The sequence below is a fragment of the Pseudomonas sp. 2,4-D genome, assembly GCF_030418155.1.
In the GTDB taxonomy this organism is placed as follows: Bacteria; Pseudomonadota; Gammaproteobacteria; order Pseudomonadales; family Pseudomonadaceae; genus Aquipseudomonas; species Aquipseudomonas alloputida.
Genome location: NZ_JAUHUI010000003.1, coordinates 1 through 115343, shown reverse-complemented (window position 1 = coordinate 115343; position 115343 = coordinate 1). Strand labels below are relative to the sequence as shown.

Annotated in this window: 98 protein-coding genes, 1 pseudogene and 1 riboswitch (1 of these 100 running past the window's edge); of the genes and pseudogenes, 40 read left to right on the top strand and 59 right to left on the bottom strand. The window is 63.1% G+C overall.

Annotated features, from left to right (window positions below; genetic code table 11):
* The 3 genes from codB to QYE47_RS04315 all read right to left on the bottom strand — a co-directional run.
* Positions 1-4, bottom strand: the 5' end (the start) of a protein-coding gene (gene codB, locus QYE47_RS04325; RefSeq protein ID WP_014590990.1) for a cytosine permease. Its footprint begins 1262 nt before the window's first position; 4 of the gene's 1266 nt are visible here — the first part of the coding sequence; the start codon lies at positions 2-4; its stop codon lies off the left edge, out of view.
* Between the two features lie 229 nt (positions 5-233).
* Entirely contained in the window at positions 234-899 is a 666-nt protein-coding gene (tenA, locus tag QYE47_RS04320) for a thiaminase II (protein ID WP_014590991.1), read from the bottom strand.
* Positions 896-1543 carry a TenA family protein gene (locus QYE47_RS04315; protein ID WP_014590992.1) on the bottom strand — a complete coding sequence of 216 codons (648 nt, stop codon included), beginning with the start codon at positions 1541-1543 and terminating at the stop codon, positions 896-898. Before QYE47_RS04315 ends, tenA begins: the two co-directional genes overlap by 4 nt.
* Positions 1544-1621: 78 nt before the next feature.
* Positions 1622-1736, bottom strand: a riboswitch (TPP riboswitch).
* A gap of 244 nt (positions 1737-1980) precedes the next feature.
* Between QYE47_RS04315 and QYE47_RS04310 the strand changes: the two genes are divergently transcribed.
* Positions 1981-4296, top strand: coding sequence for a bifunctional diguanylate cyclase/phosphodiesterase (locus QYE47_RS04310; protein WP_014590993.1), 2316 nt, complete (start codon positions 1981-1983; stop codon positions 4294-4296).
* 60 nt (positions 4297-4356) lie between these two features.
* Entirely contained in the window at positions 4357-5337 is a 981-nt protein-coding gene (locus QYE47_RS04305; protein WP_014590994.1) for a site-specific integrase, read from the top strand.
* Here the strand turns inward: QYE47_RS04305 and QYE47_RS04300 are convergent.
* Together QYE47_RS04300 and QYE47_RS04295 are read right to left on the bottom strand one after the other, a co-directional pair.
* Entirely contained in the window at positions 5327-6436 is a 1110-nt protein-coding gene (locus tag QYE47_RS04300) for an SMP-30/gluconolactonase/LRE family protein (protein ID WP_230678110.1), read from the bottom strand. The genes QYE47_RS04305 and QYE47_RS04300 overlap by 11 nt on opposite strands.
* Before the next feature lie 57 nt (positions 6437-6493).
* A pseudogene (locus tag QYE47_RS04295) lies at positions 6494-6973 on the bottom strand (SDR family NAD(P)-dependent oxidoreductase); the annotation flags it as partial.
* A gap of 204 nt (positions 6974-7177) precedes the next feature.
* Here QYE47_RS04295 and QYE47_RS04290 point away from each other — a divergent pair.
* Positions 7178-8077, top strand: a complete 900-nt coding sequence (locus QYE47_RS04290) for a LysR family transcriptional regulator (RefSeq protein ID WP_014590996.1) — start codon at positions 7178-7180, stop codon at positions 8075-8077.
* 19 nt (positions 8078-8096) lie between these two features.
* On the opposite strand, the gene QYE47_RS04285 is transcribed toward QYE47_RS04290, so the two are convergent.
* Together QYE47_RS04285 and QYE47_RS04280 are read right to left on the bottom strand one after the other, a co-directional pair.
* Complete coding sequence (locus QYE47_RS04285) at positions 8097-9236, bottom strand: glycerate kinase (protein ID WP_014590997.1); 1140 nt, start codon at positions 9234-9236, stop codon at positions 8097-8099.
* A 141-nt stretch (positions 9237-9377) separates the two neighbouring features.
* Positions 9378-10475, bottom strand: a complete 1098-nt coding sequence (locus tag QYE47_RS04280) for a sugar diacid recognition domain-containing protein (RefSeq protein ID WP_014590998.1) — start codon at positions 10473-10475, stop codon at positions 9378-9380.
* Positions 10476-10638: 163 nt separating this feature from the next.
* On the opposite strand from QYE47_RS04280, the gene QYE47_RS04275 reads away from it, so the two are divergent.
* The 3 genes from QYE47_RS04275 to QYE47_RS04265 all read left to right on the top strand — a co-directional run bounded on the left by QYE47_RS04275 (position 10639) and on the right by QYE47_RS04265 (position 14736).
* Positions 10639-11967, top strand: a complete 1329-nt coding sequence (locus QYE47_RS04275) for an MFS transporter (RefSeq protein ID WP_014590999.1) — start codon at positions 10639-10641, stop codon at positions 11965-11967.
* Positions 11968-12132: 165 nt separating this feature from the next.
* Positions 12133-13653 carry an FAD-dependent oxidoreductase gene (locus QYE47_RS04270; RefSeq protein ID WP_014591000.1) on the top strand — a complete coding sequence of 507 codons (1521 nt, stop codon included), beginning with the start codon at positions 12133-12135 and terminating at the stop codon, positions 13651-13653.
* A 72-nt stretch (positions 13654-13725) separates the two neighbouring features.
* Positions 13726-14736 carry an aldo/keto reductase gene (locus tag QYE47_RS04265; protein WP_014591001.1) on the top strand — a complete coding sequence of 337 codons (1011 nt, stop codon included), beginning with the start codon at positions 13726-13728 and terminating at the stop codon, positions 14734-14736.
* Positions 14737-14824: 88 nt separating this feature from the next.
* On the opposite strand, the gene QYE47_RS04260 is transcribed toward QYE47_RS04265, so the two are convergent.
* From QYE47_RS04260 to hisN, 13 genes are all read right to left on the bottom strand, one after another.
* Positions 14825-15517 carry a TraX family protein gene (locus tag QYE47_RS04260; RefSeq protein ID WP_014591002.1) on the bottom strand — a complete coding sequence of 231 codons (693 nt, stop codon included), beginning with the start codon at positions 15515-15517 and terminating at the stop codon, positions 14825-14827.
* Between the two features lie 3 nt (positions 15518-15520).
* Entirely contained in the window at positions 15521-16591 is a 1071-nt protein-coding gene (locus QYE47_RS04255; protein ID WP_014591003.1) for a metal-dependent hydrolase, read from the bottom strand.
* Between the two features lie 74 nt (positions 16592-16665).
* Positions 16666-17916 carry an OprD family porin gene (locus QYE47_RS04250; RefSeq protein WP_070383919.1) on the bottom strand — a complete coding sequence of 417 codons (1251 nt, stop codon included), beginning with the start codon at positions 17914-17916 and terminating at the stop codon, positions 16666-16668.
* A 54-nt stretch (positions 17917-17970) separates the two neighbouring features.
* Entirely contained in the window at positions 17971-19170 is a 1200-nt protein-coding gene (locus tag QYE47_RS04245; RefSeq protein WP_070383918.1) for a benzoate/H(+) symporter BenE family transporter, read from the bottom strand.
* 146 nt (positions 19171-19316) lie between these two features.
* Positions 19317-20231, bottom strand: coding sequence for a catechol 1,2-dioxygenase (gene catA, locus QYE47_RS04240; RefSeq protein WP_014591006.1), 915 nt, complete (start codon positions 20229-20231; stop codon positions 19317-19319).
* A 29-nt stretch (positions 20232-20260) separates the two neighbouring features.
* Positions 20261-21589: an aromatic acid/H+ symport family MFS transporter gene (locus tag QYE47_RS04235; protein ID WP_014591007.1), complete on the bottom strand. Its 1329-nt coding sequence runs from the start codon at positions 21587-21589 to the stop codon at positions 20261-20263.
* Positions 21590-21645: 56 nt separating this feature from the next.
* Complete coding sequence (locus tag QYE47_RS04230) at positions 21646-22407, bottom strand: 1,6-dihydroxycyclohexa-2,4-diene-1-carboxylate dehydrogenase (RefSeq protein WP_014591008.1); 762 nt, start codon at positions 22405-22407, stop codon at positions 21646-21648.
* A gap of 193 nt (positions 22408-22600) precedes the next feature.
* Positions 22601-23611 carry a benzoate 1,2-dioxygenase electron transfer component BenC gene (benC, locus tag QYE47_RS04225; protein ID WP_014591009.1) on the bottom strand — a complete coding sequence of 337 codons (1011 nt, stop codon included), beginning with the start codon at positions 23609-23611 and terminating at the stop codon, positions 22601-22603.
* A gap of 72 nt (positions 23612-23683) precedes the next feature.
* On the bottom strand, positions 23684-24169 hold the full coding sequence (gene benB / locus QYE47_RS04220) for a benzoate 1,2-dioxygenase small subunit (RefSeq protein ID WP_014591010.1): 486 nt from the start codon (positions 24167-24169) through the stop codon (positions 23684-23686).
* A complete protein-coding gene (gene benA / locus QYE47_RS04215) occupies positions 24166-25524 on the bottom strand; it encodes a benzoate 1,2-dioxygenase large subunit (protein ID WP_014591011.1) in 1359 nt (452 codons plus the stop codon). The genes benB and benA overlap by 4 nt, the downstream gene beginning before the upstream one ends.
* A 159-nt stretch (positions 25525-25683) precedes the next feature.
* Entirely contained in the window at positions 25684-26640 is a 957-nt protein-coding gene (locus QYE47_RS04210; RefSeq protein WP_014591012.1) for an AraC family transcriptional regulator, read from the bottom strand.
* Between the two features lie 299 nt (positions 26641-26939).
* On the bottom strand, positions 26940-27671 hold the full coding sequence (locus QYE47_RS04205; protein WP_014591013.1) for a hypothetical protein: 732 nt from the start codon (positions 27669-27671) through the stop codon (positions 26940-26942).
* A gap of 186 nt (positions 27672-27857) precedes the next feature.
* Positions 27858-28649 (bottom strand): histidinol-phosphatase, encoded by a 792-nt coding sequence (gene hisN, locus QYE47_RS04200; RefSeq protein WP_070383917.1) that lies wholly within the window; start codon positions 28647-28649, stop codon positions 27858-27860.
* A 125-nt stretch (positions 28650-28774) separates the two neighbouring features.
* Between hisN and QYE47_RS04195 the strand changes: the two genes are divergently transcribed.
* Both QYE47_RS04195 and QYE47_RS04190 read left to right on the top strand, forming a co-directional pair.
* Positions 28775-29665: a universal stress protein gene (locus QYE47_RS04195; protein WP_014591015.1), complete on the top strand. Its 891-nt coding sequence runs from the start codon at positions 28775-28777 to the stop codon at positions 29663-29665.
* A gap of 254 nt (positions 29666-29919) precedes the next feature.
* Complete coding sequence (locus QYE47_RS04190) at positions 29920-32049, top strand: TonB-dependent siderophore receptor (protein WP_014591016.1); 2130 nt, start codon at positions 29920-29922, stop codon at positions 32047-32049.
* 31 nt (positions 32050-32080) lie between these two features.
* On the opposite strand, the gene QYE47_RS04185 is transcribed toward QYE47_RS04190, so the two are convergent.
* The 3 genes from QYE47_RS04185 to QYE47_RS04175 form a co-directional block, all read right to left on the bottom strand.
* Positions 32081-32602, bottom strand: coding sequence for an acyloxyacyl hydrolase (locus tag QYE47_RS04185; protein WP_014591017.1), 522 nt, complete (start codon positions 32600-32602; stop codon positions 32081-32083).
* A 253-nt stretch (positions 32603-32855) separates the two neighbouring features.
* Complete coding sequence (locus QYE47_RS04180) at positions 32856-33299, bottom strand: hypothetical protein (protein WP_014591018.1); 444 nt, start codon at positions 33297-33299, stop codon at positions 32856-32858.
* 126 nt (positions 33300-33425) lie between these two features.
* On the bottom strand, positions 33426-34292 hold the full coding sequence (locus QYE47_RS04175) for a LysR family transcriptional regulator (RefSeq protein WP_004374302.1): 867 nt from the start codon (positions 34290-34292) through the stop codon (positions 33426-33428).
* 107 nt (positions 34293-34399) lie between these two features.
* Between QYE47_RS04175 and QYE47_RS04170 the strand changes: the two genes are divergently transcribed.
* Entirely contained in the window at positions 34400-35785 is a 1386-nt protein-coding gene (locus QYE47_RS04170; protein ID WP_014591019.1) for an aldehyde dehydrogenase family protein, read from the top strand.
* Between the two features lie 37 nt (positions 35786-35822).
* Here the strand turns inward: QYE47_RS04170 and QYE47_RS04165 are convergent, their stop codons facing one another.
* On the bottom strand, positions 35823-37733 hold the full coding sequence (locus tag QYE47_RS04165; RefSeq protein ID WP_014591020.1) for an AAA family ATPase: 1911 nt from the start codon (positions 37731-37733) through the stop codon (positions 35823-35825).
* 186 nt (positions 37734-37919) lie between these two features.
* Positions 37920-38819 (bottom strand): helix-turn-helix domain-containing protein, encoded by a 900-nt coding sequence (locus QYE47_RS04160; RefSeq protein ID WP_070383916.1) that lies wholly within the window; start codon positions 38817-38819, stop codon positions 37920-37922.
* A gap of 183 nt (positions 38820-39002) precedes the next feature.
* On the opposite strand from QYE47_RS04160, the gene QYE47_RS04155 reads away from it, so the two are divergent.
* The 4 genes from QYE47_RS04155 to QYE47_RS04140 all read left to right on the top strand — a co-directional run bounded on the left by QYE47_RS04155 (position 39003) and on the right by QYE47_RS04140 (position 43668).
* On the top strand, positions 39003-40361 hold the full coding sequence (locus QYE47_RS04155) for a glutamine synthetase family protein (RefSeq protein WP_004374294.1): 1359 nt from the start codon (positions 39003-39005) through the stop codon (positions 40359-40361).
* A 79-nt stretch (positions 40362-40440) separates the two neighbouring features.
* Positions 40441-41529, top strand: coding sequence for a polyamine ABC transporter substrate-binding protein (locus QYE47_RS04150; RefSeq protein ID WP_014591022.1), 1089 nt, complete (start codon positions 40441-40443; stop codon positions 41527-41529).
* A 13-nt stretch (positions 41530-41542) separates the two neighbouring features.
* Positions 41543-42838, top strand: coding sequence for an FAD-binding oxidoreductase (locus QYE47_RS04145; protein WP_014591023.1), 1296 nt, complete (start codon positions 41543-41545; stop codon positions 42836-42838).
* Positions 42839-42990: 152 nt separating this feature from the next.
* Positions 42991-43668 carry a DUF3313 domain-containing protein gene (locus tag QYE47_RS04140; protein WP_014591024.1) on the top strand — a complete coding sequence of 226 codons (678 nt, stop codon included), beginning with the start codon at positions 42991-42993 and terminating at the stop codon, positions 43666-43668.
* An 87-nt stretch (positions 43669-43755) separates the two neighbouring features.
* On the opposite strand, the gene QYE47_RS04135 is transcribed toward QYE47_RS04140, so the two are convergent.
* A complete protein-coding gene (locus tag QYE47_RS04135) occupies positions 43756-45132 on the bottom strand; it encodes an L-serine ammonia-lyase (protein WP_014591025.1) in 1377 nt (458 codons plus the stop codon).
* Between the two features lie 146 nt (positions 45133-45278).
* Here QYE47_RS04135 and QYE47_RS04130 point away from each other — a divergent pair, with 146 nt between their 5' ends.
* Positions 45279-46220: a LysR substrate-binding domain-containing protein gene (locus tag QYE47_RS04130; RefSeq protein ID WP_012052371.1), complete on the top strand. Its 942-nt coding sequence runs from the start codon at positions 45279-45281 to the stop codon at positions 46218-46220.
* 33 nt (positions 46221-46253) lie between these two features.
* On the opposite strand, the gene QYE47_RS04125 is transcribed toward QYE47_RS04130, so the two are convergent.
* From QYE47_RS04125 to QYE47_RS04075, 11 genes are all read right to left on the bottom strand, one after another.
* Positions 46254-47675 (bottom strand): undecaprenyl-phosphate glucose phosphotransferase, encoded by a 1422-nt coding sequence (locus tag QYE47_RS04125; protein ID WP_014591027.1) that lies wholly within the window; start codon positions 47673-47675, stop codon positions 46254-46256.
* Positions 47676-47825: 150 nt separating this feature from the next.
* On the bottom strand, positions 47826-48605 hold the full coding sequence (locus tag QYE47_RS04120) for a WecB/TagA/CpsF family glycosyltransferase (RefSeq protein WP_014591028.1): 780 nt from the start codon (positions 48603-48605) through the stop codon (positions 47826-47828).
* On the bottom strand, positions 48605-49792 hold the full coding sequence (locus QYE47_RS04115; RefSeq protein ID WP_014591029.1) for a glycosyltransferase family 2 protein: 1188 nt from the start codon (positions 49790-49792) through the stop codon (positions 48605-48607). Before QYE47_RS04115 ends, QYE47_RS04120 begins: the two co-directional genes overlap by 1 nt.
* Positions 49789-50991, bottom strand: coding sequence for a glycosyltransferase family 4 protein (locus QYE47_RS04110; protein WP_014591030.1), 1203 nt, complete (start codon positions 50989-50991; stop codon positions 49789-49791). Before QYE47_RS04110 ends, QYE47_RS04115 begins: the two co-directional genes overlap by 4 nt.
* A gap of 49 nt (positions 50992-51040) precedes the next feature.
* Positions 51041-52045, bottom strand: a complete 1005-nt coding sequence (locus tag QYE47_RS04105; protein WP_070383915.1) for a VirK/YbjX family protein — start codon at positions 52043-52045, stop codon at positions 51041-51043.
* Between the two features lie 9 nt (positions 52046-52054).
* Positions 52055-53032 (bottom strand): glycosyltransferase family 2 protein, encoded by a 978-nt coding sequence (locus tag QYE47_RS04100; RefSeq protein WP_014591032.1) that lies wholly within the window; start codon positions 53030-53032, stop codon positions 52055-52057.
* A 5-nt stretch (positions 53033-53037) separates the two neighbouring features.
* Positions 53038-53562, bottom strand: a complete 525-nt coding sequence (locus QYE47_RS04095; protein ID WP_014591033.1) for a serine O-acetyltransferase — start codon at positions 53560-53562, stop codon at positions 53038-53040.
* Positions 53563-53570: 8 nt separating this feature from the next.
* Complete coding sequence (locus QYE47_RS04090) at positions 53571-54527, bottom strand: glycosyltransferase family 2 protein (protein WP_010954024.1); 957 nt, start codon at positions 54525-54527, stop codon at positions 53571-53573.
* Position 54528: 1 nt separating this feature from the next.
* A complete protein-coding gene (locus QYE47_RS04085; protein WP_014591034.1) occupies positions 54529-55137 on the bottom strand; it encodes an acyltransferase in 609 nt (202 codons plus the stop codon).
* 103 nt (positions 55138-55240) lie between these two features.
* Positions 55241-56707 (bottom strand): GMC oxidoreductase, encoded by a 1467-nt coding sequence (locus tag QYE47_RS04080; protein ID WP_014591035.1) that lies wholly within the window; start codon positions 56705-56707, stop codon positions 55241-55243.
* 236 nt (positions 56708-56943) lie between these two features.
* On the bottom strand, positions 56944-58320 hold the full coding sequence (locus QYE47_RS04075) for an oligosaccharide flippase family protein (RefSeq protein ID WP_019438665.1): 1377 nt from the start codon (positions 58318-58320) through the stop codon (positions 56944-56946).
* Positions 58321-58415: 95 nt separating this feature from the next.
* On the opposite strand from QYE47_RS04075, the gene QYE47_RS04070 reads away from it, so the two are divergent.
* The 3 genes from QYE47_RS04070 (at position 58416) to galE (ending at position 63619) form a co-directional block, all read left to right on the top strand.
* Entirely contained in the window at positions 58416-59942 is a 1527-nt protein-coding gene (locus tag QYE47_RS04070) for an O-antigen ligase (RefSeq protein WP_070383914.1), read from the top strand.
* 5 nt (positions 59943-59947) lie between these two features.
* Positions 59948-62548: a cellulase family glycosylhydrolase gene (locus QYE47_RS04065; RefSeq protein ID WP_014591039.1), complete on the top strand. Its 2601-nt coding sequence runs from the start codon at positions 59948-59950 to the stop codon at positions 62546-62548.
* Between the two features lie 105 nt (positions 62549-62653).
* A complete protein-coding gene (gene galE, locus QYE47_RS04060; protein ID WP_014591040.1) occupies positions 62654-63619 on the top strand; it encodes a UDP-glucose 4-epimerase GalE in 966 nt (321 codons plus the stop codon).
* A gap of 62 nt (positions 63620-63681) precedes the next feature.
* Here galE and QYE47_RS04055 read toward each other — a convergent pair whose 3' ends face one another.
* From QYE47_RS04055 to QYE47_RS04015, 9 genes are all read right to left on the bottom strand, one after another.
* Positions 63682-64488, bottom strand: coding sequence for a CpsD/CapB family tyrosine-protein kinase (locus QYE47_RS04055; RefSeq protein WP_014591041.1), 807 nt, complete (start codon positions 64486-64488; stop codon positions 63682-63684).
* 11 nt (positions 64489-64499) lie between these two features.
* Complete coding sequence (locus QYE47_RS04050) at positions 64500-66062, bottom strand: Wzz/FepE/Etk N-terminal domain-containing protein (RefSeq protein WP_014591042.1); 1563 nt, start codon at positions 66060-66062, stop codon at positions 64500-64502.
* 19 nt (positions 66063-66081) lie between these two features.
* Positions 66082-67197, bottom strand: a complete 1116-nt coding sequence (locus QYE47_RS04045) for a hypothetical protein (RefSeq protein WP_019438668.1) — start codon at positions 67195-67197, stop codon at positions 66082-66084.
* A gap of 24 nt (positions 67198-67221) precedes the next feature.
* Positions 67222-67779, bottom strand: a complete 558-nt coding sequence (locus QYE47_RS04040; RefSeq protein ID WP_014591044.1) for a polysaccharide biosynthesis/export family protein — start codon at positions 67777-67779, stop codon at positions 67222-67224.
* Positions 67780-68043: 264 nt separating this feature from the next.
* Positions 68044-68220: an EPS-associated small membrane protein EppA gene (eppA, locus tag QYE47_RS04035; RefSeq protein WP_014591045.1), complete on the bottom strand. Its 177-nt coding sequence runs from the start codon at positions 68218-68220 to the stop codon at positions 68044-68046.
* 248 nt (positions 68221-68468) lie between these two features.
* Positions 68469-69011, bottom strand: coding sequence for a helix-turn-helix domain-containing protein (locus QYE47_RS04030; RefSeq protein WP_014591046.1), 543 nt, complete (start codon positions 69009-69011; stop codon positions 68469-68471).
* A 76-nt stretch (positions 69012-69087) separates the two neighbouring features.
* The gene (locus tag QYE47_RS04025; RefSeq protein WP_070383913.1) at positions 69088-70506 is read right to left on the bottom strand and encodes a short-chain fatty acid transporter; all 1419 of its coding nucleotides are present in this window, start codon (positions 70504-70506) and stop codon (positions 69088-69090) included.
* A gap of 154 nt (positions 70507-70660) precedes the next feature.
* On the bottom strand, positions 70661-71317 hold the full coding sequence (locus QYE47_RS04020) for a CoA transferase subunit B (protein ID WP_004576290.1): 657 nt from the start codon (positions 71315-71317) through the stop codon (positions 70661-70663).
* A gap of 35 nt (positions 71318-71352) precedes the next feature.
* A complete protein-coding gene (locus tag QYE47_RS04015) occupies positions 71353-72051 on the bottom strand; it encodes a CoA transferase subunit A (RefSeq protein ID WP_014591047.1) in 699 nt (232 codons plus the stop codon).
* A 140-nt stretch (positions 72052-72191) separates the two neighbouring features.
* Between QYE47_RS04015 and QYE47_RS04010 the strand changes: the two genes are divergently transcribed.
* Positions 72192-73097: a LysR family transcriptional regulator gene (locus tag QYE47_RS04010; RefSeq protein ID WP_004374224.1), complete on the top strand. Its 906-nt coding sequence runs from the start codon at positions 72192-72194 to the stop codon at positions 73095-73097.
* Entirely contained in the window at positions 73085-73906 is an 822-nt protein-coding gene (locus QYE47_RS04005) for an aldo/keto reductase (protein WP_070383912.1), read from the top strand. Before QYE47_RS04010 ends, QYE47_RS04005 begins: the two co-directional genes overlap by 13 nt.
* 365 nt (positions 73907-74271) lie before the next feature.
* On the opposite strand, the gene QYE47_RS04000 is transcribed toward QYE47_RS04005, so the two are convergent.
* Genes QYE47_RS04000 through lexA form a run of 4 tightly spaced genes read right to left on the bottom strand, consistent with a single transcriptional unit; the run spans position 74272 to position 80011 of the window.
* Positions 74272-77352, bottom strand: a complete 3081-nt coding sequence (locus QYE47_RS04000) for an error-prone DNA polymerase (RefSeq protein ID WP_070383911.1) — start codon at positions 77350-77352, stop codon at positions 74272-74274.
* On the bottom strand, positions 77349-78767 hold the full coding sequence (locus tag QYE47_RS03995; RefSeq protein WP_019438453.1) for a DNA polymerase Y family protein: 1419 nt from the start codon (positions 78765-78767) through the stop codon (positions 77349-77351). The genes QYE47_RS04000 and QYE47_RS03995 overlap by 4 nt, the downstream gene beginning before the upstream one ends.
* 6 nt (positions 78768-78773) lie before the next feature.
* Positions 78774-79394, bottom strand: a complete 621-nt coding sequence (gene imuA / locus QYE47_RS03990) for a translesion DNA synthesis-associated protein ImuA (RefSeq protein ID WP_004374214.1) — start codon at positions 79392-79394, stop codon at positions 78774-78776.
* Positions 79394-80011: a transcriptional repressor LexA gene (gene lexA, locus QYE47_RS03985; RefSeq protein ID WP_012052394.1), complete on the bottom strand. Its 618-nt coding sequence runs from the start codon at positions 80009-80011 to the stop codon at positions 79394-79396. Before lexA ends, imuA begins: the two co-directional genes overlap by 1 nt.
* A 91-nt stretch (positions 80012-80102) precedes the next feature.
* Here lexA and QYE47_RS03980 point away from each other — a divergent pair, with 91 nt between their 5' ends.
* Positions 80103-80786: an HAD family phosphatase gene (locus tag QYE47_RS03980; protein ID WP_070383910.1), complete on the top strand. Its 684-nt coding sequence runs from the start codon at positions 80103-80105 to the stop codon at positions 80784-80786.
* Here QYE47_RS03980 and QYE47_RS03975 read toward each other — a convergent pair.
* Genes QYE47_RS03975 through QYE47_RS03960 form a run of 4 tightly spaced genes read right to left on the bottom strand, consistent with a single transcriptional unit; the run spans position 80783 to position 85063 of the window.
* The gene (locus QYE47_RS03975) at positions 80783-82153 is read right to left on the bottom strand and encodes an MFS transporter (protein WP_070383909.1); all 1371 of its coding nucleotides are present in this window, start codon (positions 82151-82153) and stop codon (positions 80783-80785) included. The genes QYE47_RS03980 and QYE47_RS03975 overlap by 4 nt on opposite strands.
* Positions 82154-82197: 44 nt before the next feature.
* Entirely contained in the window at positions 82198-82524 is a 327-nt protein-coding gene (locus QYE47_RS03970) for an NIPSNAP family protein (RefSeq protein ID WP_004374204.1), read from the bottom strand.
* Positions 82524-84239, bottom strand: coding sequence for an FAD-dependent oxidoreductase (locus tag QYE47_RS03965; protein WP_019438454.1), 1716 nt, complete (start codon positions 84237-84239; stop codon positions 82524-82526). The genes QYE47_RS03970 and QYE47_RS03965 overlap by 1 nt, the downstream gene beginning before the upstream one ends.
* Positions 84236-85063 (bottom strand): SDR family NAD(P)-dependent oxidoreductase, encoded by an 828-nt coding sequence (locus tag QYE47_RS03960; RefSeq protein ID WP_004374198.1) that lies wholly within the window; start codon positions 85061-85063, stop codon positions 84236-84238. The genes QYE47_RS03965 and QYE47_RS03960 overlap by 4 nt, the downstream gene beginning before the upstream one ends.
* A 176-nt stretch (positions 85064-85239) precedes the next feature.
* Between QYE47_RS03960 and QYE47_RS03955 the strand changes: the two genes are divergently transcribed.
* Entirely contained in the window at positions 85240-86112 is an 873-nt protein-coding gene (locus QYE47_RS03955; RefSeq protein ID WP_014591056.1) for a helix-turn-helix domain-containing protein, read from the top strand.
* A gap of 77 nt (positions 86113-86189) precedes the next feature.
* Here the strand turns inward: QYE47_RS03955 and QYE47_RS03950 are convergent, their stop codons facing one another.
* The 4 genes from QYE47_RS03950 to QYE47_RS03935 all read right to left on the bottom strand — a co-directional run bounded on the left by QYE47_RS03950 (position 86190) and on the right by QYE47_RS03935 (position 91051).
* A complete protein-coding gene (locus tag QYE47_RS03950; protein ID WP_004374195.1) occupies positions 86190-86963 on the bottom strand; it encodes an IclR family transcriptional regulator in 774 nt (257 codons plus the stop codon).
* A 64-nt stretch (positions 86964-87027) separates the two neighbouring features.
* Positions 87028-88485: an amidase gene (locus QYE47_RS03945; protein WP_014591057.1), complete on the bottom strand. Its 1458-nt coding sequence runs from the start codon at positions 88483-88485 to the stop codon at positions 87028-87030.
* The gene (locus tag QYE47_RS03940; RefSeq protein ID WP_014591058.1) at positions 88482-89792 is read right to left on the bottom strand and encodes a citrate-proton symporter; all 1311 of its coding nucleotides are present in this window, start codon (positions 89790-89792) and stop codon (positions 88482-88484) included. Before QYE47_RS03940 ends, QYE47_RS03945 begins: the two co-directional genes overlap by 4 nt.
* 83 nt (positions 89793-89875) lie before the next feature.
* Positions 89876-91051 (bottom strand): M20 aminoacylase family protein, encoded by a 1176-nt coding sequence (locus QYE47_RS03935; protein ID WP_014591059.1) that lies wholly within the window; start codon positions 91049-91051, stop codon positions 89876-89878.
* A gap of 269 nt (positions 91052-91320) precedes the next feature.
* Here QYE47_RS03935 and QYE47_RS03930 point away from each other — a divergent pair, with 269 nt between their 5' ends.
* The 4 genes from QYE47_RS03930 to QYE47_RS03915 all read left to right on the top strand — a co-directional run bounded on the left by QYE47_RS03930 (position 91321) and on the right by QYE47_RS03915 (position 97407).
* Entirely contained in the window at positions 91321-93837 is a 2517-nt protein-coding gene (locus tag QYE47_RS03930) for an excinuclease ABC subunit UvrA (RefSeq protein WP_014591060.1), read from the top strand.
* Between the two features lie 84 nt (positions 93838-93921).
* Complete coding sequence (locus QYE47_RS03925) at positions 93922-95571, top strand: MFS transporter (protein ID WP_014591061.1); 1650 nt, start codon at positions 93922-93924, stop codon at positions 95569-95571.
* Complete coding sequence (locus QYE47_RS03920) at positions 95568-96701, top strand: HlyD family secretion protein (protein ID WP_014591062.1); 1134 nt, start codon at positions 95568-95570, stop codon at positions 96699-96701. The genes QYE47_RS03925 and QYE47_RS03920 overlap by 4 nt, the downstream gene beginning before the upstream one ends.
* Before the next feature lie 103 nt (positions 96702-96804).
* The gene (locus tag QYE47_RS03915) at positions 96805-97407 is read left to right on the top strand and encodes a hypothetical protein (RefSeq protein ID WP_014591063.1); all 603 of its coding nucleotides are present in this window, start codon (positions 96805-96807) and stop codon (positions 97405-97407) included.
* A gap of 36 nt (positions 97408-97443) precedes the next feature.
* On the opposite strand, the gene QYE47_RS03910 is transcribed toward QYE47_RS03915, so the two are convergent.
* Complete coding sequence (locus QYE47_RS03910) at positions 97444-98319, bottom strand: AEC family transporter (protein ID WP_014591064.1); 876 nt, start codon at positions 98317-98319, stop codon at positions 97444-97446.
* 426 nt (positions 98320-98745) lie between these two features.
* Here QYE47_RS03910 and QYE47_RS03905 point away from each other — a divergent pair, with 426 nt between their 5' ends.
* From QYE47_RS03905 to QYE47_RS03835, 15 genes are all read left to right on the top strand, one after another.
* Positions 98746-100044, top strand: coding sequence for an MFS transporter (locus tag QYE47_RS03905; RefSeq protein ID WP_014591065.1), 1299 nt, complete (start codon positions 98746-98748; stop codon positions 100042-100044).
* Positions 100045-100125: 81 nt separating this feature from the next.
* On the top strand, positions 100126-100434 hold the full coding sequence (locus tag QYE47_RS03900; RefSeq protein WP_014591066.1) for a hypothetical protein: 309 nt from the start codon (positions 100126-100128) through the stop codon (positions 100432-100434).
* Positions 100435-100482: 48 nt separating this feature from the next.
* Positions 100483-101034 (top strand): YbhB/YbcL family Raf kinase inhibitor-like protein, encoded by a 552-nt coding sequence (locus QYE47_RS03895; protein WP_014591067.1) that lies wholly within the window; start codon positions 100483-100485, stop codon positions 101032-101034.
* A gap of 553 nt (positions 101035-101587) precedes the next feature.
* Positions 101588-102649 carry a 3-deoxy-7-phosphoheptulonate synthase gene (locus QYE47_RS03890; RefSeq protein WP_014591068.1) on the top strand — a complete coding sequence of 354 codons (1062 nt, stop codon included), beginning with the start codon at positions 101588-101590 and terminating at the stop codon, positions 102647-102649.
* Positions 102650-102729: 80 nt separating this feature from the next.
* Positions 102730-103011, top strand: a complete 282-nt coding sequence (locus tag QYE47_RS03885) for a peptidylprolyl isomerase (RefSeq protein WP_003248318.1) — start codon at positions 102730-102732, stop codon at positions 103009-103011.
* A gap of 142 nt (positions 103012-103153) precedes the next feature.
* Entirely contained in the window at positions 103154-104953 is a 1800-nt protein-coding gene (locus QYE47_RS03880; protein ID WP_014591069.1) for an extracellular solute-binding protein, read from the top strand.
* Entirely contained in the window at positions 104950-106008 is a 1059-nt protein-coding gene (locus QYE47_RS03875; protein ID WP_014591070.1) for a microcin C ABC transporter permease YejB, read from the top strand. Before QYE47_RS03880 ends, QYE47_RS03875 begins: the two co-directional genes overlap by 4 nt.
* Positions 106008-107024, top strand: coding sequence for an ABC transporter permease (locus QYE47_RS03870; RefSeq protein ID WP_010953975.1), 1017 nt, complete (start codon positions 106008-106010; stop codon positions 107022-107024). Before QYE47_RS03875 ends, QYE47_RS03870 begins: the two co-directional genes overlap by 1 nt.
* Positions 107025-107083: 59 nt before the next feature.
* Positions 107084-108466, top strand: a complete 1383-nt coding sequence (locus tag QYE47_RS03865) for a sigma-54-dependent Fis family transcriptional regulator (RefSeq protein ID WP_014591071.1) — start codon at positions 107084-107086, stop codon at positions 108464-108466.
* 225 nt (positions 108467-108691) lie between these two features.
* Positions 108692-110083, top strand: coding sequence for a GntP family permease (locus QYE47_RS03860; RefSeq protein WP_014591072.1), 1392 nt, complete (start codon positions 108692-108694; stop codon positions 110081-110083).
* A gap of 10 nt (positions 110084-110093) precedes the next feature.
* A complete protein-coding gene (gene hbdH, locus QYE47_RS03855) occupies positions 110094-110864 on the top strand; it encodes a 3-hydroxybutyrate dehydrogenase (RefSeq protein ID WP_014591073.1) in 771 nt (256 codons plus the stop codon).
* Between the two features lie 55 nt (positions 110865-110919).
* Positions 110920-111399 (top strand): serine protease inhibitor ecotin, encoded by a 480-nt coding sequence (eco, locus tag QYE47_RS03850; protein WP_014591074.1) that lies wholly within the window; start codon positions 110920-110922, stop codon positions 111397-111399.
* A 91-nt stretch (positions 111400-111490) separates the two neighbouring features.
* Positions 111491-113443 carry an acetoacetate--CoA ligase gene (locus tag QYE47_RS03845; protein ID WP_014591075.1) on the top strand — a complete coding sequence of 651 codons (1953 nt, stop codon included), beginning with the start codon at positions 111491-111493 and terminating at the stop codon, positions 113441-113443.
* A gap of 88 nt (positions 113444-113531) precedes the next feature.
* Positions 113532-113807, top strand: a complete 276-nt coding sequence (locus tag QYE47_RS03840) for a peptidylprolyl isomerase (RefSeq protein ID WP_004576651.1) — start codon at positions 113532-113534, stop codon at positions 113805-113807.
* Between the two features lie 112 nt (positions 113808-113919).
* Positions 113920-115343, top strand: a 1424-nt coding sequence (locus QYE47_RS03835) for a pertactin-like passenger domain-containing protein (RefSeq protein ID WP_367317243.1), incomplete at its 3' end; no start/stop codon positions are given.

Below are 115343 nucleotides of genomic sequence, written 5' to 3'. Positions count from 1 at the left end.
TCATTGCACGGGGGCTCCGGGTTTGTAGTTGGGAGCAGAAAGAGCAATATGCGGGCCGCTTTTTCCTGCGCCGCCACCCGGAAGAAATCGGGCTGTTCGCCCAAAAATCCATATGCACTGTGCACATTAAAGCTGCGATCTGACGATCTGGAGTGTGCGGGATGACTTATTTTGAGGCGCCCATGCACCAAAGCGGGCCTGGGCTGGGTAGTAATCACCCAGCCCACGGCGGTTTACGCGGTCCCGTCCAACCCCATTTGCCAGAAATCAGCCTCCAGGTTGGAGGCCTGGCCAAAAATGCCTGCCAGTTCGGCGAACCGCTGCTCGGTCATGCTGCGCGCTGCCAGTTCGTCCAGGTGCTTGCGCGCTGCTGCGGCCACCCCTTGGTAGCCCTCCCCGGCATACTCGCCAATCCACTCGCGGTAGGGGTGATTGCTCAAGTCGCCAATGCGCTCGGCAAGGGTCCGGCCGATTTCGGCATAGCCGATCACGCAAGGTGCCAGTGCCACATGCAGCTCCAGCAGGTCGCCGGCTGCGCCGCAGTCCAGCACATAACGGGTGTATGCCACCGTGGCCTGATGCTCTGGTGCGGCCTCGATGTCTGCCTGGGTCAAGCCCCAGCGCGCGCACAGGCGCAAGTGCAGCTCGGTTTCATCCAGGATCGCCGACAGCCCGGCCTGCGCCGCACGAATGTCTGCCGGGCGACGGCTTTTGTAGGCGGCCAACGCCCAGGCGCGGGCGAACTGGATCAGGAACAGGTAATCCTGCACAAGGTAGGTCCGGAACGCTTCCTCGCTCAGCGTGCCCTCGCCCATCTGCCCCACGAAGTCATGGTCTACGTAGTTGTTCCATTGTGGTGTGGCAGCGGCCTTGAGGCGCTCGAAGATATCCATGCTCATTTGCCCTCTGGGTACACTGCATCGAAGAAAGCCAGCTCCAGCGCCACCGTGCGCTGGTAGAAGTCACTTGCCAATGCGGCCTCGTGCGGGCCGACGCGGTCCAGTTCGGCCTGCAGGAAAGCGACGAATGCCTGGAATGCCGGGTTGTCATGCAGGGTAATCCACTCGGCATGGACGAAGTTGTCCGGCATCGGTTTCGGCGCGTTGAGCGCCCAATCCAGGTACAGGCCTTCGGCAACGTTCAGCACCGCCAGTGCCGCTGCATAGGAACGGGTGGCTGCCGCTTCGCGCATGATCGCCTTGAAACCAGCGGTAGGCGCGGTATCGGCCGGTTCAATGCGTTGCGCCGGGCTGACACCCAAGGCCTCGAAGGCACGCAGGAAGTAGGTGTTCTCGTCACTGCAGATCATCCCGGCAAAGCGGCCGAAGCGCAGGCGGGCTTCAAACGTGTCAGCGGTGGCGATGGCCGCGCCTAGCAGGGTCACGAAGCTGTCGAGGAAACGGTGGTCCTGAACCAGGTAGTCGACCATGATCGGGTCAGGCAGGCTGCCGTCGCACAATCGGGTCACGAAACGGTGGCCAACGGCCGCCGACCAGGTCGGCTCGTTCTGGCGGCGCAGGGACTGGCTGAAACGTTCGGTCATGTTGCTGTCCTTGATGAGGGTGACAGCGAGACCTTGAAAGTTGGCATGGACTGGCCTCGCAGTGAGGCCGGCAAAAAGGCAGGTTACAAGCCCCATCCCTTCGCCGGCATGATCCGGATCAGGTTCGAAGGGTCACCGCGCTGTAGCGTTCAGCGGTTTCTCAGCCCATTGCCGGGCTCCCCTTGGTAGCGCTCAGGTATACCCGAGGGCGCCGCGCCTGTCACTACTTCAACTACCCAACCTATGAGCGAGACTTAAGCCAATGCAGACATCCGCCATGAGCGACGCGGCCATTGCCAATCAATCCACCAACGGCGGTTTCAGCGGCGACGGCGCGCTGGAAGTGTGGCCCCTAAAGGCTATTGGCCACCAGTCATCAGGCTGTCATCTTATTGTCGTATTTTCCGAGCATTACCCAGGGTCGGGAACTATCAGCAGTGATTCGCCGTTCGCTTTCCTCCACCAGCCTTCTGCGACTGCTGATCCTGATGCTCTGTGCAGCGACCCTGGCGTTTCTCTGGGGGCTGCACGTCACCCAGAAAGCCGCCGCCCGACAGAATGCACTGTCGACCAAGGCCATCGAGCACCTGAACCTGGCCAGCATCGTGGGCGAAAGCCTGCGACAGCTTGTTGACCGCGCCCAGGCGGTGGGTCGTGTTACTCAGGACGACATGAAAGCGCGGCGCCAAGGCAACCTCAGCCTGGCAGCAGACACAGTGTTCAAGCGCTTGAGCCTGTACGACCGACAAGGCCGGCTGCTAGCGGCCAGCCATACCGATGAGGCCGCCGAGTTGCCGGCAGACTGGTTGCGCCAACTGCAGCGGCACATTGACCGCTACGGTTTCAAACCTTTCCTGCCGAGCATTCAGCCTGTCAGCCAAGACGCTGCCCCGCCCACTGGGCGCCTGCCCTTCCTGCTGCCGTTGACCAATTCGACCGGCCGGGAAATCGACAACCTTTTGGTGGTGCAATTGGACGTCGGCTACCTGGCGGTGCTGTTCCAGCCTATCGACCTGGGCAACAGTGGCCTGGTGTGTCTGCTGCAGGATGACGGCCTGGAGCGGCTGCGCATCGACAACAGCGGCGTGGTGACTGCGGGCGACCTATTGCAGCCACCGCTGCCGGCGCTAAACACCGAAGCAGGCATGCTGACCCAATACGTAGCGGGTGATGCCTACCAAAGCTTGTACCGCCATGTACCCGAGCACGGCTTCAGCGTGGTGGTCAGCCAGCGCCAGGCAGAAATCCTCGCACCCTCGACGCTGGCCTATTCCCGGCAGTTCTGGTTGAACCTGAGCATGACCCTGATGATCCTGGCCAGCCTGCTATGGACCTTGCGCCTGCTGCGCAAACGCCAGGAGGCATTCGACGCGCTGGAACATGCCCAGCAGGTCAATCAGCAACTGATCGTGCGCCTGGAGGATGAACACCGGCGCAGCAGCCACGCCGCCGCCACCGACCACCTCAGCGGCCTGCACAACCGCCGCCAGTTCGTTGAAGTGGCCAGCCAGGCGCTGACTCGGCAACGTGGCAAGCGCCGACTGATGGCGATCCTGTTCATCGACATGGACCGCTTCAAGTCGATCAACGATTCGCTCGGACACAAGATTGGTGACCTGCTGCTACAGGCTGTGGCCGGGCGTATCCAGCGCCTGCTGGAGCCCGGCGACGAGGCTTCGCGCTTTGGCGGCGACGAATTCGTGGTGCTGCTGGCCGGCGAGCGCAGCGAGGAACAGATCAACGCCTGGGTCCACGAACTGGTGCAGAAACTGTCGGCCGCGTACGCCCTGGATGGCCAAGAGGTCAACACCAGCCCCAGCGTAGGGGTGAGCATCTGCCCGCGTGATGGCCAGGACATCGACAGCCTGATACGCAGTGCCGATGCTGCCATGTACTCGGCCAAGCAGGCAGGACGCGCGCAGTATCGCTTTTTCGACCCCTCGCTGAACCTGGCTGATATCCAGGCTTTCACCCTTGAGCAAGCATTCGGCAGTGCCTTGGCCGAACGTCAGTTCGTGCTGCACTACCAGCCACAGATGCGCCTGGACACCCACCAGGTGCAGGGCTACGAGGCGCTGGTGCGCTGGGACCACCCTGAGTTCGGCCTGCTGTACCCGGACCGCTTCATTGACCTGGCCGAGCGCAGTGGCTTTATTGTCGAGCTGGGTTGGGAAGTACTGCAGCTGGCCTGTGAAGCCTTGTCGAGCTGGGATGCCCAAGGCCGCAAGACACGGCTGGCCGTCAATGTCTCCGCCCTGCAGCTGCGTCAAGCCGACTTCGCTGACCGGCTGCTGAGCAAATTACAGCATCATGGCATCGCGCCCCAGCAGCTGGAGCTGGAAATTACCGAAACCACCATCCTCGACCCCGAAGGCACGGCGGTGACTCACTTGCATACGTTGCGCGGCGCAGGTTTGGGTATCAGTCTGGACGATTTTGGCCGTGGCTACGCCGGCTTTGCCCACCTGCATTCACTGCCCCTGAGCAAGCTGAAGATTGATCGTTCGCTGATCGCGGCGCTGTCCAACAGCCATGACGACAGCCCGATCGTGTCCTCCACCATCATCCTGGCCAAGCGCCTGGGCCTGGAAGTGGTGGCCGAGGGGGTGGAAACCCGTGAGCAGGTGGTATACCTGAAGCTCGCCGGCTGCGATATCGCCCAGGGCTACCACTTCAGCCGGCCACTGTCGCTGCCGCAGCTGTGGGCTTACCCGCCCTTCAACGGTGTCGAGGACAAGGCATGCGTGTATTGAGCGCAACGACAGGCTTGCCGAGGACGTTGGGCAAGGACAGACAACGCATTTCGGTTTATCGTGTACCGATCACACACCGACACCCGCACCATGACCGATATCGAGCGCTACCTTCGCGCCGCCACCCGTGACAACACCCGGCGCAGCTACCAGGCCGCCATCGAGCACTTCGAAAGCCACTGGGGCGGCTTTCTCCCGGCCACCGCCGAAAGTATTGCTCGCTACCTGGCCGATCATGCCGACCAGCATGCAGTCAGCACCCTGCGTCAACGCCTGGCCGCGCTCAGCCAATGGCACGTCGCCCAAGGCTTCCCCGATCCGACCAAGGCGCCGTTGGTGCGTCAGGTGCTACGCGGCATCCGCACCCTGCACCCGACGCCACCCAAACAGGCCGCCCCGCTGTTGCTGCAACACCTGCAAACCGCTGTAGCGTGTTTTGAAGAAGAAGCCCGACAAGCCCGCGAGCACCATGATTTGGCAGCCCTGCGCCGGGCTCGCCGTGACAGCGCCTTGCTGTTGCTGGGTTTCTGGCGTGGTTTTCGCGGCGATGAGCTGGCACGCCTGCGCATCGAACACATCCAGGCGCAAGCCGGTGTCGGCATTACGCTTTTCCTGCCGCGCAGCAAGGGCGACCGCGAAGCCTTGGGCGTACAGCACCGCACCCCTGCCCTCAAGGCCTTGTGCCCTGTCACAGCCTACCTGCAATGGCTTGAAGTCGCCGGTATTGCCCATGGGCCGGTGTTCCGCAAACTCGACCGCTGGGGCAACCTTGGCGACAACGCGCTCAACAGCAACAGCCTGGTGGGCCTGCTGCGGCGCATGCTGGAACGCGCCGGTGTGCCGGCGGCACTGTATACCGGCCACTCGCTACGGCGTGGCTTCGCCACCTGGGCCACGGCCAATGGTTGGGAGCTGAAGTCGCTGATGAGCTATGTGGGCTGGAAAGACGCCAAGTCGGCGCTGCGCTACATCGACTCGGCACAGCGTTTTGGCGAACTGGCCGTGCTACCGGCCAGTCAGGTGCAACCGCTTATTCCTTGAAGCTGTGCCTGGCAACGCCGCCCGTTTCCGGGCGGATGGCATACAGGTCGCCAGCGTCCGGATAATGGTGCAGGTCTTCTGGCGTCATGTCGTAACGCGCGGTGCTGATGTACAAGGTGTTCATCCCGGGCCCGCCAAAGCAGCAGCTGGTGGGGCACGGTACTGGCATCAACACCTGGTCGGTCAGGTGCCCGTGGCGGTCGTAGCGCAGCAGGCAGCTGCCATGGTACTGGCACACCCACAGCCCGCCGTCGCGGTCCAGCGCCAGGCCATCCGGCCGGCCCAGTTCGGCGGGGGTTTCGGCAAACAGCGTAACAGCGCCCAGCCGGCCTTCGATGAGGTACTCGGCGCGGTAGATCGCACGCGCCGCCGAATCGACGAAGTACACCGTGTGGCCGTCCTGAGACCAGGCAAGGCCGGTGGGCAAAGCCATGTCATCGTGGATCACCTGGTCGCTCAATTGCCAGTCAAAACGAAAAAGCGCCCCGGTACTGCCGCTGAGGGCCTCGTCCATCAGACCGGTGACGAAGCGTCCCTGCGGGTCGCAGGCGCCGTCGTTGAAGCGGTAAGTCGAGCGCGGATGCACTGATGCCGAATGCTGGCTCACCTTGCGTGCTGGCACATCGAAGATGGCCACGCTGGCATCCTCGGTGAAAATCAGGTTACCCCGGTCGGTCAGCGCCAAGGCGCCAATGCGCGCGGCCGACTCGTAAAGGCACTCGACTTCGCCATCGGGTGTCAGGCTGTTGATGCGCCCGCCAGAGATATCGACAAAATACAATACGCCGCTGCGCTCATCCCAGACCAGGCTTTCACCAAGATCCGCGCGCGTGTTGGCAACTTTGACTGGCACGTAATTGCATTCCTTGATGCGGTTCCAGCGCTCGGCCACCTGCGCCAGGTCGCTGGCCTGCACGCGGCCAAGGTCACGAGGGTAGCTGACGCCGCTGTTTTCGTTGAAGCGTGTGGCGGTGAACTGGCCGTTGCTGGCGCGCAAGATGTAACCCGTGTCATGGCACAGCGCACTGGCCAGGTAAAGCACGCCGGGCGTCACCCACTCGGGCTTCAGCTCTTCAGGTGGTTGGCTGATGCCCCACATGCGGGTTTTGGCCACCGGCGAAATGGCATTGACCAGAATACCGTGCTCCTGGCCCTCCATGCTCAGGGCGTTCATGATGCCGATCTGGGCCATCTTGCCCGCGGCATAGGCCACCAGGCCGGGTTGCGCATAGCGCTGGTACATGGCGCGGTCCGAGGTGGTCAATACCACCCGTGGCGCTGCTGAGCGCTTGAGATGTGGCCAGGCATGCTTGGCCAGCCATACGGGGGCCTGCACATTGATGCCCAGGGCGCGTTGCAGGAAGGCATCTTCCTGGACCTCGATGCGTTGGTAATCGACCCAGCCGGCATTGTGGATCAGGATATCCAGCGCACCGAAATGCTCGATGGCCAACTCGACCAGCTGCTTGCAGCCTTCCTCGCTTTCCAGTTGGCCGGCGTGCCCAACCACTGCGAAGCCTTTGGCACGCATGGCCGCCAGTGCGTGCTCAAGCGCCGAGCCATCTTGCCCTTGCCCCGAACGGTCAGTGCCCAGGTCGCTGATGACTACCCGCGCGCCGCGTTCGGCCAACGCCATGGCATAGGCCAAGCCCAGGCCCTGTGCGGCACCGGTGATGACCGCAACTTTAGTATGAAAAGGGTCTGTAACGGGCATTTCTGACTACCTTCAGTTCTCCTTTTTACGATATCAACAAAAAAATCAATGACTTAATATTAAAAGCATGCAACTTTGATATCCCATGAATATCACCGCCGAGTCGCCGCGCTGCAGGAATGCTGGATGATCGAAACACGTTTGCTCAGGCAGTTCATCGCCGTGGCCGAAGAGCTGCACTTTCACAAGGCCGCCCAGCGTTTGCACATGGCGCAACCGCCGCTGAGCCAGGCGATCAACCGGCTCGAGGAAAAGCTCGGCTTCGGCCTGCTTCTGCGCAACAAGCGCGGGGTGCGCCTGACCGCAGCGGGTGCAGCGTTTCTCGACACCGCCTACCGCACGCTTGCTGAACTGGAACAAGGGATCGAGTACGCGCGCAACGTTTCTGCGGGGGTCAGCGGCAAATTGACCATCACGGCCATTTCCATCGCCTATTACGACTCGCTGCTCAACCGCTTGCGCCGCTTTCGGGAGACTTATCCGAACGTGCAGCTGACCATCCGCGAGATGCCATCCGCCTCTCAGGCCAAGGCCTTGCTGGCCGGTGAGGCGGACATCGGCTTCATGCGCAGGCTACCGCTGCCGGCCGGCACCCTGGAGGCACGCTTGCTGCTTGACGAGCAGATCGTCATGGCGCTGCCCGCCAGCCATCCCAAGGCGCGGCACGAGGCCGTCGACCTGCGCGAGTTTGCCGATGAGGACTTCGTGTTCACCCCGCAAGCGCTGGGCGGGGGTTACCACGCACAGTTGGTTGCGCTGTGCGAGTCGGCCGGGTTCTACCCCAAGGTCGTGCAGGAGGCGGCGCAGATCCACACCCTGCTGGGTCTGGTGGCTTGCGGCTTTGGCGTGGCCCTGGTGCCGGAGTCGTTCGTCCGCTCGACCCCGCGCGAACGCGTGCGGTTTTGCCCGATCCGCCCTATCGATGACCAGCCCGCCCCAGGGCTTGGGCTGTACATGAAATGGAGCGCCCAAAATACTTCGCCAGCGCTGGCCAACTTCATTGCCATGTTCGAGACGCAGCAATAAGGCCATTTCTGCACGGTGTTCAGCCTCGCTTCGCGCAGCGCCACAGCCGACCGATATCACAAGCCCTGGCCTGCAACAGCTCGGCAGCATTTGCACACGCCAGCTCCAGGCTCATCGGTCCGCTGGCTAGGGCAAATGCAGCATCGACCCCATGGGCATACAACTGCTGATACCCCTCCCCCAAGGTCCCGGCCAGTACCACCACCGGCACGCCATGGCGCTTGGCAACCCGCGCCACCCCCATCGGCGTCTTGCCGCGCAGTGTCTGGGCATCGAAACGCCCCTCGCCCGTCACCACCAGATCTGCCCCCTGCGCCAGGGCGTCAAGGCCAGCCAGCTCAGCCACGACTTCCACCCCGGGGCGGAACTGCGCGTCCATGAATGCCCGGGCAGCGAAGCCCATGCCACCCGCCGCGCCACAACCAGGGTAATCGCGCACATCCTCGCCCAACAGCAGCGCACAATGGTCGGCAAAATGATTCAGCGCGTGGTCCAGCGCCTCCACTTGTTGCGGGTTGGCACCTTTCTGCGGGCCGAAGATCGCCGATGCGCCGTTGGCGCCACACAATGGGTTGTCGACATCCGCCGCGACTTCAAACTGCACCCCGACCAGGCGCGGGTCGAGGCCGCTGGCGTCGATACGGGCCAACTTGGCCAAGGCCAGGCCGCCCTCTTCCAGCGCTTGCCCGTCAGCGTCCAGCAGGCGCAGGCCAAGCGCTCGCAACATGCCACTGCCGGCATCGTTGGTGGCGCTGCCGCCGATGGCCAGCACCACACGCAGGGCTCCGGCGTCGAGGGCTGCGGCAATCAGCTCACCGGTCCCCCAGGTGCTGCTGCGGCAAGCATCGCGCTGGCCGGTTGGCACCCGTTGCAGGCCACTGGCCTGGGCCATTTCGATGATTGCGGTGCGACTTTGCGGCAACCAGCCCCAGCCAGCCTCGACGTGCTGCCCCAATGGCCCGCGCACGGTCTGGCGGCGCAATTCACCGCAGCTGGCGGCCAGGATCACCTCCATGGTGCCTTCGCCACCGTCTGCCATTGGGCACTCGACCAGTTCAGCCTCCGGCCACGCTTCGCTCAGGCCCGCAGCGATGGCGCGGGCGACACCGGCAGCGTCCAGGCTGTCCTTGAACGAGTCGGGGGCAATGACGATTTTCATGGGGTTTCTCCTGTCCTGATGAGCGGCATGCTGACAGGTGGCTGGCCAGGTGGCCTCAGTCAAATGCACAAAACGCCGGCCGGGTTGTTTGGGCAGATGCCTTTTTGCCTGTTCTGGCCCAATCGCCGGCAAGGGAACACTTCAGTCAGCTGGCAACAGCTGCAACCCCAGATACAAGCTGAGCATCCCTTCCAGGCGCAGCGGGTCGACCTCACTCAGCTCGGCTATGCGCTCCAGTCGATAGCGCAGGCTGTTGCGGTGGATGCCCAGGGCGTCGGCACAGGACTGGCTCTGGCCGTCATGGGCACACCAGGCGCGCAGGGTGGCGAGTAACTGGCCACTGCTGTCCTTGGCGCGGATGCGCTGCAACGGCTCCAGCAGCTCGTCCAGCGCATCGTCGTTACGGTGGCGCCACAGCAGCGCCGGCAGCCGGTAGCGCTGCAGGCTGAGCAATCGTTCGCTGGGCAATACCTCGCGGCCGTAGGCCAGCAAGTCACGCACCCGGCGGTAACCACGGCGTAACTGCTCCAGGCTCTGCGCTGCACTGCCCAGGGCCAGTCGCTCAATGTCCCAACCGTGGCGTTGCAGGCGGTCCAGCAGGCGCAGTTCATCCAGTGCCACGCCTGCCGGGCGGCACCACAGCAATGACTGGCGTGCCGGGCTGACGCACCAGCTATCCGGATAACGGCTCATCAACCATGCCGCCAGCGCCTCGGCAGGTGGCCCCGACGTAATCTCGAACAGGCACGGTATCCGCGGTAGCTGAGGTTTCAGGCCCAACTGACGGGCTTCGTCCAGCAAGCGCGGGGCGTTACCGCTGCCGCCGAGCAATAGCGCCAGCAGGTCGTCACAGCGCTGTCTTCGCCATTGCTGGTCAGCCTGCAAATTGCGTTGGGCCAGCAGCATTTCGGCGGTCATGCGCACCAACTCGCCATAGGTGCGCACCTGCTGCGGGTCGCCGGTCAGGCCTAACACGCCCATCAGCCGCCCATCGAGCATCAATGGCAGGTTCACCCCGGGCTGAACGCCCTTCAAACACTTGGCCGCGTCGGTATCCAGCTCGACGATCCGGCCATTGGCCAAGACCAGTTGCGCGCCCTCGTGACGGGTGTTGATACGCTCCGGCTCACCGCTGCCCAGGATCAACCCCTGGCTGTCCATGACATTGACGTTGCAAGGCAAGATGGCCATTGCCCGGTCAACGATATCCTGCGCCAGGTCATGGTCGAGTTCGAACATTGCGGGGTCCTTTAGATGTTTGGCTTTTGGGCTCGGGCACAGCAGCCTGGGCCAAGCGCTGTGCAAAAGCACAAAGACAGGCTGGCCGCAGTCCCCGAGACTCGTCAGGGCGAGCGCCGGAACAGGCGACGCGGCGAAAACCATAACAACAGAGAACCCGATCATGGCACACAGCCCCGCCCCTGACCAAGGCACGGACACCACCCGCAACGCGCTGTACCGGCGTATCACCTTGCGGCTGATTCCGTTCATTTTCATCTGCTACCTGTTCAACTACCTGGACCGCGTCAACGTCGGCTTTGCCAAGTTGCAGATGCTCGACGCCCTGAAATTCAGCGAAACGGTGTACGGCCTTGGCGCCGGCATCTTCTTCATCGGCTACGTACTGTGTGGCCTGCCAAGCAACCTGGCCCTCAACCGCTTCGGCCCACGGCGCTGGATCGCGCTGATGATGATCGCCTGGGGCAGCCTGTCCACCTGCCTGCTGTTCGTCACCACCCCTGCCGAGTTCTACACCCTGCGCCTGCTCACCGGCGCTGCCGAAGCCGGCTTCTTCCCGGGTGTGGTGCTGTACCTCTCGCGCTGGTTCCCGGCGGCCCGGCGCGGCCGAATCATGGCCCTTTTCATGTCGGCGATCCCGGTATCGGGCCTGCTTGGCGGGCCGTTCTCCGGCTGGATCCTCGAACATTTCGCCGCCGGCCAGCACGGCCTTGCCGGCTGGCAGTGGATGTTCCTGATCCAGGGCCTGCCGACTGTGGCCTTGGGCGTACTGGCGGTATTCCTGCTCAGTGACGGCTACCAGAAAGCCGCCTGGCTGAGCCCGGCTGAACGTCAGCTGATCGCTGCCGACCTGCAGGCTGATGCCGCAAGCAAACCGCACACCACCAGCGACAGCGTGCTGGCCGTGTTGACCAACCCGCTGATCTGGACCTTCGGCTTTGTCTACTTCTGCATCCAGAGCGGCGTGTACGCGATCAACTTCTGGCTACCCTCGATCATCAAGAGCATGGGCTTCGACAACCCGCTGCTGATCGGCTGGCTCAGCGCCATCCCGTACCTGCTGGCGGGTGTGTTCATGATCCTTTGCGGGCGCTCGGCCGACCTGCGCAACGAGCGCCGCTGGCACCTGGTGGTGCCAATGCTGATGGGCGCCGTCGGCCTGCTGATTGCGGTGAACTTCGCCGGCAACCCGAGCATTGCCATTCTTGGCTTGTCGATCGCCACCATGGGCGCGCTTACCGGTTTGCCGATGTTCTGGCCAATGCCGACTGCGCTGCTCAGTGCCGGAGCCGCCGTGGCAGGTCTGGCGATCATCAACTCGGTAGGCCAGATGGCGGGGTTTCTCAGCCCGTACCTGGTCGGGTTCATCAAGGACCAGACCGGCTCAACCGATGCCGCACTGTATTCGCTCGCGGCGTTGATCGTATTGGGTAGCCTGGTGGCCTTGCGTGTAACGCGAGCGGGTTCGCTGAGTACTGCACGGGCGAGTTGAGGCATTGGCCGGCTTGCCCACACCCACAGGTTTTCAAGCCTGTGGGCGCGGGCAAGCCTGCAATGAAGCCCACTCAAGCCACACCCTCCACCGATCGTCAGCTCAACGCATCCCCTTCCCGCCCCAGGCGTCAAATGGTTCCAAAGGCCCCTTTGGAGAAGCCCCATGACCCAGTACGCCGTGGCCCGCTTGGCCCAGCTCGACGAACACCGCCCCCTGCGCGTGCAGGCCGGTAGCGAAGAACTCATCCTCGTCCGCCAAGGGGAGCAGGTACACGCTTATCAAGGCAACTGCCCCCATGCCGGGGCCCCACTCGACGAAGGTGTAGTCTGCGGTGGCCTGCTGGTCTGCCCTTGGCACAAAGCTGCGTTCGCCGTTGACGACGGCGTGGTTTGTGAGCCGCCTGCACTCGCCGACCTGCGCCGCTACAAGGCGTGGATCAAGGGCGATGAAGTCTGGGTCGATGACCAGCCCCTGCCGGCAACCGAACCGCCCAGACACAGCGATGCCCGCTGTTTTGTGGTGGTCGGCGCCGGTGCCGCCGGCAGCGCCGCCGTCGCCACCCTGCTGGCTCATGGCTTCGCGGGCAGGCTGGTATGGATCGATCAGGAGCGCCAGCCAGCCTACGATCGCACTGCACTGAGCAAATTCGTGATTGCCGGGCAGATGCCGCCCGATGAGGTCCCCGCGCTGCTCGAAGCCGACGCCTTGCGCAAGGGCCAACTGCAGCGCAAGCACGGCAAGGTGCGCACCCTGAACAGCCAGAAGCGCCAGGTCACCCTCGCCGATGGTCAGCAGATCGATTACGACGCCTGCCTGCTGGCAACCGGTGGTAAAGCACTGCGCCCAGACATTCCCGGTGCCGACCTGTCCGGGGTGTTCACCCTCCGCTCACTGGAAGATGCTGCACAGTTGCTCGACGCAGCCGAGCCTGGCCAACCGGTGGTCATCGTCGGTGACGGCTTTATCGGCCTGGAGGCAGCCTCGGCATTGCGCAAGTATGGCTTGCAGGTGCACGTGGTCTCGCGCCACGAAGTCCCTCTGGCCCGACAGTTGGGCGAGCGGATCGGGCGCTGCATTCGCGCGCTGCATGAACGAAAAGGCATCACTTTCCACGGCCCCACCGAGGTCGAGCGGCTCGAAGGCCTGGTCAAGGTCGAAGCGGTGCAACTGGCCAATGGTGAACGGCTGCAGACCCCCTTGGTCCTGCTCGGTACCGGGGTAAAGCCCGCCACCGCGTTCCTTCAAGGCGTGCCGCTTGGCGAAGACAAATCGGTGAGGGTCGACGCAGAAATGCGCGCAGCTGACGGTTTGTGGGCCGCCGGTGATATCGCCACCTTCCCGCTCACGGGGCGCCCGGTGCGCATCGAGCACTGGCGCCTGGCCCAGCAGCACGGGGTTATCGCCGCCGCCAACATGCTTGGCGAACAACGCCGTTATGCCGATGTACCCTTCTTCTGGACCTATCAGCATGGCCGTACCTATGAAGTGCTAGGCCATGCCAGAGACTGGAACCGGATCGAATTCGTCGGAGAGCCGGAAAACGGCGATTTCATTGCCCTGCAGTGTGTGGATGAACGCGTCGAGGCCGTTATCGCCAAGGGTTACTCCGATGCCATGGCGACGCTGTCGCAACGCCTGAAGCGCCCCTTGAGCCTGCAGGAGGCTGTGGCGCTCATTGGCTGAGGGGTGCCTTTCAATGCATCCCGGTTGTGTGTAAAACAGGTAGGTCAGCCCACTGCATAAGGACCCACGCGCATGATCTACCGCCCCCTCGGCCACAGTGGCCTGCAGGTTTCCGCCCTTACCTTGGGCAGCATGATGTTCGGCGAGCAGACCCGTACCGAGGATGCTCTGCGCATCATCGACAAGGCCTGGGACCAAGGCATCAACTTCATCGACACCGCCGACGTGTACAACGCCGGGCGCTCGGAAGAAATCGTCGGTGAAGCCGTGGCGCGCCATCGCCATGACTGGGTCGTCGCCAGCAAGGTCGGCTTCGGCCCGGCCGACGGCCTGCCCAACCGCAGCGGGTTGTCGCGCAAGCACATCTTCAATGCCGTGGATGCCACGCTGACCCGCATGGGCATGGACTACCTGGACATCTACTACCTGCACCGCGAAGACCACAAGGTACCGCTGGAAGAGACCGTGCAGGCCATTGGTGACTTGTTGCGCCAAGGCAAAATCCGCTACTGGGGGGTGTCCAATTTCCGTGGCTGGCGCATTGCCGAGGTCTGCCATGTTGCCGAGCGCCTTGGGGTGCCCAGGCCGGTAGTCAGCCAGCCGCTGTACAACATCGTCAACCGTCAGGCCGAGCCAGAGCAACTCACTGCTGCGGCCGCGCACGGTCTGGGCGTGGTGCCGTTCAGCCCGCTGGCGCGAGGTGTGCTCAGTGGCAAGTACGCGCCTGGGGCAGTGCCGGACGCTGGCAGCCGTGCCGGGCGCCAGGACAAGCGCATCATGGAGGTGGAGTGGCGCCAGGAATCGCTGGCGATTGCCCGGCAGATCCAGACCTATGTCGAGGCCAAAGGTGTGGGGATCGTCGAGTTCGCCATTGCCTGGGTATTGAACAACCAGCTGGTGAGTTCCGCAATCGTAGGGCCTCGCACCGAGGAACAGTGGGAGACCTATGGGGGTGCGCTGGCGGTGAAGATCACCGCAGAGGACGAGGCGTTCATTGACTCACTGGTGACGCCGGGGCATGCGTCGACCCCAGGGTTCAATGATGTCGCGCATTATGTGAGTGGGCGGTTGGCACGCAGCTGAGCGTCTTCCTGTACTGGCCTCTTCGCGGGCAATGGGGGCCCAACGCCGGGCTCCCGATCCCCTTTTTCACCGCGGCCCGATGCCTGGCTCATGACAGGACCTTGATGACCAGCAAATGCACCGGATAGAACAGGTAACCCCAGCGCCCCACCACGGGCACCCGCCATTCATCTTGCCGTAACAACAGCACCCCGAGCGGAATCGCCAGAGTTGCAGCAGTCAGTGTCAGCACCGTGAACGGCGCCAACAGGTGCTCGCGCAACCAGCTATTGGTCAGATTGCCGCCCGCAGCCAACAGGCAAGGCAACAACCCGGCAACCCCACCTTGCCTGCGCGCCATCAACCAGGCGCCCGGCAGCAACACCCCCGGCAACCCATACATCAGCTGCTCACGCAACAACCAACCCGCCAGCAGGCCGGCGATGCCAAGCACGCGTGCCGATATCAAGGGGTGATGCACACCCCAGGCAACCACCAACCCCAATAACAAGGTCGGCATCACGCTGAATGTCTGCGAGCCACTGTCCAGCCAACGATACGCAGGCTCGGACAGCACCGCGAACATCAGCATCAGCGCCAGGTAGCGCAGGTTGCCACGGGTATACAGCGCCCCCGCACGGGCTCGCCCAACATTCACTGCAATCGCCAGGCAGAACAGCGGAAACGCCAGCCGCCCCAACACGAACAGGCTATCGGCCTCGGGCCACAGAAAACGCAAGTGATCGACGACCATGGTCAACATCGCCGTCCATTTGACCAGATCCAGCCCGGCCGAGCGCAAGCGCTAGCGCTCTACGGGGCTGACGCCCAGATAACGTTCGGTCCACACTGCCAGAGGCAAGGGTGGTTGCTGTTCGATAATGCGCCGCCAGATCAACGCCAGGTCTGCACCACTGAACATCGAACCTGGGCCAGCGCCCTGGAACATCGAAGGCACATCGACAATCCAGCGCCCCTGGTTGTCACGGTGGGCCATGTTGAAACGGAAGGTGTAGTTACCTGGAATACCCATACGCAGGTCGGTGACCACCAGCGCATCACCGATCTGGTCGTATCGCAGCCAGTCATCGGTGAACCAGCGCAACCGCTGGTGCAGTGGATCATCGCTCAGCGCTTGGGCAAGCTGCAGGTTACGTGACAAACGCTGCATCTCTGGCGGTTGCCGGTCGAATGCACTGCTGATGCCTTCGTAGTAATCCCCTTCCGCAGTCTTGGCCAGCACCCGCCAGACCAGGCTGTTGAAAGCGATCGGCACGGCGCGGACCTCGTTGGTAGCGATACCGCGCTGGTGCAGCGCCGCCTCGAAGCGCTGCTCGGCCGCCATGCGCCCGGCAAGGCCAAACCCTAGGTATGCGGTACTGAATACCAGCGCCAGGGTCAATAGGCGTTTAGCCCTGGCAGTCACGCCCTTGGCGATGGCATAGATGACCGCCAGCAGCAGTGGCACGGTATAGACCGGGTCGATGATAAACACCGCCGCCCAGCTTTGCGGGGTGCCTTGCAGTGGCCAGAACAGCTGCGTGCCGTAGACCGTAAAGGCGTCCAGCAACGGGTGGGTAACCAGTACCAGCCAGAATGCGAGGAACAGCCGTGGCAAGGTATAGCCTTTGCCAGGCCAGCATTTGTTGACCAGCCAGGCCAGCAGCAAGGCCAGCCCCGTTAGCACGAACAGCGAGTGGGAAAAACCACGGTGGTAGGTCATCTGCGACACCGGGTCGGCGTAGCGAATGATCACATCCAGGTCCGGCAACGTGCCCAGTGCTGCACCGTACAGCAGCGAGCGTCGGCCCTGGATGCGCCCGAGCACGGTCCCTTGCAGCGCCGCGCCAAGTACGGCTTGGGTGATGGAGTCCAAGGTGGGGATTCCTGAAAAAGTCGTTTGCGCACGCTACCCCCATCCACCCCTGATGCGCAATTCTCCTGAATGGCTCAGAACAGCTGCCAGGTGTACACCAGCGTCAGGCGGTTCTCGTCGATATCACTGCGGTAGTTGGAGCGCGCCATGGCGTTCCTCACCCGTATCCCCAAGCCCTTCAGTGCCCCGCTCTGCACCGCATAGCCGATATCCAGATCACGCTCGCGATCACGCCCTTCGTAACCCAGCCCGGTATCGACATTGTTACCGGTTATGTAGCGCACGGTCGCTGTCAGGCCCGGCACGCCCATGGCGGCGAAGTTGTAGTCGTAACGCACCTGGTACGAGCGTTCGTCGGTGTAGGCAAACTCATAGGTCGGCACCTCATTGCCCAGCGGCGAGATGTTGGCGAATACCCGTGGGAACGGGCTATCGCCATAAATGCCCTGGTAGCCGGCATGGAAGCTGTGCCCGCCATGGCGGGCAGTGAACAGCGAGAAGAACGCCTGGTTGTCGATGTTGCCCAGCAGCGCATCGCCTTCCTCACGTGCGGTGAAATAACCCAGGTTGGCGCTGAGTACCCAGTCCCCGACGGGTTTGCTGTGCTTCAGGCCAACGAAGCCTTGTTGGTAGATGTCCTCCAGCTGACCGTACCAAAGGCTGACGTTGCTCTGGTTGGCATTGAACGCATAATCCCCACCCACGTAGTTGAACGCGTCGCTTTCGGCCTGTCGCATCGGCACATGGCCGAGCATCGCGTTCATCTTGCCGTCGCCACCTTCGTTGCGCAGGTGGGTGCTTTTCAGGTGCCCGGCCTGCACGGTCAGCCCGTCGATTTCTGCCGAACTCAAACTCACGCCCTGATAGGTGGGCGGCAACAGGCGAATATCACTGAAGGTCAGCACCGGCAGGTTCGGTTGCAGTTCACCTGCACGCAGTTCGGTTTTTGATATCCGTGCCTTGAAGGTCGGCGCCAGGCGGCTGTACTCGTCGGCAGCGCGGCCGTCGCCATGCACCGGCAACAGGCCGGTGTTGGTACGGTCTGGACTGCTGTCCAGCTTGATCCCCAGCAAGCCCAGAGCGTCCACGCCAAAGCCGACCGGGCCCGGGGTGTAGCCACTTTTGAAGTCGAGGATGAAACCCTGGGCCCACTCCTCGGCCTTGGACTGTTTGTTGGCCCCGACAATGTCGGAAAAATCGCGGCTGAAGTAGTAGTTACGGGCACTCAGGGTGGCCTTCGAGTCCTCGAAGAAGCCGCCTTCGGCAGCCAGCAGTGGCTGGCTGAGCAGTGTCAGGCCCAGGGCAACGCAAGGGGTGTGGTTCATTCCGAAGCTCTCTTGATCTTGTTTTTATGGGTAAAGCGTTGGAAACACGGCAGTTCATGGGGTACGGCGCAGCACCTCCCGGGCACCTGGTTGGCGCAGCCTCAGCATCGCGTGCGCCAGCAGGCCGAACAGCAGCCCCCAGAACGCCGCCGACAGGCCCAGGAAAGCCACCCCCGAAGCGGTGACCAGGAAGGTGAACAGCCCGGCGTCGCGCTCGGCCGGTTCTGCCAGGCTGCGGACCAAGGCTTCGCTGATGGCGCCATACAGGGCCAAACCGGCCAGGGCAGCGATCAGTACGGCGGGAAAGGCGGCGAACAGCGACATCAAGGTGGCCCCGGCAATGCCCAGTAGCAGGTACAACACACTGCCTGCCACCGCAGCTACATAGCGCCGTTGCGGGTTTTCATGGGCTTCATGGCCGGTGCACAGGCTGGCGGTAACCGCCGCCAGGTTCAGCCCGTGGCAACCGAACGGCGCCAGTAGCGCCCCAGCCAGGGCACTGGCGCTGATCAGCGGGCTGGCCGGCGTGGCGTAGCCAGCGTTGCGCAGTACCGCCATACCCGGCATGAATTGCCCGGTCAGTGCCACCAGCACCATCGGCAGCGCCAGGCTGAATACCGCCGACAGGCTGAACTGGGGGGTGATCCACTGGGGTGAGGCCAGTTCCAGCACCAGTACCTCGCTGCGCAACGTACCGCTGGCCACGGTCACCAGCATGCCCACGCCCAGTACCGCAGCCACTGCATAGCGCGGCTGCACCCGACGCATCAGCACGTAGGTGACGAACATCGCCAGTACCAGCAGCGGTTGCACCGGCAAGGCGCGGAACACCTCGATGCCAAAACTGAACAGGATCCCGGCCTGCATACCGGCAGCGATAGAACCCGGCAGGCGCGCGATGATGCGGTCGAAGGCCCCGCTGATGCCGATCAGCAGCAGGACCAGGTTGGCCACCAGGTAGGCCCCCACGGCCTGCTCCAGGCCCAGTTGCGGCAAGGCGGTGACCAACAGGGCCGACCCCGGGATTGACCAGGCAATCACTACCGGCACGCGGTAGCGCAGGCTGAGCAGCGCACCGAGCACCGCACTGCCCATGGACACGGCCCAGACCCAGGACGACAACTGCTGGTGCGACAGGCCGGCCGCTTCGGCGGCGTGGAAAATGATCACCAACGGGCCGGCATAGGAGATCGTCGTGGCAATGCTGCCGGCGACGATGGCCGACACCGAGCAGTCCTTGATCAGCGTTTTCATGAAGTTTCTCGCAAGCCAGCGGCCGCCCGTTGTGGCGGGCTCTTGTTTGGATGTTGGCTGCTTCGCGGGCTTGCCCGCTCCCACAGCGACTGCACAGGCTTCACCTATGGGAGCGGGCATGCCCGCGAAACAGCCCACTCGGTGGATCAGGCCTTCTGCAAAGCCCGCGGCCGCCCGCTGCGCTGCTCATCGGCACCGCCCTGGGCCTGCTGCAACTGGAAGTCGAACTTCAACTCGGCATGCCGACCCTCCGGCCCTTCGACGAACACCACCTCCCCGACCAGCCCTTCACGTGTGGCGTAGGCAAAGTCATCCCACAGGTACTTGTCCCCCGACAGGTTTATCTGCGTGGTCAGGTGCCGGTACCCGGGCGCCGAGATAAAGAAGTGCACATGCGCCGGGCGCTGGCCATGACGGCCCAGCAGGTCCAGGCATTCCTGGGTTGGCCCCTGCGGGTCGCAGCCATACCCCGATGGCACGATGGAGCGCGCACGGTAGCGCCCCTGGGCATCGGTAACGATGCGCCGACGCAGGTTGTACGCCGACTGGCTTCGGTCGAAGAACGAGTAGGTACCACGGGTATTGGCATGCCACAGGTCGACCGTGGCACCCGGCAGCGGGCGTCCGTGCGGGTCCAGCACCTGGCCTTCCAGGAACATCACCGTGGCCACGCCCTCCTCGCTGCCATCGTCCATGCGCACTTCACCTTGGGCAATCGGTGCGCCAGCCACGTACAACGGGCCTTCGATGGTGCGTGGGGTGCCGCCAACGCGCCCTGCCTCCTGGTCCTTGGCATCCTGCAGCAGGTCGAGGAAGTGTTCGAGGCCCAGCCCCGCCACCAGCAACCCGGCTTCGCCGCGACCGCCCAGGCGGTTGAGGTAGTCGACGGCGTGCCAGAACTCGTCTTCGCTGATGTCCAGGTCTTCGATCAGCCGCGCGGTATCCTGCAGCAGGCGCTGCACGATGCGTTTGAGGCGTGGGTTGCCGGCCGCATTACCAAAACCTGCTGCCTCCTCGAAGAACTGCTGTACCTCGGCAGTATGGGAAATGTTCACGGTCATGGGGGTTACCTCGTCTTGTTCTGTTCGGTTCAGGCCTGCGCCGCCAGGGCCTGGGCGTGGCGCCGACCACTGGCCAGGTGCACGGCCATGGCCAGCGCGGCGATGGCGCCAGGAATGGCGAAGGCGATGAAATTGAGTTGAAGTGGCAGGTTGATGCCCATCAGCGCACCGCCCAGCAGCGGGCCGACGATGGCGCCATTACGGCCAATGCCCGAGGCCCAGCCCAGGCCGGTAGAGCGCACCGACAGGCCGTACATCTGCGCAGCGCCGGCATACAGCAGAATCTGCGTACCAATGGTGGTGGCGCCGGCAATGAAGATCAGCAGGTACAGCACCGGCATCGGGCTGTTCACCCCCAGCAGGCTGATCGACAGTGCGGCGGCAATGAAGAACGCCACCTTCACCTTGACCAGGTTGTAGCGGTCGCCCAGCCAGCCGCCGAGGATCGCCCCGGCCATGCCGCCAAAGTTCAGTGCCAGCAGGAATGACAGGCTTGAGCCCAGGCTGTAGCCGGCGTTGGCCATCAGCTTTGGCAGCCAGGAGCTCAGGGCGTAGACCATCAGCAGGCAGCAGAAGAACGCAACCCACAGCGCCAGGGTGCGAATTGCCAGGCCATTGCGGAACAGTTCCAGCACCGAAGCGCCGCTGCCTTTGCGGTCAGCCGCCTGAAGCATGTCATCGGCCTGCACATCGCAATCCGGGTCCAGCCGTTTGAGCAGCGTGCGTGCTGCCTCGATACGGCCTTGGCGCACCAGGAAGCCGATGGATTCAGGCAGGTAGTAAAGAATCACCGGTAACAGCAGCAGCGGCACGGCCGCGGCAAAGAACATGGATTCCCAACCGAAGCGTGGCAGCATGAAAATGCCGACACCCGCCGACAGCATGCCGCCCAGCGAATAGCCACTGAACATGATCGCCACCAGCGTGCTGCGCAGGCGCTTGGGCGCGTATTCGTTCATCAGTGCCACGGCGTTGGGCATCAGGCCGCCACAGCCCAGGCCGGCGATGAAGCGGTAGATGCCAAACTCGCTCGGGCTGCTGGCAAAGCCATTGAGGATGGTCGCCCCCGAGAACAAGGCGAAACAGATGGCAATGCCCTTCTTGCGCCCGATGCGGTCGGCCAGGCTGCCGAAGGCCAGGGCGCCGAACATCATGCCGAACAGCGCATAGCTGCCCAGTGCACCAGCCTGCAATGGGGTCAGGCCCCACTCTTTCATGATGACCGGCAATACCACACCGTAGATGAACAGGTCATAGCCGTCGAAAATCAGCAGCAGGCCGCACCAGGCCATGACCATCCAGTGAAACGGGGTAAAGCGCGCATTGTCGATGATCGGGTGTACGTCAAGGGTTCGCATGGCATCTGTCGCTCTTGTTTTTGTTGTGGAAGAAAGCTTTGCCTTGAGGTTGCGGGTCAGCCGAGGTCACCGCCCCCTACCGGCAGGGTCACGCCGGTGATGTACGAGGCTTCGTCGGACGCGAGGAACAGAATGGCCCCCACCTGCTCGTCGATGCTGCCGTAGCGGTGCATCAGGCTGCTGTCGAGGGTCTGGTCGACGATCTGCTGGTACCAGCGCTTTTCCTGCTCGGTTTGCTCTGCACTGTTGCGCGGTACCCGCCGGGGCGGTGCTTCGGTGCCACCCGGCGCGGTGGCGTTGACACGGATCCCACGGCCAGCCGTTTCGAAGGCCAGGCAGGCGGTGAGCGCATTGACGCCGCCTTTGGCCGCGCCATAGGGCACACGGTTGACGCCACGGGTGGCGATGGAAGAAACGTTGACGATGACGCCGCTGCCACGTTCAAGCATGTAGGGCAGCGCGGCATGGCAGCACCACAGTGTCGGGAATAGCGAACGGCGCACTTCGGCCTCGATCTGCTCGACTTCGTAGTGCTCGAAAGGCTTGGCCCAGATGGTGCCGCCGACGTTGTTGACCAAGATGTCGAGGCGGCCGAAGGTTTCCACCGCACTGGCCATGACCCGGGCGCAATCGGCGTGTTGTTCCAGGTCGGCGGTGAGGGTGAGCATGCCCTCGCCAGCCAGTTCGTGGACCAGCTCGGAACGGTCTACCGCCACCACTTGCGCGCCTTCAGCCTTCAGCCGCCAGCACACGCCCCGGCCGATGCCTTGAGCGGCACCGGTGACCAGGGCGACCTTGCCTTGGAATCTGTTGTTCATATGCAAATCTCCAGTTCGCGAGAGACCCTGTGGCAGCAATTGTCTTGCTCAAAGCCGGAAAGGCTGCGCGATCACTGTGGGAGCGGGCTTGCCCGCGAACACGGGCGAAGCCCGTGCCATCCACCGCGCAGCCTGCTTCGCGGGCTCGCCCGCTCCCACAGGGTCGGCGTATTGCTTTGAATCAGAGGGGCTGTCAGGCCGCAGCCGCAAACTTCTCGTAGTAGAAGTTGGCTGGGGTAATGCCCTGCTCGCGCACGTACTGGCTGACCGCTTCCACCATGGGGGGCGGCCCGCACAGGTACAGGTCCACATCGCCGTCATTGAGGTGACGTGGCTCGATGTGCTGGGTGACATAGCCCTTCTGCGGGTACTGGCTGTCCGGGTTGGCGACGCAGGCGCTGTAGGTGAAGTTGGGGATGCGTGCCGCCAGCGCTTGCAGGCGGTCGAGTTCGACCAGGTCAAAGTCGTTGGTCACGCCGTAGATCAGGTGCAGCGGGTGCTCACTGCCCTGCTCGGCGATCTTCTCCAGCATCGCGGTGAACGGTGCCAGCCCGGTACCACCGGCCAGCAGCAACAGCGGGCGCTGGATCGGCCGCAGGTAGAAGCTGCCCAACGGCCCGGCCAGGCTCAGGCTGTCGCCGGCTTTGGCAAGGTTGGTCAGGAAGCTGCTCATCAGCCCACCTGGTACGTTGCGGATCAGGAAGCTGACTTCGCCGTCCTTCTGCAGCGAGCTGAACGAGTAGGCCCGGCTCTGCTCGCTGCCCGGCACCTTGAGGTTGACATACTGCCCCGGCAGGAAGGCCAGACGGCTCAGGGCCTCACCCTTGATCGACAGGGCAATGGTGCTGACCGACAGCTGGCGCACATCGCTGATGGCGGCCTCGAAACTGGCCTGCTCGGTCTTGCACAGCTGCGACGAAGCCGGGATGCGGATGACGCAGTCGCTTTCGGCACGCATCTGGCACGTCAGCACGTAGCCTTCGGCGATTTCGTCTTCGCTCAAGGCATCTTCGATGAAGTTGTCGCCAAGGTCATAACGACCGGACTCAGCCTTGCACTTGCAGGTCCCGCAAGCGCCGTCACGGCAGTCCAGCGGAATGTTTATGCCTTGGCGGTAAGCGGCGTCGGCCACGGTTTCTTGACCGGTGGCTTCAATGAAACGGGTAACCCCGTCTTCGAAATTCAGTGCGATCTGGTAGCTCATGTTGCACCTCGCGGGCGAGCCGGGCCACGGCGCGTCACAAGACGCACCGGGCAATGCTCGCAAAACCCTGTATCAGATGTGGTAGATGTCGATGACCTGGCGGACGTAGTCGTTCTTCAGCACCACCTTCTTGGCCTTGATCAGCGGCTGCTCGCCGCGCAGGTCGAGGGTGTAGAAGCTGGTGCCGAAGTAACTGTCGGTGGTCTTGTAGCGGAAGCTCAGGGTGTGCCAGTTGAAGCGCACCTGGCAGCTGCCCTCGCCCTGCTCGACGATCTCGATGTTGCTGATGTTGTGCGAGGTGCGGGTGTCGGGCACGGTCGCACTGGAGCGCTCGGTCTTGATGCGGAACACGCGGTCTTCCAGGCCACCACGGTTGCCGTACCAGATCAGCGAGATCTCGCTTTGTGGGTCTTCGGTGAGGGTGTCGTCATCGTCCCAGCTCGGCATCCAGAAGCTGGCATCGCTGGCGTACAGTTCCAGCCACTGGTCCCACTGGGCATCGTCCAGGTAGCGCGCTTCGCGGTACAGGAAGTCGCGCACGATTTCATACAGGCTCATTGCACGGCCTCCACGGGGATCAGCTGCTGTTCGTTCTTGAGGGCCTGGATCATGGTGTCCTGCCAGTACTTGTGCTGCAGCACGAACAGGCCTTCGTCCTCGGTGCGCACGCCCGACAGCAGGGGTTCGAGTTCGATCTCCTTGGCCGCCTCATCGGCGCCTTCGACCCAGTGTTTGGCGCCGCGAGACATGTCGTTCCAGCCCGTGCCGCCACCATAGCCGGTCTGGCACGAGCGGAATTCTTCCAGGTCGTCCGGGGTGGCCATGCCGCTGACGTTGAAGAAGTCTTCGTACTGGCGAATACGCTTGGCGCGGGCATCGGCGCTCTCGCCTTTCGGCGCGATGCAGTAGATGGTGATTTCGGTCTTGTTCACCGAAATCGGCCGTGCAACGCGGATCTGCGAGCTGAACTGGTCCATCAGGTACACGTTGGGGTACAGGCACAGGTTGCGCGAATTTTCGATCATCCAGTCGGCACGTGCCTGGCCGAAATCGGCGGCCAGTTGGTCGCGGCGCTCATAGGCCGGGCGGTCTTCCGGGTTGGCCCAGCGGGTCCACAGCAGCAGGTGGCCGTGGTCGAAGGAATAGAAACCACCGCCCTGCTTGGCCCAGGCGCCAGCACTCATGGTCTTGATCTCGTCACCCGCCTCGCGCTGCTTGCGCTGGTTCTGGGTGGCGGCGTAGTTCCAGTGCACGGAGCTTACGTGGTAGCCGTCAGCGCCGTTTTCGGCGGTGAGCTTCCAGTTGCCTTCGTAAATGTACGAGCTGGCACCGCGCAGCACTTCCAGGCCTTCAGGCGACTGGTCGACGATCATGTCGATGATCTTGGCCGATTCACCCAAGTGCTCCACCAGCGGTTTCACATCGGCGTTGAGGCTGCCGAACAGAAAGCCCCGGTACGACTCGAAGCGTGCCACCTTGGTCAGGTCGTGGGAGCCGTCGCAGTTGAAGCTGTCGGGGTAGCCGGCGTTGCTGGGGTCTTTCACCTTCAGCAGTTTGCCGCTGTTGTTGAACGTCCAGCCGTGGAACGGGCAGGTATAGCTGGAACGGTTGCCGCGCTTGTGCCGGCACAGCATGGCACCGCGGTGGCTGCAGGCGTTGAGGAAGGCATTGAGCTCACCGTCCTTGTTGCGCGCGATGAAAATCGGCTGGCGCCCCATGGTCAGGGTGAGGAAGTCATTCTTCTCGGGGATCTGGCTTTCGTGGGCCAGGTAGATCCAGTTGCCCTCGAAGATGTGTTTCATTTCCAGGTCGAACAGCCGTGGGTCGGTGAACATCTCCCGCTTGCAGCGGTAGATGCCCTTTTCACGGTCGTCCTCGAGCATGGCATTGAGGTAGTCGAATCCCAGGGACATGGCCAGGGTCTCCCTTGTTATTGTTTAGACCTGGTCAGGTTAGAGGCTGGGATTGGGTCGCAATATCCGGTTTGTGCGGGGTGCTATCCGTTTTGTGCAGGTTGAGGTGACAGGTTCAACCGTCTCTTCGCAGGCGTACCCGCGAGAGACCGGTAGGGTTCAACGCCGGTTGCGCAAGGTTTCGGACGGCAATTCGCCAAACTGCTGTCGATACACCTCGGAGAAACGCCCGAGGTGCAGAAAACCATAATCCATGGCCAGTTCGGTCACGCTACGTACCGAGCAACTGGCATCACCCAGGCAGGCACGCACCTGTTCCAGCTTGCGTTGTCGTACGTACTGCTTGGGTGTGGTCTGCAGGTGCCGGTCGAACAGCGCATACAACGAGCGCAGGCTCATGCACGCCTGCTCCGCCAACGCCTCCGCTGTCAGCTCGAACTTAAGGTTGCGATCGATGTAGTCGATGATCCGCTCCAGGCTTGCACCCGGTGAGCTGAGGCTCTCGCGTCGGATATTGGTGCTCATCAGGGTCAGCAGCTTGCTGGCGACAATCTGGCTGTAATGGCCCTGCACCCTGGGCAGCGAATCGCTCACTTCCGCCTCATGACAAACCATGGCCAGCAGGTTCACGAAACCATCCAGCTCCTCCAGCCGGTAATGATTGCGCAAGAACCGCACGCCCCCATCAGGCCGCTGCCAGCGCTGTTCATCGCAGATCGAGTCCAGCAGCCGGGTCGGCACCTTGAGGATGAACTTCTCGCAGTCTTCCGAGTAAGTCAGGTCAACCGGATCGTCCGGGTTGATCAGCAGCAGCTCGCCCGGCACCAGGTGCTGCTCGCGCTTTTGCCCGCGCCACAGGCAGTTGCCATTGAGCAAGACTTGCAGGTGGTAGATGGTTTCCAGCGCAGGCGACGTCACGCGAACACTGCCGCCATAGCTGATACGGCACAGGTCGAGCTCGGCGAACTTGCGATGGCTGAGGCTGGCCTGGGGGTGGGTGGTACGGGACAGACCGATGCAATGCTGGCCTACATGCTGGTTCACATAATCGGACACAGCGTAAGGATCGGCGTGGTGAAACACGCTACTGCGCTCGCTCAGCAGGCGGCTTTCCATAGGCAAGGCACTCGGTATCGTTATTGTTCTGGTCGCCGCGCCCTACCGCCTTGTGGGCTGTGGTTGCGGTCATCACGGTCATTCTATCGGGCTGGCAGCGCGTCGCAGGGGCAGGCGACAGCCGGCGGACAGGGACACTACAGCAAAAAGGCGGGGATTGGGCAATGCAACGATGGGATTGGCCGGGCGGATAGCGGACAGGTCCGGCGTCATGCGTGTTCGTTTATCGAACAGTATCTTCCGGTTCTCGCGTGGCCTGCGCGTAACGGCGGACCAAGAACTCCTGCAACAACCGTCATTCACTGCACCGGCAGGAAGTTCATCAGCAACAGGCTCTGCGCGTAATTCAAGCCAATGCGCCGATAACGCTCATCCAGCAACTCGGCCAGCAAGTCCAGCCGCGCGACGATCTTGCCGAATTCAACAGCAAAACTCAGGTTGCTGCCCTCCTCCGAGATTTCGTTCGAGAACAGCAACAACACCCCATTGGCATCCTGCCGTTGGCTGAGCATCCATGTTGCCTTCTCGATATTGCGCGCGGCGTTGTTGACGAACAGTGGATCGATGGTATCGGTCATGTAGAACTCGGTACGCCCGCCATGTGCGGTGATCAGCATGCTGCCAATGGCGTAGATGAAGGCGCCGACCCGGTCCCCACGAAACTCCGGGCTCAGGGCGTAGCTCAATGCCGCCAGGTCACGGCGGTTGCCCAGTTGCGGCAGCGGCCGGCGCTGTTCGATGGCGATGCGGATCTGTCGCTCGGCGGTGGCGGCGTCCAGGTAACCAGACATCTTCCACTGGCTGGGGTTGCGCAGGTACAGCTTGTTCATCAGCAGGTACAGGCTTTGCAAGTTGTCGCGCATCGACAGCGTGGCCAGGCGGTCGACGCTGGTCTGGAACAGCTCGCTGGGTTTGCCGTTGCCGAGCTGGTTGACCATGTCACGGCCCTGCTGCTGCGTACAGGCGCACAGGCATGCCAGGGCACCTGTCAGTAGCAGGCGGGGGAGGAAATTCGGGTAGCTTGCAACCATCGGCACCGGGTCGATATTCGGCGGCTGCGCTGGGAGTCAGCGCGGCCTGGCCAAGCATAGAGCCCGAAAATGGGAAAAAGTGCGGTGGCTGGAAAGAATGCAAACCTGTGGCGGCCACTTCGCGGGTGAACCCGCTCCCACAATAAGGGACTCGCCCGCGAAGAGGCTAGGAGCGACGAACCCGGATCACATGGCGTGGCGCAACATCTCCACCACCTGCGCATGCAGCGCAGGGTCGCCACAGGCCACCACGCACCCGCCATCCTGCGCCGAACTGCCATCCCACGCCGTGATCACGCCACCCGCCCCCTCGATGATCGGCATCAGCGCTTGTACGTCATACGGCTGAAGGCTCGCTTCGACAATCACGTCGACAAAGCCCGAGGCCAGCATGCAGTAGGCATAGCAATCACCGCCATAACGCATCAACCGCGCCTTGCTGGCGACCGCTTCGAATGCCGCCTTGCGCTCGGCGGTGTCGAACATGTCCGGCGTGGTGCACATCAGCGTGGCGGCAGACAGGTCGGCGCAGGCACGCGTCTTCAGGGGCGTGCCACTGCGCCAGGCGCCTGCCGGGGTTCCCACGAAACGTTCGCCGGTGAACGGCTGGTTCATCACCCCCAGCACCGGGCGGGTACCGTCATTCAGGGCAATCAAGGTGCCCCACAATGGCAAGCCGGTAATGAACGCCCGGGTGCCGTCGATCGGATCGAGCACCCAAGTCAGCGGGCTGCTGCCCACTGCAACACCGGCCTCTTCGCCAAGAATGCCGTGTTCGGGATAACGCGCCTGGATCAACTCACGCATGGCGTCTTCAGCGGCCTTGTCGGCCACGGTCACTGGGTCGTACAGACGCACGCCCTTGTCCTCGACATCCAGGCTGGCGCGGAAGTACGGCGCGATCGCTGCAGCGGCAGCATCGGCCAATTGCTCGGCAAAGGCGCGATACTCAACGATCTGTTCAGCACTCAGGGACATGGGACAGGCCTCGTGACAATGATGGGGAACGCATCATACCCGACACATCGCCCCGGTGTACGCTGCGGCAGTCTAGACTGAACATCATCAGGGTACCGGGGGGCTGCCACACGTGGAGGTGTGCGATGAGCCAGTTCAAACGTCTGTTCGTCATGCTCGGCCCGCAAATGCGTCATACGCCTGCGCTGCAACGCGCGGCGGCGTTGGCAGAGTCCAGCGGTGCCCTGCTGGATATAAATGTGTTCGTCGACGACGTCGACACCTTTGGCTTGATGAGCGATGGTCGTGAGCGTGAGCGGCTGCTCAGCGACAACCGCCAATGGCTGGCGGATGAGGCCGAACAGCTGAGCGATGCCGGTGTGGACGTGTCCACCGAGCTGTTGTTGACCCGCGACCCGCTGGGCAGCGTACTGGAACGGGTCGAACGGCTGGGCTGCGATCTGCTGGTCAAGGACGTACAGCACGAGCCCGTACTCAAACGCCTGCTGGTCACGCCGCTGGACTGGCAGTTGCTCAAGGACAGCCCGGTCGCCGTGCATCTGGTCAGCGACATTCGCCTGCCCCTGCCCCGGCAGATCGCTGCCGCGGTGGACCTGAACAGCCACGGCACTGGCGAACACCTGGACGAGCAGGTCATCCACTGCGCCCATGACCTGGCCCTGCAGTGCAACGCCGAACTGCACCTGCTGCATGTGTGCGACGCGGCCAAGACCCACATCGCCGACTTCGGCGCCGGTACGGTCACCATGCCCGGCTTCGACAGCAGTGTGCGAACCGCGCAGCGGGCGGCGTTCAACCGCCTGGGCGACCATCACCAGATCCCGCTGGAGCGCCGGCACTTCCTCGAAGGGACCGCGACCAGGGCCATTGCCCAGTTCGTCGGCCACAACCGGGTGGACGTGATAGTCATGGGCAGCCACCGGCATGACGCCATGCAGACATTCCTGGGCGGGACAACGGCGCATGTGCTGGAACACCCGCTGTGCAATGTGTTGGCGATCAAGGCTGTTCGCTGACCTTCAGCAGCCTGCCCAGGGGCCAGGCAGGAATAACCTTCTACTGCAAAGAGGCACTTCCAACCACGGAGCAGCCTCTTCCCTGTCGGCCCCTTCGCAGTGCCTGCCGGCACTGTTGTCACTGACGCTTCATCTTCCTTGGTTTCTGGTACACCAGTGCCACTCAAAATTAATGCATTTGATAATGATTCGTAGTATGTTCGCGGCATTTCCCGACCCAGCCCTTAGCGCCCTATTCAAGGACCGTACCGTCGATGCGCCGCACGTTCGTTTCGCTTTGTGTGCTTCATGCTGTCTCCCCGCTGGCCTTTGCCGAGCCTGAACCGCTCAGCGACCCTAACCAGATAGAACTCCAAGCCCTGAGCATCACCAGTACTGCCGACAGCGAACGCGCCGACGGCCCGGTCGAAGGCTACAAGGCCACCCGCTCGGCGAGTGCCACCCGCACCGACACGGCGCTGCACGAAACCCCGCAATCGGTCAGCGTGGTGCCCAAGGATGTGCTGGTAGACACGGGCGCCACACGCCTGCAGGATGGCCTGGACTACGCCGGGGGTGTCGGCCGCGCCAACAACTTCGGCGGCCAGGGCCTGACAACGTTCACCGTGCGTGGCTTCACGACCGGGGAGTTCTATCGCAACGGCTTTCCGATCAACCGCGGTTACCCCAATGCTCCGGATGCCAACACCGTCGAGCGCCTGGAGGTCATCCGTGGCCCGGCCAGCAGCCTGTACGGCCGTGGCGACCCCGGCGGTACGTTCAACGTGGTCAGCAAGCAGCCGTTGCCGGAGTCCAAGGTCACCCTTGGCAGCCAGTTCGATGACCAGGGCATGCACCGTGCCACCCTCGATGCCACCGGGCCGCTGAGCCAGGACGGCTCGCTGGCCTACCGCCTGAACGTACTGGGTGAAGGCGGCGACAGCTTCCGCGACGATGTCGAAAGCGAGCGCTACGATGTCGCCCCTGTCATCAGTTGGCAGGTGAATGACGCCACGAAGATCACCTTCGAAGGCGATTTCATGCGCAACAACCACCCCCTCGATCGCGGCCTGACCCGCTACCCCACCCAGACCGGCAGCGCCTCGCGCGATACCTATATCTGGGAAAAAGGCAGCGACAACCTGCTGCACAATGACAACAACATGGCGCAGCTGCGTTTCGAGCACCTGCTCAACGACAACTGGACGCTGGGCGGTGGATTCCAGTATCTCGATGGCTCGCTCAAGGGTAATGCGGTCGAGGGGAGCAATTTACTGGCAGACGGCCGCACCCTGCAGCGGAACTTCAACTACCGCAAGCTGGAATGGACCGACCGTGACTGGCAATTGAACCTGACCGGGCATTTCGATACCGGTACGCTCAGCCACACCCTGCTGACAGGCATCGAGTACGAGAACTATCACTACAGCTCCATCATCCGACGTTCCAGCGCGTCCTACCCGATCGACATCTACGACCCGGTACTCGGCCAACCGAGACCTGCGCTGGCTGCGGTCCCAACGACCTGGGACAGCGAGAACCTGCAGACCTGGGCCTTCTTCATCCAGGATCAGGTGGCGCTGACCGAGCGTCTGAAGGCGTTGGCGGGTGTACGCTTCGAGCGCTTCGAGCACGATTACGACGATAAGCGACCTGCCAATCGGGACTTCAGCAAGGGCGAAAACGGAGTCACGCCACGCTTTGGCCTGATCTACGACCTGACTGACACCGTGGCGGTCTATGCCAATACTGCGCGCTCGTTCAAGCCCAACACAGGCACGCCTGCCAGCGGCGGTGGCTTCGACCCGGAAAAGGGCAAGTCGTACGAGCTGGGTGTGAAATGGGAAGCGCTGGACCGGCAGTTGAGCCTCGACGCGGCGATTTATCAGATCACCAAGGAAAACGTCCTGACTCGCGACCCGAACGACTCGACCAATACCTACAGCATTGCCGCCGGCGAGGTGCGCAGCCGTGGCCTGGACATCAACGTCGCCGGCAACCTCACCCCCGAATGGCGCATGATCGGTGGCTATGCCTACGTGGACGCCGAAGTCACCAAGGACACCACCCTGCACAAGGGAACGCACCTGGCCAATATCCCGCGCAACACCTTCAGCCTGCTGAACACTTACGAGTTCCAGGATGGCCTGGTCAAAGGCCTTGGCCTGGGCGTAGGCGTGAAGTATGTAGACGACCGTGCCGGGCAGACATCGGCAGCCACCTACACGATGGAACGCTACAGCGTGGTCGACCTGTTGAGCTTCTACAAGGTCAACGAACACGTGCGATTGAATCTGGACGTGAAAAACGTGTTCAACAAGGGGTATGACGAGGGGGCGTTCAACAGCTACGTATACCCCGGCGCACCGCGCACGGTGCAGGCCGGCGTTTCCTACACCTTCTGAACTGCCGGGGCCGCGCCGCGGCCCCGTAATTTCAGAACGCTGTGCTGTAGAACAGCGAGTACGACTCGATGCCGTCGTTTGGCTGCTTTATCCCGGCGTTGGAGTAGTGCATGGCACGGATGCCTACCTTCTGTTCTCCCGGCAACTTCAGGCCAAAGCCGATGCGGTCTTCGAAGTTGACCGACGACCCCAGACGCTGGTCGCCCACGTCGGTCTTTGAAAAGGCTGCCAGGCCAATACCTGCCTCGATGTAAGGCGTGTAGGTAAAGCCGCTGAACTCATACGTGAACACCGGGCTGAACGACAGCGAATGCGCGCCGCTGGCATCGCCACCTTCCCAATAGGTGTAGGCCGCATCCCAGTAACCGCTCACATGGCCAGTGCTGCTTTCCAGCCATTTCTTGTCCCAGTCGAACGACATGCCGATACGGTACGTCATGTCACCTTGGCCAGTGGCGCCCACGGCGCCTGATATCTGCGCAGCCTGGACCAGATCGGCCCCGGCAACGGCCAGCACTGCAACGGCCAGCGAAGCGGCTAGACGGGTTTTCATCAACAGCTCTCCTGATGGTCTACACGGCAAGCGGGGGCTTGGGCCCCTCGATGTTTTGCGCTGACCGGTGCATCCAGACCGGTCATACGAAGTAATACTTTTCTGATTATTGTCCAGATAATCAGAAAGTTGGAAGTGTATTGCCACTATTGGCTAAATCACTTGGTAAAGATGTGCCTGCCGGGTACAGGAATTCGCGAGGCGTGACCTGACCCCAGGCAGGAGTACATCCGTACTCCTGCCCGTCTCTTCATCAACGCCAATTAAGGTTAACGGTCGTGGGGGCCTTGCCCGTCACGGCCACCCACTGCTGCACCGCCTGACCTTGGGCATTGCCAATGACCTTGTATTTGCCGGGAGGCAGCTGCACATACAGCAGTGGCCCGGCATCGCTGACGCTGAGCACGGGCTGGCCCTGGGCATTCTGGATATCGACGGTGGCCCCGCTCTGGAACTTGCCTTCCGGGCCGGTCGAAAGCTCTACGTGCAGGTCATAACCCGTGGTCTTGCGCAGGGCATTGGCTTCGTCCTGGCCGATACCGCCCTGCAGGTAGCGCACGCCATTCTGCTCCTGCGGTTGCAACTGCACGGCTTGCATGTCGATGGGGGCATTGAGGTCGGCGGCGGCGGTCAGGGTCCATGGCAGGGCCAGAGTGATCAGCAAGGCAGCGCCGAGCGCATAGTGATGGTTTCGCATGGTACGACCCTCCTTTAGAGGATGGCTTACCTATTATCTGATCCTCCCAGCGAAGGGGTGTTCGTGCTGATGCCTGGTCATGCAGATGAAATTCAATTCAGATAATCAGGTTATCGAGCAAAAACATCAGCTTGCACGGCCTTCTTCAAGCAACTTCACGAACATGCTCAAACTGCGCGATACCGTGCCCCGCCGCCATACCAGCCAGGTTTTCAGGTAGCGAAAGTCCTCCGACATTGGCCAGGCGCTGACGGTGCTGCACCCGGGCATATTGTCGAGCATGCTGCGCGGCAGCATGGCCAGGCCGGCACCCGCACTGACGCAGGCCAACATGCCGTGGTACGACTCCATTTCGTGGATCTTGCCGGGTACCGCCTGGTCCTGCACGAACCAGTTTTCGAAGTGATGGCGGTAGGAACAGTTGGCGCGGAAGGCGTAGATGCTTTCACCGTTCACGTCCTGGGCGCGGGTCACCGGTGTATGGTTGAGTGGTGCAATGACCATCATCTCTTCCTCGAACACCGGTATGCCCTCCAGCGTCGGGTGTAGCACCGGGCCGTCGACGAACGCCGCCACCAGGCGGCCAGACAGCACGCCTTCGAGCATGGTCCCGGAGGGCCCGGTGGACAGGTCAAGGTCAACCTTGGGGTAGCGTTGGTTGTAGGCGGCCAGCAACGCCGGGATGCGCACCGCCGCCGTGCTTTCCAGCGATCCCAGGGCAAAGGTGCCCTGCGGGTCTTCACCCGCCACGGTCAGCCGCGCCTCATGGACCAGGTCGAGGATGCGCCGGGTGTATTCGAGGAAGTTCCAACCCGCAGGCGACAGGCGCAGGCGGCTCTTCTCGCGAATGAACAGCTCTACACCCAGGTCCTCCTCCAGTTGCTTGATGCGCGTGGTCAGGTTCGACGGCACCCGATGGATGTGCTGCGCGGCGGCGCTGATGCTGCCCTGCTCTGCCACGGCCTTGAAGATCTCCAGTTGCACCAGGTCCACAGCCATTCTCCAATCGTGAATGTTTCGCTCATTATTATTCAGTTTTCATTAAAGCCATAGCCCACTAGTCTGGCCTCACTGATTAACAACAACGAGAGTGTCCCGCCATGAGCGCGATCAGCAGCCTGACCCACGCCATCTCCCTCGACCCGTACAGCGGCGAGCAGATCGGCGCCTACCCGTTCGACACCGACGCCGCACTGGAAGCGGCGCTGCAACGTGCCAAGGTTGGCTACCGCCAGTGGCGCCAGGTGTCGCTGGGTCAGCGCAGCGAGTACCTGCTGGCCCTGGCCGGCACCCTCGAAGCCAAGGCTGAAGCCTTCGCGCACATGATCAGCCGCGAAATTGGCAAGCCGATCGCCCAGGCTCGCGGTGAAGTCAGCAAGTGTGTGGGCCTGTGCCGCTGGTACGCCGAGCACGGCCCGGCCATGCTCGCCGCCGAGCCGACCCAGGTCGAAAAAGCCCGTATCGAATACCGCCCGCTAGGCCCGATCCTGGCCGTGATGCCGTGGAACTTCCCGGTCTGGCAGGTGCTGCGCGGCGCCGTGCCGGCGATTCTGGCGGGTAACACCTACGTGCTCAAGCACGCACCGAACGTGATGGGCAGCGCCTACCTGATGGCTGAGCTGTTCAAGGATGCCGGCCTGCCGGAAGGCGTATTCGAAGTGCTGAACGTGACACCGGATGGCGTCACCCGCGCCATCAACGATCCGCGCATCGCCGCCGTGACCCTGACCGGCAGCGTGCGGGCCGGCATGGCGATTGGTGCACAGGCCGGTGCCGCGCTGAAGAAGTGCGTGTTGGAGCTGGGTGGCTCCGATCCCTTCATCGTACTGGCCGATGCTGACCTGGATGCCGCCGTCCAGGCCGCGGTGATAGGCCGCTACCAGAACACCGGCCAGGTGTGCGCCGCCGCCAAGCGCCTGATCGTGGAAGCAAGCATCGTCGACGCGTTCACCCACAAGTTCGTTGAAGCCACTCGCCAGTTGAAAGTCGGCAACCCGCTGGAGGACGACACCTATATCGGCCCGATGGCCCGCTATGACCTGCGCGACGAGTTGGACGGCCAGGTTCAGGCGACGTTGGCCGAAGGCGCCACGTTGCTGCTGGGCGGCAACAAGGTCGAAGGCGTGGCCAACTTCTACGCGCCGACCGTGTTTGCCAATGTCACCCCGGACATGACCGCGTTCAAGCAGGAGCTGTTCGGCCCAGTAGCGGCGATCATCACTGCACGCGATGCCGACCATGCCGTGGAACTGGCCAACGACAGCGAGTTTGGCCTGGCCTCGACCATCTACACAGCCGACTATGCGCTGGCCGAACGCATGACCGCCGCACTGGATACCGGTGGCGTGTTCATCAACGGCTACTGCGCTTCGGACCCCCGCGTGGCGTTTGGTGGCGTGAAGAAGAGCGGTTTCGGCCGTGAGCTGTCGCACTTTGGTGTGCGCGAGTTCACCAATGCCCAGACCGTGTGGCTGGACCGTAACTGATTCATGACCCTGGGGCTGCTTTGCAGCCCCAGATGCTTCAATCCCGAACCTGGTCCTTGACCCAGTCCAGCATCCCCCCCGGCACGATCAGTTCATGCCGCGCCCGCGAACAGGCGGTATACAACCCCGCCAGCATACGCGCCCGTTCATTGCGGTTACCCGCCACCTGTGGCGCCACCATCAGCTCCGGCGACACCATCACCCGGGCAAACTCCATGTTCTTCACATCCCGTACTCGCCCCAGGAACAGCTTCGGCGCCTTGTCCCAGCGGTAACGGCTCTTGGCCTTGGCAAAATGCTCCGGCGTGTAGCCCTTGCGCAGCATATTGGCCACGGCGACGAACGCTTTGTCATCGCCCTTGTCCTGTTCCAGCGCCTGCCAGCTGGCATAGCGGAACAGCATCGGGTGGCGCGGCCGGGTGCCGTAGCGGTACAGCTCGATGCAGTCCTCGACGAACAGTTCAAAGTCCTTGCGAGCGCTTTTCAGCAACAAGAACGGCACCCCCTGATGCGTCAGGCGCTGGAACCAGCCAAACAGGCCCCATTCATCATCGACGATAAGCGCCGTGGGCTGTTCCGGCACCATCACCGTATCGAAGAAACTGACCCGGGTGTAGTGTTCGGCGTTGCCACTGAAGGCCGCCTGGATCGTGGCCGGGTGCGCCTGGATCAGTGGGTTGAGCACATTGTCCATTGCCGGCCCGGCGCGCAGTGAATGGTCGATGCAGCGTTGCCGGATGAAGCTGCCATGGTGCGGGCTGAGGCCATTGAGGTTTTGCAGTTCGTCACCCAGGGTAATGATCGACTGCGGACTGCGATCGAGTACCGCCAGCATCGGTGCCGACAGCTCGTGGGCCTCGTCGACGATGACATGGGTGTAACGGCTGTCGATCACATGCTCGGTCAGCGACAGCAGCTTGACCCGGTGGTAGTCACGCACCGGCAGCTGAATGTCCCGCGCCGACGGGCGAATCAGCTCTTGCCAGTACAGGCGTGCCTTTTCCAGCAGCACCTCCTGATCCAGCGGCGAGGTGCCAGGCCCGGCCCAGGGCAAGTGGTGCAGCTGAAGCTGGGTATCGGCACTGTGGCAGAACGTGCGCACGGCGCGGATGCACAAGGCAACCACGTCGCGCGCTGCGAGCGGGCCGATATCTGGGATGGCCAGCCAGCGCACCACTTGCGCTTCCTGGGGGCGCCAGGACAGCCTGGTGCGGTATGGATCGCGCAATCGCCAGCCGTTGCTGGTGAGGTCGCGGTTGAGCAGCTCGTCAGCCAGTTGGCCGAAGGTCAGCGCGGTATAGGCAGCAGCGTCCTTGACCCGCGCCTGCAGCGCGCGCAACTGCCCTTCAGTCAAGGCCAGCAGCAAGGTGCGCTGTGGCTCCAGCAGCCGGGCGAACTGGTGAATCAGGAAGGTTTTGCCCGTGCCGGCGAAACCTTGCACAGCCACAGACTCGTCGATGCCACTGAGGAATTCACGCAGCAGGCGGTTCTGCTGGTCGCTGAGCATCAAGTCACTGGCCAGCGACGGCAGGTACACCGGATGCAGCGGTGTAGCCCGTTGGCGGTAGCGGTCGGCGAACTGGAAGTTCCACTGGCCTTCGTCATCCAGCCATTCGTCCACCTGGTACTGCACTTCGGCCGACAGCAGTGCTATGCCATTTTCACCCAGCATGCCCAGGCCCATGGCGAACGCTTCGCGATCGAATTGCTGCGCTACCTGGGCCTGGAAGCGCCCGGGGGCGACACCTTCGACTTCGTTGGCGATGCGCACGATTTCGGCGAAACGACGCTCCTGAGCGTCGGCCGAGGCGGTGGCAGGCTGGCGTGGCAGGTTTTGCACGAACAGCACGGTAGCGGCATCGACAACACTGGCGGTGGTGAAGAACTCAGTAACGGCCGCGCTGGCGAGGCGGTCGGCCTGGTCGCTGGACAAAGGCAGGTAGAACATCGGCACCTCGGGTGAAATCAGGGCGGCACGATAGCAACTTTTGGCGTGGAATGCTGGGTTCAGTGTTGCCTGGGCTGGCCGCTTCGCGGACTTGCCCGCGCCCCAGGCAACGTGCGATTCACGAAACCATGCTGGCGCTGTGGGAGCGGGCGAGCCCGCGAAGAGGCCGGCAGCCCCGCCTCCACCTCAAACCCTGCAGCGCTTCAATGTTTTACTGGGAAACTCCTTGAACAACTGCCGGTAACTCTCTGAAAACCTTCCTAAATGCCAGAACGACCAACGCATCGCCACCTCGGCCACGGTCACGCCGCCACCGCGCAACAGATCACGCCGCGCACCGTTGAGCCGGCGCAGGCGCAGCCAGTGCGCCGGCGGCATGCCGGTAAAGGCCTTGAACGCCTGCTGCAACTGGCGCAGGGAAACCCCAGCCACATCTGCCAGCTCAAGCAGGTTCAGCGTTTCTTCCGGGCAGTCGGCCGACCATTCGCTCACTCGGTGCATGATCGCCCGTTCCTCGTCCCGCCGCCCCAGGGCCACGCCCTGCAAACGCTGGCTGGCGTTGTCGAGAATGAACAGGCAGTCCTCCAGCAACTGCTCAGCCAAGGCCTGCCCTTGCAACGGGCAACCCTCCTCGCCCAACCGGGTCAAGGTGGCGCTGAGCCAGCTGCCGAACAACGCATTCTGGCCGCTGCCCAATGGCACCATGAACAACCCTTCCAGGCGCTGCGGGTCCAGCCCATGGCGGGCCAGGAAGGCCTGGTCGAACACGACCGCCACCTCCTGGTAGTTCTCCGGCGTGATCCAGATATTGCGGCTTTGTTCGTTCAGCAGGTACAGGCTGTTCTCGCTGCGGTCGAAGCAAAACGCCAGCGAGCCGCTTGGCGCGCGAAAGAACTGCTCCACCCGGGTGTTCAGGCGCTCTTCGTACACCTCCACACCATCCAGCCCCAGACACCGCAGCTCACCGCTGAAGTACCCGGGCGACATCTGCCGGTACTGCTGCTGCCAGCCTGGGGTGGCGCGCACTTGCTCGGTGACATCAGTGGTGTGGAAAGCCTGGACCTTCAACGCATTGGCGGTTGTCACACATCGTCCTGTATGCACTCTTTTGGTGCATTCGATACTGAAGAAAGTGGATAGATCGCCCCGGGGGGCTGCGCCCAAGATAGTCTCCAGCGCGTCACCTGGGAAGCGTAACGCCTTCGCAACTGTTCAACGGTTCTCGCAAGCGCCCACGCTCCCCCACTAAAACCCAACCAAGAGGTCTGTATGAACGCCCCCTTCGATCAGCTGTCCACCTGGCTGAAAGAACATCGGATCACCGAAGTCGAATGCGTGATCAGCGACTTGACCGGCATCGCCCGCGGCAAGATTGCGCCTACCGCCAAGTTCCTCCATGAGCGAGGCATGCGCCTGCCAGAAAGCGTGCTGCTGCAGACGGTCACCGGCGACTACGTCGACGATGACATCTATTACAACCTGCTCGACGCCGCCGACATCGACATGGTCTGCCGCCCCGATCCCACCGCCGTTTACCAGATCCCGTGGGCGATCGAGCCAACCGCGATCGTGATCCACGACACCTTCGACAAGCAAGGCAACCCCATCGAGCTTTCGCCACGCAACGTCCTGAAGAAGGTACTCAAGCTGTACGCCGACAAGGGCTGGCAGCCGATCGTCGCGCCCGAGATGGAGTTCTACCTGACCAAGCGCTGCGAAGACCCGGATTTGCCACTGCAGGTACCACTGGGGCGTTCCGGCCGTGCTGAAAGTGGCCGTCAGTCGTTCTCGATCGACGCCGCCAACGAATTCGACCCCCTGTTCGAAGACGTCTACGACTGGTGCGAGATCCAGGGCCTGGACCTGGATACGCTGATCCACGAAGACGGCCCGGCGCAGATGGAGATCAATTTCCGCCACGGCGACGCGCTGGACCTGGCCGACCAGATCACCGTGTTCAAGCGCACCATGCGCGAGGCAGCGCTCAAGCACAACGTGGCCGCCACGTTCATGGCCAAGCCGATCACCGATGAACCAGGCAGTGCCATGCACCTGCACCAGAGTGTGGTCGACATCGCCACTGGCAAACCGATCTTCGCCAACGAAGACGGCAGCATGAGCCCGCTGTTCCTGCATCACATCGGCGGCTTGCAGAAGTACATCCCCAAGCTGCTGCCGATGTTCGCGCCCAACGTCAACTCGTTCCGCCGCTTCCTGCCGGATACCTCGGCGCCGGTCAACGTCGAGTGGGGCGAAGAAAACCGCACTGCCGGCCTGCGCGTGCCCACCTCCAGCCCTGAGGCGATGCGGGTAGAAAACCGCCTGCCGGGCGCCGATGCCAACCCGTACCTGGCCATCGCGGCCAGCCTGCTGTGCGGCTACCTGGGTATGGTCGAGCAGATCGACCCTAGCGCACCGGTGCAGGGCCGCGCCTATGAACGACGCAACCTGCGCCTGCCGATCACCATCGAAGATGCGCTGCAGCACATGGAAGACTGCGAAACCGTGCAGCAGTACCTGGGCAAGCAATTCGTCCAGGGCTACGTGGCGGTCAAGCGCGCCGAGCACGAGAACTACAAGCGCGTCATCAGCTCGTGGGAGCGTGAATTCCTGATGCTGAGTGTCTGATCCACCGCGGGGTGCTTTGCACCCCATGCACAGGCAAGCCTGCTCCGAACTCGAAGAACAAGACCAACGAGGTGTTCCCATGCGTCATCTGCAAGCCCTGATCCCCGCTGCATTCACCCTGCTGTTCGCCACCACCACCCAGGCCGCGCCCACGGTCAGTGTGTACAACTGGACCGACTACATCGGTGACACCACCCTGGCCGACTTCCAGGCCAGCAGCGGAATCAAGGTGGTCTATGACGTGTTCGACTCCAACGAAACCCTCGAAGGCAAGCTGTTGGCCGGGCGTACGGGTTATGACGTGGTGGTACCGTCCAACCACTTCCTCGCCCGCCAGGCCCAGGCCGGCGCCTTCCTGCCGCTGGACCGCAGCAAGCTGCCGAACTGGCAGCACCTGGACCCCAAACTGCTCAAGCAACTTGAACAGAACGACCCCGGCAACCAGTACGCCGTGCCTTACCTGTGGGGCACCAATGGCATCGGCTACAACGTCGACAAGGTCAAGGCGGCACTGGGTGTGGACCGTATCGACTCGTGGGCAGTGCTGTTCGAGCCCGAGAACCTGAAAAAGCTCAAGCAGTGCGGCGTGGCATTCATGGACTCGCCCGACGAGCTGTTCCCGGCCGTGCTCAACTACCTGGGCATGGACCCGCGCAGCGAAAAACCGGGCGATTACGCCAAGGCCGAGGCCCGGCTCCTTGAACTGCGCCCCTACATCACCTACTTCCACTCCTCCAAGTACGTCTCTGACCTGGCGAACGGTGATGTCTGCATCGCCTTCGGCTACTCCGGCGACGTGTTCCAGGCCGCCAACCGCGCCGTAGAGGCGAAAAACGGCGTGAAGGTCGCCTACAGCATTCCCAAGGAAGGCAGCAACCTGTGGTTCGACCTGCTGGCCATCCCCAAGGACGCCAACAACCCCGAGCAGGCCCTGGCGTTCATCAACTACCTGCTGGACCCGAAAGTGATTGCCAAGGTCAGCGCCACGGTCGGCTATGCCAACGCCAACCCGGACGCCAAGGCCTACATGGATGCATCGCTGGTGAACAACCCCGAGATCTACCCACCCCAGGAGGTGCTGGACAAGCTGTACATCTCCAGCACCCCGAGCCCGAAAATCATGCGCGTCATGACCCGCTCCTGGAGCAAGATCAAGTCCAACCGCTGAGTCGAGAACGCTCATGTCTTTCAATACCCAACACACCGCCTCGTACTACGCCGCCACAGCGCGCGACGCGGCACCCTACCCCAGCCTGGACAGCGAACTTTCGGCCGACGTATGCGTGATCGGCGGCGGCCTGACTGGGGTCAATACCGCCCTGGAGCTGGCCGAGCGCGGCCTCTCGGTGGTGCTGCTGGAAGCCCGACGCATCGGCTGGGGCGCCAGTGGGCGCAATGGCGGCCAGCTGATTCGCGGTATCGGCCATGATGTCAGCGGCTTTGCCCGGCATGTCGGCCAGGACGGTGTGCGCTACCTGAAGCAGGCCGGTATCGAATCAGTGGAACTGGTGGCCGAGCGCATCGCCCGCTACGGCATTGCCTGCGACCTGCGCTGGGGCTTCTGCGAACTGGCCAACACCGCAGCGCAGTTCGCCGCCTTCAAGGAGGAACAGGACGACCTGGCCGCCTTGGGCTATCGCCATGAAACACGCCTGGTCGGCGCCGGGCAGTTGAACGAGATCGTCGCCAGCGACCAGTACGCTGGCGGCCTGGTCGACATGGGCTCGGGCCACCTGCACCCACTTGATCTGGTCCAGGGCGAAGCCCGCGCGGCCCACAGCCTGGGCGTGCGCATTTTCGAGCAAAGCCCGGTGCTGCGCATTGAGTACGGGCCCAGGTTGACGCTGCACACGGCGCGCGGCAAGGTGCGCGCAAGCAGCCTGGTGCTGGGCTGCAATGCTCACCTCGATGAACTGGAACCGCGCCTGAGCGGCAAGGTACTCCCGGCCGGCAGCTATGTGGTGGCCACCGAACCCTTGCCCGAAGCACTGGCCAGCAGCCTGATCCCGCAGAACATGGCGCTGTGCGACCAGAAGGTCGGCCTGGACTACTACCGCCTTACCGCAGACCGCCGCCTGCTGTTCGGCGGCGCCTGCCACTATTCTGGTCGAGACCCCAAGGACATCGCTGCCTATATGCGGCCCAAGGTGCTGAAAGTATTCCCGCAACTGGCCAACGTGCGCATCGACTACCAGTGGGGTGGCATGATCGGCATTACCGCCAACCGTTTCCCCCAGGTCGGGCGCCTGAACCAGCATCCTAACGTGTATTACGCCCAGGGCTATTCCGGGCACGGGCTGAACGTGACGCACTGGACGGCGAAACTGCTGGCCGAAAGCATCGCCCTCGGCCATAGCCACGGCCTGGATGTGTTCAGCGCCGTGCCGCACCTGACCTTCCCCGGCGGCAAGGCGCTGCGCTCCCCCCTGCTGGCACTGGGCATGTTGTGGTACCGCTTGCGTGAGGCCCTGGGTTGAGTGGGCCGCAACGTTTGCAGCGCCACTCAGGGCGAGCACGTCCCGGCCAGGCACTGTGTGTTCTTTTCAAAGAGGATTGCCCCGTCCACTGGCCAACTGCCTCGCACCTGCTAGCGTTGTTGTGGCCGACCTCTCATGGATGCCTTTTCATCATGAAATCATTGCCTCGCATTACCCTGTTGTGCGCCGCGCTGCTTGCCGTGGCCGCCTGCTCCAGCAACCGCGTGGACCCCAAGGATTACTCCGGCTTCCTCAAAGACTACAGCCGGCTGCAAGAGGCCAAGAGCCCGTCGGGTGACCCGGTGATGCGCTGGATCGACCCCAAGGTCAATATCAACCAGTACAGCCAGGTGTTCGTCGAGCCAAGCCAGTTCTACCCCAAGCCGCAGCCCACCGCCGTTATCTCGCAGCAGACGCTTCAGGAAATCACCCGCTACTTCAACGACGCCCTGCGCCGCGAAATGGGCAGCGTGATGCCGTTGGCCAAGGGGCCTGGCCCCGGCGTGATCGTCGTACGCCCGGCGATCACGGCAGTGTCCACCAGTAACGAGGGCCTCAGGCCTTACGAGGTGATCCCTATCGCGCTTATCGCGGCGGGAGTGAATACCGCCATGGGTGGCCGTGACCAGGATGTGGATGTCGGTGTGGAGGCAGCGTTCCTGGACGGCGCCAGCCAGAAGGTACTGGCCCAGGTGGTCCGCAAGGGCGCGGGCCAGGAACTGGAGAACGATACCCAGAAGCTGACTTTGAATGACGTCAAGCCGGTGCTCGATGGCTGGGCCAAGGACATGCGTGCGAGCTTCCTGGCAGCGAAGCAGAAAGGCCGCTGAGTCAGCGCTGACCCAACAGGTCAACGCGACCTGGTGAAGGAGCGGCCCATCGAGACACAAGGCCGCTCCAGTTGACCGCGTTAAACATCAGCACTCGACAAAAGCGACCGCCAAACCGCCGCGCGAGGTCTCCTTGTAATTGGCATGCATGTCTGCACCCGTATCTCGCATGGTGCGGATCACCCGGTCGAGCGAGATGAAGTGCTCGCCATCCCCCCGCAGCGCCATCTGCACAGCATTGATCGCTTTGACCGCAGCAATCGCATTGCGCTCGATGCACGGAACCTGCACCAGGCCACCCACCGGGTCGCAGGTCAGCCCAAGATTGTGCTCCAGGGCAATTTCGGCGGCGTTTTCAAGCTGGGGCGGCGTAGCACCCAGTACCTGCGCCAAGCCGGCAGCAGCCATCGAACAGGCTGAGCCCACCTCCCCCTGACAACCCACCTCGGCACCGGAAATCGAGGCGTTCTTTTTGCACAGGATGCCAACCGCCGCTGCGCCAAGCAGGAAGTCCACCACATCAGCATCGCAGGCACCGGGGTTGAACTTCATGTAGTAGTGCAACACCGCCGGGATAATGCCGGCTGCACCGTTGGTGGGCGCGGTAACCATACGCCCTCCGGCGGCATTTTCTTCATTGACCGCCAAGGCGAACAGGTTGACCCACTCCATGGCGCCAAGGGTCGAGCCGATCACGTTGGGCTTGCCCAGTTCCTGCAGGCTGCGATGCAACCGCGCGGCGCGGCGCTTGACGTGCAAACCGCCCGGCAGGATGCCCTCGTTGCGCAGGCCGTTCGCCACGCACTCACGCATGGCCGCCCAGATGCGCAACAAGCCTTCGCGTACCTCGGCCTCCGGGCGCCAGGCGCATTCGTTGGCCATCATCAGTTGCGCCACGCTCAGGTTGTGGGCTTTGCACAAAGCCAGCAGTTGGGTACCGCTGTCGAATTCATAAGGCAGCATCACGGCATTCGTTTCGCTTGCCGGCGCATCGATTTCGGCTTGCTCGACGATGAAGCCGCCGCCCACCGAAAAATAGGTCTGGCTCAACAGGCTGTGCTGCCCGTCCATGGCTTCCAGGCTCATGGCATTGGGGTGATAAGGCAGGCTCTCGTCGAGCAGCAGCATGTCACGGCCGTAGTCGAAGGCCAGCGGATGGCTACCGTCGAGCATCAGGCAGTGCTCTTGCAGGACCTGGCCGATGCGCGACTCGATCGTGGACGGGTCGATACGGTCCGGCCACTGGCCCATCAAGCCTAGCAGGCACGCGCGGTCGGTGGCATGGCCAACCCCGGTGGCCGACAGCGAGCCATACAGCCGCACCTCCACGCGCGTTACCTGGGCCTGCAGCCCCTGCTCACGCAAGGCCTGGGCAAAGGTGGCCGCCGCGCGCATCGGGCCGACGGTATGGGAACTGGACGGCCCGATGCCAATTTTGAAAAGGTCGAAAACACTGATAGCCATGCTAATGCCTGCCCCTACCCTGACATGCATCCAGGGTAGGGTTGTCTGAAGAAATTGAGCGTTATTGCGAATTTGCGCGATACTGCCGCGCTGGCTCACGGATGACCAACGAAACTTCCTAAGCAAGCCTTTAGCGGTACTAAACGATGCGACGACAACTCAATGGTCAGATGTTCGTCTGGCTGCATGTATTTGCCTGCGCAGCCCGGCACTTGTCCTTCACCCGTTGTGCCGAAGAGCTGCACATCACCCCGGGCGCGGTCAGCCAGCAGATGCGCCAGCTGGAAGAGCGCCTGGGCTACCGGCTGTTCCTGCGCCGGGCGCGCGGCGTGGAGCTGAGCGCCGAGGGGCAACGCCTGGCCCAGACGGTGGCGGAGGCCTACGGCAGTATCGAAGCCGAGCTGCTGCGGCTGGACGCGGGGGAAATCCGCGGCACATTGCGTGTGCGTTCTATCCCCTCGTTCCTGGCCAAATGGCTCACGCCGCGCTTGCCGCGTTTTCAACAGCGCTACCCGGATATCGAACTGCGCCTGGTCGCCGAAGACAGTGCCCAGGCGCTGACCCCGGGTGATTTCGATTTGGCCATTGACCTGAACGATGGTAGCTACCCAGGCATGCTCTCGACGCCGCTGCTGGACGAGCAGATCTTCCCGGTGTGCTCACCTGCCCTGCTGCGCGGGCGACCGCCGCTGCACGGCCCCGCTGACCTGGCGCACTACCCGCTGCTGCATGACATCACCGCCTGGCGTGGCAGTTCGGAATATGCCGAGTGGGAGTTCTACCTGGAAGGCATCGGCGCCGCCGGCCTGGATGTGCGGCGCGGGCACACCTTCAACCGCAACCACCTGACCATCGAGGCGGCGATTGCCGGTATCGGCGTGGCGATTGCCCGCCGCACGCTGCTCAATGATGAACTGGAACGCGGGGCACTGATCGTGCCGTTTGGTGTACCGATTGCCAACCACAAGCGTTATGTGGTGCATTACCCGCCAGGCGGCCTGAACCAGCCAGGTGCGCGGGCGGTGCATGACTGGCTGGTGGAAGAAGCGAGGGGGTTCAGGGCTTTGCATCCGTTGAACAAGGAATAGCCACCTGGGCGCGCTTGAGCAGGAGCGCTTCGCTTAATAAGCCTGCTTACCCGTGAAGGCATTAAGCGTGCGCACCAGAATCACGAAGTCCAGCCACAACGACCAGTTGTTGATGTACTCGATGTCCGAGTCGACCCGCTGGATCATTTGCTCGATATCCTTGGTCTCCCCCCTGAAGCCGCGCACCTGCGCCAAACCTGTCATGCCTGGCTTGATATTGTGGCGGGCAAAGTAGTCAACGATATCCTGCGAATACAAGGTGTCATGTTGCAAGGCATGCGGCCGGGGCCCTACCAGGGACATTTCCCCGGTCAGCACATTGAACAATTGTGGCAGTTCGTCAAGGCTTGTCCGCCGGATAAAGGCGCCAACCCGGGTCAACCGAGGGTCGTTCTTCTGCGCCTGCTTGACCACACCTGCTTCCGGTTGGTGAACATGCATGCTGCGAAACTTCCAGATGCGGAACGATTCTCCTGTCCAGCCGGTACGTTCCTGGCGGAAGAACACCGGGCCGCGGCTATCGATCTTGATGGCCAGCGCAACAGCCAGCAATACGGGTGATGCAAACAGCAAAATCAACGCGGCCAGCACCCGGTCTTCAAGGTTTTTCAAGAACAGGCTCATGCCCGTCAAGGGTGTCTCCGACAAGGTCAGCACCGGAATGCCGGCAATTTCCCGCACGCTGTGGTTGATCAGGCGCAACGAGAAGATATCCGGCACCCAGTTCACTGCAATGCACTTGTCGAGCAACTTGAAATACACGTCGTTGATGACCTCGGAGCCACCCAGTGGCGTCACCAGGTACACCGTACGTATGCCGTGCCGGGCCACCAGCTCGTCGAGGTCACCAATATGCCCCAACACCGGCAGGCGCTGCTTGCCCTCGGCACTCTCCAGCCCCTGCCCATCGCCCTTGTCGAGTAGCACGCACCCCAGCACCCGCTCGCCAAACCACGGGTTGTTGCTGATTTTCTGGTACAGGAAGTTGGCCAGGTCACCGTTGCCGATGATGAGGGCATTGTCCAGGCGCGCGTGGGCGGTAAAGCGTTTTTGCAGTTCACGCACGGCAAAGTGCAAGAACAACTGCGCGAAATAACCAATGACGAACAACTGCCCCATCAGCAACCGGGAATAGGTTTCGCTCTGTTTGGTCAGGAAGGCCATGACCACCAGGAAGCAAAATGTTGCCGACCAGGCCTTGAACAGGCGGAACGCCTTGATCGAAAGCCCGACGTTGGTGCGGTAGATCGCGTAATGATCATAAATGACTGCCAGTGCGCCAATCAGCAACAGCAGCATGATCACGTAATCGGATGTGATGTAGCCGAACTGGTCGTAGATCAGGTACCAGGCAATACCGGTGACGGCAATACCATCGAGGCCGGCCTGGATGGCGTTACTGACACTGCTTCTTCTCTGAAGTAAGGAACGACTGCTTCTGGGTTCGAAAACCATTTCAGACCTCATCAAAATGAGCGTAGCAAGTGCCTTCCATCAAACAGCAAGTCTTGAAAACAGCTTATGCAAAGCCCGTGAAGCAGGATCGTGGAGTTCTCAAGCCATTGATATCACTGTAGCAGCCACCTGCCGCTGGTGTGCCCGGAATCACCGCTTGTGCGAATTTTGGCCGATTCCTAGGGCCCGCCTGGCCGAAACCGCCGCCCGCCGGTACAACAGGGTGCGCAACAGGAATAGCGGATTGCCCACCACATAACGCATGAACAGGCGCTTGGGCTCGCGCAGCAGGCGGTACAGCCACTCGCCACCCAAACGCCGCAGCCATTCGGGGGCACGGCTGACCTTGCCGCCGAGAAAGTCCAGGATCGCCCCACCGCACACGATCAGGCATGGCCCGCCAGTGACTGCCAACTCCGCTGCGACCGCTTCTTGCTTGGGCATGCCCATGCCCAGCACGATCAGCTCGGGTTGCTGCTCGCGGGCCAATTGCAAATAGGTTTCAAGGCTGGCGAAGCCATCGTGAACCGACACCGGCACGATGCCAAACTCGGCTTTACAGCGCCGCACGGCCTGGTCCAGGTAGGGTTGCCGGGTGCCCCAGAAGGCGACCTTGCGCCCTCGGTAAGCAGCCATGAGCCTGGGAATGAAGTCAGTGCCGTTCATGTTCAGCCCGGGTTCCAGGCCCAGGCGGCGATACAGGATCGCCATGCCGGCGCCATCGCGCAGCAGTACATCTGCGGCCGACAGCGCCTGGCTGTAGCCACCATCGCGCACCACCAGGTTCATCGCATGGGCGTTGACGAAGCCCAGCACGGTGCCCGTATCCGGCGTAGCCAGGCGGTCGAGAAGGCGCTGCACAGCGGCGTCATCAGCGATCACTTCCAGCTGGTCGATCACACGCTTCCAGCGATTCTGCCACTGATCCATCAGTCGTCATCCCGTTTTGAACGCACCCATTCAACCTGGCGCTTGATCAGGAAACTCAGGTACAAGGGAATTTTCCTGGCCGCGTAAAACGGCGCGTACAACAACACCGAGAACGGTATCACTTCACGGCAGAAGCGCGCCCAGGCCAACGTCACAGCGAAGGCCAGCAAGGCCAAACCGGCAAAGGCGAGCCACGCAGGCGCCGCCAGGCCGAACAGCAGGTACGCCAGCCAGGTCACCAGGTTAAGCCCGAGCAAGGTCAGTACCAGCAACGCCAGGGGCGGTACCAGCAGGTCCAGGGTCAAGGCCGCCAGGCTAGCGTTGCGCTGGGTGATTGCAGCCATCGCCCGTTTGGGTGCGTCGGCAAGCATCAAGCCCAGATGGCCATGCTCCCAGCGGGTGCGTTGGCTGTTGAGGCCTTGCTGGCTGAGCGGGAACTGGCTAGTGACCAGTGCCTCGGGGCAGAAAGCAGGCGGTTTACCCTGCTGGCAAAGGTCCAGGCCCAGCTTCACATCCTCGACCAGATGACCATTGGCCAGGTTGATCAGGCTCAGATCGTGCCAGCCGAACGCCATGCCCGCGCCCATCAGCTGGCATGGCAGGCCCAGGCGCGCCCAGCCGCGTGGCCGCACCAGGTTCTTGACCCGCCAGGCAAACTCGGCAACTTGCACCCGCAACCCGGCACCTGCCGGTGCACGCATCAGGTACAGCGACTGTACCGGGCGGGCAAGTTCGTGGCAGCGGCGCGCCAGGCAGTCGATCGCCCCCTCGCCCACCTGGCAGTCGGCATCCACCACAATGACCACCTCGGGCGGCCGCTGAGCCAGGTGGCGCACGCCGAAATCCAGTGCGTAACCTTTGCCGCGCAAGCGCGTATCGTGGCGCTCGACCACTTCGGCGCCAGCCTCACGTGCCAACCGGGCCGTGTCATCGGAACAGTTGTCTGCCACGACCAGCAGGCGGTCGCCGTCCAACAGTTGCGGCGTAACGCTGGCCAGCATCGCACGAATGACCAACGCCTCATCGTGGGCGGGCACCAACACCGCCACTCGCGGGCGCTCGCCAATGCCCTTGGGCCTCGACCGCGCCGGCAGACAAGCCAGCAACACTTGCAGCACCAGCACCGACACCGGTACCAGGACGATGATCGCCAACAGGCCCAGTAACCAACCCAATACACTTATCATGCGTATGCCTTGAAATAGTCGGCCAGCCTGGCCGCCTCGGTATCGATGTCATGCCGTTGCACGACACGCTGGTAGGCCATCTCGCCCATGCGCTGCAGTGCCTCGGCCGGTTGCGCCAGGCAGTCGGCCATGGCTGTTGCCAGCTCGTCCACGGCGCCGGCAGGGAACAGCCAGCCGTTCTCGCCAGGCCGCACCAGCTCGGGGATACCCGCTACATAGGTGGTGAGCACGGGCCGGCGCAAGGCCATGGCCTCCATGATGACCACGGGCAAACCCTCGGCGAAACTGGGCAGCACCAGCGCACGGGCGCCCAGGATTTCCTCACGTACCTGCGCACTGCTGATCCAGCCAGTGATACGCACTTGCTGCTGCAAGCCGTGCCGGGCAATCAAGGCCTCGATCTGCTCGCGCGTTTCACCGTCACCCGCCAGCACCAGCTCGAAGGTGATCGACCGGGCAGCGAGACAGCGCGCCGCTTCCAGCAACAGCAGCTGGCCCTTCTGTTCGCACAGGCGCCCGACACACACCAGCCGTGGCGCCGACGGCACATCGACCGGCGCCACCTCATGAAAACCACGCTCCAGACCGCAATGCACCACCTTCACCTTACCCCAGTGCTCGTGCGCCACCCAACGGTACAGCTGGCTGCGCCCGTACGAGCTCACCGCCGCGACAAAGGCGGCGCGGCGCACCTTCTCCCCCATGTGCAAGAACTGTGGTTTGTCGAATTCTTCCGGCCCGTGCACGGTAAAGCTGTATGCCGGCCCGCCCAGGACGTTGGCCAGCATGACCACTTCCGTAGAGTTGGTGCCGAAATGCGCGTGCACATGTGTCGCCTCCCCTGCCTGCAACCACTGCAGTACCTGGCAGGCCTCGGCCAGGTAGACCAGGTGGTAGGGCCAGGCACGGTCGGCCCGCAGGCCAAGGCGCATGGCCAGCCACAGCGCCTGGAAAAAACGCCGCGGCTGCGTACGCAGCACCTGCCAGGTCGGTGCCAGTAACCCCTTGAGCCCACCTTGCAATACGTAGCGGGTCTTGCCCCGCTCGGTTGCGTCCTCGGCATCCTGCACTTCGGCGTCCCACCCACGCAGGGCTATACGTTGCACCTCAACCCCCTGGCGTTCCAGCGCCAGAATTTCGCGACGGATGAAACTGTGGCTGACTTTCGGGTACTGATTGATGAAGTAAGCAATGCGCATACGAATCCAGATCCAAACCCGCTTGATGACCAACCTTCCCTGGCAACCTTCACTTCAGGCTGTCGACTACGGGCGGTCTGTCTACTGCCGATGCACTCACAGCAAATGCATCCCCCTGTTTTCCTTGTAGTCCAAGGTTGTGATTGCTGCTTGGCAATGCTGCCTGCAAACGGGTGAAAACATCTTCAAGCAACGCCTGGCGGCGGCGGTACATCGCCCGTTTCTTGGTCGGGATGTCAGCTTCCGCCCGTTGCGCCGGCGCTAAAGGCAGGGAAAAAAAGTCCTCACGATCAGACGCTGTGGCGCCGTGTTCTTGCCAGATCACGTCGTAGTTGGCCGCCAGGTCCTGGCCCTTGTCGCTGCCAAAGTAGGGATGGCGATGGTGCCGGCAGGCGTCGCTGACGGCATATAGCTGCGTCACACCCAGGGTTCTGCCCAGGCATTTCAACGCTTCGAGCAACAGGCTGCGTGGCCGCAGCCCTTCGAAGTCCTTGGTCAGGTCACGGTAGATGGCCAGCGAGGTTTCGCTGTCGATACCTTTGTGGATGCCCTGCACCGCACCGATGAACAGGCTCGTCTCACCCTGGCTACGGCCCAGGGTGAACGCCAGGGATGCCACGCGCAGGTCGGCCTGGAACAGGTTCAGCACCAACTCGCCTTCGCGCTTGAACCAGATTGGCCGGTCCAGTACCAGGCAGCAGCCCGGCGAATGGCTGGACAGGTCACACAGCCTCAGGTTTTCGTCGCGCCCCAGCAGCAGCAACGCCGGGAACTGCCCAGCCACCAGTTCAAAGTGCGAAGCCACCACATCCAGGCGCTGTGGGGCCTCCCAGCATTGGCTGATGTAAGGCCATTGCACGACACCAATACAATCCACACCCAGCCGCGGCAAACCATGCGGGCCCAGCGCCGCCATCATGCGCTGCATGAACCCGTTTAGCTCAGGCCACTGCCTGGCAATCTGCCGCGCCAACTTGTATTTGTTGTGCATCGCCCGCAACGAGTAACCCGGTTGCAAGATAAACACGCTTTTCACGAGGGTGCCGAGCATCATGGGTTTCTCTCACTTGTACTCGATCAAAGCCGATTTGCCAGCCGCAAGGCGGTGGCGCAGGAACTTCAGCTGGCCGAGCATTTCCGGGAACTTGCCCAACACCAGGAACACGGCCTGCAGCCAGTTCTCGCGCGTCCACTTGCCGCCACGGCTAGCCAGGCGCATGGCCTGCAGTGGGTAGATCAACAGCAAGAGCAGGCCCCAGCCGCCCAGCAGCAGGCAGGCCAGCGCGATCACCAAAGGTATGCCCAGGCCCCACAACCACGCCCGACGTGACTCACGCAGCCAATGCCGCTCGGGTGGCTGGCCATGCAGGTAGGCGCCCTCGGCATAGGCGTGCCCAGCACGCAGGCTACGCCGCCACCACTGGCTGAAACGGGTCATGCCGGCATCGTGCAGGGTCATCTCGGCTGCCAGTCGCCAGACTTTCCAGCCGTTGGCCCGCAACCGTACGCACAGTTCTGGCTCTTCGCCGGCGATCAGGTCAGGACGGAAGCCACCAACAGCAGCAAAGGCGTCTGCCCGCATCAGCGCATCGCCGCCACAGGCCTTGGCCTCACCGACCGGGGTATCCCACTCCAGGTCGCACAGCAAGTTGTACACCGAACGCTGCGGGAAGCGCTCACGCCGGCGACCACACACCACTGCCACGGCGGGGTGCTGCTCAAGAAAAGCCTGCGCCGTGGCCAGCCAGGTGGTATTGACCTCGCAGTCGCCATCGACGAACTGTACCATTTGCATCGATGGCAACAGGCGCTGCAAGGCGGCAAAGCCTTCATTGCGGGCGCGTGCGGCGGTGAACGGGATACTCATGTCCAGCGCCAGCACTGCCACGCCAAGGTTGGCGGCCAGCTGCAGCGAACCATCGGTGGAACCCGAGTCGACGTACATGACCTTGTCCGGCCCCTGCGCCAGCGAAACAAGGCAGCGCTCGAGACGCTGGCCTTCATTGCGGCCGATCACCACCACGCCGATCACCGTTGCCATAGGCCTCACTCGACCGATGCCGTGGCGGCCGGTTGCCGGGCCTTGATGATGGCCGGCACCCCCACTGCCAGTGAATTGTCCGGCACATCTACCAGCACGACGGCATTGGCGCCGATGATCACGTTGTTGCCGATGCGAATACTGCCCAGCACCTTGGCCCCGGTGCCGATGTCGACGTTATTGCCGAACACCGGGGCAATCGGCTCTTCGACATTCTTCAGGCCCACCACCACGCCGTTGCGGATACGGCAGTCATCGCCGAAGCGGGCATAGCCGCTGACAACGATGCCGCCAAAATGATCAATGACGAAGTTGCGCCCGATCACCACCTCGCAGGGCAGTTCGATACCGGTGATGATCTGGACGAATTTGAACAGCACCCTGTAGATGAGTGAGCACAGTTTGCGCAGCAGTGCCGGGCGCAGCGTATAACGCCAGCGGCCAAAGCGGTACACCAACAATACCCAGAAGCCCTGGGCGCCCCAGTCCCCGCCATGGGCACGCAGGTCGGCGCGAATATTATCGAACATGGCTCCACCTACCTTGTCGGTTGGCTGGCGTACCGGGTCTTGAACAGCAAAGACCAGGTTGCCCGGCAATGACGCCAGCAGGCCTGAATGGCGCCCCAGCCGCGTCGTTTCAACAGCGCCTTGAGTGCCAGCACCAGGTCGCCCAGCGTGACCAGCAGCATGTGCAGGGCAAGCCCCGCCACCCCATGATGCTTGCGGAAGTACAGCAACTCGCTTTCGATCTGATAGGACGAGATCTGCCGGCTGGCGGCCTCCAGTTCCGCCACCGACTTGGAGCTTTCGCCACCGATATGCACCACCGTGGTATGCGGGTAGAACACCACTTTCCAGCCCGCTTCCTTCACCCGCTTGCAGTGGTCCACCTCTTCGTAATAAAGGAAGTAGCGCGGGTCGAACAAACCCACCTTGTCGAGTACTTCGCGGCGCACCAGGTAGAAGCAGCCGGGCAACCAGTCACACTCGCGCACCGAGGCGTGATCCCAGTTCATGTCGTCGACCATCTTCACCCCTGGGAAGAACCGCCCCAACCCGGTACGCCCGACGAACACATTGAGCGGCGTGGGGAAGTAGCGACAACTGGGCTGCAGGTCGCCATCGCGACCCTCCAGGCGCACCCCCAGTACGCCGCACTCCGGGTGGGCGTCCATGTAGTCGAGCGTTTTTTGCAGCGAGTCGGCGGCAACGAAGGCATCGGTATTGAGCAGCAAGGCGTACTTGCCCTTGAGGTGCGCCAACAACTGGTTGTTGGCCCGGCCGAAACCCACGTTCTGCTTGTTGCTCAGCAGCAGTGCCTCGGGGCACACCTGGGCCATGCGCTGCACCGAGTCATCGCGCGAGGCATTGTCGACCACCAGGTAACTGGCCAGGCGCTCGCTGTCGGCCCGGCGCAGCGCATCGAACATCGGCTGCAACAGTCCAGCGGTATTGAAGTTGACCACCATGACATCCACAGGTTTGCTAGCCATTTCAGCTGTCCCCGAAGAAATACTGACGTCTTTGCGCCATCAGTAACGGTTCCACTTCCGGGTCGTAGGCACCGTTGCGCTGCTTCACCAGATCGATCCATGGGTAGGCTTCGCAACGTGCCTCGACCCGCTTGATCAACTGTTCGGTGGTACAAATGAACTCGGCAGGGTTGCCACCATAGACGGTGCCTGGCGGCACGTCCTTGGTCACCACCGCCCCTGCCGCCACGATGGATTCGGGCCCGATGGTCACGCGAGGCATCACGATCGCACCATGGCCGATGAAGCAGTTGTCCTTGATGTCGATGAAACCGATCGAATCCAGGTGCTTGCCAAAGCGATGCTCGATCAGCAATACCACCCCGTCATGACCGATCAACGTGCAGTCGGACAAGCCCACGCTGTTACCGATACGTACCAGCGACGGGTCGAGAAACTTGCAGCCTGTATTGACGTAGAAATTGCTGCCGACCGAATGAAAGTTGCCCCATCGGGCCAGATAGGCCCCCCATTCAAGACCAGATGGGTTGCAGAACCTCCTGTAGAATTTGCCACCTCGCCCGGTTGCATGGGCGTAGTGCGCCACTGCCTTGCGTATCCATCCCTTCATACTGCCTGGCCTCGCGATCTGAACAATCTTGAGTGTCCTGAGGCGTTCCGGTCTCGTTCTTCCAGGTGCTGACCGCAGCGCACTCACCCGTGTACAACCCGTATCACGCAGCGGCGCCGCTGGCCGCTTTCATCTTTTTATCGAGGTGGTCGGCCAGCCGCACGGCAAATTGCAACAGCGGCATGGTCGGGTTGGAGGCGCCGCCCTTGGCAAAAATGCTGCTACCGGCGACATACAGGTTTTCGGTGCCGAACACCTTGCAATTGGCATCGACCACGCCGTACTGCGGCGAGGCGGCCATACGCGTGGTGCCCATGTGGTGGGCATGGGGTGACATTTTCAGCGGAATCGAGGTGTCATAAACAAAATCGTTGAGCTTGACGAAACCCAGGTCCATGTCGGCGAACTGCTTGGCCAGTTCGCTGCCAATGCACTTGATGGTGTGCCGGTCAGCGGCGCTGAGCGCCCAGTTGACATTGACCTTGGCCACGCCCAGCGCATCCTTCTCGTCCAGTAGCGAAATGCGGCTGTGCAGGTTGGGAAACTGCTCGATCATGGTGCTGATCACGCCGTCGCCGGGGCAGCTGAACTTGGCGATGAAAGCGACCTTGCTGGCAACACCCATGTCGCAGGCCAGGGTCTCCAGAAAGTACTTGACCTCGGCAGTGCGGCCATAGGTCTTTACATCGTCCAGCAAAACGGCGGTGACATTGCCTTTACCGGCCTTGTAATCGTCGACAAAGGCATCGGTGGTGTAGTACTGACGCGGCTCCCGGCCCTGTCCTGACTTGAGGATGAAAGTGCCCATGTCGATGTTCAGGTGTTCCATGAAACACCCGCCGACCAGCCCGTCCTTGCTCACCACGCCTGCCGCCACCAGGGTCTCGCTGTTCAGCAACTGCCGGGCATTCTCGATGCCACCTGTGGCCAGAATGAAGTTTCTTGCCACCAGACGCTGACGATTGCGCTCATAGTCGGACAGAACCACCGCCGCCAGGTGGCCGGAAGCCTTGTCGAACTTCAGATCAACGCAATTACAGTTGATGAACACGTCAAGGCCGTTGGTCTGCTCCAGTGCTGTAGCGTACTTTTGCGCAAAGCGTGTCGGCGTGCTGAGCAGAAAGCGGTCTGCCTCGAATTCACTGCCATTGAGGCCGTTGTTCATCGCGCGAAAATCCGAGCCAGGAGGCAGATCGACAATTTCCATCGCTGCCGGCAGAAAGCCTTCGATCTCCGAATAGGGAATAGGCCAGCCCGGCAACTCGCCTGGCGGGGCGATGGCAAAGTCCGATGGGGTGAATGGCCGGCAACGGCCAGCCCAGTGATTGGAGGTGCCCCCCAGGTAACGCAGGCGGCTTTCCTCGGCATACAACTCCAGGCCCGTGGATGAGCAAGCGTACAAGTCTTGCGAGTGCGGCGCATATTCGCGCCCCCCGCCTTCGGCGATCATTACGTTCCAGCCAGCGGAGGCCAGGCGCAAGCCCAGGGTAATACCCGCCGGGCCGGCCCCGATGATGCAGAAATCGTAGTTGTCGCGCAGCGCCTTCTGCTGCTGATAGTCCTTGATCATGCTGACGCGTTCCGGAAGTAACGGGACGGTAAGACCCAACCGTTGATCACCACGAACCTGGGCTTTTCGACCGTCTTGCCGGCAACCGCCGCCGAGGTGCCGAACACCGCGCCCCCCACGCCGAGCAAGACACAGCTCTGGAGAAAGCCTCTACGACCCGACTGCGCAGTACAAAAAGTGAGCTTCCCCATGATCCCGTGACCTGTAGCCATGAAAGTTACACCCGGCAAACTGCGCTACAGCCAGTTGAAAAAGGCTGTCAGCAGTGCCCCGCACAGCGCCCCGACCAGTAACATCGGCAGTACCACCAGCTCACGTTTGAGGCTGAAGATACCCAGTTTGCAGTTCACATACACAACCAGCACCAGCGTTGGCACAGCATGCAGGGCAACACCCCAGATAGCCCACTCCACCCCACCAATCGCCAGTAACAGCGGCAATAGCGCCCATAACGAGACCAGGCGGATGATGTTGTCCATGGCCTGGTACTTGGTCAGGCCCAAGGCAATCCACACCTGATGAGCCAAGGTATAGCGCAATACGATGAACGATAGCGAGAGAATCGCCAGCATCGGCCCGGCTTCGCGGTAGCGATCGTCGTACATCCAGCCGATCAGCAGCGGGCTGGCGGTCAGGAAACCGCCACAAATGAACAGCACCAGCAGGTCGACCAGCAGCCGAAAGCGGAAATACAGCGCTTTGAGGCGCGGCTTGTCGTCGGCCCGGGCCGCTTCGCTGAAAGCAGGCAGCGCCACCGCGCCGACAATCTTCATGAGCGCGGTCTGCACCGCACCCAGGATCAGCACGGCGATCGAATACACACCCAGTTGCGCCGCCGACATGCTGGCGCCAAACCATATGCGGTCGCCGTACATCGCCAGCACGCCGACCATCGACGACAACAGAATCCAACGGCCAAACACGATCAGCTCGGTCAGCGCGGAACGGTCCCAGCGCAGGTGGTTGTTGGGCCCCTCCAGGGCGGTATGCCCCAGCACGGTCCAGACGACCGCCGAAACCAGGCCTGATAACACCAGCGCCCAGATCGAATGGGTCAGCAAGCCCAGCACCAGCATCACCACCAGGCCGGCCACCTGCGAGGCAAGGTCGACCAGCACCACGCGCTTTTGTTGGAAAGTTCGTACCGCCACATCTATCTTGGTGGACTGGAAACCCCAGATGGCCGCCGACAGGCCGGTGACCGCCAGCACCATCGGCAGGACGGGCGCGGCATAGGTCGAGTCGGCCGGCCACAGCTCAGCCAGTTGGGCCAACCAAGCTCCCAGGGCCAGCAGCAGGGTAAGGGCAAACAGCAGGAAACCGCGGATGATCTGCACGGTCCAGGCGGTGTTGAGAAAGTCCGGGTCGTCTCCGCGGTGGCTCTGGATGATGTTCTGGCGCAGGCCGACATCGGAAAGCAAATGCAGCAGTATCGAAACAGTGGTGGCGATGACCATCACCCCGAACATTTCCGGCAGCAGCAAGCGGGCCATGATCAGATTGCCGCCCAAGCGCATCACCTGTGAAGCCACCTGCGAGACCAGGTTCCAAGACCCGGCCCTCAGGGCCCGCTTGCGCAGGCTCGCGGCGGCTGACACATCAATCGACGGCATGACTTCAATCTCTGACTGATTGGCTAAAAGTCACTATAGTTTCAATTAGCCATGATGCTAGCCGTTGCCCACCGAGGGAAAGGTGTACATAGCCGATGCCTGAACATTTTCGTGCGTTGATCGTCATCCTGTTTCTGGCGAGCGTGGTCTTCCTGATGGCCCGGCGGCCTGCCACCGACCTGATTCCGCTCAGCGACTACAAGCGCCGGCGTAATCTGTGGTTCCTGCTGACCCTGCTGGCTTTTTTCTCCCACAGCTTCTGGCTGTACCTGGGGGTGGGCGCGGTCGTCCTGTTGCTGGCCGGGCGCCGCGAGCACAACCCCATGGCGCTGTTCTACATGCTGCTGTTCCTGATCCCGCCAGCGTCGGTGCAGGTGCCCGGGTTTGGCGTGGTCAATTACCTGGTCGACCTTAACCATATTCGCCTGCTGACCCTGTGCGTGTTGCTGCCGGCCGCGCTGTACCTGCGCCGCCAAGGTGACACTTTGCGCTTTGGCCGCACCTGGGCCGATAAACTGCTGGCGGCCGGCCTGCTGCTGATGAGCGTGCTCTATTTGCGCGAAACCACCCTTACCGACACGCTGCGCCAGGCGCTGTACCTGTATGTCGACGTTCTCCTGCCGTATTACGTGGCCAGCCGTGGCCTGCGCCAGATCAGCGACTTCAAGGACACCCTGCTGGCCTTCGTGCTCGCCTCTTTCGTCATGGCGCTGATCGCTGTGGCCGAGTATGTGCGCCACTGGCTGTTATACAGCGCCCTGGTCGACGCCATGGGCGTGCCATGGAGCATGTCCGGCTACCTGAGCCGGGGCGGTGCACTGCGGGCAAGCGTCACCACCGGCCAGGCGATTGCACTGGGTTACGTGATGAGCGTGGCCATCGGCCTGCTCCTGTTCGTGCAGGGCTATGTGCAACGCCCGCTGCACAGGGCCATGGGCGCCCTGCTGCTGGCCGCCGGGCTGTTCGCGCCATTGTCGCGTGGCCCGTGGATCGGCGCGGTGGTCATCGTGGTGGTGTTCATCGCCCTGGGCAAAGGCGCCGTCAAGCGCCTGGCGCTGCTAGGTGCGGCAGGCATGCTGGCGTTGCCCTTGCTGACCGTCGTGCCTGGGGGCGACAAGGTGCTGGACCTGCTGCCGTTCATCGGTAACCTCGAGAAAGAGAACATCACCTACCGCGAGCGGCTGATGGACAACTCGTGGATCGTCATCCAGCGCAACCCGTTGTTCGGCTCCTTCGACTTCCGCAACACACCCGAAATGCAGGCGATGATCCAGGGCGACGGCATCATCGACATCGTCAACACCTACATCAACCTGGCGTTGCGGGTCGGCCTGGTCGGGCTAGGGCTGTTCGTGGCGTTCTTTGCCGTCGTGCTGCGGGGTATCCGCAGGGCCATGCTCAGCTTTGCCGACAAGGACGACGAGCGAAGGCAGCTCGGCCGGGTGTTGCTGGCAACGCTGATCGGCATTCTGGTCATCATCTTCACGGTCAGCAGCATCACCTTCATCCCGGTGGTGTACTGGTCTATCGCAGGCCTGGGCGTGGCCTACATCCAGATGGTTCGCCGGCTGCACAACAGCCAGGTCATGGAACTGGCAGAACCCGACCTACAACCCAGGTAATGTTCATGAATAGGCTGTCCCTGCGTCATTACGTGCGCCTTTCGGCCATTGCCGGCCTGGCCCTGCTGCCGCTGGCCAGCTGGGCTTCCGACTGGCAGGTCAGTGTCGATGAGCAAAATGGCTTGCCTAGCGTGACACACGGCGGTGGCCCGGTCATGAAGGCCAAATTCGATTTCTGGGCTGCCAACTGGAGCTGGACCGGTTTCTATACCGACTTCAAGGTCAATGGCCCTTACCACTACACGCTGCGGGGCAAGAACAAGGAGCTGGACTTCGACCTGCAGGCTGACATCCGCAAGGAACAGGCGCAAACCCTGAGCTGGGCCTTCGACCTCGACGCCCACAGCCGCCAGAGCGGTGTCATGGGTGGCGGCATGGTGTTCCAGTTCGACCCGGCACAAATCGCCGGCGACATGGGGGCCCCGCAGTTGCTGCCCGACAATCGCGGCTGGACGTGGGGCAAGGCTGACCAGGGGCGACGCATCGAAATGCGCTTCGACCCGCCACTGGCCAAGGTCTATTTCGAGCGCGGCAACCCGTCCGAGCTGCGCGCATTCCTCTACAAGGACCCGATCAGCGCCGGCCGCCAGCAGCTCAAGGCCGTGCTCAACGTGACCGGCGACATCGAACTCGGCCCGACGCCCACCGAGCGCTTCGGCCTGGCAGACCCCGCCAAGTGGCCTGATGACCAACTGGACTGGCGCACCTCGCCGGTGGACCTGTCGTTCCTCAACGCAGGGGAAAGACCCGCCGGCAAGCGTGGCTTCGTCAAGGCGGTGGGCGACCAGTTGATGTTCGCCGACAACACCCCAATACGCTTTTGGGGCACCAACCTGTCGGCCTACTCGCTGTTCAAAAGCCCCGACGACGAAATACGCCAACAGGCCAAACGCCTCTCGGCACTGGGTTTCAACCTGGTGCGCCTGCATCACCACGACTCGCCCTGGGTCAGCCCCAACGTCTTTGGCGACGGCACCTTGGTGCGCGATACCCAGCAGCTCAGCGCCCAATCGCTGCGCAAGCTCGACCTGTGGATCAAGTCACTCAAGGACGAAGGCATCTACATCTGGCTGGACATGCATGTGCAGCGTGCGTTTACCGCCAACGACCACATCGAAGACTTCAAGGAGCTGCCCGAGCAGGATGGTCGCGTCGACCTGAAGGGTTACGCCTACGTGAACGACAGTATCCAGCAAGCGATGAAACGCTTCGCCGAGCAGTACCTGACCCATGTGAACGAATACACGGGCCTGGCCTACAAGGACGACCCCGCCATCGCCGCCGTGCTGATCACCAACGAGAATGACCTGACCCAGCATTACGGCAACGCCCTGATGCCGAACAAGGATGTACCACGCCACAGCGCGCGCTACATGACGGCGGCCAAGGCCTTTGCCAAACAGTTTGACCTACCCGCCGACCTGACCTGGCGTGCCTGGGAGCATGGGCCGTCGAAGCTGTTGCTCAACGAGCTGGAACAACGCTTCAATGCCGACATGATCGCCCACTTGCGCAGCGTGGGCGTGAAAGTCCCCATTGCTACCACCAGCACCTGGGGCGGCAATGGGCTTAGCGCACTGCCGGCACTGAGCGTTGGTGATGTCATCGACGCCCACAGCTACGGCGACGCAGGCCAACTGGAGAAGAACCCGCTGACCAGCGACGGCATGATCGACTGGATTGCTGCCGCCCAGGTCGTCGGCAAACCGCTGACCGTTACCGAGTGGAACGCCGAGCCCTTCCCGCTGCCGGACCGTCACTCGCTACCCATTTACATCGCCGGCACTGCCAGCCACCAAGGCTGGGACGCCATGCTGCAATACGCCTACAGCCAACAAGCATTCAACCCAGGTTGGCGCACGGCGGACAACTGGCACGCGTACAACGACCCAGCGATGATCGCCACCCTGCCCGCCGCTGCCCTGCTCTATCGCCGTGCGGACGTAAGACCAGCCACCACTCGCTACGTGTTCGCACCGACACCTGCCACCCTTTACAACCAGGAAATCACCCCGCGTAACTCACCGCTGCTGCGCACGGCCATGGAAAAGGGCCAGTTGCAGATCGCCCTGCCACACACGTCGCAATTGCCCTGGCTGAAACCCGCGCCCATCCCGGCAGACGCGCAGGTGCTGCACGACCCGGGGCAAGCGCTGCTGGCCGCCGATGCCACCGAGTCGGTGACCGATACAGGCGAGCTCAGGCGCAACTGGCAACAAGGCATCTACACCATCGACACGCCACTGACCCAAGCCGCCAGCGGCTGGCTGGGCGGCCGCCCGATCAACCTGGGTGCCATTCAGATACAAACGAAAACGCCTTACGCCAGCGTCGTGGTCCAGAGCCTGGACGGCAAGCCACTGGGCCAGTCGCGCGAGCTTCTGCTGTCACTGGGCACCCGTGCCATGCCCAAGGCCGATGACAAGACGCCGTTCAATGTCGAGCCCCTTGAAGGCCGCCTGGACATCAAGGCGCCCGCCGGCCTGAAACTGTTCGCCCGCGATGCACGGGAACAGCTGAAGCCGCTGCCAGTGGCCTACAAGGATGGGCAATACACCATTACCTTCGACGGAACCTACATGTCCAATTGGCTATTCTTGAAATAGAGCATATGGCCATCTACGCTCAGGTCACCTGTAGCTGATCATCCCACCTGCACGTGTCAGGGAGTGTTCACTGCGTCTGTAAACAGCAGATTCCAGGAGGTGGGGATGAAATATCTGGTTGTGGGTGGTGCGGGCTACATTGGCTCGCACATGGTCAAGCACCTGCTCGCCGCCGGCCATGAAGTGCTGGTGGCGGACCTGGTCTCACCTGGGCCCGGTATCCAGTGGGCCAAGCTCGACATCGCCGACGAAGCCGCACTGGACGTGCTGTTTGGCGTTTGCCGCTTCGATGCGGTGTTCCACTTCGCCTCGTTCATTCAAGTGGGCGAGTCGGTCAGTGCCCCCGGCAAGTACTACCAGAACAATGTCGCAGCCACCCTTTCCCTGCTGCAGGCCATGGTCAATGCCGGCATCAGGCACCTGGTGTTTTCTTCGAGTGCCGCCGTATACGGCAACCCGCAGTACGTGCCGATAGATGAAGCACACACCAAGGGGCCGATCAACCCGTATGGGTTGAGCAAATGGATGGTCGAGCAGATTCTTGAGGACTTCGACCGGGCCTATGGTTTGAAGTCGGTATGCCTGCGCTACTTCAATGCAGCGGGCGCTGACCCGGAAGGCCAGCTAGGCGAGCGTCATGAACCGGAAACCCATCTGATCCCGTTGATCCTGCAGGCTGCATCTGGCCGGCGTGAGGCGGTGACAGTGTTTGGTCGCGACTACGACACACCGGATGGCACCTGCATACGCGACTACGTGCATGTGGCAGACCTGGCGGCGGCCCATGCACTGGCAGTGGATTATTTACTGGACGGTGGCGAGCGTGCCGCGTTCAACCTGGGCAATGGCCTGGGCTTTTCGGTGCAACAGGTGATCGATACGGCCCGGGCAGTGACCGGGCGACAGATCAATGCCCTTGACGCACCGCGTCGCGCCGGCGACCCGCCACGACTGGTGGCGGATGCGAGCAAAGCCATGCAGGTGCTGGGCTGGCGCCCGGCATTCGCCTCGCTGGAGCAGATTGTTCGGCATGCGTGGCAGTGGGAGTTGCAGTATCCCTGGAGGCGCTGAGTTGGCCTCATAGCCTTCAGGCGCAGCACAAGGCTGCGCCTAAAAGCGTATTGCCAGAAAGCTCAGTAATAGGTGCGCGGCTGTTCGTCAGCCTTGTTCAACACTGTCCCGATCAGGTTCACCGTGCCCAGGTGATGCAGGCAATCCTCGATTTCCTTCTTGTTGTTCATTCCGTTGGCCACCACCAGCAACACGCAGTCGAACTTGGGCATCACGGTGATCGCATCGTCCGAGCTGAGCAGCGGTGGCAAATCGAAAATGCAGATGCGCGATTCGTAGCGGTTGCGCAAATCGCCAATCAGGTTGTTCACCTTGGGCGAGGACAGCATCTCGGTCGACAGGGGCACGGGTACCCGCGTTGGCAGCACCACAAAGCGCGGCAAGGTGGGGTTGACCAAACAGTCCTGCAACTCGGCCTTGTCCGACAGAAACTCGTTCAGTGCCTGCTCCATGGGCAGGCCCAGGTAACTGCCGACCTTGGGCCGGCGCAGGTCGAAGTCCACCAGTAACGCAGTCTTGGTGGTGTGGTGGGCAATACTCATGGCCAGGTTGATCGCCAGCATGGTCTTGCCCGCTTCTGGCGTTGGCGAGGTGATGGCCAAGGTACGCCAGCCGTTCTCGTCCATGGCCCTGAGCACCTGCGTACGCAACAGGTCGATCGGCCCGTTCATGTTGGAGTTCTTGTTGTACGCCACGATGCGGTTACGCTCCAGGTGGTCTGCACGCAGCGGCACCACCTTGGTGTTCACGTAATCGAACTGACCCGGCACTTCGGCCAGCGCCGTACCGGGGGCGGGAGACAGTGCCTGGGGAGTACCCGGGGTTACCTGATGAATATTGTTGCCAACAGCCGGCTTGATCCTGTCCATCACTGCTTTCCCTATACAAACCGAGACATGACTTTGTACAACAGCACATCCAGTGGCATGTAGAACACGTGCACCAGCCCTATCATGATAGCTGCCAGCGCCAGTGCCGCCAGGATCAGGTGATTGCGCCAGCGTTTGCGTCGGGCTACGTCGGCCCGGGTATCGATATAGGGCAGTGCCACCAGCACCCGTTTGCCCAGCAGGTTTTCCAGGGCGCCAACGCCGCGCACGCGCTGATTGAGCATTTCCAGCAGCATCACCAGCGCACCGCCACCGGCCGGCGCAAGCACCAGGCCCAGCGCAGCGATTTTCTTGCGGTTAGGCTTGATCGGCTTCTCAGGCAACAGAGGAGGCTCCAGCAGCACAAAGCGTTCAGCCTTGTTTTCCTGCTCGAGGCTTTCGGTAATCTTTGCGCCCATTTCCTTGGCACGAATCTCTTCGTATTTCTTGCGCGCGTTGTCGTGGTCACGCATCAAGGTCACCAGGCCACGCTCGACTTGCGGCGCCTCTAGGATCTCGGCTTCATAGCCTTCCATTTTCCGGGTCAGCTCACGCTTTTGCTCTGCCAGCGAAGCAATACGCACCTGCGCGGCACTCATCTTGGCGCGGACACGGGCCGCGTCGAGGCTGACCGTGGACGCTGCCGCAGCGCGACCACCACTGGCTTCGAGCGCCTGGATCTTGCGCTTGACCGCCACGACATCCGGGTGGGCGTCCTTGTAGCGGGTCAGCAGCTGCGCGTATTCGGCTTTCAGGCTTGGCAGGTCTTCGGGCAGGTCGGCACGCGTTGGCCGGGTGCCTTCGGCAACCTTGGTGGCAAGGCCGGCATTGGCCGCAGACAGCTCCAGTTCCAGGTAGCGCAGCTCTTCCTGGGCAGCCTTGTAATCACGGTCGACCTCACGGAATTCCAGCTCCGCCCGCGACAGCATGTTCATGCGCAGGGTCTGGTGCTCGGGCAAGGCATTGGCATGGGCCTGCTTGAAATCGGCCAGCTGGTTTTCCAGGCTGGCCAGCTCGGCACCCAGCTTATTGGCTTCCTGCGTGAGGAATTCGGTGGTTTCGTTGGCCCGCTCGGTGCGCTGCTTGAGGTTTTCGTTGAGGAACAGCGTCACCAGTTCATCGGCGACTTCCTTGGCTACTTGTGGCTGTTTGTGCTCGAACGACACATTGAACGCCACGGTCGCTTCACCACGACCGCGCACGAAGGTGGTAAGGGTTTCGACCACGATCGCGTTGCGCATCTGGTCGATCCTGTCGCTTTCGCTGAAGCGCTTGTCAGCGAAGAGGTCGTACTTGCCGATGATGCGCAGCAGGTTGTCGCGGGTCATCACCCGTTGGCGAATCACCTCGATGCGCTCATCGGCAAAGCTGGTGTTGTTGGTCGACACCAGCTCAGGCGAAATCTGCTGCGACTCCACCAGAATGGTGCCGGTCGACTGGTAGATCGGCGGCACCATCAACGCGACGGCCACGGTCGCGGCTAGAATGACTGCGGCACTCACCCCTAACACCAGGGCCCTGTCCTTGATAATGGCGATGTAATCTCTGAGGGAGAGCTCGTAGTCAGACTTCATAGGGCCACCTGCCTGCAGTTCAGATGTCGGGGTACCTGTACGTCAACGTCAAACCAACGATCGTAGCGGTCGCATCCGGTACATGGTCCTGCTGCCGTTCCTTGTACATCAGCGACAGGCGCAGGTCCCAGTAAGGCGAAAACTGGCGGCTGGCCCATACGCTGTAAGTCTGCAGCGTGTTGGGCGACTGCCCTTTGCTGTCTTGCCACGCGGCGTCGGCGCCGACCCGGGACAACTCGGTCAGCGCATAGCTCCACACACCACGCACCTGGTCCAGTTCGGCGAAGCCGCCTTCGGCACTTGCCACCGTGCTGCGCTCGGCGGTGAGGCTGGCGTCGGCACGCGGGCCGGTATACAGCAACGCAACCCCACCCTCCCCGCGCCGGCCGCCGTCGTCACCTGACACTTGGTTGACGCCAACATGGGCATCGGCGCTCAAGCCTTCGGCAAGCTGGTATTTAATGCCGACTGCCGGGCTGTAGCTGTTGGAAGCGGTCGCGGTAAGGTCCTCTTCGGGCTCATAGCGCCGGGCACCGAAACGGGTATACAGGTCAGCCCGCTCACTCCAGGCGTAAGTCCAGGTAAAGACGTTCGCCAGTTCGTCGTAGCCCGTCAGCGTGCTGATGTCGTAACGGGCACGGCTGTAGGTGGTTTCGTTGCTCAAGGTACTGCGCTCGGTCACCGCCTGGCTCCAGTTGCCAGTCAAGGTGTAAAGCTTCTGCGTACCGTCGGTGGTAATCACCCCGGTATCCAGTACTGTCCCCGACAACGTCGAGCTTTCGTTGTAGCGCCCCACCAGGCCGAACCGCCCCCGCTCGGTGGTGCGCTGCCAACCCAGGCTGATATCAGGGTCTTCACGGTCATCGACGATATCCGTATCGGACGAGCGCAGCACATGCATGCCAAGCCCCAACCTCAATTCGTCACGGTCGAAAGTACCAATCAGGGTGTAATCCGGCGCGATGATCGTGCGCGTTATGCCCTTTTCCCCCGAGGTCAACAGCAATGGGTTGCTGTCGTATTCGACGGATGTCGGTACCACCACCGTAGACTGCCAATTTGCCGCCAGTACCGCGTCCGTGAACGGCAAGACCAAGATTGCCGTTGCAATGCGAGTTGTTCTAAGAAGAGGCATTAAATGTTCTTATTAAAGGCAAGATCAAGGAACGACCAGCGTATCGCCAGCCTGAAGTTGGATGTTGGTGGACATGTCCCGGCCAGACACCAGGTCCTTATATCGCACGGGCAGGATCTTTTGGGAAGCACCGGTGCCGCGGACCACCTTGATTTCGCTTTCATCTGCAAACTTGTCCAGGCCACCCGACATGCTCAGCGCCTGCAATACCGCCGTAGGGCCTGCCATTTGCACGGGCCCGGGTTTGATCACTTTACCCTGTACATAGACCATGTTGCCGGCAATGCTTTTGACGACAACGCTGACGTTAGGGTCGGGGAGGTATTTTTCGAGTTTGGCAGCGACCTGCTTTTCGACTGCCGTCACGTCCAGCCCGGCGACATCGATGCGCCCGGCCAGGGGGAAGGTGATACTGCCATCGGGAAGTACGGTGGCTTCTTGACGCAGGCTGTCTTCCTGCCACACCGATACCATCACCACATCGCCGGGGCTGAGCAGGTAGGCAGCACTGCTCTGGTCGGCGTTACCGGCGCCAGACCACACCGTCAGCATGCAGAAAGCGGCAAACATTGAACGCACCATGAGGGTCCCTCCGGCCAAATGGCCCGACAAAGAGCACTGAATGAGAACAACACACCAACTCTCGCTCCGCTTCACGGCGCACTGCTGCCGCGATGGCCTCGACCTTCCTGGAGGCCCTTGCCTTGACGCTGCAGACGTGGCTGCAACGCCTTGTAAATGTTGGTCCTACGGGCTACTGGGAATATAGCAACGGTTGGAGAATTCACAAGCCATGCCTGTGGCTTCGCGGCAAGGAGCAGTCACTTCAGGTACAAGGCAGCCGGTTCAGATCTTTCTGCGGTTGGCAACGGCAACAAAACCGACCACAGCAAAGGCAAAGAACCAGCCAGCAGTTGAAACAGGAATGATACTGTTCTGATTTATATACGAATCTGCCGCGCCGGCAGCACCACTTAGCATCACCAGCAAGAACATCGATTTGATTATCAGAGTCGTGCGCATACTCCCCTCCTAAAAACAGGAAAATCAATGAGTTATTAGAGCGGTGCTGCGGGTGTTGTTACATGTTTGATTTGAGCTTATGGGCACAATGACACTACGTCAATGATTCGACACCATAATAAAATTCAATGGGCGATGGGCGCATTCGTCAAAAAAACGGCATGCAGATTATGCAAGGGAGGGATGATGCGATGAACATGTCGTTTCACAGCTGATAACACGTGGGGGCATGATTGCCCCCTGCGCTTTCATTCGTCTGCGTGGTGAACCACAACCAGTAACTGCGCCGGTGTCACACCTACCGAGCGCAGCCGGTGCGGCGTCTGGGCGTTGAAATGCAGGGCGTCGCCCTGCTCCAGCAACACCCGCTCACTCATGAAATCCACTTCCACCTGGCCTGCGTGAACAAACAGGAACTCTTCGCCCTGGTGTTCCTTGAACGTAGGGTCGCTGAACTCGGACGGCGGCTGAATCAGAAACGGCAGCAGGCTGCGCTGGCCAACCTGACTGGTGAGGGCCGCGTACCCCGGCCCTTGCCCATCGCCAACCAGGGCCTGGCGCTCGGTACGGCGCACCAGGCTGTAGCGGCTCTGCCCGGCCTGTTCTTCGGCGAACAGCTCTTCGACATTGACGTTCAGTGCCCTCGCCAGTTTCAGCGCCGCAGCGATCGAGGGCGTGTTGAGGCCGCGCTCGACCTTGGACAGGTAGCTTTTGGTCATGCCAGTCTTTTCGGCCAGCATTTCCAGGGTCATCCCCAGTTTCTTACGCAGCAGTTTCAATCGGATAGACATGTGACGCGGGTTTCCCAGGCTGAGGCAGCCATGATACGCGTCTGAAAGCTGACGCCAAGCCTCCAGGGACTTTGAATCAAGGCATCACCGGCGGCACGTACTGCAGCGTTGTACCCAGCGCCCACAGCAACACCAGCACCAACGGCACATGCACCAGCAATTGCACGAACGAGAAACCGATCAGGTCGCGCGCCTTGAGCCCCAGCACGCCCAGCAGCGGCAGCATGTAGAACGGGTTGATCAGGTTCGGCAAGGCTTCGGCCGCGTTGTAGATCTGCACCGCCCACCCCAGGTGGTACTGCAGGTCGTTGGCCACCAGCATCACGTAAGGGGCCTCGATGATCCACTTGCCGCCGCCTGAAGGGATGAAGAAGCCCAGCACCGCCGAATACACGCCCATCAGCACGGCATACGTGTCATGGGTGGCAATCTGGGTGAAGAACAGTGAAATATGGTGGGCCAGCGTCTGTTCATCGACGCCCTTCACCTGGGTGAGGATGGCAGCGATCGAACCATACAGCGGGAACTGGATCAGCACACCGGTGGTGGTCGGTACCGCACGCGCCACCGCGTCAAGGAAGCTGCGTGGGCGCCAGTGCAGCAAAGCACCGAGCATGATGAACAACAGGTTGTAGGTGTTGAGCCCCGAGATGGCGGTAATCGCAGGTTTTGTCGCAAACTCCTGATACAGCCAGCCAGCAGCCAAGGCCACCAACAGCAGGACCAGGATCGGGCTGTGTTCCAGCCACTCCCCCGGGCGCGTGCGTTGCGGCGCGGGTGGCGCTGTGAAGCTGGGGTCGACACCGCAGTCTTCTGCGCTACGTGCGCTGTTCGGGCCCGGAGCGGTGGCGTAGGCGATCACCAGCGAGACCACCACCAGCGCCGCCAACATCACGCCGGACTGCCAGAGAAAGATGGTTTCGGTAAAGGGGATCACCCCGGTTATCGACAGGATTGAAGGTGGCAGGCTGGCCGGGTTTGCCTGCAGCTGCGCCGCCGAGGATGACAGGCCCAACGCCCACACCGCACCCAGCCCCAGGTAAGCGGCCGCACCCGCAGCGCGGTAGTCCATCTTCAGGTCGGTGCGCCTTGCCAGGGCGCGCACCAACAAACCTCCAAACACCAGCGACAGCCCCCAGTTGAGCAAGGAGGCCAGCATCGAGATCAGTGCTACCCAGCACACTGCCGAGCGCCCATTGCCGGGGATGCGCGCCAGGCGATCGATCAGCCTCGCGGCGGGCGGCGAGCTGGCCACCACATAACCGCCGATGACCACGAAGGCCATCTGCATGGTGAACGGTATCAGGCTCCAGAAGCCGTCGCCAAACGCCTTGGCGGTGTCGGTCGGTTTGGCGCCCATGGCCAGTGCGCCGATACACACCAGCAGCACCGCCAGCGCGGCAAACACCCAGGAGTCGGGGAACCAGCGTTCAGCCCAGTTGGAGCAGCGCAAGGCAAAGCGCGCGGAGCGGCTGTCTTGAATTTCAGCGGCCACGGTTGAATTCCTTTTATTGGTTTTATGGGATGAAGCGGTATTGCCAGGCAACGCAAAAAACCTGTGGGAACGGGTTTACCCGCGAATGCGGCGGTCAATGTACCGACGCACTCGCGGGTAAACCCGCTCCAACAGGGTGGGATCACGTCATGCCTTAGAAGGTCATTTCCTTCACATCATCCGGCACGATCAGTTTGCCGGCGGTTTTCTCGATGATTTCCTCGACGCTTACCCCAGGCGCGGTCTCGCGCAGAATGAAGGCGCCGTCTTCGATTTCCAGGTAGGCCAGGTCGGTCAGCACCTTGCGGATGCAGCCCGCACCGGTCAGCGGCAGGCTGCACTGTGGCAGCAACTTGGACTCGCCGTCCTTGGAGGCGTGGGTCATGGTAACGATGATGTTGTCGGCGCCGGCCACCAGGTCCATGGCCCCGCCCATGCCCTTGACCAGCTTGCCCGGAATCATCCACGAGGCGATATTGCCCTGCACGTCCACCTCGAAAGCCCCCAGGACGGTCAGGTCGACGTGGCCGCCACGGATCATGGCGAACGATTGTGCCGAATCGAAAATCGAGGCACCGCGGCGGGCGGTGACAGTTTGCTTGCCGGCGTTGATCATGTCGGCATCGAGGGTACTTTCAGTGGGGAATTCGCCCATGCCGAGCAAGCCGTTTTCCGATTGCAGCATCACATCCATGTCGGCGGGTACATAGTTGGCCACCAAGGTGGGAATGCCGATGCCCAGATTGACGTAGTAACCGTCCTTCAGTTCACGGGCAACGCGTTGCGCCATCTGTTCGCGGGTCAGTGCCATGGTCAGGATCTCTTTATTGTTCGGGTGGATGGCGCTCAGGCCTTGACGGTGCGCTTTTCGATACGCTTTTCGAAGGTGCCGACGATGACACGGTCCACGTAGATGCCCGGGGTGTGGATTTCGCTTGGCAGCAGCACGCCAGGCTCGACGATTTCTTCCACTTCGACCACGGTGATCTTGCCGGCGGTGGCCGCCAGCGGGTTGAAGTTTTGCGCAGTGTTGCGGTACACCACGTTGCCGTAGTAGTCGGCCTTCCAGCCCTTGACGATAGCGAAGTCACCGGTGATGGATTCTTCCAGAATGTACTTGCGGCCCTTGAATTCGCGGACTTCCTTGCCGTCGGCAACCGGGGTGCCATAGCCGGTTGCGGTGTAGAACGCCGGAATGCCGGCACCACCTGCGCGCATTTTTTCGGCGAGGGTGCCCTGCGGGGTCAGCTCCACTTCCAGCTCGCCACTGAGCAACTGGCGTTCGAACTCGGCGTTTTCGCCCACGTAGGAAGCGATCATCTTGCGAATTTGCCGGTCTTCCAGGAGCACGCCCAGACCAAAACCGTCCACGCCGCAGTTGTTGGAAACCACGGTCAGGCCCTTGACGCCACGCCGCTTGATTTCGCTGATAAGGTTTTCCGGGATGCCGCACAGGCCGAAACCACCGGCCAGTACCGTCATGTTGTCGGTCAGGCCTTCGAGGGCCTGTTCATAGGTTGCAACGCGCTTGTCCAGTCCGGCCATGCTGATCCGCCTTTTGTAGTTGTTTAACCGACGAGGCTGTCGGTGAGCGTGTGCAGACATCTTCACCGCAAGCGACTGATTTGTTAATTTTGTTTTCGTCATCGATTGATAATTTTTACAAAACAAACGATAGGCCCGACATGAACGTCAAACAACTGCGCGCCTTTGTCGCCGTGGCCAAGTACCAGAGCTTTGCCCAGGCCGGTGAACACCTGCACGTTTCGCAACCGGCACTGAGCCTGACCATCAAGGCGCTGGAAGAAAACCTCGGCGGCGCCCTGCTCAGCCGCACCACGCGCAGCGTCAGCCTGACTGCCGAGGGCGAAGTGCTGCTGCCACTGGCACGCCGCCTGCTGGCCGACTGGGACGACACCGAAGAGATGCTGCGCCAGCGCTTTACCCTGCAATTGGGGCGTGTGTCGGTGGCGGCCATGCCGGCTTTTGCCGGCAACCTGTTGCCCCACGCGCTCAAGGTGTTTCGCCAGCGCTACCCCAAGGTCAACGTCACGGTGCACGACGTGATCAACGAACAGGTACAGGAACTGGTACGCCATCGCCGCGTCGAACTGGGCATCGGCTTCGAGCCGGATAACATCGATGGGCTGGACTTCCACCCGTTGTACATGGACCGCTTCGTTGCCGTAGTGGCCGCCGACTCGCCCTTGGCGCTGCTGCCCCAGGTCAGCTGGGCACAGCTGATGGCCGAAGATTTCGTGGCCCTGCAACGACCTTCGGCGGTGCGCCTGTTGATGGAGCAGAATGTGGCGGCCCGCCACGGCAAGCTGGCAGTCGCGTTCGAAAGCCACCAGCTGACGACCATCGGCCGCATGGTGGCCAGCGGCCTGGGGGTCAGTGCCGTGCCGGCGCTGTGCATCAACCAGATGCAGGAGCTGGGTGCCCGCTGCGTCACCTTGGTCGAGCCCACTGTCGAGCGGCGCATCGGCGTGATTGCCCTCAGCGAGCACAAGCTTTCCACCGCAGCGCAAGCACTGCTTGAGGTGCTTCTTTCCAATACCCGGATCCCGGAGGTGACATGCGTTACGTAAATCTGGCAGGCACGAGTGTTCCAGCCATCGGCCAAGGCACCTGGTACATGGGCGAAGACCCAGGTCGCAAGGCTGCCGAAGTCGCGGCGCTGCAACAGGGCATCGAGCTGGGCCTGAACCTGATCGACACCGCCGAGATGTATGCCGAAGGGGGGGCAGAAGAGGTCGTTGGCCAAGCCATTGCCGGGCGCCGCGACCAGGTATTTCTGGTCAGCAAGGTCTACCCGCACAATGCCAGCCTGCGCGGCATGGCGGCTGCCTGCGAACGCAGCCTCACGCGCCTGGGCACTGATTGCATCGACTTGTACCTGCTGCACTGGCGTGGTCAGCACCCGCTGGAGGAAACCGTCGAAGGCTTCGAGCGCTTGCGCGAGCAAGGCAAGATCAAGCGTTGGGGCGTATCCAACTTTGACGTCGACGACCTGCGCGAACTGCACAACCCTGATTGTGCCACCAACCAGGTGTTGTACAACCCGGCCCAACGCGGCATCGAATTCGACTTGCTACCGTGGTGCGAAAAACGTGGCTTGCCGACCATGGCCTACTGCCCGCTGGCGCAGGCCGGGCGCTTGTTGCAGCACCCGGTACTGGCGGAAATCGCCGAGCGCCATGGCGCCACACCGGCCCAGGTCAGCCTGGCCTGGGTGACCCGCGATGACGGCGTGATCGCCATCCCCAAGGCGGTGGCGCCCGAGCACGTGCGGCTCAATGCGGCGGCGGGAGCGCTGACCTTGACCGGTGAAGACCTGCGGGCGATCGACCGGGCATTCCCTGCACCGACGCGCAAGCAGCGGTTGGCGATGGTGTAGGCGAGCACAAGCTGGACCAGTAGACGACCTCTGTGGGCGCGGGCATGTCCGCGAACACCGGCAAGGCCGGTGCCTTGCAACGCGGTGGCTGCTTCGCGGGCTCGCCCGCTCCCACAGACCGCGCAAGTACCGAGCGTTGAGCAACTGCGCCACCACCGCCCGCCGCTGCCGTTCGCCAAGCGCAATCTGGACCAGGACGCGACCTTTGGGAGCAACTGTCTTGCTCAATTTCTAAAAGCTGGCGCGATCCCTGTGGGAGCGGGCATGCCCGCGAACACCGGCAAGGCCGGTGCCCTGCAATGCGGTGGCTACTTCGCGGGCTCGCCCGCTCCCACAGGGAACCGCGCAAGTTCCGAGCGTTGGGGTCAGTGGAAATCCCGGCTGCGTACATCCAGCCCTTGCAGCAGCGGACTCACATCCTCCAACCGCCGCGCAATCAGGTGCCGCACCCCATTCTCCTGCTCCAACCGCCCACTGACCTTGAGCAACTGCGAACCCACCAGCGCCCGCCGCTGCCGTTCGGCCAGTGCACGCCACACCACCACGTTGACCATGCCATGCTCGTCTTCCAGAGTAACGAAGGTCACTCCGCTGGCGGTTTGAGGCCGTTGCCGGCCCACTACCAGCCCGGCCACGGCAATGTTGTCGCCATGCTCCACACCCTGCAATTCACTGGAGCTGCGACACCCCAGTGCCCTCAGGCGAGAACGCAACAGCGCCAGTGGATGTGGGCCAAGCGTAGTGCCGAGGGTTTGATAATCGGCCATCAGGTCCTCGCCCACGGTTGGCACGGGCAATTGCACCGGTTCTTCAGGCAAGGCCTGCACATCGGCGAACAACGGCAGTTGCGGCTGCACCGCCGCCACCTGCCAGCGCGCCTGATGCCGATCGCTGGCCAAGGCGCGCAGCGCCCCGCCATCAGCCAGGCGGGCACGGGCCCGTGCGTCCAGGCCGGCGCGCAAACACAGGTCTTCGACGTTGCGCCACGGCCGCTGCGCCCTTGCCTGCTGCACGCGCCTGGCATCGGCTTCGGCCAGGCCACGCACCAGTCGCAGGCCCATGCGAATGGCCAGGGTGCCTTGAGCATCAGGCTCCAGTGTGCAGTCCCAGTCGCTGTGGCAGACATCAACCGGCCTTACCTCGATACCTTGGCGGCGAGCCTCTTGCAGCAACTGATCGGGGCTGTAGAAGCCCATCGGCCAACTGTTGACCAACGCACAGGTGAAAATCGCCGGCTCATGGCACTTCAGCCAACTGCTGGCATAGCACAGCAAGGCAAAGCTGGCCGCATGCGACTCAGGGAAGCCATAGCTGCCAAACCCCTTGATCTGCTCGAAGATGCGCTCGGCAAACGCCAGCGTGTAACCATTGCGCAGCATGCCCTGCACCAGCCGTTCGCGGTGCGGTTCCAGTCCGCCGTGGCGCTTCCAGGCTGCCATGCTGCGGCGCAACTGGTCGGCCTCGCCCGGGGTATAGTCGGCCGCGACCATCGCCAGTTCCATCACCTGCTCCTGGAACAGCGGCACGCCCAAGGTACGTTCGAACACTTCCTTCAGTTGCGGCGACGGATACGTCACCGGTTCCTGCTTCAGGCGCCGGCGCAGGTACGGGTGCACCATGTCGCCCTGAATCGGCCCGGGGCGGACAATGGCTACCTCGATGACCAGGTCGTAAAACTTTTGGGGTCGCAGCCGCGGCAACATGGCCATCTGCGCGCGTGACTCGATCTGGAACACACCCATGGTCTCGGCACGGCTGATCATGGCGTAGGTGGCCGGGTCTTCGCTGGGGATGGTCGCCAGGGTCAGGTGCCGGCCACGGTGGTGCTGCAGCAGGTCGAAGCAGCGACGCAAGGCGCTGAGCATGCCCAACGCCAGCACGTCGACCTTGAGCAGGCCGACCATGTCCAGGTCGTCCTTGTCCCACTGGATCACCGTGCGCTCCGGCATCGCGGCATTCTCCACCGGCACCAGCTGGTCGAGCGGTTGCTGGGAGATGACAAAACCGCCCGGGTGCTGTGACAGGTGCCGGGGGAAGCCGATCAGTTCGCCGGCCAGCACCAACACCCGCCGCAGCGAAGGGCTGCCCGCTTCGAAACCGGCCTCGGCCAGGCGCTGGTCATCAGGTATGCGATCGCTCCAGCGGCCACAACATTTGGCCAGGGCATCCACCTGGTCGGCGGGTAGCCCCAGCACCCGCGCCACATCCCGCACCGCACCGGCGGCATGGTAGGTGTTGACTACCGCAGTGAGCGCCGCCCGGTGCCGGCCATAGCGACGGAACACATACTGGATCACCTCCTCGCGCCGGTCGTGTTCGAAGTCCACGTCGATGTCCGGCGGCTCGTTGCGCTCGCGCGACAGGAAGCGCTCGAACAGCAGGTGGTGTTTCATGGGGTCAAGCTCGGTGATGCCTAGCACGAAGCACACCACCGAGTTGGCTGCCGACCCCCGGCCCTGGCATAGAATGCGCTGGCTGCGGGCGAAGGCGACAATGTCGTGCACCGTCAGGAAGTAGCTTTCGTAGCCCAGCTCTTCGATCAGCCCCAGTTCCTTGGCAAGCACATCCCGCACCTTGCCACTCGGCCCGCTTGGCCAGCGCAGCGGCATGCCTTGCTCGCACAATTCGCGCAGCCAGCTTGCCGGGGTATGCCCCTCGGGCACCAGTTCGCGTGGGTACTGGTAGTTCAGTTCGCTCAGGTCAAACTGGCAGCGCCGGGCAATGACCAGGGTCTCGGCCAGCAGGTCGAGCGGATACAGCTCGGCCAGTTGCGCCTGGCTGCGCAGGTGCCGTTCGCCATTGGCAAACAGAAAGCGCCCGGCCTCGCTCACCTGGCAATGCTGGCGGATGGCAGTCATGCAGTCCTGCAAGGCACGGCGGCCACGTACGTGCATGTGCACGTCGCCACAGGCCACGGTGCGAATGCCTACATCAGCCGCCAGTGCCCGCAGCCGTTGCAGGCGCACGGCATCGTCACTGCCCCGATGCAGGTGCACGGCCAGCCACAGGCGCTCAGCGAACACACTGCGCAGCCACGCGCCGGTAGCGGTATCGCCACTGTCAGCGGCCACCCACAAGGCCAGCAGGCCTTGATGGTGCAGCAGCAAGTCATCACGAAACAGCTGGTACGCACCCTTCTCTGCCCGCCGCCGGGCACGGGTGATCAGGGCGCACAGGTTCTGGTAGCCGGTCAGGTTCTCGACCAGCAGCACCAGCTTGGGCCCGTCGCACAATTGCACCTCGCTGCCAACGATCAGCCGCAACTGGTGCACCTTGGCTGCCTGCCAGGCGCGCACGATACCGGCCAGCGTGCATTCGTCAGTGATCGCCAAGGCCTGGTAGCCCTGCTCGCGCGCACGCCGGAACAGCTCGTCGGCGCTCGATGCACCGCGCTGGAAGCTGAAGTTGGAAAGGCAATGCAGCTCGGCATAACCCGGGGTGTTCATGCGAACCAACCCTGCAGCCAAAGCGGGCCGGCCTGGCTCAGGTCGCGGTAGGCCCAGCCGCGCAAGCCGTCACGGGTTTCGATGCGGTAGTAGTCGCGACGCACATCGCCGCCATCCCACCAACCTGATTCGATGCGTTCGGCATAGCCCTGCACCTGGTAGGCGGCGTCATCCAGCGCGATCGGTGCCGATAACAGCCACCCCGGGCGGCTGCCCGGTGCAACCGGCATGTTGCCTTGGGCACCCTGCTCCGCCAACTGCCAGGCGCATTCGGGGCGGTGATCGGCGGCTGCGCCAAGCCCCTTGACGGCCTCATCCCCCAGGCGGGCGCGCAACCGCTCGCGCAATTGCGCCCAGGGTTGCGCCTGTTGCGCCCGCGGGTCGAACAACGCCTGATGCTGTGGCACAAAGGGTGGCAAGTCTTCGGCAACCAGCCGCAGGTTGCGCACCGGTGCGGGTATGCGCAGCGGCTCAAGGCGCCCACGGGCTAGCTCGAACAGCATCGCAGCATCGCGTTCGGCCGCCAGCAGGCCCACCTTGAGCAGGGTATCCGGCCCCTCGGCGTGCTCCAGATGCAGACAGAAGCGCTGCACGCCACAGTCTCGCCCGGCCAGAAATGCAGCAAGGTCGTTGAGCATGCGCCGCAGCGGGAACAACAGCGCCTGGTGCGATTCGACGTCGAAGTTGAGTTCCAGCCGGGTTTCGAAACGGTCGGGTGGCTGGTAGAAGTCCAGCCCCAGGTTGCGCAGGCCGAGCAACTGGTCGAGGTGCAGCTGCACCTGGGCCGCAAAGCGCCTGGCCAAGGTATCGCGCGGCAAGGCCAAAACCTGGCCCAGCTGGCGCAAGCCCATGCGGGCAAACGCTTCGGCCGCCTCTGCCGGCAGGCCGACGCGCGTGATGGGCATGCCAAGCAGCGCCGCTCGGGTGGCGTCGACATCGCCCACGACCAGGCCATCGTGGCCATTGGCGAGCATGCGAGCAGCCACCGGGTTGCTGGCCAGGACAATGCGTTGACGCAGGCCCAGTTCTGCCAGTTCCTGACGCAGACGCGCCTCGAACAAAGGCCAGGGCCCGAACAGTTGCAGGCTGGAGCCCACTTCCAGCAGCAGCGCCCGAGGGTAATGCAGGCTGACCTGGGCACTGAAGCGGTAGGCCCAGGCCGCCAGCAGCTGTTGCACCTGATCGATGCGTTTGGGGTCAGCTTGGACGCAGGTGAAGCCATCAGCCAGGGCACGCGCTGCGGTCAGGGTTTGCCCGGCGCGCAGGCCCAGTGCAGCGGCCGCCGGGTTGACTGCCTGCAACACGCGACGCTGGGTCGGCCCGCCAATCAGCACCAAGGGTGTGTCAGGGTCGTCACGCTCACGCAGGACGGTGTCCAGCGCAAGCTGCGGGAGCAGGATGCAGGCCCAGAGCATGGTGCATCAGCCCCGCCCCGGGCAGGGAATAGGCAGCGCTGGAGGCATGCCACCCCGGCTTTTCAGCACGCGCCATTGCGCCGGGCGTGTGTCGACTGCAATGCGCAGCGCTGCGGGTGAAGGGTTGTGCGACGCCTGCTGCGGCCTGCAGGCGAACGCCAGTGCCTGCCCGGTTTCGGCCGCTACCTGCAAGCGCCGCAGGGCGCGGTCATCGGCACGTTCCGGCCAGCACAGCACCGCCGCGCAACTGCCCGAGCGCAGGCACTGTTCGGCAGCCCACAGGGCATCGGCAGGCTCGGCATCCACCTGTACCAGCCAGCGCAGGTCCACCCCCGCTGCCTGCCAGGCCGGTGCAAAAGGGATGAAGGGTGGAGCCACCAGCACCACTCTGCTGGCTTCTGCACTCAGCCGGGCCAGGGTTGGCCACAGCAACTGCAATTCGCCACAGCCGGGGTTGGCCAGCAACAGCTCGCTCAGTGCTGCCGCTGGCCAGCCACCTTCCGGCAAACGTTCGTCGAGGGCCGCATGGCCGGTGGGCTGCAGCCCGAGTGGCCGCGCCTGGGCCTGCCGGCCGCGCCATACCCGGCGCTGTTCCAGCAGCCTGTCGAGGTCGACCACGGCGCCCATCAGTCGCGCCTCAGCAAGCCGCAGAACACGCCTTCGATGAAAAAGTCCTGTTCGGGCTGCACATCGATCGGCGCATAGGCCGGGTTGCGTGGCAACAGCCGGTAAGTGCCGCCTTGGCGTTGCAGGCGCTTGATGGTCACTTCGCCGTCCAGGCGCGCAACCACGATTTGCCCGTCGCGGGCGTCGGCCTGTTGCAGGATGCCGACCAGGTCACCGTCAAAGATGCCGTCGTCGATCATCGAGTCGCCCCGCACCTTCAGCAGGTAGTCGGGGGTACGGCGGAACAGGCTGGGGTCGAGCAGCAACTGCTCGTGGATGTCCAGGTCCGGGCCGATGGGGGCACCCGCCGCCACCTGGCCCAGCACGGGTATTTCGAGGATTTCCGGCCGGCGCAGCGGTTCGGCCAGGCGTATGCCCCGGGCCTGGTTTGGCGTGACATCGATGTAACCGGCCTGGCACAGGGCGGTGATGTGCTTGCGCGCAACGCTGCGCGAGGCAAAACCGAAGCGCGTGGCGATATCGGCCAGGCTCGGCGGCTGACCATGCTCGGCAATGCGCTCACGGATAAATTCGAAAATGGCGCGGCGTTTGGGGGTAAGAGTGTCCATGGAGCACATTTGTACTCTTTTCGGAGCACGCTGAACAGCCCCCTTCGTCGTCAGCTTTGGTTATGATCCCCTGGCTTGTGTTTTTTCATCTGGATATCCCATGCTGACCGCCCTGCTGTTCGACCTTGACGGTACCCTCACCGACACTGACACCCTGCACCTGCAGGCCTTTCGCCAACTGCTGCGCGAACACGACGGCCGCGAGCTGAGCCAGGCGCAGTTCGACGCCCAGGTCAGCGGCCGCGCCAACGGCGAGCTGTTCGCCGAGCTGTTCAGTGGCGCCAGCGTCGAACAGTGCCAGGCGTTGGCCGACCGCAAGGAAGCGCTGTTCCGCGCGATGTCGCCGTCGCTTGAGCCGATGCCAGGCCTGTTGCGCCTGCTGGAGCATGCCCAGGCCCATGACATCGGCATGTGCGTGGTGACCAACGCACCGCGGCTGAACGCCGAGCACATGCTGAACGCCATGGGCCTGGGCCAGCACTTTGAACATGTGCTGGTGGCCGAAGAACTGGCACGGCCCAAACCGGACCCGCTGCCCTACCTCACCGGCCTGCAGCGGCTGGGTGCCGACGCCGGGCAAGCGCTGGCCTTCGAGGACTCATTGCCGGGGACGGCCGCGGCCAGTGGCGCGGGGATCTTTACCGTGGGCGTGGCCACGACGCAGACCCCGGAGCGGTTGCTGGCGGCGGGCGCCAGGCTGGTTGTCGACGATTTCAATGATGCGGCGTTGTGGGCGTTGATCGAGCGTATGGCTTCAGACAGGGGCTGTGTTCCCGAAGGCTAGGGAGTGGGAGCCGAACTTGCTGGCGCTGCAGCCGGGGTGCCGGATGTACAGCCTGGAACGCTAAGCCGTGACGCCGCATTTCGCCCCTGCAGCCATACCGCCAAAGCCGCCAACCCTGCGGGTAGCAACAACGAAGCGAATACCTGGGCAAAGCTCCAGCCCAGTGCCAGCATCTGTGCCCCGGCAAAGGCACTGAGAATCGCACCCAGGCGCCCGATGCCGCTCATCCAGCTGGCGCCGGTCGCCCGTGCTTCAGTCGGGTAAAAAGCCGCCGCCAGCGCATTCATGCCAACACTTGCCCCATTAAGGCCAAAGCCCACAGCGCTCGCAACCGCACACAACCAGGCGTGACCAATTGCAAAAATCACCGCACCACTGAACAGGAAGGTCAGTACCAGCACGCGCTGCGCCGGGTAGCGATCCATGGCCCAACCCACCGTAATCGCCCCCAACGGGCCGCCAATCTGGAAGCAGGCCGTGACGATGGCCGCTTCGGCCACCGAGAACCCGCCCCCCTCCTTCACCAGCGTCGGCAACCAGCCGCTGAACAGATAGACCAGGAACAGCGCCAGCACGTACCCGCCCCAGAGCATGCAGGTACCAAAGCGATACCGCGCAGAGAGGATGGTGCCGATTGCACCGCCTGCGGCCTGGGCTTTACCGGGCAAGACAAAGGTCGTGTCGGCGTTGACATGCTCAGGTGCCAGGCGACGGACAATGGCCAGAATGCGCTTGCGGTCCGCCCCTTTGCTGACCAGGAACGTCACCGACTCCGGCAGGCGCCAATACAGCAACGGCAGGACCATTAGCGGCAACACCCCACCCAATGCCAAGACACTGCGCCAGCCCAGGTTCGGAATCATCCAGGCGCTGACGAAACCACCTGCCGCCGCGCCCAGGGAGAAGCCGCAGAATGCCAGGGTAATGAGCAGCGAGCGGCTGCGTGCCGGGGCATACTCGCTGACCAGGGTGCTGGCATTGGGCATGGCTGCGCCCAGGCCCAGGCCAGTCAGAAAGCGCAACGCGACCAGGGCTTCCAGGTTGGGTGCAAAGGCCGAGGCCAGTGTCCAGAGGCCGAACAGCAGGACGCTGCACAGCAACACCGCCTTGCGCCCGTAACGGTCCGCCAAGGGGCCGGCAATCAGGGCGCCGAGTGCCAGGCCGATCAATGCGGCGCTCAGTACCGGGCCCAGACTTTGCGCATCCAGGCCCCAGTCGCTTTTCAATTGCGGGGCAATGAAGCCGATGATGGCGACGTCCAGGCCGTCCAGGGCGATGATGAGAAAGCCGAGGAACACCACCCATTTCTGGTAGCGGCCGATGGGTTGCTGGTCGATCAGTTGGCGCACGTCGAGTGTGTTGTTCATAGGTATCACCTGTTGTTGTTTTTATGACGGTGTTTGTCGCAGCCCTAGTGGAAAAGGCTGGGTAAGCGCACAGGCCTTATGATGCGTGTTTCCTGAGCCACCACCAGGTCGCGGGTGGCATGCAGGTACGCGGCAAAGTCCGGGTCGGCATCCCGCGCTGCGCTGCGCTTCTCGAAGTCATCGAGGCTGTCATAGCCCCACAAGTGCACCACCTGGTTCAACGGCCCGATGCTGCTGGTGTAAAACGCCAGGGGTGCACCGAGGTGGCGCAGCAGGATCGGCATCGCCAGCTGGTCGAACGCCTCGAGAAAGGCCGCCATGCCGCGTGGGCGAATCGTGTAGATGCGGTGGTCGACCACAGGCTTGTCCATCACGCCACCTCCTGTGCGTTGCCCGCCGCCAGCCCCTGCTCGACACCCGCCAGATGGCGCCCGGTGATGTAGGCAAAGGTCATGATCGGCCCCAGGGTGATGCCCGCCCCGGGGTAGTTGCCGCCCATGATGCTGGCGCGGTCGTTACCCACCGCATACAGGCCGTCGATGACTTGCCCGTCGGCCGCCAACACTTCACCGGTCACACGGGTGCGCAGCCCGTCGAAAGTGCCCAGATCGCCCATGATCACTTTCACGGCAAAGTACGGTCCCTCGCCAACCGGCGCTACGCACGGGTTGGGTTGTTGCTGCGGGTCGGCCAGGTAGCGATTGAAGCTGGTGCTGCCGCGGCCGAACTGACGGTCTTCACCGTGGACAGCGCCAAGGTTGTACTCGCGCACAGTCTGCTCCAGCCCTTGCGCATCGATACCGGCCTTGCCGGCCAACTCCGCCAGGGTCTGGCCCTTGAGCAGGTAACCGTTGCGCAGCAATGGCCCCAGCGGCATCGGCGCAGGCTTGGCAAAGCCCAGCCCGTATTTGGCCAGTGTGCGGCGGTCGCACACCAGCCACATGGCGGTTTCTGCCTGGTCGGAACACGCCTCGATCAGCGCTGCGCCTACGTCGTGGTAGGCATTCGACTCGTTGGTGAATCGCTGCCCCGAACGCAGCACGCCGATCACACCCGGCTTGTAGCGGTCGAGCAAATGCGGAAAGGCAATATGCCGCCCACCACCCACCGGCACCTTCGACACCGGCATCCAGGCTGCAGGTGCCTGCAGGCAGATATCGACCTTTGCTCCCAGCGCCTCGGCCATGCGCGCACCATCGCCGGTGTTGCCCGCTGGCACCGGTGAAAAATGCTCGCCGCCACGCCGTACATGCGGGTAGGCCTGGCGCAGCCGTTGCAGGTCATGGGAGAAACCGCCACAGGCCAGCACCACCCCGCGCCGGGCCTCGATGCGCTGCTCGCTGCCGGCCTGCCCGGTCACCGCCCCCACTACCCGCGCCCCTTCGCGCAGCAACTGCCGCGCCGGGGTGCCTGTGAGAATCGGAATGCCCAGGTCCAGTGCCGAGCGTACCAGCCTTGCCGCCAGGGCATTGCCACTGGTGACCTGGGTGCCGCGTCGGTACAAGGCCAGCTCCTTCAAATGGGTCAGCAGGCGTTTGGCCACGTAGGCGAACGAGGTCAACGAACGGGTGACATTGAAGAAGTGCTTGAGGTCGGCATTCGACGAATTGAACATCATGCCGATGAAGGTGATGGTCTTCAGCGGCGGGCGCAGCCGCGCCATGTCGGGCCCCAGACCACGGATGTCGTAAGGTGCGGCCAGTATCGAGCGGCCCACATCGACGCCGCCTTCCACCTGCGGGTGATAATCTGGGTACAGCGTGGGCACGAACTTGACTGCCGTCTCGCGCTCGAAAAACTCAACCATCTGCGGCGCGTAGCGCAAGAATGCCTCCACCCCGGCCGCATCGAAGCAGGCACCGGTTTCGTTGCGCAGGTAGGTCATGGCCGCTGCTTGGCTGTCATTGCCCCCGTGCCGGGTGCCCGGCACCCACAATACGCCGCCGGAAAACGCCGTGGTGCCGCCGAAGCACTCCTCCTTTTCGATGACGATCACATCCAGGCCAAGCTTTTTCGCCGTGATGGCTGTCGCCAGGCCGCCAGCACCCGCACCGATGACCAGTACATCGCAGCTACGCGTATTCATTGGCCTGCCCCCTCGAAGCCAGGGCGCGGGATCAATGCCATGGGCATGCTTTCCAGTCCGCCATCCACGGTCAGCTCGGCGCCGTTGATATAGTCGGCGCGGCGGCTGGCCAGAAACAGCACGGCTTCGGCGATGTCTTGCGGTTCACCGATGCGCTGGTTGGCGGTCATGGCGCTACGCCGGCGCTCCACCTGTGGGTCGGCATAGAACGCAGCCGACAATGGCGTGCGGATCAAACCCGGGCATACGGCGTTGCTGCGCACACCGCGCGGCCCCCATTCCACGGCGATCTGCCGCGACAACATGCTGACGCCTGCCTTCGCCGCGCTGTAGGCACCACTGTTGGGTTGCGGGTAATGTGCTGCAATCGAGGCCACATGCACGATACGGCCCTGGCCGCAGTCCAGCATGGAACGGCCAAAGGCCTGGGCACACAAGAGGTAGCCACTGAGGTTGACCGCCAGCACCTGGTTCCATTGTTCCAGGCTTAGCGTGTCCAGCGCACCGGGGCGCAGCACGCTCGCATTGTTGACCAGTACATCGCAGCGCCCATGCAGCGCCTGTACCTGGGCCGCAGCCTGCTCCACGCTGGCCGGGTCGGCAATGTCGCAGGCCAGGGCACTGACTTCGCCTGCACTGTGTTCCCCCAGGGTGGCCGCCAGTTCGCGGCATTTGTCCAAATCGCGGTCAAGCAGCACCACGTGGGCCTGCTGCTCCACCAAGGCTGCGGCCAACGCTGCGCCAATGCCGCCGGCCGCGCCGGTCACCACGCATACGGCCGACTCCAGGCCTAGCCACTGAGAAAGGATCTTGTTGTTGTGCATGCTGTTCTCCAGAGCGTTGCTTGTTCTGGGCAACAGGCTATGGCCGGCAGGCCCACCGGCAGAATGGACAAAACCTGCAACCAGCCCCACATTCCCGTCAATTTGCCCACTGCGCCCTGAAGCCTGCGTGCAGCTATGGCACAGTAGCGGGCAGTGAACAGAACAATTACAACACCATGAACAAGATCCCCAATTACGCCCTGTACGGTGAAACCGCGCAGCCGGTGTGGCACGAAGCCTTGCATGTGGAGCAGATATCCCAGCGCTCTGGCGCGCACAACTGGGAGATTGCCGCACACCGTCACGAAGGCTTGTTGCAACTGTTGTACCTGCAAAGCGGTGGCGGCGAGGTGCTGTTCGACAGTGACCGGTTTCAGGTTCATGCGCCCTGCGTGGTGTACGTCCCGGCGCAGGTGGTGCATGGATTTCATTGGGCCAGCCAGGTAGAAGGCCAGGTAATCACGGCTGCGCAGCACCCGCTGGATAGCATCGCTCAGGTGCTGGCACCCAACGTGCGGGTGCAACTGCGCAAACCACAGGTGATTGCCCTGCCCCACTGGGCCGCCGATGAAGACCCGTTGTTGCCCCTGTTTCGGGCCCTGCGCGAGGAATACCACAACCGCGCCCGCGAACATGTGGCCAGCAGCATGGCGCTATTGCTGGCACTGATGATCCATGTCCTGCGCCATGAGCCGTACATACCCGCGGGTGAGCAGCGCCCAGTATCAAGACGCAGCCAGCAACTGACTGCTTTTCGCGAGCTGGTAGACATGCACTACCGCGCGCACTGGCCACTGGCGGAATACGCCGCCGAGTTGGGCATGACCCTGGTGACGTTGGGGCGGTTGTGCCAGGAACACCTGGGCATGACGCCGATGAATGTGATCAATGCCCGACTGGTGCTGGAGGCCAAGCGCATGCTCGGCCATTCGAGCCTGAGCGTGAAAGAGATCGCCCATGAGCTGGGGTTTGCCGATGTGGGGTATTTCAGCCGGTTCTTTCGCAAGCAGGCGGGGGTGAGCCCTAGCGGATTTCGGGAGGGCCAGTAACGCCCGCAGGTTCTGTGGGCGGTACTGGCAATGCACGCGTCTGTGGCTTACCCGCGAAGAAACCCGTGCAGGAAACATCAAACAGCCAAGGCCCGCTGCACTTCCCCCACCGTGGTCGCCAAACTGCTCAGGTGCAGGCTCGACACCCGCTCCACCGGCGCCTGATCCAGCGGCCATTGCAAGGCAATGCTGCCGACCAGGCGCCCTTCGGCATGTACCGGCAAGGCAATGGCGCGGATCAGGAACGGCAGGCGCACCGGGTATTCCCAGTAGCCTTCGGTGCGCTGACCAAAGCCCTTGTGCGCTTGCTCTTCGATATCGCGCAACAACCCGTCGTCACCCAGCCGCTCATGGGCCGCCAGGCGCTGCACTTCGTCCACCGCCAGCTCCCCCAGGCACGCCCGCCCCATCGCCGAATGAAACAGGCTGGCATGCTGCCCAACAATCTGACTGGTGTGCGGATAGCGCTTGCGCAGCACCTGGGGAATGGCGCTTTCCATCACCTCCAGCCGCTGGCCGTCGAAACACGACAGGTCAGCGACCAGCCCGGTGCGCTCACTCAGCTCCAGCAGCATGGGCGCTGCGCTTTCCACCAGGCGCCGCTTGAAACGCAACTGGCGGTCACCGAACAGGCGTCGCGCGCACAGCCGGTAGCGCCGGTCGGCAAGGCCGCGGTACACCCAGCCTTGCGCCTGCAAGGTGGCGATCATGCGCGACACCGTGGCCTTGGGCAGCGCCGTCAGGTAGTGCAGTTCTTCCAGGCCCAACGCCTGGTGTTCGCCCAGCAGGTCGACAATGGCCAGCGCCCGCTCCACCGAACGCACGCCGCCGCTGTCTGCCGTGATGCCCATGGGTATGACCTCCTTGTAGCGGGATGGTCAGGATAGCCAGCAAGATCCGCGCCTGCCCGTGCTTTCATGGCGCAAGCAGGCGTTGTGGCGGGCAGCGCACCACCCAGCGGGTGAGCTGTTCATGGCCATACGCCAGCTGCAGCACGGCATGGTCGGCCTGCGCCGGGCCTATGATTTGCAGGCCCATGGGCAACCCGGCGGCATTGAACCCCACCGGCACGCTGATGCTCGGCAAACCGGCCAGGGTCGGCCCGATCACCACTTCCATCCAGCGGTGGTAGGTGTCCATTGCCCGCCCCCCGACCACCGTCGGCCATGGCTGGCGTGCATCGAAAGGGAACACCTGAGCCGAGGGCAACAGCAGGAAGTCGTAACGCTCGAACAGCTTGCCCATGGCGCGGTACCAGTCACTGCGGTCCAACGAAGCCTGGTACAGCGCCGCCGCACTTAGCTGCAAGCCACCTTCCACCTCCCACTGCGCTTCGGGCTTGAGCAATGCGCGCTTGCCGGGGTCGGCATAGGCTGCGCCGAGGTTGCCATGCACCAGGAAGTGGCGGTGGGTCAGCCAGCATTGCCACAAGCGCGCCAGGTCGAATGCCGGCTGGCAGGCCTCGACCCGGCAGCCCAGCTCGGCAAAGTCGGCCAGCGCCGACTCGCACAGGCTCATTACCCCGTCATCCATCGGCAGATAGCCGTTGTAGTCGCCCAGCCAGCCCACCCGTACACCGCGAAAATCGCTCGGCAAGCCAACGGCAAAGTCGCGCCGGCCTTCGCTTAGCGACAGCGGCGCCCGGGCATCAACACCCGCCTGTATCGACAGCAGCCGCGCCACGTCGACCACACTGCGGCCCATCGGCCCTTCTGTGGCCAGCTGCTGCACGAACAGCTCGGGCGCCGGCCCATGCGGCACGCGGCCCTGCGATGGGCGCAGGCCGAACAGGTTATTAAACGCCGCCGGGTTGCGCAGCGAGCCCATCATGTCGCTGCCGTCGGCCACCGGCAGCAAGCGCATGGCCAGCGCCGCTGCAGCCCCACCGCTGCTGCCACCCGCCACCCGCGACGGGTCGTAGGCGTTGGTGGTGGTGCCAAACAAGGGGTTGTAGCTTTGCGAGCCCAGGCCAAACTCGGGCACATTGCTCTTGCCCATGATCAATGCCCCGCTCGCCCGCACCCGCGCCACGCTGATCGCATCCTGCTCGGGTACCTGCTCGGCAAACAGCGGCGAGCCGAGCGTGGTACACAGCCCGGCCGTGGCGGCGAGGTCCTTGATTGCCTGCGGCATGCCATGCATCCAGCCGCGCGAGTGGCCACGGGCCAGTTCGCGGTCACGCGTCTCGGCCTCGGCCAGCAGCACTTCGGCCGGGCGCAGCGAGACCAGTGCATTGACCTGCCGATTGAAGCGCTCGATATGCCCCAGGTAGGCCTGCATCACCTCCCGGCATGACAACTGGCGGGCATGGATGGCCTGGGACAGTGCCTCGGCATCAAGGGCAACAATGGGGTCGATGGCTAGCGGCTTCACGGTTTTACTCCAAGGTTGAAGGCGGCAGGTTTGACTACCCGCGGTGCTTCTTTCAGGCAATAGGTGCCCAGCAATGTCAGCAGGCAGGCAAACAGCACATAGAACGCCGGCGCCACCGGGGTGCCAAGCACCTGGGTGAGCCAGGTCACGATCAACGGGGCAAAGCCACCGAACACCATCACCGCCACGTTGTAGGCCACCGACACGCCGGTGGAACGCACCTGGACCGGGAACTGTTCGGCCAGGGCAGTAGGTGCCGGGCCGAAGAAACCACCGATGGCCGTGCACAACAGCAGTTGCATGACCAACAGGCGCTCCAGTGAAGGCGCAGCGGCCACCCACACATACAGTGGGTAGACCATCACGAAGAACGCCAGGGTGAAGGCCATCAGCACCGGGCGCCGCCCCAGCCGGTCGGACAGCGCCCCGGACAACGGAATCACGAGGGTCATCAGCCCCACGGCGAGCATCTGCACCAGCAGCACCTGGTCCAGCGGCAGGCCTAGGCTTTTGTGGGCGAAGGTCGGCATGTTCACCAGCACCACGTAGAACGATACCGTGGCGCCGCAGGCCAACCCCATCGACACCAGCAGGCTGCGCCGGTGTTCACGCAGCACCTGCCACAGGCTGGGCGACTGGCCCTTGGCATGGCGACGCGCCTCGACAAACGCCTCAGGCTCCTCCATATGCTTGCGAATCCACAGCCCGACCGGCCCGATCAGCAGGCCCAGCACGAACGGGATGCGCCAGCCCCAGCTGTCCAGCGCCTCAGGCGAGCACAGGTGGGTAACCAACGCCACCATTGCCGCCCCGGAAAACACCGCCAGGCACTGCCCTACCAATTGCCACGAACCATACAGGCCCTTGCGGTGGGCAGGCGCGCTTTCCACCAGAAATGCCGTGGCGCTGGCGTATTCACCACCGGTGGCAAAGCCCTGCAGCATGCGCGCCACCACGATCAGCAGCGGCGCAGCCATGCCGATGGCCAGGTAGTCGGGCGCGAAAGCGATCATGGCGATGGACACGGTCATCAGGCGAATGATCATCTGCATGGCCGCCTTGCGGCCCTTGCGGTCGGAATACATGCCCAGCAGCACGCCGCCCACAGGGCGCATGAAAAAACCGACGCCGAAGGTGGCAAGGGCCATCAGCAGCGAGGCGTACGCGTCGTCGGACGGGAAGAACTGCCGGGCGATGATGCTGGCCAGAAAGCCATACACGATAAAGTCATACCATTCCAGGGCGTTGCCGATAACGGCGGCCACCACTTGCCGGGTACGCGACACGCCGGTGCTCGAAGTCTGCATAGGGAACACTCCACACAATGATTGGGTGATCGCCCAGGCGCAATCGCGCCCGGGTTCCAGCGGCAGTGGTCAAAAAGGGACAATCAGGCAGGTGCCAACCAGCGCTCTGCCAGCGCGCCCCAATAGGCGGCGCCGGTCAGCAGGATGTCGTCGTTGAAGTCGTAGGCCGGGTTGTGCACCATCGGCCGGGATACACCATTGCCGATGAACAGGTAGGCCCCCGGGCAGCGCTGCAGCATCCAGGCGAAGTCTTCGCTGCCCATCAGCTTGCGGGTGTTGCCATCCACCGCCTGGGCGCCCAGCAACTCGACCCCTACCTGGGTGGCGAAGGCGTTCTCAGCGGCATGGTTAACCAGCACCGGGTAGGCCGGGCGGTGCTCGATGCTGGCGCGGCAACCAAAGCTCTCGGCCTGACTGACGATGATTGCCCGCACCCGCTCAAGGGCCTGCGCCCGCACCTCGGCGTTCAGCGCGCGCAGGCTAAGGCGCAACAGCGCCTGTTGCGGGATCACGTTGGCCGCTTCGCCGGCCTGCAACGCGCCGACGGTGACCACTGCCGCCTCCTGCGCATCGATATTGCGCGCCACCACGGTTTGCAGCGCCATCACCACACTGGCGGCCGCCACCAGCGGGTCGACGGTCAGGTGCGGCATCGAGCCATGGCCACCCACCCCGTCCAGGGTCACCGTCAGCAGGTCTTGCGAAGCCATCATCGGCCCTTCACGAAACCCCAGGTGCCCGGCCGGCAGCCCTGGCATGTTGTGCATGCCGAATAGCGCATCACATGGGAAGCGCTCCAGCAGGCCGTCGGCCAGCATCGCCTCGGCCCCGCCCTGGCCCTCCTCGGCCGGCTGGAAGATCAGTATCAGCGTGCCGTCGAACTGCCGGGTTGCCGCCAGGTAGCGCGCGGCGCCAAGCAGCATGGTGGTGTGCCCGTCATGACCACAGGCGTGCATGCAGCCTGGGTGGTGGCTGCTGTATGCCGCGCCCGTTGCTTCGTGGATGGGCAGCGCGTCCATGTCGGCGCGCAGGCCCAGCCGGCGGGGGCTACTGCCATTGCGCAGCACGCCGACCACGCCGGTCTTGCCGATACCGGTGTGCACTTCATAGCCCCATTCCTCCAGCAGTCGGGCGACCAATGCCGAGGTGCGGCTTTCTTCAAAGCCCAATTCCGGGTGAGCGTGGATATCGTGACGGATCGCGTGCAGGTCGCTGGCCACGTCGGCGAGCCAGGCCTGGATATGCTGATGTCGGGACATGTGGAGTCTCCTCGCGCGGGTGGTTTCCCGTTCTTGTTGTTCGCCTTCAGGTCACGACAGGTGAGGCAGGTCGTGCTTGGCTCACAGATAAGCGCGAGTGACGCGGGATCACAAACGAATGTGGTTCCGCCCAGCGGAACCAGTCGGAGAGAGAAAGCTGTGTCAGCAAGGGAGCGCTCAACATTCGGAATGTTTGCGCGCCTTTTGGAGGGCCGCTGCAGTTGCTGTTACCTTGGGCTCACTGCTCAGCTTCAGACAAGGACTGCTTCATGCCTCCAAGCCCGACCACCCCAAGCGGTTTCATCCGCGTCCGTGGCGCCCGCGAGCACAACCTGAAGAACATTGATGTCGATATCCCCCGCGACGCCTTGGTGGTGTTCACCGGCGTGTCTGGCTCGGGCAAGTCTTCGCTGGCATTCTCCACGCTGTATGCCGAAGCCCAGCGCCGCTATTTCGAATCGGTCGCGCCCTATGCCCGGCGCCTGATCGACCAGGTTGGCGTGCCGGATGTGGATGCCATCGATGGCCTGCCGCCGGCGGTGGCCCTGCAGCAGCAACGCGGCACGCCGAGTGCACGCTCCTCGGTGGGTAGCGTGACCACCTTGTCCAGTTCGATCCGAATGCTTTACTCCCGCGCAGGCCATTACCCGGCCGGGCAAGCGATGCTGTACGCCGAAGACTTTTCTCCGAACACGCCCCAGGGCGCTTGCCCGCAGTGCCATGGCCTGGGCCGTGTCTACGAGGTGACCGAAGCGACCATGGTTCCCGACCCGTCGCTGACCATCCGTGAGCGTGCGGTGGCGGCGTGGCCAATGGCGTGGCAAGGGCAAAACCTGCGCGACATCCTGGTCACGCTGGGCTATGACGTCGATATCCCTTGGCGCGACCTGCCTCAGGCGCAGCGCGACTGGATCCTGTTCACTGAAGAGACGCCCACCGCCCCCGTGTATGCCGGCCTGACCCCGGCGCAGACCCGCGAAGCGCTCAAGCGCAAGCTGGAGCCCAGCTATCAAGGCACGTTCATGGGTGCCCGGCGTTACGTGCTGCATACCTTCATGCACTCGCAGAGCGCGCAGATGCGCAAGCGTGTGGCCCAGTACATGCGCCCCAGCCCCTGCCCGCTGTGCCAGGGCAAACGCCTGAAGCGCGAAGCGCTGGGCGTGACCTTCGCCGGGCTGGACATCGCCGAACTGTCGCACCTGTCGTTGCAGGCGCTGGCCGAGGTGTTCCGCAAGGTGGCGGCAGCCGACTACCTGACCCGGCAGCAGGACGAGCTGACACTGGAAAAACGCCTGGCGGCCCAACGCATCGCCAACGAGCTGCTCGAACGCATTGATACGCTGCTTGACCTCGGCCTCGGTTACCTGGCCCTGGAGCGCAGCACCCCGACCTTGTCTTCTGGGGAACTGCAACGCCTGCGCCTGGCCACCCAGCTGAATTCGCAGCTGTTTGGCGTGGTTTACGTACTCGACGAGCCGTCGGCCGGCTTGCACCCGGCCGACAGTGAAGCGCTGTTCGAAGCCCTGCAGCGCCTGAAACAGGCTGGCAACTCGGTGTATGTGGTGGAGCACGACCTGGACACCATGCGCCGCGCCGACTGGCTGGTGGATGTAGGGCCAGCTGCCGGCGAACACGGCGGCACCATCCTCTACAGCGGGCCGCCTGCCGGCCTGGCTGAGGTGCAACAGTCATGCACCCGCACCTACCTGTTCGATGCACCGGTACAGGCCACACGCGCCCCCCGCCAGCCCCGCGACTGGCTGAAGCTTGAAGGCATCACGCGCAATAACCTCGATAACCTGAGCGCTGCATTTCCGCTGGGCTGCTTTACCGCCGTTACCGGTATTTCCGGCTCGGGCAAATCCAGCCTGGTCAGCCAGGCCCTGCTGGAACTGGTGGGGGCACACCTGGGCCATGCCGAGCAACGTAGCGAGCCCGAAGCGCAGAGCCTGGAAGACGAACCTGAACAGACCAGCAGCGGCCACCTAAGCGCCGGGCTTGGCAGCATCAAGCGGTTGGTGCAGGTTGACCAGAAGCCGATCGGCCGTACGCCGCGCTCCAACCTGGCCACCTACACAGGCCTGTTTGACCACGTGCGCAAACGCTTCGCGGCTACCGAGCAGGCCAAGGCACAGGGCTTCGACGCCGGGCGCTTTTCCTTCAACGTTGCCAAGGGCCGGTGCGCCAACTGCGAGGGAGAGGGTTTCGTCAGCGTCGAGTTGCTGTTCATGCCCAGCGTGTACGCACCCTGCCCGACCTGCCAGGGTGCCCGCTACAACCCCGAAACCCTGGCGGTGAGCTGGCAAGGCATGAACATCGCGCAAGTGCTGCAGTTGACCGTCGACCAGGCCCTGCAGGTTTTTGCCGAGCAACCGCCTGCCCGCCGTTGCCTGCAGGTGCTGCAGGATATCGGCCTGGGCTACTTGCGTCTGGGCCAGCCTGCTACCGAGCTGTCCGGTGGTGAAGCGCAGCGGATCAAGCTGGCGACCGAACTGCAGCGCATGGCCCGCGGGGCGACCCTGTATGTGCTGGATGAGCCCACCAACGGCTTGCATCCGCAGGACATCGACCGGCTGCTGGTACAGTTGAACCGCCTGGTAGAAAGCGGGCATAGCGTGGTGGTGGTCGAACACGACATGCGAGTGGTGGCGCAGAGTGACTGGGTGATCGATATTGGCCCGGGGGCCGGGGATTCCGGGGGCAAGGTGGTGGTCAGCGGCACCCCGCAGGTGGTGGCCGGGTGTAAGGCAAGCCGCACGGCCGAGTTTCTGGCCAAAGCGTTGTAGCGGGCGGCGCTCAATCTCGACACCACCCCAAAAACCAAAGGACGCGCCTAGCAGCATCAAGCGCCGCTAAAGTAAAGTCTGCCGATGGATAAATACGCCCCCCGCCAGTGGCTCCCCCACGAAAAGCCCAGCCTGCCAGGCTCCCCTTCCACGCCCCTGCATTCGCCAGCCAAGCGTCTGGCCTACGGCGTGGTCGGCCTGCTGGTGGCAATCACCGGTGGCCTGGGCAACGCGCTGGTCACCGCCAACCTGGTGTTCCTGCAAGGCGCCCTGGGTGCAACCACCGCGGAAATGGCCTGGCTGCCGGCCGCCTATGTGATGACCAACGTCTCAATCAACCTGCTGTTGGTGAAGTTCCGCCAACAGTTCGGCCTGCGAGCCTTCACCGAAGTGTTCCTGGTGCTGTACGTGCTGGTCACCTTCGCCCACCTGCTGGTCAACGACCTGAACTCTGCCATCGCCGTACGCGCGGCCCACGGCATGGTCGGCGCGGCGCTCAGCTCGCTGGGGCTGTACTACATGATTCAGGCCTTCCCGGCGCAATGGCGGCTCAAGGCCATGGTACTGGGCCTGGGCGCCTCGCAGCTGGCGCTACCGCTGGCACGGATCTTTTCTGAAGACCTTCTGCAAATTGCCGAATGGCGCGGGTTGTACCTGTTCGAGCTGGGCCTGGCACTCACCGCACTGGGTTGCGTACTGCTGCTGAAATTGCCGCCCGGTGACCGTTTTAAAACTTTCGAACCCCTCGACTTCCTGACCTTCACCTTGATCGCCAGCGGTACCGCACTGCTCTGCGCCGTACTGTCACTGGGGCGCATCGACTGGTGGCTGGAGGCGCCGTGGATCGGCGTGGCACTGGCGGCGTCGATCGCGCTGGTCTTCAGCGGCCTGGCCATCGAGCACAATCGCCGCAACCCCTTGTTGATGACCCACTGGTTGGGTAGTGGCGCCATCATACGTCTGGCCCTGTGCGTGGTGCTGATCCGCATGGTGACCTCGGAACAGTCCACCGGCGCGGTCGGTTTCCTGCAGGCGCTGAACATGGGCAGCGAGCAGATGCGCACGCTGTACTGGATCATGCTGTTAGGCGCTGTCACGGGCCTGGCCAGCAGCGCCCTCACCATCAACCCCAACCATTTGGTGATCCCGCTGTTCGTCTCGCTGCTGGCCATGGCCGCCGGCGCCTTCATGGACAGCAGTTCCAGCAACCTCACACGCCCGGCTCAAATGTACTTGAGCCAGTTCCTGCTGGCGTTCGGCAGCACCTTCTTCCTCGGCCCGTCGATGGCCCTGGGCATCAGCCATGTGCGCGCCAACCCGCGCAACCTGGTCAGTTTTTCGGTGTTGTTCGGCATCTGCAACAACCTCGGCGGCCTGATTGGGGCGGCGTTGTTGGGCACCTTCCAGACCTGGCGGGAAAAGTTCCACTCCAGCCACCTGATGGATCGCCTCAGCTACCTGGAACCCCTGGTCAATGCCCGCGTTCAAAGTGGGGGTGCCGGTTACGGCGGCATCATTGCCGACCCTGCCTTGCGCAGTGAAGCCGGCATGCGCCTGCTGGCCAGCGCTGCTACCCGTGAAGCGAACGTCATGGCCTACAACGATGTGTTCGTGCTGATCGGCAGCATCGCTATCCTGACCATGATCTGGATCTGTATCCGCAGTACCTGGCTCTGGCATGTGAAACGTCAGGCCACCCTTACCGACTCTACCCCCGGCGCGCCCACCCGATGACCGACGACACCCGCACCACGACCACCACCGCCATCGCCGAAACCCCGGAGGGCGTCACACCGCCCAGTGAACCAACCAGCCCGGTACGCACGCGGCGGGTGCGCATCCTGTCATCCATCAGCTTCGCCGCCGTGGCGTTGGCCGGCATCCTGTTGGTGCTGTATGCCTGGCGCCTGCCGCCATTCAGCAGCGCCATCGAAAGCACCGAGAACGCCCTGGTGCGGGGCCAGGTGACCATCATCGGCCCGCAGCTCAGCGGCTACGTCGTCGATGTACCGGTGCATGACTTCCAGTTCGTCAAGGCCGGCGACTTGCTGGTGCAACTGGACGACCGTATCTACAAACAACGCCTTGCCCAGGCCAGCGCCCAGCTGCAACAGCAGTTGGCGGCCCTGGCCAACAACCAGCAGCAGCGCAAAAGCGCCGAAGCGACCATTGCCCAGCGCCAGGCCGCCATCGGCGATGCTGCGGCCCAGGCGGCCAAGGCCAAGGCTGACCTCGGCCGCAACCAGGCGCTGGTCAACGATGGATCGGTGTCGCGCCGCGACCTGGACCTGGCCCGTGCCAGCGAGGCCGCTGCCGTCGCCAGCCTGGCCCAGGCCAGGGCGGCGCTGGAAATCGCCCGCCAGGACCGTGAGGCCGTGGTGGTCAACCGGGCCGCACTCGAGGCCTCGGTGGAGAACGCCAAGGCCGCCGTGGAGCTGGCACGCATCGACCTCGACAACACCCGCGTCACGGCCCCGCGCGATGGCCAGCTGGGGCAGATCGGCACCCGCCTGGGTGCTTATGTCAACTCCGGCGCGCAGCTCATGGCGCTGGTGCCCGACACCCTTTGGGTGATTGCCAACATGAAGGAAACCCAGATGGCCAATGTGCGTATCGGTCAGCCTGTGAGCTTTACCGTAGACGCGCTGAACCACCGGAAGCTACGGGGCCATGTGCAGCAGATTTCGCCGGCCACCGGCTCTGAATTCGCCTTGCTGCAGGCGGACAACGCCACTGGCAACTTCGTCAAGATCGCCCAGCGCATACCGGTGCGCATCACGGTGGATGCCGACCAGCCGACTGCCAGGCATCTGCGCCCAGGGATGTCGGTGGTGGTCAGTATCGATACCCGGGACGAACAGTGATGTAACCCCGGCAGCCCCTGCAGGGATGCCGTCGTGCCACGATTGCGCCGCTCTAACCCGTGGGTTTTAATCGCGCACGATCCGTCGCCAAGGAAGTTTCACCATGTACAGGAAGATCGTGCCACTGGCATTGCTGGCAACACTGACCGGTTGCTCCGACAGCCAGGACACCATCAAGGCCAGTTTCCACAAGGCTGCCCAGGCCTCCCTGGATACCCGGTACCCACACTGTTTCGTCATCAGTTCGTTCCCTACCAAGACCCAGGACTTCGACGTGCACGGCACCAACAAGGCGTTGCACGCCCTGGCGCAGGTAGGCGTGGTCAGCGAGAAGGAAATTTCGCGTACCGAAATACCGGCCCGGCTGTGGTCGCCGGCACGCACGGATATCTACTACGCCTACGACCTGACCGATGAAGGCCGCAAATACTACAAGGCAGGCGCTGGGCTGTGTTTCGGCAAGGCACAAGTGACGGCAATCGAGCAGTTCAGTGAGCCGAGCGAGGCAACCGGACAGAAGCTGTCGAATGTGACCTATGCCTACAAGATCATCGAGTTGCCGGCGTGGGCCACCAATGCTCAGGTGAAAGCCAGCATCGCCGGCTTGGGCCAGGCGGTGGCCAGCCATGCTGCCCCGCTCAAGGAAACCCGAACCCTGGTGCTGACCAGCCAAGGCTGGGTGGATGACCAGTTGCTGGCCCAGTAGCCCGAAGCCTGTACCGGCACTATCGTCGGTAAAGGTCTACATCCACCAGGCCAGGACCACCGGTAACCAGGCAAACGACAGCACCGTCGAGCACATCACCAGGTTCGCCACCTGCTCCGGTTCACGGTTGGCGCGCACCGCCATCAGGTAGTTGAACACGGCTACCGGCATCGCCGACTGCACCATCAGCACCGCACGCTCCAGGCTGTCCATGCCCAGTACCGCGCCCACTGCCCAGCCCACCGCAGCCCCCAGGCCAATGCGCAAACCGCCCAGCAGCATGCCGCTGCCCACGTGACGCAGGCGAATGCTGGCCAGTGATACCCCCAGGGTCAGCAGCATGAGCGGAATGGTCATGCCGCCCAGCAGGTCTGCGGTGTTGGCCAGCCAGCGCGGCAGTTCGAAATCGAGAAAAATGATGGGCATGGCGCCAGCCAGGCTGATGACGATAGGGTTGCGCAGCAACGCCTTGAGCGAAGCCGCCGTGCCGGAGATGGCCATGCCGATGGTGAACTGAACGATCGACAGGGTCAGGAAGAATGCCACGGCCAAGGCCAGGCCATGCTCACCGAAGGCATACAAACTGATCGGCAGGCCCATGTTGCCGGTGTTAGGGAACATGAACGCCGGCAGCAGTACCCGCCAGTGCATGCCCGACGCGCGACACACGAGCAAAGCGGCCAAGGCCATACCCAGGGTGCACAGCAAGCAGGCCACGGCCATGCTGGTAAAGGCATTCGGGTCCAGCTCGGTACGGCTGAGGGTGGACAGTACCAGCGAAGGTGTGCCGACGGTCATCACCACCCGGGCGATGAAGTCAGTGGGGTAATCCAGGCCCTTGCGGGCCCAGGCAAAACCAATGCCGGCGACGATGAAAACCGGGGCCAGGACTGCGAACAGCGACGCGAACATGGGGGCCTTCCTTGGTGGGGTTCGGCATTATGCAGCACTCAGTGAGATTACCGGGCCGATCTCACCGCCCGCAGGCGCCGCCATCGAAAATGTCTGTGGAAGACATGTTCATGTCGCGCTGAGACTGCGGCGTCTCGTCGCACACCCGAGCCCCTTGGGCAAAAGCGTCCAAGCCCGTAGAATCCCGCTTCCTTTTCGCCCGTCGCCTTGAACGGTGGCAACCAGCAGCAATGACAGAGTCAGCGCCTGAACACATGAACGCACATGTGAAGTAGGCTCAACCCTTCCCGCCCGGCCCATCTCCCATAGCGCCCAGCGGTTGAGTCTTGCCCAGGTCGCATCCGTGTCGCCACTCGCCCCTTGCCGGGTCGAGCCGGTGTGCGCGCCGAGAAGGTGCTCATTCCGCTCATCCAACTAGAGGTACGTATGTCTCCGCGTTTGCTGGCCATGGCGCTGGCGCCCCTGCTCGGGCTGTTCATCATTGCCCTGGGCAACGGCTTCATGTCTTCCCTGACCACCCTGCGCCTGGGCGCCGCCGGTGAGTCTGCAACCACCATTGGTATCGTCTCGTCGACCTACTTCATCGGCCTGACCCTCGGCGCCATCTTCAACGACCGGCTGATCCTGCGCATCGGGCACATCCGCGCCTACACCAGCTTCGCCTCGCTGATCGCCGTGACCATCCTGCTGCAAGGGTTGTTCTACGAGGTCACCTGGTGGTCGGTGCTGCGCCTGATCAACGGCTGGGCCGCAGTGGGCGTGTTCCTGGTAATCGAAAGCTGGCTGCTGCTGGCCGGTGACGCAAAGATTCGTGGCCGCCTGCTGGCGCTGTACATGATCGCCTTCTACGGCGCCGGGGTGATCGCCCAGGCTGGCCTTGGCGAAATCACCCAGCTGGGCGATACCGCCCCGTTCATGCTGGCCGGCGTGCTGGCCGCCCTGTCGGTGTTGCCGATCGTGATCCTGCCGCGGGTGTCGCCGCTGCTGGAGCAGGTCGAACCCCTCAAGCCCCGCCAGTTGCTGGGCGTTGCACCGTCGGGCCTGGTCGGCTGCTTCGGTTCGGGCGTAGCGATTGCCGGCATCTATGCCCTGCTGCCACTGTACTTGCAGCGCATCGGCCTGGAGGTGGGTGAGGTCGGCAACATGATGGCCTGGGTGATCCTTGGCGCGATGCTGCTGCAATACCCGGTCGGGCGCTGGTCCGACCGCAAGGACCGCCTCGATGTGCTGCTCGCGCTGGCCGCGTTGTGCGTTGTCCTGTCGCTTGTAACGGTGTTCCTGCCATCGGACTCGTTCCTGTTGCCGGCCATGCTGTTCCTGCTGGGTGGTGGCGTGTTCACCCTGTACCCGGTGGCGGTCAGCCATGCGGCCGACCGCGCGCCGTCCGATGCACTTGTGCCGATGATCCAAGGCCTGCTGCTGATCAACTCGCTGGGCTCGGCCATGGCACCGGTGGCCATTTCGCCGATGATGACCGAGTTTGGCGAGGCTGGGCTGTTCTGGGCGTTTGCCGTGGTCAACCTGGCCATGGTGTGCTTCTTTATGTGGCGCCGCGGCAAGCGCCCGGCGGCAGAGCACCCGGCGCCGTTCACCGCTTCGACCACCTTCTCGCCAACCGGTGCCGAGTTGCGGGTGACCGAAGACCTGATGCATGCGGCGCAGGAGCATCCGCCGCTGGAACCGGTCGAACCCCCGGCACCGGCACAGCGCTCGGAATCTTGTTGATTGCCACTCGTCGGCCAGAAGGCACCCCGCCAGCAGCTGCCAGCCAAACGAATGACAGATCTTGCACAAAGGAGAAATCCCATGATCCGCATTCGCCCGCTGTCTCTGTGCCTGGCGCTGGCCCTGACCAGCCTCACCGGCGCTGCCTTCGCCGCCACCGACACCCATACCGACAGCCATCCGCAAACTGACCAGTCCGGCGGCAAGACCGCCGGTGAAGGCAGCAGCGTCAACAGCCCCGGTAGCAGCAAAGGTAACGACAGCAGTGACACAGGCAGCAACGCCGATGCCGCCGACGGTGCCACTGGCGGCTCCAACAGTACCGGCGAAGCCACCGGCTCTGGTGCCGGAGCCAGCGGAGGCACTGCCGAGGACCAGGACAGCCGCTGAAGCAGACCTGGACTAGACTGAGCCCTGACGCCCTGCCAAGGATTGACCATGCACCTCAGACACTGGCTGTTCGCTGCTTTGCTGCCCTGCACAGCGTCAGCCGCCGCAGGCGGCCAAGGCGCGATGTCGGTCAGTTCCTCGTCTTTCACCGATGGCGGCGTCATTGCCCTGCAACAGGTCGGCCAGGACCCGGCATGCGGTGCCGGTGAAGAGCGGACCCCGCAACTGAGCTGGGACAACCTGCCCGCAGGTACGCGGTCGCTGGCCCTGATCATGTTCGACCCGGACGGTGGCAAGGGTGTGGGTGTGGTGCACTGGGTGGCCTACAACATCGATCCCGAACACGATGGGCTCAAGGAAGGCATGGCGGGGTTGAGCGGGCCCTACGTGACAGTGGGCCGCAACTCCCGTGGCACCGAGAGCTACCGCGGCCCCTGTCCACCCGCCGGCGACAACCCCCATCATTACGCCCTGACCCTGATTGCCACCGACCTGCCCTTGGGTACCTTGCCCGAGGGGCTGGACCGCAGCGGCCTGCTGCAACTGCTGCAAGGCCACGCCCTGGGGGCGCAGAGCCTGGTCGGGCGCTACGGCCATTGAACCAGTCAGTACAAAAGTAAATGATCGGCCCCATAGCATTTATCCATTGAATGGCCCGCACGAACTGAAGTAAGCTCGGGCTCATTCACTGGAGAGCAACATGCCGAAACACACCCGCAACCACGCCAACCACACCGGTCGCAGCCCGCGCCCTGTGCTGGCCGTTGCCGGCTGCGTGGCACCTGCCAGCTATTACTTTGGGTATTGGTTTAGCCACTAGGCGCCGATACTCACCCGGCGTCCACCTTAGAGGGGCCGCCGAACATGAGAATACTCAAACCCCCGGTCGGCTTCCCGACCGGGGGTTTTGTTTTTCAGGCCTTTGACCAACACCGATTCACTTTGAGGACAGATTCATGAACTACGCCACTTATTACTACGCAAACACCTACGCCTGGCGATTTAGCCAATCCCGTTCGGGCCAGCCTGCCGCCTCCGACCGGTCTTCTACAGGTGGCAATGCAGCAGCCAATACGAACTCAACGATCTGTCGAACACCTCGATAGGGCCGACCATGCGGGCTTGAACCCGCTGTCCGCCCAGGGAAAACGCCATGCACGCTTCCAGCCTCGCCCTGCCCCTGACCCAGCCGCAAGCGGCCAACACCACTGTCAGCAAACGCCTGCCCAGCCCGCACCTGCTCAAGCAACAGATGCCACTGCCCAGCGAACTGGCCCAGCAAGTCCAGGCCCATCGCCAGGCCATCCGCAACATCCTCGAAGGCCGCGACCCGCGCCTGCTGGTCATCGTCGGCCCCTGCTCGATTCATGACCCGCGCTCGGCCCTGGAATACGCCGACCGCCTGGCCGCCCTTGGCCGCGAAGTCAACGACAAGCTGCTGCTGGTGATGCGCGCCTACGTCGAAAAACCGCGTACTACAGTGGGCTGGAAAGGCCTGGCCTACGACCCGCACCTCGATGGCAGTGACGACATGCACTCGGGTATCGCCTTGTCTCGCGGGCTGATGCTGAGCATGATCGAACGCGGCCTGCCAATCGCTACCGAGTTGCTGCAACCGATGGCCGCCGGCTACTTCGACGACCTGTTGGCCTGGGCCGCGATTGGCGCTCGCACCACCGAATCGCAAATCCACCGCGAAATGGTCAGTGGCCTGGAACTGCCGGTCGGCTTCAAGAACGGTACGGACGGCGGCATCGCCATCGCCAGCGACGCCATGCGCAGCGCTGCCCACCCCCACCGCCACTTCGGTATGGATGCACAGGGCCACCCGGCGATCATCGAGACCTTGGGCAACCCGGACACACACCTTGTACTGCGTGGCGGCCACAAAGGCCCGAACCACGATGCCAACAGCATCGCCATGGCCCGTCAGGCGTTGGCCAAGGCCGGTCTGCAGGCACGGATCATGGTCGATTGCAGCCACGCCAACAGCGGCAAGGACCCGGCGCGCCAGCCAGCGGTCTTCAATGATGTGCTGGAACAGCGCCTGGCCGGCGACCGTTCGCTGGTCGGCGTCATGATCGAAGGGCACTTGTTCGATGGCTGCCAGGCGCTGGGCAAGGGCACGCTGAAATACGGTGTGTCGATTACCGACGGCTGCCTGGGCTGGGCCTCGACCGAAACCCTGTTGCGTGAGGCGGCACAAAAACTGTAGGCCGAAGGTTGTAAGCCTGGCGAGACATACCCCGGACAAGTGCGCTAGGCTTGCCTTTTTACCCCCAAGGAGCAGTACCCATGGCCCGTGCAACCGCCCGCCACATTCTGGTCAGCAGCGAAGACAAGTGCAACGAACTCAAAGCCCAGATCGAAGCAGGCGCCGACTTCGCTGAAATCGCCAAAGCCAACTCCACCTGCCCGTCCAGCCGTCAGGGCGGTGACCTGGGCTCGTTCGGCCCAGGCCAGATGGTAAAGGAATTCGACACTGTGGTCTTCAGCGCCCCGGTCAACACCGTGCAAGGCCCGGTGAAGACCCAGTTCGGCTACCACCTGCTGGAAGTGACCAGCCGCCAGGACTGATTCACCCCTCCCGGTGATCAGCCCCCCTGTGGGAGCGGGTTTACCCGCGAAGAGGCCAGACCAGACAACCTCGTTGCCTGCTCCGACGCATTCGCGGGTAAACCCGCTCCCACAAGTATTGTGGGGGCTTGTATTTTCGTGCATGGGCTTTACGGTCCAGGCCGCTCCCACCCACGCCCTCACGGTCTACGGTGAAGACCCCCGCTACGCCGCCAGCTTCCGGCATTTCGACTATGTAAACCCCTCCGCCCCCAAGGGCGGCATCTTGCGCCGCTCGGCCATCGAGATCGGCCAGTTCGACCACATCCTCCCCTACATCGACAAAGGCATCGGTGTCAGCGAAGTCGATGGCCTGCTGTACGCGCCACTGGCGGTACGCTCTTACGATGAACCCTATACCGTTTACGGCCTGATCGCCCGGCGCATGGAGCGCGGCCCCAATGATGAGTGGCTGCGTTTCGACATCGACCCACGCGCCACCTTCGCCGATGGCAAGCCGGTGCGCGCCAAAGACGTGCGTTTCACCTTCGAACTGCTGATGAGCAAGGGCAGCCTGAAGTACCGTACCCAGTTCGCCGACGTGGCCGGCGTGACCGTAGAAAGCCTGCACAGCGTGCGATTCGACCTGAAGCCCGAGCACGGCCGCACCCTGGCGCTGGACCTCGCCAGCCTGCCGGTAATGCCCGAGCACGACTGGCAGCACCGCGACTTTGCCAACGGTGCCGGCTTCGACAAGCCGGTTGGCAGCGGGCCATACCGAATCGGGCGCATCGAAAACGGCCGCAGCATCACCTTCGAACGCGACCCGACATGGTGGGCACGTGACCTGCCGGCCAGCCGTGGCCGCTACAATTTCGACAAGCTGCGCATCGAGTACTTCGGCGACACCGAAGTGGCGCGCCAGGTACTCAAAGGCGGTGGCTACGATTACAACCGTGAGTTCTCCGCCACGGCCTACACCTTGGGCTACAACGGTGCGCAACTGGACGACGGCCGCCTGCAGCGCGCCCACCTGGGCCCGGCCAAACCGCAAGTGGCTCAGGGTTTTGTGTTCAACCTCGACCAGCCGCAGTTCAAGGACCGCCGTGTGCGACAGGCGCTGGGTATGTTATGGGACTTCGAGTGGAGCAACCGGCAGATGATGCGCAACCTGTACATCCGCCAGCAAAGCGTGTTCTCCAATACCCCTTTGGCCGCTCGCCAGTTGCCGGATGCGGGTGAGTTGAAGCTGCTCGCCCCCTTGCGCGGCCAAGTGCCAGATGAAGTGTTCACCACGGTGTTCACCGCCCCGGTCACCGACGGCTCGGGGATCATCCGTCAACAGCAGTTGCAGGCCCTGGCCCTGCTCGAACAAGCCGGCTGGCACCCCGAAGGCGACCGCCTGGTCGATAGCCAGGGCACGCCGCTGGCGTTCACGTTCCTCAATGGCCAGGCCGGCCTTGAACGCCTGCTGCTGCCGTGGAAGCGCAACCTGGCCCAGATCGGCGTGAGCCTGAACATCCGCAACGTCGACTCGGCCCAGTACGTCAACCGGCTGATGGCGCGCGATTACGACATGATCGTCACCGGCTACCCGGTCACCCTGTCACCGGGCGCCGAGTTGTACAACTACTTTGGCTCGGCGGCCGCTCACGACCCCGGCTCGAACAACCTGATGGTCCTGCAGGACCCGGCCGTAGACCACCTGATCGACGGCCTGGTCCGCGCCGACACCCAGGCCGACATGCTGCGCCACGCCCATGCCCTGGACCGCGTGCTGCAGTGGAATTACTACTGGATACCCAACTATTACCCACCGGGCAGCTCCACCGTCTGGTGGAACCGCTTCGGCCTGCCCAAGGTCCAGGCCACCTATGACGAGGGCCTGGACACCTGGTGGGAGGTAAGCCCTACCCCGCTGACCAACGCGCAGATGGCCGAACGCCAGAAGGCCTCGCCATGACCGCTTATATCCTGCGCCGTCTGTTGCTGATCATCCCGACGCTGCTGGCAATCCTGCTGGTCAATTTCGCCATCGTCCAGGCCGCGCCGGGTGGGCCGGTGGAGCAAGCCGTGGCGCGCCTGCAGGGCATCGGTGGCGGCGCACCCGGCGCGCGAACTGAAGTGGTCCATGGCGAATCCCGGGCCACACGCGGCCTGGACCCGAAACTGATCGAAGAGATCAGGCGCCAGTATGGCTTCGACAAATCCGCCCCCGAGCGGCTTTGGTTGATGCTCGGCCAATATGCCCGGCTGGACTTTGGCAACAGCTTCTTCCGCGGCGCCAAAGTCACCGACCTGATTCTCGACAAGTTGCCGGTCACCCTGTCGCTGGGCTTCTGGGCCACGTTGATCACCTACCTGGTGTCTATCCCGCTGGGCATCCGCAAGGCGATGCGCCACGGCAGCCGCTTCGATGCCTGGAGCAGCGCGTTGATCGTGATCGGTTACGCCCTGCCTTCGTTCCTGTTCGCATTGCTGCTGATCGTCCTGTTTGCCGGCGGCACTTCGCTCAACTGGTTCCCGGTGCGCGGCCTGGTCTCGGACAATTTCGACGAGCTCAGCCTGCTGGGCAAGGTCGCCGACTACTTCTGGCACCTGGTGCTGCCGGTTGCGGCCCTGGTGATCGGTGGGTTCGCCACCCTCACGTTGCTGACCAAGAATGCCTTCCTCGACGAGGTTTCCCGCCAATACGTGGTCACTGCGCGGGCCAAGGGCCTCAGCGAACGCCGCGTGCTGTATGGCCACGTGTTGCGCAACGCCATGCTGCTGGTGGTGGCCGGGCTGCCACAGGCGCTGATCACCGTGTTTTTTGCCGGCTCGTTACTGATCGAGGTGATCTTCTCGCTCGATGGCCTGGGCCGCATGAGCTATGAGGCCGCGGTGTCGCGGGATTACCCGGTGGTGTTCGGCACGCTGTTCATCTTCACCCTGGCGGGCCTGCTGATTCGCCTGCTCGGTGACCTGTCTTACACCCTGCTCGACCCGCGCATCGACTTCGATACGAGGGCGCACTGATGCTATCGCCCCTGTCGCGTCGTCGCCTGCAACGTTTTCGCCGCCACCGCCTGGGCTGGGTGTCGCTGTGGTTGTTTGCCGGCCTTCTGCTGCTGAGCCTTTGCGCCGAACTGGTGGCCAACGACAAGCCACTGCTGCTGGGCTACAAGGGCAATGTGTACGTGCCGGCGCTCAAACGCTATACCGAGCAGCAGTTCGGCGGGCAACTGCCGTTTCAGCCCGACTACCGCAGTGCCTATGTGCGCCAACTGATCGCGGAACAGGGTGGCTGGATGCTGTTCGCACCAATCCCGTTCAGTGCCGACACACCTAATTACGACCTGCAGGTGCCCACCCCCAGCCCGCCCAGTGCCAGCAACTGGCTAGGCACCGACGACCAAGGGCGTGACGTGCTGGCGCGGGTGCTTTATGGCACGCGGGTATCGCTGCTGTTCGCCTTTGCCCTGACCGTGGTCAGTGTGCTCATTGGCGTGGCGGCGGGCGCCCTGCAAGGCTACCACGGGGGCTGGGTCGACCTGTTCGGCCAGCGCTTGCTGGAGGTATGGTCGGGGTTGCCAGTGTTGTATCTGTTGATCATCCTCAGCGGTTTCGTCGAACCGGATTTCTGGTGGCTGCTGGGGATCATGGCGCTGTTCTCCTGGTTGACCCTGGTCGACGTCGTGCGCGCCGAATTCCTGCGTGGGCGCAACCTGGAGTATGTAAAGGCAGCGCGGGCGTTGGGATTACCGGACAGTCAGGTAATGTTGCGGCATATCTTGCCCAATGCCATGAATGCCACGCTGACCTATGTGCCGTTCATGCTGACCGGGGCGATCACCACACTGACCGCGCTGGACTTTCTGGGCTTTGGCATGCCAGCGGGCAGCGCCTCGCTGGGCGAGCTGGTGACCCAGGGCAAGCAGCACCTGGAGGCGCCGTGGTTGGGCTTTACCGCGTTCTTTGCGCTGGCGGTGATCCTGTCACTGCTGGTGTTTATCGGGGATGCCTTGCGTGAGGCGTTTGACCCCCGACGATGAGTTTTCAGGCCAGGCCTTTTCGCGGGCTTGTGCCAATACATGATTCAGGATGTTCACCCATGCACGACAGCAACAGCCTCAAGGACTACCCCCAGGTACGGCAACTGGCGATCCGCTCGCTGTTCGAGATCATCGAACAGTCCAGCGAAGGCACGGTGATCGTCGACCGCCAGGCACGCATCGTCTGGATGAACGAACGCTATGCCCGACGCTTTGGCCTGGCCGACGCTGCCAGTGCCATCGGCCAACCCTGCGAAACGGTGATCCCTGGGAGCCTGATGCGCGACGTGGTGAGCAATGGCCGCCCCATCCTGCTGGACATGCTCGACACGCCGAACGAGCCATTGGTGGTCATGCGCCTGCCCATCCACGACGACCAGGGCACGCTGATCGGCGCCATCGGCTTTGCCCTGTTCGACGAACTGCGCAGCCTGTCGCCGCTGCTCAAACGCTATTCCAGCATGCAGCAGGAACTGGCCTCGACCCGCTCGCAACTGCGCGCCCGCCAGGCCAAGTACAGCTTCGCCCAGTTCGTAGGCAGCAGCGCGCCCAGCCTGGAAGCCAAGCGACGCGCCCGGCGTGGCGCCGGCAGCGATTCACCCGTATTGCTGCTGGGCGAAACCGGCACCGGCAAGGAGCTGCTGGCCCACGCCATTCACGCAGCGTCAGCACGGGCACACAAAGCTTTTGTCAGCATCAACAGCGCAGCCATCCCGGAGACGCTGCTGGAAGCCGAATTCTTCGGCACCGCGCCGGGTGCTTTTACCGGCGCCGACCGCAAAGGCCGTAGCGGCAAGCTGCAACTGGCCGAAGGCGGCACGCTGTTCCTCGACGAGATCGGCGACATGCCGCTGGCCCTGCAGAGCAAGCTGCTGCGGGTGCTGCAGGAAAAGGAATACGAACCGGTAGGATCGAACCAGATGCTGCGCAGCGATGTGCGCATCATTGCCGCCACCTCCATCGACCTGCAGGCTGCCATGGCCCGCGGGGCCTTCCGCGCCGACCTGTATTACCGGCTGAATGTGCTGCCGATCGATGTCCCGCCGTTGCGGCAACGGCTGGAGGACCTGCCCGCGCTGTGCGAGGCCATATTGGGTGAGCTGGGCAGCCAGTACGAGCTGGAAGCTGAAGCGCAGCAACTGCTGGCCAGGCATGCGTGGCCGGGGAACATTCGCGAGCTGCGCAATGTGCTGGAGCGCGCGACCCTGCTGGCGGATCAGCCCCGGTTGGGGGTTGCGGACCTGCGTGCGGCATTGGGGCCATTGAGCCCGCTGGCTGAAGCGCCCGTGCGGCAGAGCTACCGTGAGGCCTGCGAGGCCTTTGAACGCGGCCTGATTGCCGGGGCGCTGGCCGAACAGGGAGGAAAAGTGCCAGAGGCAGCGGCAGCCTTAGGGCTGGGGCGGTCGACGCTGTACAAGAAGATGGCGGCACTTGGTCTCTGATTGGAGACTTTTGTTTCTGATATGAGATTTCCGCCAGAGGTCCGCCCTTTATCACAGGCAAGCCAGCGCTGGGCTGTAAGGCAGCCTTTGGCGTCTCTGAATGTAGACATAGACTTCTAACAAAACCCTTAAATCCTTACAAATCAGCCAGTTACAGAGTTGGCACGATTCCCGCTATCTCCTGTTCAACGATAAAAACAAGACTCACCCAGGAGACCCACCCCGATGACCGTGCTCATCGCACTCGCCGCTCTGGCCTTGCTGATGCTGGCCGCCTACCGCGGTTACAGCGTGATCCTCTTCGCCCCCATCGCCGCCCTCGGCGCTGTCCTGCTCACCGACCCTGCTGCCGTCGCCCCTGCGTTCACGGGGGTGTTCATGGAGAAAATGGTCGGTTTCATCAAACTGTACTTCCCGGTATTCCTGCTGGGGGCGGTGTTCGGCAAGCTGATCGAGCTGTCCGGCTTCTCCCGCTCGATCGTCGCCGCGGCCATCCGCCTGCTCGGCACCCGCCAGGCGATGCTGGTCATCGTACTGGTCTGTGCCCTGCTCACTTACGGCGGTGTTTCGCTGTTCGTGGTGGTGTTCGCGGTGTACCCGTTCGCCGCCGAAATGTTCCGTCAGAGCAACATCCCCAAACGCCTGATCCCGGCTACCATCGCCCTGGGCGCATTCTCGTTCACCATGGACGCCTTGCCCGGCACCCCACAGATCCAGAACATCATCCCCAGCACCTTCTTCAACACCACCGCCTGGGCCGCGCCGTGGCTGGGCCTGATCGGCACGCTGTTCGTGTTCTTTACCGGCATGGCCTACCTGCAGCGCCAGCGCAACAAGGCCCTGCGCGCCGGTGAAGGTTATGGCACCGACTTGCGCAACGAACCGGAAACCGCTGCCGACCTGAGCCTGCCCAACCCCTGGCTGGCGCTGTCGCCGCTGATACTGGTGGGGGTGATGAACCTGGTGTTCACCCACTGGATACCGCAATGGTACGGCCCCAGTCACAGCCTGCAACTGCCAGGCATGAGTGCGCCGGTACAAAGCGACGTGGCCAAACTAACAGCCATCTGGGCAGTGCAGGCAGCATTGCTGGTGGGCATCCTTATGGTCCTGGTGTGTGCCTTTGGCACCATTCGCACGCGCCTGGCCGAAGGCACCAGAAGCGCGGTGGGTGGCGCCTTGCTGGCAGCCATGAACACCGCTTCGGAATACGGCTTTGGCGCGGTAATCGCCTCGCTGCCGGGTTTTCTGGTGCTGGCCGATGCCCTGCGCGGCATCCCCAACCCCTTGGTGAACGAAGCCATCACCGTGACCTTGCTGGCCGGCATCACCGGCTCCGCTTCGGGCGGCATGAGCATCGCCCTGGCGGCCATGGGCGACACGTTCATCGCCGCCGCCCACGCGGCCGACATCCCGCTGGAAGTGCTACACCGGGTAGCCGCCATGGCCAGCGGCGGCATGGACACCCTGCCGCACAACGGCGCGGTGATCACCTTGCTGGCGGTGACAGGCCTCACCCACCGCGAGGCCTACAAGGACATTTTTGGTATTACCCTGATCAAGACCCTGGCGGTGTTCGTGGTGATCGCCACGTTCTACGCCACTGGCATCGTCTAAGGAGCATGGCATGACCCTTGAAGGCAAAACTGCACTCGTCACCGGTTCCACCAGCGGCATTGGCCTGGGCATCGCCCAGGTATTGGCCCGGGCTGGTGCCAACATCGTGCTCAACGGCTTTGGTGACCCGGGCCCCGCCATGGCGGAAATTGCCCGGCACGGGGTGAAGGTTGTGCACCACCCGGCCGACCTGTCGGATGTGGTCCAGATCGAGGCTTTGTTCAACCTGGCCGGACGCGAGTTCGGCGGCGTCGACATCCTGGTCAACAACGCCGGTATCCAGCATGTGGCACCGGTTGAGCAGTTCCCGCCAGAAAGCTGGGACAAGATCATCGCCCTGAACCTGTCGGCCGTATTCCATGGCACGCGCCTGGCGCTGCCGGGCATGCGCACGCGCAACTGGGGGCGCATCATCAATATCGCTTCGGTGCATGGCCTGGTCGGCTCGATGGGCAAGGCAGCCTACGTGGCAGCCAAGCATGGTGTGGTCGGCCTGACCAAGGTGGTCGGCCTGGAAACCGCCACCAGTCATGTCACCTGCAATGCCATATGCCCGGGCTGGGTGCTGACACCGCTGGTGCAAAAGCAGATCGACGATCGTGCGGCCAAGGGTGGCGATCGGCTGCAAGCGCAGCACGATCTGCTGGCAGAAAAGCAACCGTCGCTGGCTTTCGTCACCCCCGAACACCTTGGTGAGCTGGTACTCTTCCTGTGCAGCGAGGCCGGTAGCCAGGTTCGCGGCGCCGCCTGGAACGTCGATGGTGGCTGGTTGGCCCAGTGACGGGCGGCCTGGGCCTGGCGACGGTCCCGCATTCGTTTATCAGCAAGGAGGCCTTATGCGCCCTACCCCAATGACCGCGATTCTGGCCCTGAGCCTGGCCGCCGCCGCACCTGCGATGGCCGCCAGCCTGAAGGACATCGCGCCCTACCCCGAGGCGGAAAAAGGCTTTACCCGGCAGGTTATCCACCTGCCGGCACAGGCCGACGAGTCGGCTTATAAACTGGAAATCCTCGCTGGCAAGACGCTGCAGGTCGACTGCAATCGTCAGCGCCTGGGCGGCAACCTTGAAGCACGCACCCTGGAAGGCTGGGGCTACAATTACTACCGCCTGGACAACGTCAGCGGCCCGGCCAGCACGCTGATGGCCTGCCCGGACGGCAAGAAGACCGAGGCCTTCGTGCCGGTGGTCGGCGATGGCTTCCTGCTGCGCTACAACAGCAAGCTGCCGGTGGTGGTGTATGTGCCCAAGGATGTCGAAGTGCGCTACCGCGTGTGGGCGGCATCGCAGGATGTGCAGAAGGCTAAAGTAGAGTAAGCAGGACCGCTTTCTCGGCAGGGTCAGCCTCTTCGCAACACAAGGCTGATCCTGCCCTGAGCCTGCTTTGTTCCGGTAAAGGAGATTCGGCATGAACGATGTGCTCTGGCGCCCGTCCACAACGCAGATCGAGGCCAGCCGGATGGATGCCTTCCGCCGCCGAGTCAACCTGCGCTACAACCTGCAACTCAACGACTACCAGGCCCTGCACGCCTGGAGCATCGAACAGCGGCCCGCCTTCTGGCAAACCCTTGCCGAGTACTTCCACGTGCATTGGCATACCCCGCCCAGCCAGGTGCTCAGCGAAGGGCCGCAAATGCCCGATGCACAGTGGTTCGTCAATGCCACCCTGAACTTTGCCGAACACCTGCTGCGCCGCCGTGACGACCGCCCGGCCGTGGTCGCCGTACGCGAAGACGGCCAACGCGAAGTGTTCACCCATGCCGAACTGGCCGCACAGGTGGCCGGGCTGCAAACGGCATTCAAGGCTGCAGGTATCGTCCCGGGCGACCGGGTAGCTGCCATCATGCCCAATACCTGGCAAACACTGGTGGCCATGCTCGCCTGCACCAGCCTTGGCGCGGTCTGGTCTACCTCTTCGCCCGAGTTCGGCGTGCATGGCATCATCGACCGCTTCGGCCAGATCGAACCCAAGCTGCTGATCGTCTGCGCCGGTTACGAGTATGCTGGCAAGGCCATCGACCAGGTGACCAAGGTCAACCAGGTGTGTGCGCAGTTGCCGGGCCTGGAGCAGCTTATCGTGGTGCCCCATACCCGCAAAGGCACGCGTACCGACGAATTCCAGGCAGCCAACGTCAGCCTGTGGGATGACTTCTTCCAGCCCGGCGGCGAGCCCCGTTTCACTCCGCTGCCGTTCGACCACCCGCTGTACATCCTCTATTCCAGTGGCACCACCGGCGTGCCCAAGTGCATTGTCCATCGCGCCGGAGGCGTGCTGTTGCAACACCTCAAGGAACACGGCCTGCACAACGACCTGAAGGCCGATGACGTGCTGTTCTACTACACCACCTGCGGCTGGATGATGTGGAACTGGCTGGCCAGCGGCCTGGCGGTGGGTGCCACGCTGGTGCTGTACGACGGCTCGCCGTTCCACCCAGGCCCCGGGCGCCTTCTGGACCTGATAGAGGCCGAGGGTATCCACGCTTTCGGTACCAGCGCCAAGTACCTGGCGGCACTGGAGCAGGCAGGCCTGGAACCTGCCACCAGCCACTGCCTGACCAGCCTGCGGCTGCTGCTGTCCACCGGTTCGCCGCTGTCACCACACAGCTATGACTATGTGTACGACAAGATCAAGGCCGACCTGTGGCTCGTGTCCATGTCGGGCGGTACGGATATTGTCTCCTGCTTCGTGCTGGGCAACCCGACCCTGCCCGTGCGTCGTGGCGAAATCCAGTGCAAGGGCCTGGGTATGGCGGTGGAGGTGTGGAACGAGCAGGGTCAGCCTGTGGTGGACGAAAAAGGCGAGCTGGTGTGCACGCGCAACTTCCCCTCGATGCCACTCGGTTTCTGGAACGACCCGGACGGTCGCCGTTACCACGATGCTTACTTCAGTCAGTTTCCGGGGGTGTGGGCCCAAGGCGACTACGCCGAGCAGCGTGCCAGCGGGGGCATGGTGATCCACGGTCGCTCCGACGCCGTGCTCAACCCGGGCGGCGTGCGCATTGGCACGGCGGAGATCTACCGCCAGGTGGAAAAAGTCGAACAGGTCGTGGAAAGCGTGGCCATCGGCCAAGACTGGAACGGGGATGTGCGGGTGGTGCTGTTCGTGCGCCTGCACGACGGCCTGCAGCTGGATGAAGCCCTGCGCCAGCACATCCGCCAGGTGATACGCCAGTACACCACGCCCCGCCATGTGCCGGCGGTGATCGCCCAGGTCAGCGACATACCGCGCACCATCAGTGGCAAGCTGGTGGAACTGGCGATTCGCGATGTGGTGCATGGGTTGCCGGTGAAAAACACCGATGCCCTGGCCAACCCGGAGGCGCTCGATCAGTTTCGCGATCGCGCAGAGCTGAAGAGCTGACATTCATCGCGGCCAGTTGGGCGCGATCGCTACAACGGGACTCAATCAGGCATAATGCCGCCTTTTTTCCCCGATGCACAGGTAGCCCATGAAAGCCCAAGCCCGCCACATACTGGTCAAGACCGCTGACGAAGCCGAAAAGCTCAAGCAGCGCATCGCCAACGGCGAGGCTTTCGACGTGCTCGCGAAAAAGTGCTCTCTCTGCCCATCGGGCAAGCGCGGTGGTGACCTGGGCGAAATTCGCCCCGGGCAGATGGTCGGCGCCATCGACCAGGTAATCTTCAAGAAGCCTTTGCGTGTGGTACACGGGCCGATCAAGAGCAAATTCGGCTACCACCTGGTGCAAACGTTCTACCGCGACTAACGCGCTAGCCCTTTGCCACCTGACATTTTTGCCAGTTGTGGTCGTGACGCACTCCTCTATACAACCCCGGTAACCCTGCGCGCCACGCTTGATGCGCAGGTCTCCCTGGAGAATGGAGGATTTCCTGATGCGTCTACGCCTGATGCTGACCCTGGGTTCGCTCCCGCTGCTGGGCATGGCCTCGCCCGCTGCACACGCGGCTTGTACCTTCTCACCCGGCCCGGGTAACGACACCTACACCTGTGACAGCGGCACTGCGCCCTCGCTGGTGGACACCAGCGGTGATAACCGCCTGGTATTCCCGGCATCCGGTAGCGGCGCCATCACCGGCGACGTAACCTTTGGCGCCGGCAGAGACAGCATCGACATGGCCTCTGGCAGCGTCGGCGGAAACGTCAACCAAGGCGCTGGCATCGATGACTTCGTCATGAGCGGCGGCGTCATCGAAGGCAACCTCAACCAGGGTGATGGCCTGGACACCTTTCACATGAGCGGCGGCTGGATCAAGGGCACGTTCGACAGCGGCGACTATGCCGAAATGGACGACGGGCGTATCGGCAACGTCAACATGCGGCTGGACGAGAACACCTTCATCATGCGTGGCGGCAACGTCGACCGGAACGTCATCACAGCCTTCGACAAGGACTACATCGAAGTCTTCGATGGCAACATCGGCGGCAACATAAGCGTCAGCGGTAGCGACGACCAGGTGCTGGTGCACGGTGGCCAGGTTGGCGGCGATGTGTTGCTGAGCTCTGGCAACGACCGCTTCACCTGGGACGGAGGCCGTATTGTCGGGCGCGTGGATGCCGGCCCTGGTGATGACACGGCACTGCTCAAAGGCCTTACGCCCGAGGTGCTGAGTATCACGTTGGACGGCGGCGAAGGTAACGACAGCCTGACGTTCGATGCCAGCCAGCCGGCAGGCGGTGCCCACTATGTGAACTGGGAACGCGTGGCGCTGAACAACGGCAGCCGGCTGGCACTGGATGACACGCTGGTACTGGGCGATAGCAACAGCGGCACGGGCAGCCTCACCCTCGACGCCAGCAGCAGCATCACTTCACGCCAAGGGGTGATCACCGCGTTTGTCCCAGGCCAGCGCACCTCGGTCAGCAACGCAGGTACACTTGACCTCACAGCCGGCAATGATGCCATGGGCCGCTTGAACATCGAGGGCGATTACACCGGCAACAACGGCACCCTGCGCCTGAACAGCGTGCTGGCCGGCGATGGCGCTGCTTCCGATCGACTGGTGGTCAGCCGCGGCGCCATCGCCGGCTCTACCCAGGTGCTCATCAACAACCTCAACGGCGCAGGTGCGGCGACTGCGCAGAACGGCATCCAGGTGGTCGAAGCCCGTGACGGCGCCACCAGCACGGCCACCGCCTTTGTGCAGATCCAGACGCTATCGGCCGGTGCCTACGACTATCGGCTGTTCAAAGGGGGCGTCACTGCCGGCAGTGAAAACAGCTGGTACATGCGCTCGACGCTGGTTGCGCCACCCGCTCCAGCCCCTGTGCCGGCACCGGGCGA

Excerpts from the sequence above, each read along its gene's own strand:
- tenA (WP_014590991.1), bottom strand. The coding sequence starts at position 899 with ATGAGCATGGATATCTTCGAGCGCCTCAAGGCCGCTGCCACACCACAA.
- QYE47_RS04315 (WP_014590992.1), bottom strand. The coding sequence starts at position 1,543 with ATGACCGAACGTTTCAGCCAGTCCCTGCGCCGCCAGAACGAGCCGACC.
- QYE47_RS04300 (WP_230678110.1), bottom strand. The coding sequence starts at position 6,436 with ATGTGGGGCATCAGCCAACCACCTGAAGAGCTGAAGCCCGAGTGGGTG.
- QYE47_RS04290 (WP_014590996.1), top strand. The coding sequence starts at position 7,178 with ATGATCGAAACACGTTTGCTCAGGCAGTTCATCGCCGTGGCCGAAGAG.
- QYE47_RS04285 (WP_014590997.1), bottom strand. The coding sequence starts at position 9,236 with ATGAAAATCGTCATTGCCCCCGACTCGTTCAAGGACAGCCTGGACGCT.
- QYE47_RS04280 (WP_014590998.1), bottom strand. The coding sequence starts at position 10,475 with ATGTTCGAACTCGACCATGACCTGGCGCAGGATATCGTTGACCGGGCA.
- QYE47_RS04275 (WP_014590999.1), top strand. The coding sequence starts at position 10,639 with ATGGCACACAGCCCCGCCCCTGACCAAGGCACGGACACCACCCGCAAC.
- QYE47_RS04270 (WP_014591000.1), top strand. The coding sequence starts at position 12,133 with ATGACCCAGTACGCCGTGGCCCGCTTGGCCCAGCTCGACGAACACCGC.
- QYE47_RS04265 (WP_014591001.1), top strand. The coding sequence starts at position 13,726 with ATGATCTACCGCCCCCTCGGCCACAGTGGCCTGCAGGTTTCCGCCCTT.
- QYE47_RS04250 (WP_070383919.1), bottom strand. The coding sequence starts at position 17,916 with ATGAACCACACCCCTTGCGTTGCCCTGGGCCTGACACTGCTCAGCCAG.
- QYE47_RS04245 (WP_070383918.1), bottom strand. The coding sequence starts at position 19,170 with ATGAAAACGCTGATCAAGGACTGCTCGGTGTCGGCCATCGTCGCCGGC.
- catA (WP_014591006.1), bottom strand. The coding sequence starts at position 20,231 with ATGACCGTGAACATTTCCCATACTGCCGAGGTACAGCAGTTCTTCGAG.
- QYE47_RS04235 (WP_014591007.1), bottom strand. The coding sequence starts at position 21,589 with ATGCGAACCCTTGACGTACACCCGATCATCGACAATGCGCGCTTTACC.
- QYE47_RS04230 (WP_014591008.1), bottom strand. The coding sequence starts at position 22,407 with ATGAACAACAGATTCCAAGGCAAGGTCGCCCTGGTCACCGGTGCCGCT.
- benC (WP_014591009.1), bottom strand. The coding sequence starts at position 23,611 with ATGAGCTACCAGATCGCACTGAATTTCGAAGACGGGGTTACCCGTTTC.
- benB (WP_014591010.1), bottom strand. The coding sequence starts at position 24,169 with ATGAGCCTGTATGAAATCGTGCGCGACTTCCTGTACCGCGAAGCGCGC.
- benA (WP_014591011.1), bottom strand. The coding sequence starts at position 25,524 with ATGTCCCTGGGATTCGACTACCTCAATGCCATGCTCGAGGACGACCGT.
- QYE47_RS04210 (WP_014591012.1), bottom strand. The coding sequence starts at position 26,640 with ATGGAAAGCCGCCTGCTGAGCGAGCGCAGTAGCGTGTTTCACCACGCC.
- QYE47_RS04205 (WP_014591013.1), bottom strand. The coding sequence starts at position 27,671 with ATGGTTGCAAGCTACCCGAATTTCCTCCCCCGCCTGCTACTGACAGGT.
- hisN (WP_070383917.1), bottom strand. The coding sequence starts at position 28,649 with ATGTCCCTGAGTGCTGAACAGATCGTTGAGTATCGCGCCTTTGCCGAG.
- QYE47_RS04195 (WP_014591015.1), top strand. The coding sequence starts at position 28,775 with ATGAGCCAGTTCAAACGTCTGTTCGTCATGCTCGGCCCGCAAATGCGT.
- QYE47_RS04190 (WP_014591016.1), top strand. The coding sequence starts at position 29,920 with ATGCGCCGCACGTTCGTTTCGCTTTGTGTGCTTCATGCTGTCTCCCCG.
- QYE47_RS04185 (WP_014591017.1), bottom strand. The coding sequence starts at position 32,602 with ATGAAAACCCGTCTAGCCGCTTCGCTGGCCGTTGCAGTGCTGGCCGTT.
- QYE47_RS04180 (WP_014591018.1), bottom strand. The coding sequence starts at position 33,299 with ATGCGAAACCATCACTATGCGCTCGGCGCTGCCTTGCTGATCACTCTG.
- QYE47_RS04170 (WP_014591019.1), top strand. The coding sequence starts at position 34,400 with ATGAGCGCGATCAGCAGCCTGACCCACGCCATCTCCCTCGACCCGTAC.
- QYE47_RS04165 (WP_014591020.1), bottom strand. The coding sequence starts at position 37,733 with ATGTTCTACCTGCCTTTGTCCAGCGACCAGGCCGACCGCCTCGCCAGC.
- QYE47_RS04155 (WP_004374294.1), top strand. The coding sequence starts at position 39,003 with ATGAACGCCCCCTTCGATCAGCTGTCCACCTGGCTGAAAGAACATCGG.
- QYE47_RS04150 (WP_014591022.1), top strand. The coding sequence starts at position 40,441 with ATGCGTCATCTGCAAGCCCTGATCCCCGCTGCATTCACCCTGCTGTTC.
- QYE47_RS04145 (WP_014591023.1), top strand. The coding sequence starts at position 41,543 with ATGTCTTTCAATACCCAACACACCGCCTCGTACTACGCCGCCACAGCG.
- QYE47_RS04140 (WP_014591024.1), top strand. The coding sequence starts at position 42,991 with ATGAAATCATTGCCTCGCATTACCCTGTTGTGCGCCGCGCTGCTTGCC.
- QYE47_RS04135 (WP_014591025.1), bottom strand. The coding sequence starts at position 45,132 with ATGGCTATCAGTGTTTTCGACCTTTTCAAAATTGGCATCGGGCCGTCC.
- QYE47_RS04130 (WP_012052371.1), top strand. The coding sequence starts at position 45,279 with ATGCGACGACAACTCAATGGTCAGATGTTCGTCTGGCTGCATGTATTT.
- QYE47_RS04125 (WP_014591027.1), bottom strand. The coding sequence starts at position 47,675 with ATGGTTTTCGAACCCAGAAGCAGTCGTTCCTTACTTCAGAGAAGAAGC.
- QYE47_RS04120 (WP_014591028.1), bottom strand. The coding sequence starts at position 48,605 with ATGGATCAGTGGCAGAATCGCTGGAAGCGTGTGATCGACCAGCTGGAA.
- QYE47_RS04115 (WP_014591029.1), bottom strand. The coding sequence starts at position 49,792 with ATGATAAGTGTATTGGGTTGGTTACTGGGCCTGTTGGCGATCATCGTC.
- QYE47_RS04110 (WP_014591030.1), bottom strand. The coding sequence starts at position 50,991 with ATGCGCATTGCTTACTTCATCAATCAGTACCCGAAAGTCAGCCACAGT.
- QYE47_RS04105 (WP_070383915.1), bottom strand. The coding sequence starts at position 52,045 with ATGATGCTCGGCACCCTCGTGAAAAGCGTGTTTATCTTGCAACCGGGT.
- QYE47_RS04100 (WP_014591032.1), bottom strand. The coding sequence starts at position 53,032 with ATGGCAACGGTGATCGGCGTGGTGGTGATCGGCCGCAATGAAGGCCAG.
- QYE47_RS04095 (WP_014591033.1), bottom strand. The coding sequence starts at position 53,562 with ATGTTCGATAATATTCGCGCCGACCTGCGTGCCCATGGCGGGGACTGG.
- QYE47_RS04090 (WP_010954024.1), bottom strand. The coding sequence starts at position 54,527 with ATGGCTAGCAAACCTGTGGATGTCATGGTGGTCAACTTCAATACCGCT.
- QYE47_RS04085 (WP_014591034.1), bottom strand. The coding sequence starts at position 55,137 with ATGAAGGGATGGATACGCAAGGCAGTGGCGCACTACGCCCATGCAACC.
- QYE47_RS04080 (WP_014591035.1), bottom strand. The coding sequence starts at position 56,707 with ATGATCAAGGACTATCAGCAGCAGAAGGCGCTGCGCGACAACTACGAT.
- QYE47_RS04075 (WP_019438665.1), bottom strand. The coding sequence starts at position 58,320 with ATGCCGTCGATTGATGTGTCAGCCGCCGCGAGCCTGCGCAAGCGGGCC.
- QYE47_RS04070 (WP_070383914.1), top strand. The coding sequence starts at position 58,416 with ATGCCTGAACATTTTCGTGCGTTGATCGTCATCCTGTTTCTGGCGAGC.
- QYE47_RS04065 (WP_014591039.1), top strand. The coding sequence starts at position 59,948 with ATGAATAGGCTGTCCCTGCGTCATTACGTGCGCCTTTCGGCCATTGCC.
- galE (WP_014591040.1), top strand. The coding sequence starts at position 62,654 with ATGAAATATCTGGTTGTGGGTGGTGCGGGCTACATTGGCTCGCACATG.
- QYE47_RS04055 (WP_014591041.1), bottom strand. The coding sequence starts at position 64,488 with ATGGACAGGATCAAGCCGGCTGTTGGCAACAATATTCATCAGGTAACC.
- QYE47_RS04050 (WP_014591042.1), bottom strand. The coding sequence starts at position 66,062 with ATGAAGTCTGACTACGAGCTCTCCCTCAGAGATTACATCGCCATTATC.
- QYE47_RS04045 (WP_019438668.1), bottom strand. The coding sequence starts at position 67,197 with ATGCCTCTTCTTAGAACAACTCGCATTGCAACGGCAATCTTGGTCTTG.
- QYE47_RS04040 (WP_014591044.1), bottom strand. The coding sequence starts at position 67,779 with ATGGTGCGTTCAATGTTTGCCGCTTTCTGCATGCTGACGGTGTGGTCT.
- eppA (WP_014591045.1), bottom strand. The coding sequence starts at position 68,220 with ATGCGCACGACTCTGATAATCAAATCGATGTTCTTGCTGGTGATGCTA.
- QYE47_RS04030 (WP_014591046.1), bottom strand. The coding sequence starts at position 69,011 with ATGTCTATCCGATTGAAACTGCTGCGTAAGAAACTGGGGATGACCCTG.
- QYE47_RS04020 (WP_004576290.1), bottom strand. The coding sequence starts at position 71,317 with ATGGCACTGACCCGCGAACAGATGGCGCAACGCGTTGCCCGTGAACTG.
- QYE47_RS04015 (WP_014591047.1), bottom strand. The coding sequence starts at position 72,051 with ATGGCCGGACTGGACAAGCGCGTTGCAACCTATGAACAGGCCCTCGAA.
- QYE47_RS04010 (WP_004374224.1), top strand. The coding sequence starts at position 72,192 with ATGAACGTCAAACAACTGCGCGCCTTTGTCGCCGTGGCCAAGTACCAG.
- QYE47_RS04005 (WP_070383912.1), top strand. The coding sequence starts at position 73,085 with ATGCGTTACGTAAATCTGGCAGGCACGAGTGTTCCAGCCATCGGCCAA.
- QYE47_RS04000 (WP_070383911.1), bottom strand. The coding sequence starts at position 77,352 with ATGAACACCCCGGGTTATGCCGAGCTGCATTGCCTTTCCAACTTCAGC.
- QYE47_RS03995 (WP_019438453.1), bottom strand. The coding sequence starts at position 78,767 with ATGCTCTGGGCCTGCATCCTGCTCCCGCAGCTTGCGCTGGACACCGTC.
- imuA (WP_004374214.1), bottom strand. The coding sequence starts at position 79,394 with ATGGGCGCCGTGGTCGACCTCGACAGGCTGCTGGAACAGCGCCGGGTA.
- lexA (WP_012052394.1), bottom strand. The coding sequence starts at position 80,011 with ATGTGCTCCATGGACACTCTTACCCCCAAACGCCGCGCCATTTTCGAA.
- QYE47_RS03980 (WP_070383910.1), top strand. The coding sequence starts at position 80,103 with ATGCTGACCGCCCTGCTGTTCGACCTTGACGGTACCCTCACCGACACT.
- QYE47_RS03975 (WP_070383909.1), bottom strand. The coding sequence starts at position 82,153 with ATGAACAACACACTCGACGTGCGCCAACTGATCGACCAGCAACCCATC.
- QYE47_RS03970 (WP_004374204.1), bottom strand. The coding sequence starts at position 82,524 with ATGGACAAGCCTGTGGTCGACCACCGCATCTACACGATTCGCCCACGC.
- QYE47_RS03965 (WP_019438454.1), bottom strand. The coding sequence starts at position 84,239 with ATGAATACGCGTAGCTGCGATGTACTGGTCATCGGTGCGGGTGCTGGC.
- QYE47_RS03960 (WP_004374198.1), bottom strand. The coding sequence starts at position 85,063 with ATGCACAACAACAAGATCCTTTCTCAGTGGCTAGGCCTGGAGTCGGCC.
- QYE47_RS03955 (WP_014591056.1), top strand. The coding sequence starts at position 85,240 with ATGAACAAGATCCCCAATTACGCCCTGTACGGTGAAACCGCGCAGCCG.
- QYE47_RS03950 (WP_004374195.1), bottom strand. The coding sequence starts at position 86,963 with ATGGGCATCACGGCAGACAGCGGCGGCGTGCGTTCGGTGGAGCGGGCG.
- QYE47_RS03940 (WP_014591058.1), bottom strand. The coding sequence starts at position 89,792 with ATGCAGACTTCGAGCACCGGCGTGTCGCGTACCCGGCAAGTGGTGGCC.
- QYE47_RS03935 (WP_014591059.1), bottom strand. The coding sequence starts at position 91,051 with ATGTCCCGACATCAGCATATCCAGGCCTGGCTCGCCGACGTGGCCAGC.
- QYE47_RS03930 (WP_014591060.1), top strand. The coding sequence starts at position 91,321 with ATGCCTCCAAGCCCGACCACCCCAAGCGGTTTCATCCGCGTCCGTGGC.
- QYE47_RS03925 (WP_014591061.1), top strand. The coding sequence starts at position 93,922 with ATGGATAAATACGCCCCCCGCCAGTGGCTCCCCCACGAAAAGCCCAGC.
- QYE47_RS03920 (WP_014591062.1), top strand. The coding sequence starts at position 95,568 with ATGACCGACGACACCCGCACCACGACCACCACCGCCATCGCCGAAACC.
- QYE47_RS03915 (WP_014591063.1), top strand. The coding sequence starts at position 96,805 with ATGTACAGGAAGATCGTGCCACTGGCATTGCTGGCAACACTGACCGGT.
- QYE47_RS03910 (WP_014591064.1), bottom strand. The coding sequence starts at position 98,319 with ATGTTCGCGTCGCTGTTCGCAGTCCTGGCCCCGGTTTTCATCGTCGCC.
- QYE47_RS03905 (WP_014591065.1), top strand. The coding sequence starts at position 98,746 with ATGTCTCCGCGTTTGCTGGCCATGGCGCTGGCGCCCCTGCTCGGGCTG.
- QYE47_RS03900 (WP_014591066.1), top strand. The coding sequence starts at position 100,126 with ATGATCCGCATTCGCCCGCTGTCTCTGTGCCTGGCGCTGGCCCTGACC.
- QYE47_RS03895 (WP_014591067.1), top strand. The coding sequence starts at position 100,483 with ATGCACCTCAGACACTGGCTGTTCGCTGCTTTGCTGCCCTGCACAGCG.
- QYE47_RS03890 (WP_014591068.1), top strand. The coding sequence starts at position 101,588 with ATGCACGCTTCCAGCCTCGCCCTGCCCCTGACCCAGCCGCAAGCGGCC.
- QYE47_RS03885 (WP_003248318.1), top strand. The coding sequence starts at position 102,730 with ATGGCCCGTGCAACCGCCCGCCACATTCTGGTCAGCAGCGAAGACAAG.
- QYE47_RS03880 (WP_014591069.1), top strand. The coding sequence starts at position 103,154 with ATGGGCTTTACGGTCCAGGCCGCTCCCACCCACGCCCTCACGGTCTAC.
- QYE47_RS03875 (WP_014591070.1), top strand. The coding sequence starts at position 104,950 with ATGACCGCTTATATCCTGCGCCGTCTGTTGCTGATCATCCCGACGCTG.
- QYE47_RS03870 (WP_010953975.1), top strand. The coding sequence starts at position 106,008 with ATGCTATCGCCCCTGTCGCGTCGTCGCCTGCAACGTTTTCGCCGCCAC.
- QYE47_RS03865 (WP_014591071.1), top strand. The coding sequence starts at position 107,084 with ATGCACGACAGCAACAGCCTCAAGGACTACCCCCAGGTACGGCAACTG.
- QYE47_RS03860 (WP_014591072.1), top strand. The coding sequence starts at position 108,692 with ATGACCGTGCTCATCGCACTCGCCGCTCTGGCCTTGCTGATGCTGGCC.
- hbdH (WP_014591073.1), top strand. The coding sequence starts at position 110,094 with ATGACCCTTGAAGGCAAAACTGCACTCGTCACCGGTTCCACCAGCGGC.
- eco (WP_014591074.1), top strand. The coding sequence starts at position 110,920 with ATGCGCCCTACCCCAATGACCGCGATTCTGGCCCTGAGCCTGGCCGCC.
- QYE47_RS03845 (WP_014591075.1), top strand. The coding sequence starts at position 111,491 with ATGAACGATGTGCTCTGGCGCCCGTCCACAACGCAGATCGAGGCCAGC.
- QYE47_RS03840 (WP_004576651.1), top strand. The coding sequence starts at position 113,532 with ATGAAAGCCCAAGCCCGCCACATACTGGTCAAGACCGCTGACGAAGCC.